Origin of the sequence: Chryseobacterium hagamense, assembly GCF_007991455.1 — a bacterium.
GTDB lineage: Bacteria > Bacteroidota > Bacteroidia > Flavobacteriales > Weeksellaceae > Chryseobacterium > Chryseobacterium hagamense.
This window is the reverse complement of the sequence record NZ_BJYJ01000001.1, coordinates 173,015-288,357: the sequence shown is the minus strand read 5'-3', so window position 1 is coordinate 288,357 and position 115,343 is coordinate 173,015. Positions and strand designations below refer to the sequence as shown.

At 42.2% G+C, this 115,343-nt stretch carries 96 protein-coding genes and 2 tRNA genes (2 of these 98 running past the window's edge); 38 read left to right on the top strand and 60 right to left on the bottom strand.

Translation table 11 applies throughout. The features are described 5' to 3' along the window. From hisH to amaB, 21 genes are all read right to left on the bottom strand, one after another. Positions 1–350, bottom strand: partial view of an imidazole glycerol phosphate synthase subunit HisH gene (hisH, locus tag CHA01nite_RS01185; RefSeq protein WP_146939392.1) — the 5' portion only. The gene continues 229 nt to the left of window position 1, outside the view; the window shows 350 of its 579 coding nt (coding positions 1–350); it begins with the start codon at positions 348–350; the stop codon falls past the left edge of the window. Next, a complete protein-coding gene (hisB, locus tag CHA01nite_RS01180) occupies positions 350–1,444 on the bottom strand; it encodes a bifunctional histidinol-phosphatase/imidazoleglycerol-phosphate dehydratase HisB (RefSeq protein ID WP_146939391.1) in 1,095 nt (364 codons plus the stop codon). Before hisB ends, hisH begins: the two co-directional genes overlap by 1 nt. Continuing rightward, positions 1,441–2,469, bottom strand: coding sequence for a histidinol-phosphate transaminase (hisC, locus tag CHA01nite_RS01175; protein WP_146939390.1), 1,029 nt, complete (start codon positions 2,467–2,469; stop codon positions 1,441–1,443). Before hisC ends, hisB begins: the two co-directional genes overlap by 4 nt. Beyond that, on the bottom strand, positions 2,456–3,748 hold the full coding sequence (hisD, locus tag CHA01nite_RS01170; protein WP_146939389.1) for a histidinol dehydrogenase: 1,293 nt from the start codon (positions 3,746–3,748) through the stop codon (positions 2,456–2,458). Before hisD ends, hisC begins: the two co-directional genes overlap by 14 nt. A gap of 1 nt (position 3,749) precedes the next feature. Next, positions 3,750–4,607 carry an ATP phosphoribosyltransferase gene (gene hisG, locus CHA01nite_RS01165; RefSeq protein ID WP_146939388.1) on the bottom strand — a complete coding sequence of 286 codons (858 nt, stop codon included), beginning with the start codon at positions 4,605–4,607 and terminating at the stop codon, positions 3,750–3,752. 254 nt (positions 4,608–4,861) lie between these two features. Next, the gene (locus CHA01nite_RS01160; protein WP_146939387.1) at positions 4,862–5,956 is read right to left on the bottom strand and encodes a glycosyltransferase family 4 protein; all 1,095 of its coding nucleotides are present in this window, start codon (positions 5,954–5,956) and stop codon (positions 4,862–4,864) included. Further along, positions 5,953–6,729 (bottom strand): polysaccharide deacetylase family protein, encoded by a 777-nt coding sequence (locus CHA01nite_RS01155; RefSeq protein ID WP_146939386.1) that lies wholly within the window; start codon positions 6,727–6,729, stop codon positions 5,953–5,955. Before CHA01nite_RS01155 ends, CHA01nite_RS01160 begins: the two co-directional genes overlap by 4 nt. After that, on the bottom strand, positions 6,730–7,659 hold the full coding sequence (locus CHA01nite_RS01150) for a glycosyltransferase family 2 protein (RefSeq protein WP_146939385.1): 930 nt from the start codon (positions 7,657–7,659) through the stop codon (positions 6,730–6,732). It abuts the gene before it with no gap. Positions 7,660–7,663: 4 nt separating this feature from the next. Continuing rightward, the gene (locus CHA01nite_RS01145) at positions 7,664–8,830 is read right to left on the bottom strand and encodes a glycosyltransferase family 87 protein (protein WP_228458308.1); all 1,167 of its coding nucleotides are present in this window, start codon (positions 8,828–8,830) and stop codon (positions 7,664–7,666) included. A 30-nt stretch (positions 8,831–8,860) separates the two neighbouring features. Then, positions 8,861–9,673, bottom strand: a complete 813-nt coding sequence (locus CHA01nite_RS01140) for a 2,3,4,5-tetrahydropyridine-2,6-dicarboxylate N-succinyltransferase (protein ID WP_146939384.1) — start codon at positions 9,671–9,673, stop codon at positions 8,861–8,863. A gap of 534 nt (positions 9,674–10,207) precedes the next feature. Continuing rightward, positions 10,208–10,780, bottom strand: a complete 573-nt coding sequence (locus tag CHA01nite_RS01135) for a C40 family peptidase (protein WP_146939383.1) — start codon at positions 10,778–10,780, stop codon at positions 10,208–10,210. Between the two features lie 139 nt (positions 10,781–10,919). Next, the gene (locus tag CHA01nite_RS01130; RefSeq protein WP_146939382.1) at positions 10,920–11,297 is read right to left on the bottom strand and encodes a hypothetical protein; all 378 of its coding nucleotides are present in this window, start codon (positions 11,295–11,297) and stop codon (positions 10,920–10,922) included. Between the two features lie 444 nt (positions 11,298–11,741). Then, a tRNA-Ala gene (locus CHA01nite_RS01125) sits at positions 11,742–11,815 on the bottom strand. A 371-nt stretch (positions 11,816–12,186) separates the two neighbouring features. Then, positions 12,187–13,602 carry an efflux transporter outer membrane subunit gene (locus tag CHA01nite_RS01120; protein ID WP_146939381.1) on the bottom strand — a complete coding sequence of 472 codons (1,416 nt, stop codon included), beginning with the start codon at positions 13,600–13,602 and terminating at the stop codon, positions 12,187–12,189. A gap of 74 nt (positions 13,603–13,676) precedes the next feature. Next, positions 13,677–16,820, bottom strand: a complete 3,144-nt coding sequence (locus tag CHA01nite_RS01115; protein WP_146939380.1) for an efflux RND transporter permease subunit — start codon at positions 16,818–16,820, stop codon at positions 13,677–13,679. Position 16,821: 1 nt separating this feature from the next. Beyond that, positions 16,822–18,009: an efflux RND transporter periplasmic adaptor subunit gene (locus tag CHA01nite_RS01110; RefSeq protein ID WP_146939379.1), complete on the bottom strand. Its 1,188-nt coding sequence runs from the start codon at positions 18,007–18,009 to the stop codon at positions 16,822–16,824. Between the two features lies 1 nt (position 18,010). Then, positions 18,011–18,463, bottom strand: a complete 453-nt coding sequence (locus CHA01nite_RS01105; RefSeq protein ID WP_146939378.1) for a transcriptional regulator — start codon at positions 18,461–18,463, stop codon at positions 18,011–18,013. Between the two features lie 117 nt (positions 18,464–18,580). Then, positions 18,581–19,093 carry a GNAT family N-acetyltransferase gene (locus CHA01nite_RS01100; protein ID WP_146939377.1) on the bottom strand — a complete coding sequence of 171 codons (513 nt, stop codon included), beginning with the start codon at positions 19,091–19,093 and terminating at the stop codon, positions 18,581–18,583. Between the two features lie 145 nt (positions 19,094–19,238). Beyond that, complete coding sequence (locus tag CHA01nite_RS01095; RefSeq protein ID WP_146939376.1) at positions 19,239–19,469, bottom strand: DUF2007 domain-containing protein; 231 nt, start codon at positions 19,467–19,469, stop codon at positions 19,239–19,241. Between the two features lie 64 nt (positions 19,470–19,533). Beyond that, positions 19,534–20,859 (bottom strand): L-lysine 6-transaminase, encoded by a 1,326-nt coding sequence (lat, locus tag CHA01nite_RS01090; RefSeq protein WP_146939375.1) that lies wholly within the window; start codon positions 20,857–20,859, stop codon positions 19,534–19,536. 107 nt (positions 20,860–20,966) lie between these two features. Beyond that, entirely contained in the window at positions 20,967–22,517 is a 1,551-nt protein-coding gene (amaB, locus tag CHA01nite_RS01085) for an L-piperidine-6-carboxylate dehydrogenase (protein WP_146939374.1), read from the bottom strand. A gap of 136 nt (positions 22,518–22,653) precedes the next feature. Between amaB and CHA01nite_RS01080 the strand changes: the two genes are divergently transcribed. After that, complete coding sequence (locus tag CHA01nite_RS01080; RefSeq protein WP_146939373.1) at positions 22,654–22,854, top strand: hypothetical protein; 201 nt, start codon at positions 22,654–22,656, stop codon at positions 22,852–22,854. A 228-nt stretch (positions 22,855–23,082) separates the two neighbouring features. Here the strand turns inward: CHA01nite_RS01080 and CHA01nite_RS01075 are convergent, their stop codons facing one another. From CHA01nite_RS01075 to CHA01nite_RS01065, 3 genes are all read right to left on the bottom strand, one after another. Next, a complete protein-coding gene (locus CHA01nite_RS01075) occupies positions 23,083–23,268 on the bottom strand; it encodes a type II toxin-antitoxin system antitoxin (RefSeq protein ID WP_146939372.1) in 186 nt (61 codons plus the stop codon). A gap of 63 nt (positions 23,269–23,331) precedes the next feature. After that, positions 23,332–24,198: an SPFH domain-containing protein gene (locus CHA01nite_RS01070; RefSeq protein ID WP_146939371.1), complete on the bottom strand. Its 867-nt coding sequence runs from the start codon at positions 24,196–24,198 to the stop codon at positions 23,332–23,334. A gap of 970 nt (positions 24,199–25,168) precedes the next feature. Next, the gene (locus tag CHA01nite_RS01065; RefSeq protein ID WP_146939370.1) at positions 25,169–28,414 is read right to left on the bottom strand and encodes a cytochrome c biogenesis protein CcsA; all 3,246 of its coding nucleotides are present in this window, start codon (positions 28,412–28,414) and stop codon (positions 25,169–25,171) included. A gap of 349 nt (positions 28,415–28,763) precedes the next feature. Here CHA01nite_RS01065 and CHA01nite_RS01060 point away from each other — a divergent pair, with 349 nt between their 5' ends. The 5 genes from CHA01nite_RS01060 (at position 28,764) to CHA01nite_RS01040 (ending at position 35,487) form a co-directional block, all read left to right on the top strand. Then, a complete protein-coding gene (locus tag CHA01nite_RS01060; protein ID WP_146939369.1) occupies positions 28,764–31,343 on the top strand; it encodes an FtsK/SpoIIIE family DNA translocase in 2,580 nt (859 codons plus the stop codon). Positions 31,344–31,407: 64 nt separating this feature from the next. After that, positions 31,408–32,055 carry an outer membrane lipoprotein periplasmic chaperone LolA1 gene (gene lolA1 / locus CHA01nite_RS01055; RefSeq protein WP_146939368.1) on the top strand — a complete coding sequence of 216 codons (648 nt, stop codon included), beginning with the start codon at positions 31,408–31,410 and terminating at the stop codon, positions 32,053–32,055. A 77-nt stretch (positions 32,056–32,132) separates the two neighbouring features. After that, entirely contained in the window at positions 32,133–33,593 is a 1,461-nt protein-coding gene (locus CHA01nite_RS01050) for an LptF/LptG family permease (protein ID WP_146939367.1), read from the top strand. A gap of 377 nt (positions 33,594–33,970) precedes the next feature. Then, a complete protein-coding gene (locus tag CHA01nite_RS01045) occupies positions 33,971–34,759 on the top strand; it encodes a hypothetical protein (RefSeq protein ID WP_146939366.1) in 789 nt (262 codons plus the stop codon). 98 nt (positions 34,760–34,857) lie between these two features. Next, complete coding sequence (locus tag CHA01nite_RS01040; RefSeq protein ID WP_146939365.1) at positions 34,858–35,487, top strand: hypothetical protein; 630 nt, start codon at positions 34,858–34,860, stop codon at positions 35,485–35,487. Between the two features lie 252 nt (positions 35,488–35,739). On the opposite strand, the gene frr is transcribed toward CHA01nite_RS01040, so the two are convergent. Continuing rightward, a complete protein-coding gene (gene frr, locus CHA01nite_RS01035; RefSeq protein ID WP_146939364.1) occupies positions 35,740–36,294 on the bottom strand; it encodes a ribosome recycling factor in 555 nt (184 codons plus the stop codon). A 132-nt stretch (positions 36,295–36,426) separates the two neighbouring features. Beyond that, positions 36,427–37,134, bottom strand: coding sequence for a UMP kinase (pyrH, locus tag CHA01nite_RS01030; protein WP_146939363.1), 708 nt, complete (start codon positions 37,132–37,134; stop codon positions 36,427–36,429). Between the two features lie 412 nt (positions 37,135–37,546). Here pyrH and porQ point away from each other — a divergent pair, with 412 nt between their 5' ends. From porQ to CHA01nite_RS01005, 5 genes are all read left to right on the top strand, one after another. Continuing rightward, the gene (gene porQ / locus CHA01nite_RS01025; protein ID WP_146939362.1) at positions 37,547–38,539 is read left to right on the top strand and encodes a type IX secretion system protein PorQ; all 993 of its coding nucleotides are present in this window, start codon (positions 37,547–37,549) and stop codon (positions 38,537–38,539) included. Positions 38,540–38,633: 94 nt separating this feature from the next. Beyond that, a complete protein-coding gene (cmk, locus tag CHA01nite_RS01020; protein ID WP_146939361.1) occupies positions 38,634–39,308 on the top strand; it encodes a (d)CMP kinase in 675 nt (224 codons plus the stop codon). A 95-nt stretch (positions 39,309–39,403) separates the two neighbouring features. Continuing rightward, the gene (locus tag CHA01nite_RS01015; protein WP_146939360.1) at positions 39,404–39,751 is read left to right on the top strand and encodes a YtxH domain-containing protein; all 348 of its coding nucleotides are present in this window, start codon (positions 39,404–39,406) and stop codon (positions 39,749–39,751) included. An 82-nt stretch (positions 39,752–39,833) separates the two neighbouring features. Further along, positions 39,834–40,142 (top strand): phage holin family protein, encoded by a 309-nt coding sequence (locus CHA01nite_RS01010; protein WP_146939359.1) that lies wholly within the window; start codon positions 39,834–39,836, stop codon positions 40,140–40,142. A gap of 3 nt (positions 40,143–40,145) precedes the next feature. Continuing rightward, positions 40,146–40,643: a phosphoribosyl-ATP pyrophosphatase gene (locus CHA01nite_RS01005; protein ID WP_146939358.1), complete on the top strand. Its 498-nt coding sequence runs from the start codon at positions 40,146–40,148 to the stop codon at positions 40,641–40,643. Between the two features lie 64 nt (positions 40,644–40,707). Here the strand turns inward: CHA01nite_RS01005 and CHA01nite_RS01000 are convergent, their stop codons facing one another. Further along, positions 40,708–41,439 carry a TrmH family RNA methyltransferase gene (locus tag CHA01nite_RS01000; protein WP_146939357.1) on the bottom strand — a complete coding sequence of 244 codons (732 nt, stop codon included), beginning with the start codon at positions 41,437–41,439 and terminating at the stop codon, positions 40,708–40,710. Here CHA01nite_RS01000 and tamL point away from each other — a divergent pair. After that, positions 41,425–44,016 carry a translocation and assembly module lipoprotein TamL gene (tamL, locus tag CHA01nite_RS00995; RefSeq protein ID WP_146939356.1) on the top strand — a complete coding sequence of 864 codons (2,592 nt, stop codon included), beginning with the start codon at positions 41,425–41,427 and terminating at the stop codon, positions 44,014–44,016. The two genes, CHA01nite_RS01000 and tamL, sit on opposite strands and share 15 nt — an antisense overlap. 227 nt (positions 44,017–44,243) lie before the next feature. On the opposite strand, the gene CHA01nite_RS00990 is transcribed toward tamL, so the two are convergent. Beyond that, complete coding sequence (locus CHA01nite_RS00990) at positions 44,244–44,861, bottom strand: SanA/YdcF family protein (RefSeq protein ID WP_146939355.1); 618 nt, start codon at positions 44,859–44,861, stop codon at positions 44,244–44,246. Then, entirely contained in the window at positions 44,858–45,982 is a 1,125-nt protein-coding gene (locus CHA01nite_RS00985) for a ferredoxin--NADP reductase (RefSeq protein WP_146939354.1), read from the bottom strand. The genes CHA01nite_RS00990 and CHA01nite_RS00985 overlap by 4 nt, the downstream gene beginning before the upstream one ends. Positions 45,983–46,015: 33 nt before the next feature. On the opposite strand from CHA01nite_RS00985, the gene CHA01nite_RS00980 reads away from it, so the two are divergent. From CHA01nite_RS00980 to CHA01nite_RS00935, 10 genes are all read left to right on the top strand, one after another. Next, the gene (locus tag CHA01nite_RS00980) at positions 46,016–46,570 is read left to right on the top strand and encodes a TlpA family protein disulfide reductase (protein WP_146939353.1); all 555 of its coding nucleotides are present in this window, start codon (positions 46,016–46,018) and stop codon (positions 46,568–46,570) included. Between the two features lie 20 nt (positions 46,571–46,590). After that, positions 46,591–47,562 carry an iron chelate uptake ABC transporter family permease subunit gene (locus CHA01nite_RS00975; protein WP_146939352.1) on the top strand — a complete coding sequence of 324 codons (972 nt, stop codon included), beginning with the start codon at positions 46,591–46,593 and terminating at the stop codon, positions 47,560–47,562. Between the two features lie 455 nt (positions 47,563–48,017). After that, complete coding sequence (locus CHA01nite_RS00970; RefSeq protein ID WP_146939351.1) at positions 48,018–48,941, top strand: ABC transporter ATP-binding protein; 924 nt, start codon at positions 48,018–48,020, stop codon at positions 48,939–48,941. Positions 48,942–49,107: 166 nt separating this feature from the next. Beyond that, entirely contained in the window at positions 49,108–49,557 is a 450-nt protein-coding gene (locus tag CHA01nite_RS00965; RefSeq protein WP_146939721.1) for a MarR family winged helix-turn-helix transcriptional regulator, read from the top strand. A gap of 80 nt (positions 49,558–49,637) precedes the next feature. Beyond that, positions 49,638–52,031: a 3-hydroxyacyl-CoA dehydrogenase/enoyl-CoA hydratase family protein gene (locus CHA01nite_RS00960; protein WP_146939350.1), complete on the top strand. Its 2,394-nt coding sequence runs from the start codon at positions 49,638–49,640 to the stop codon at positions 52,029–52,031. 46 nt (positions 52,032–52,077) lie between these two features. Further along, a complete protein-coding gene (locus CHA01nite_RS00955; protein WP_146939349.1) occupies positions 52,078–52,431 on the top strand; it encodes a four helix bundle protein in 354 nt (117 codons plus the stop codon). Between the two features lie 46 nt (positions 52,432–52,477). Then, on the top strand, positions 52,478–53,656 hold the full coding sequence (locus CHA01nite_RS00950) for a thiolase family protein (protein ID WP_146939348.1): 1,179 nt from the start codon (positions 52,478–52,480) through the stop codon (positions 53,654–53,656). A gap of 111 nt (positions 53,657–53,767) precedes the next feature. Next, positions 53,768–55,546, top strand: coding sequence for an acyl-CoA dehydrogenase FadE (locus CHA01nite_RS00945; RefSeq protein WP_146939347.1), 1,779 nt, complete (start codon positions 53,768–53,770; stop codon positions 55,544–55,546). A 257-nt stretch (positions 55,547–55,803) separates the two neighbouring features. Further along, entirely contained in the window at positions 55,804–56,121 is a 318-nt protein-coding gene (locus CHA01nite_RS00940) for a hypothetical protein (RefSeq protein WP_146939346.1), read from the top strand. A gap of 159 nt (positions 56,122–56,280) precedes the next feature. Continuing rightward, complete coding sequence (locus CHA01nite_RS00935; RefSeq protein WP_146939345.1) at positions 56,281–56,727, top strand: phosphohydrolase; 447 nt, start codon at positions 56,281–56,283, stop codon at positions 56,725–56,727. Positions 56,728–57,141: 414 nt separating this feature from the next. Here CHA01nite_RS00935 and CHA01nite_RS00930 read toward each other — a convergent pair whose 3' ends face one another. The 4 genes from CHA01nite_RS00930 to CHA01nite_RS00915 all read right to left on the bottom strand — a co-directional run bounded on the left by CHA01nite_RS00930 (position 57,142) and on the right by CHA01nite_RS00915 (position 61,555). Next, complete coding sequence (locus CHA01nite_RS00930) at positions 57,142–57,858, bottom strand: DUF2490 domain-containing protein (protein WP_146939344.1); 717 nt, start codon at positions 57,856–57,858, stop codon at positions 57,142–57,144. A 72-nt stretch (positions 57,859–57,930) separates the two neighbouring features. After that, complete coding sequence (locus CHA01nite_RS00925) at positions 57,931–59,742, bottom strand: TonB-dependent receptor plug domain-containing protein (RefSeq protein ID WP_146939343.1); 1,812 nt, start codon at positions 59,740–59,742, stop codon at positions 57,931–57,933. Positions 59,743–60,172: 430 nt separating this feature from the next. After that, complete coding sequence (locus CHA01nite_RS00920; RefSeq protein WP_146939342.1) at positions 60,173–60,394, bottom strand: hypothetical protein; 222 nt, start codon at positions 60,392–60,394, stop codon at positions 60,173–60,175. Between the two features lie 234 nt (positions 60,395–60,628). Beyond that, positions 60,629–61,555: an IS1595 family transposase gene (locus CHA01nite_RS00915; protein WP_146939341.1), complete on the bottom strand. Its 927-nt coding sequence runs from the start codon at positions 61,553–61,555 to the stop codon at positions 60,629–60,631. A 357-nt stretch (positions 61,556–61,912) separates the two neighbouring features. Here CHA01nite_RS00915 and uvrA point away from each other — a divergent pair, with 357 nt between their 5' ends. Then, positions 61,913–64,705 (top strand): excinuclease ABC subunit UvrA, encoded by a 2,793-nt coding sequence (uvrA, locus tag CHA01nite_RS00910; protein WP_146939340.1) that lies wholly within the window; start codon positions 61,913–61,915, stop codon positions 64,703–64,705. Between the two features lie 137 nt (positions 64,706–64,842). On the opposite strand, the gene CHA01nite_RS00905 is transcribed toward uvrA, so the two are convergent. The 3 genes from CHA01nite_RS00905 to CHA01nite_RS00895 all read right to left on the bottom strand — a co-directional run bounded on the left by CHA01nite_RS00905 (position 64,843) and on the right by CHA01nite_RS00895 (position 67,336). Continuing rightward, positions 64,843–64,914 (bottom strand) — tRNA-Arg (locus tag CHA01nite_RS00905). A 315-nt stretch (positions 64,915–65,229) separates the two neighbouring features. Next, positions 65,230–66,048, bottom strand: coding sequence for a GLPGLI family protein (locus tag CHA01nite_RS00900; protein ID WP_146939339.1), 819 nt, complete (start codon positions 66,046–66,048; stop codon positions 65,230–65,232). A gap of 367 nt (positions 66,049–66,415) precedes the next feature. Continuing rightward, the gene (locus tag CHA01nite_RS00895) at positions 66,416–67,336 is read right to left on the bottom strand and encodes a ClpXP adapter SpxH family protein (RefSeq protein WP_146939338.1); all 921 of its coding nucleotides are present in this window, start codon (positions 67,334–67,336) and stop codon (positions 66,416–66,418) included. A 236-nt stretch (positions 67,337–67,572) separates the two neighbouring features. Between CHA01nite_RS00895 and CHA01nite_RS00890 the strand changes: the two genes are divergently transcribed. Then, positions 67,573–67,932 carry a winged helix-turn-helix transcriptional regulator gene (locus CHA01nite_RS00890; protein WP_146939337.1) on the top strand — a complete coding sequence of 120 codons (360 nt, stop codon included), beginning with the start codon at positions 67,573–67,575 and terminating at the stop codon, positions 67,930–67,932. A gap of 360 nt (positions 67,933–68,292) precedes the next feature. On the opposite strand, the gene CHA01nite_RS00885 is transcribed toward CHA01nite_RS00890, so the two are convergent. From CHA01nite_RS00885 to CHA01nite_RS00875, 3 genes are all read right to left on the bottom strand, one after another. Next, positions 68,293–68,793, bottom strand: a complete 501-nt coding sequence (locus CHA01nite_RS00885) for an endonuclease V (RefSeq protein WP_146939336.1) — start codon at positions 68,791–68,793, stop codon at positions 68,293–68,295. A gap of 37 nt (positions 68,794–68,830) precedes the next feature. After that, on the bottom strand, positions 68,831–69,199 hold the full coding sequence (locus tag CHA01nite_RS00880; protein WP_146939335.1) for a VOC family protein: 369 nt from the start codon (positions 69,197–69,199) through the stop codon (positions 68,831–68,833). Positions 69,200–69,276: 77 nt separating this feature from the next. After that, the gene (locus CHA01nite_RS00875; protein WP_146939334.1) at positions 69,277–70,323 is read right to left on the bottom strand and encodes a M28 family metallopeptidase; all 1,047 of its coding nucleotides are present in this window, start codon (positions 70,321–70,323) and stop codon (positions 69,277–69,279) included. Between the two features lie 88 nt (positions 70,324–70,411). Between CHA01nite_RS00875 and CHA01nite_RS00870 the strand changes: the two genes are divergently transcribed. Beyond that, positions 70,412–71,551, top strand: a complete 1,140-nt coding sequence (locus CHA01nite_RS00870) for an aminotransferase class I/II-fold pyridoxal phosphate-dependent enzyme (RefSeq protein ID WP_146939333.1) — start codon at positions 70,412–70,414, stop codon at positions 71,549–71,551. A 217-nt stretch (positions 71,552–71,768) separates the two neighbouring features. Here the strand turns inward: CHA01nite_RS00870 and CHA01nite_RS00865 are convergent, their stop codons facing one another. Continuing rightward, entirely contained in the window at positions 71,769–74,504 is a 2,736-nt protein-coding gene (locus CHA01nite_RS00865; protein ID WP_146939332.1) for a sodium-translocating pyrophosphatase, read from the bottom strand. 143 nt (positions 74,505–74,647) lie between these two features. On the opposite strand from CHA01nite_RS00865, the gene CHA01nite_RS00860 reads away from it, so the two are divergent. Further along, positions 74,648–74,971 (top strand): translation initiation factor, encoded by a 324-nt coding sequence (locus tag CHA01nite_RS00860; RefSeq protein ID WP_146939331.1) that lies wholly within the window; start codon positions 74,648–74,650, stop codon positions 74,969–74,971. Positions 74,972–75,047: 76 nt separating this feature from the next. On the opposite strand, the gene CHA01nite_RS00855 is transcribed toward CHA01nite_RS00860, so the two are convergent. The 3 genes from CHA01nite_RS00855 to CHA01nite_RS00845 form a co-directional block, all read right to left on the bottom strand. Then, a complete protein-coding gene (locus CHA01nite_RS00855) occupies positions 75,048–75,947 on the bottom strand; it encodes a leucine-rich repeat domain-containing protein (RefSeq protein ID WP_146939330.1) in 900 nt (299 codons plus the stop codon). A 56-nt stretch (positions 75,948–76,003) separates the two neighbouring features. Beyond that, positions 76,004–78,148 (bottom strand): PhoX family protein, encoded by a 2,145-nt coding sequence (locus tag CHA01nite_RS00850; RefSeq protein ID WP_146939329.1) that lies wholly within the window; start codon positions 78,146–78,148, stop codon positions 76,004–76,006. A gap of 389 nt (positions 78,149–78,537) precedes the next feature. Then, positions 78,538–80,367, bottom strand: coding sequence for a cytochrome-c peroxidase (locus CHA01nite_RS00845; RefSeq protein WP_146939328.1), 1,830 nt, complete (start codon positions 80,365–80,367; stop codon positions 78,538–78,540). A gap of 296 nt (positions 80,368–80,663) precedes the next feature. Between CHA01nite_RS00845 and CHA01nite_RS00840 the strand changes: the two genes are divergently transcribed. Next, positions 80,664–81,518 (top strand): nucleoside phosphorylase, encoded by an 855-nt coding sequence (locus tag CHA01nite_RS00840; protein ID WP_146939327.1) that lies wholly within the window; start codon positions 80,664–80,666, stop codon positions 81,516–81,518. A 297-nt stretch (positions 81,519–81,815) separates the two neighbouring features. Here the strand turns inward: CHA01nite_RS00840 and CHA01nite_RS00835 are convergent, their stop codons facing one another. Continuing rightward, positions 81,816–83,189 (bottom strand): phage tail-like protein, encoded by a 1,374-nt coding sequence (locus CHA01nite_RS00835; protein ID WP_146939326.1) that lies wholly within the window; start codon positions 83,187–83,189, stop codon positions 81,816–81,818. Between the two features lie 552 nt (positions 83,190–83,741). Between CHA01nite_RS00835 and CHA01nite_RS00830 the strand changes: the two genes are divergently transcribed. The 3 genes from CHA01nite_RS00830 to CHA01nite_RS00820 all read left to right on the top strand — a co-directional run bounded on the left by CHA01nite_RS00830 (position 83,742) and on the right by CHA01nite_RS00820 (position 86,118). Next, the gene (locus tag CHA01nite_RS00830) at positions 83,742–84,041 is read left to right on the top strand and encodes a hypothetical protein (RefSeq protein ID WP_146939325.1); all 300 of its coding nucleotides are present in this window, start codon (positions 83,742–83,744) and stop codon (positions 84,039–84,041) included. 121 nt (positions 84,042–84,162) lie between these two features. Beyond that, a complete protein-coding gene (locus CHA01nite_RS00825) occupies positions 84,163–84,972 on the top strand; it encodes an enoyl-ACP reductase FabI (protein WP_146939324.1) in 810 nt (269 codons plus the stop codon). A 69-nt stretch (positions 84,973–85,041) separates the two neighbouring features. Beyond that, positions 85,042–86,118 (top strand): hypothetical protein, encoded by a 1,077-nt coding sequence (locus CHA01nite_RS00820; RefSeq protein ID WP_146939323.1) that lies wholly within the window; start codon positions 85,042–85,044, stop codon positions 86,116–86,118. Between the two features lie 71 nt (positions 86,119–86,189). Here the strand turns inward: CHA01nite_RS00820 and CHA01nite_RS00815 are convergent, their stop codons facing one another. The 7 genes from CHA01nite_RS00815 to CHA01nite_RS00785 all read right to left on the bottom strand — a co-directional run bounded on the left by CHA01nite_RS00815 (position 86,190) and on the right by CHA01nite_RS00785 (position 97,625). Further along, positions 86,190–87,629, bottom strand: a complete 1,440-nt coding sequence (locus tag CHA01nite_RS00815) for a glycoside hydrolase family 30 protein (protein WP_146939322.1) — start codon at positions 87,627–87,629, stop codon at positions 86,190–86,192. A gap of 65 nt (positions 87,630–87,694) precedes the next feature. Beyond that, positions 87,695–88,498, bottom strand: a complete 804-nt coding sequence (locus tag CHA01nite_RS00810) for a glycoside hydrolase family 16 protein (RefSeq protein WP_146939321.1) — start codon at positions 88,496–88,498, stop codon at positions 87,695–87,697. Positions 88,499–88,592: 94 nt separating this feature from the next. Beyond that, positions 88,593–90,815: a glycoside hydrolase family 3 N-terminal domain-containing protein gene (locus CHA01nite_RS00805; protein ID WP_146939320.1), complete on the bottom strand. Its 2,223-nt coding sequence runs from the start codon at positions 90,813–90,815 to the stop codon at positions 88,593–88,595. Between the two features lie 8 nt (positions 90,816–90,823). Continuing rightward, entirely contained in the window at positions 90,824–92,293 is a 1,470-nt protein-coding gene (locus tag CHA01nite_RS00800; RefSeq protein WP_146939319.1) for a glycoside hydrolase family 30 protein, read from the bottom strand. Positions 92,294–92,299: 6 nt separating this feature from the next. Next, on the bottom strand, positions 92,300–93,160 hold the full coding sequence (locus tag CHA01nite_RS00795; protein WP_146939318.1) for a hypothetical protein: 861 nt from the start codon (positions 93,158–93,160) through the stop codon (positions 92,300–92,302). Positions 93,161–93,178: 18 nt separating this feature from the next. Further along, positions 93,179–94,717, bottom strand: coding sequence for a RagB/SusD family nutrient uptake outer membrane protein (locus tag CHA01nite_RS00790; protein ID WP_146939317.1), 1,539 nt, complete (start codon positions 94,715–94,717; stop codon positions 93,179–93,181). A gap of 10 nt (positions 94,718–94,727) precedes the next feature. Beyond that, positions 94,728–97,625 carry a SusC/RagA family TonB-linked outer membrane protein gene (locus tag CHA01nite_RS00785; RefSeq protein WP_146939316.1) on the bottom strand — a complete coding sequence of 966 codons (2,898 nt, stop codon included), beginning with the start codon at positions 97,623–97,625 and terminating at the stop codon, positions 94,728–94,730. Between the two features lie 177 nt (positions 97,626–97,802). On the opposite strand from CHA01nite_RS00785, the gene CHA01nite_RS00780 reads away from it, so the two are divergent. The 3 genes from CHA01nite_RS00780 to CHA01nite_RS00770 all read left to right on the top strand — a co-directional run bounded on the left by CHA01nite_RS00780 (position 97,803) and on the right by CHA01nite_RS00770 (position 101,103). After that, complete coding sequence (locus CHA01nite_RS00780) at positions 97,803–98,990, top strand: MFS transporter (protein ID WP_228458307.1); 1,188 nt, start codon at positions 97,803–97,805, stop codon at positions 98,988–98,990. Positions 98,991–99,013: 23 nt separating this feature from the next. Further along, positions 99,014–99,802 carry an NUDIX hydrolase gene (locus tag CHA01nite_RS00775; RefSeq protein WP_146939315.1) on the top strand — a complete coding sequence of 263 codons (789 nt, stop codon included), beginning with the start codon at positions 99,014–99,016 and terminating at the stop codon, positions 99,800–99,802. Between the two features lie 122 nt (positions 99,803–99,924). Then, complete coding sequence (locus tag CHA01nite_RS00770; protein WP_146939314.1) at positions 99,925–101,103, top strand: acyl-CoA dehydrogenase family protein; 1,179 nt, start codon at positions 99,925–99,927, stop codon at positions 101,101–101,103. A gap of 90 nt (positions 101,104–101,193) precedes the next feature. Here the strand turns inward: CHA01nite_RS00770 and CHA01nite_RS00765 are convergent, their stop codons facing one another. The 5 genes from CHA01nite_RS00765 to CHA01nite_RS00745 all read right to left on the bottom strand — a co-directional run bounded on the left by CHA01nite_RS00765 (position 101,194) and on the right by CHA01nite_RS00745 (position 106,703). Then, on the bottom strand, positions 101,194–103,890 hold the full coding sequence (locus tag CHA01nite_RS00765) for a PD-(D/E)XK nuclease family protein (RefSeq protein ID WP_146939313.1): 2,697 nt from the start codon (positions 103,888–103,890) through the stop codon (positions 101,194–101,196). Further along, entirely contained in the window at positions 103,887–104,423 is a 537-nt protein-coding gene (locus CHA01nite_RS21105; protein WP_228458306.1) for a DUF922 domain-containing protein, read from the bottom strand. The genes CHA01nite_RS00765 and CHA01nite_RS21105 overlap by 4 nt, the downstream gene beginning before the upstream one ends. Before the next feature lie 4 nt (positions 104,424–104,427). Beyond that, positions 104,428–104,835, bottom strand: coding sequence for a hypothetical protein (locus CHA01nite_RS00755; protein WP_146939312.1), 408 nt, complete (start codon positions 104,833–104,835; stop codon positions 104,428–104,430). A 200-nt stretch (positions 104,836–105,035) separates the two neighbouring features. Continuing rightward, positions 105,036–105,671, bottom strand: coding sequence for a 16S rRNA (guanine(527)-N(7))-methyltransferase RsmG (gene rsmG, locus CHA01nite_RS00750; protein ID WP_146939311.1), 636 nt, complete (start codon positions 105,669–105,671; stop codon positions 105,036–105,038). 210 nt (positions 105,672–105,881) lie between these two features. Beyond that, the gene (locus CHA01nite_RS00745) at positions 105,882–106,703 is read right to left on the bottom strand and encodes a GLPGLI family protein (RefSeq protein WP_146939310.1); all 822 of its coding nucleotides are present in this window, start codon (positions 106,701–106,703) and stop codon (positions 105,882–105,884) included. Positions 106,704–106,846: 143 nt separating this feature from the next. On the opposite strand from CHA01nite_RS00745, the gene CHA01nite_RS00740 reads away from it, so the two are divergent. From CHA01nite_RS00740 to CHA01nite_RS00730, 3 genes are all read left to right on the top strand, one after another. Beyond that, positions 106,847–108,040, top strand: a complete 1,194-nt coding sequence (locus CHA01nite_RS00740; protein ID WP_146939309.1) for a pyridoxal phosphate-dependent aminotransferase — start codon at positions 106,847–106,849, stop codon at positions 108,038–108,040. Between the two features lie 66 nt (positions 108,041–108,106). Then, positions 108,107–111,046: a M16 family metallopeptidase gene (locus CHA01nite_RS00735; protein WP_146939308.1), complete on the top strand. Its 2,940-nt coding sequence runs from the start codon at positions 108,107–108,109 to the stop codon at positions 111,044–111,046. A 197-nt stretch (positions 111,047–111,243) separates the two neighbouring features. Next, the gene (locus CHA01nite_RS00730) at positions 111,244–111,672 is read left to right on the top strand and encodes a helix-turn-helix domain-containing protein (RefSeq protein ID WP_146939307.1); all 429 of its coding nucleotides are present in this window, start codon (positions 111,244–111,246) and stop codon (positions 111,670–111,672) included. Positions 111,673–111,700: 28 nt separating this feature from the next. On the opposite strand, the gene CHA01nite_RS00725 is transcribed toward CHA01nite_RS00730, so the two are convergent. From CHA01nite_RS00725 to CHA01nite_RS00715, 3 genes are all read right to left on the bottom strand, one after another. Continuing rightward, entirely contained in the window at positions 111,701–112,441 is a 741-nt protein-coding gene (locus tag CHA01nite_RS00725; RefSeq protein ID WP_170234661.1) for a GLPGLI family protein, read from the bottom strand. A 116-nt stretch (positions 112,442–112,557) separates the two neighbouring features. Continuing rightward, a complete protein-coding gene (locus CHA01nite_RS00720) occupies positions 112,558–113,385 on the bottom strand; it encodes a GLPGLI family protein (protein ID WP_170234660.1) in 828 nt (275 codons plus the stop codon). A gap of 51 nt (positions 113,386–113,436) precedes the next feature. Then, entirely contained in the window at positions 113,437–113,664 is a 228-nt protein-coding gene (locus CHA01nite_RS00715) for a bacteriocin-like protein (protein WP_146939304.1), read from the bottom strand. A gap of 142 nt (positions 113,665–113,806) precedes the next feature. Here CHA01nite_RS00715 and CHA01nite_RS00710 point away from each other — a divergent pair, with 142 nt between their 5' ends. Beyond that, the gene (locus CHA01nite_RS00710) at positions 113,807–114,163 is read left to right on the top strand and encodes a helix-turn-helix domain-containing protein (protein WP_146939303.1); all 357 of its coding nucleotides are present in this window, start codon (positions 113,807–113,809) and stop codon (positions 114,161–114,163) included. Between the two features lie 58 nt (positions 114,164–114,221). Here CHA01nite_RS00710 and CHA01nite_RS00705 read toward each other — a convergent pair whose 3' ends face one another. Beyond that, entirely contained in the window at positions 114,222–114,785 is a 564-nt protein-coding gene (locus CHA01nite_RS00705) for a GLPGLI family protein (RefSeq protein WP_228458305.1), read from the bottom strand. A 455-nt stretch (positions 114,786–115,240) separates the two neighbouring features. Here CHA01nite_RS00705 and CHA01nite_RS00700 point away from each other — a divergent pair, with 455 nt between their 5' ends. Next, a protein-coding gene (locus CHA01nite_RS00700) for a peroxiredoxin (protein ID WP_146939301.1) crosses the window boundary here: on the top strand, positions 115,241–115,343 show its beginning. 530 nt of this gene lie beyond the right edge of the window; only the first 103 of its 633 coding nucleotides appear in the window; the start codon lies at positions 115,241–115,243; its stop codon lies beyond the right edge, outside the window.

Genomic DNA, 115,343 nt, shown 5'->3' with positions numbered 1-115,343 from the left:
GTATTCCAGCCCATGTGGGGAACAATATCTTCTGCCGGGAATCTTTTTACGCTGATGTCGAAAATTCCCATGCCTCTGGTATTTCCTTCCTCATTGCCGCCGCACATCAGCTGCATCCCCAGGCAGATTCCCAGGACAGGCTGTGTCAATGAAGGAATCAGCAGGTCGAGGCCTTTTTCTTTCAGGTTTTCCATGGTGGATGATGCTTCTCCGACGCCGGGAAAAATTACTTTATTGGCATTCCGGATGATGTTGAAATCATCGGTGATGATGGAGTCGGCATTTAATCTGCGGACTGCGTTCTGTACGGAATTCACATTTCCGCCGTTGTATTTTATGATGGCAATCATTATAAGCTTCCTTTGGTTGAGGGCAGGTTGAAATTCAGGTCGGAGCGGTTGACCGCCATTTTAATAGCTTTGGCAAAGGCTTTGAAAACGGATTCGATCTTGTGGTGTTCGTTATCGCCTTCCGCTTTGATGTTGAGATTGCATTTGGCAGAATCGGTGAACGACTTGAAAAAATGGTAAAACATTTCCGTCGGGACATCACCGATCTTTTCCCTTCTGAAATCAGCTTCCCAGACCAGCCACGGACGTCCTCCGAAGTCAAGAGCCACCTGCGCCAGGCAGTCATCCATCGGAAGCAGAAATCCGTAACGTTCGATTCCTTTTTTCTTTCCCAGTGCTTTTAAAAAAGCTTCACCCAGTACAATTCCGGTGTCCTCTATCGTATGGTGCTCATCGACCTGCAAATCGCCATCCACTTTAATTTTAAGGTCGAGATTGCCGTGTCTTGAAATCTGTTCCAGCATGTGGTCGAAGAAATGAAGCCCGGTTGAAATCTCCGACTTTCCGCTGCCATCGAGGTTTACTTCCACTTTAATCGCGGTTTCATTGGTTTTTCGTGATACTTTTCCTTTCCGTGCAATCTGTTTCAGATACCGGTAGACATCCTGCCAGTTCACCGTTGTCAGAACTGCATCCTCATTCGCCGAATCACCGATCAGAATAGCCTGTGTACCCAGGTTTTTAGCCAGTTGGACATCCGTCAGACGGTCGCCGATTACGAATGAATTGCTAAGATCGTAATCTCCGTAGATGTATTTTGCCATCATTCCGGTTCCCGGCTTCCGGGTCGGCAGGTTTTCATGCTCAAAACTTTTATCGATCAAAATATCGCTGAAGACAATGCCCTCATTTTCGAAAGCCTTCAGCATTTTTTCCTGCGGCTTTACAAAGTCTTCAAAAGGAAAGCTGTCCGTTCCCAGTCCGTCCTGATTGGTCACCATCACCAGTTCGAAATCCAGTTCTTTGGCGATGGCGGAAAGATTACGGAAAACACCGGGATAAAACTCCAGCTTTTCCAGCGAATCTACCTGATAATCCATCGGCGGCTCTACAATTAATGTTCCGTCACGGTCGATAAACAATACTTTTTTCATATTATGGTTTTTAAGGTTTCAATTAAACGGATATTTTCTTCACGGCTTCCGGCATTGATCCTGATGCAGCCGGGAATTTTAGGGCTTCTTTTGCTGGTCAGGATTTCGTTTTCCAGTAGTTTCGCATATACTTTTTCTACCTCCTCAAATTCCGTCAGAAAGAAATTGGCGTCGCTCGGATATATTTTTTTTACCGCTTTCAGCTGTTGCAGCTCCTCATCCAGCCAGGACATTTCTGCTAAAGTGTTTTTTATATTCTGCTCTGCAAAATCCTTTTGATCAATGGCTTCCATGATCTTACTTAAACTTAAACAATTAACGTTGTACGGAGCCTTAACCGTGTTGATCAGGGCTATGATTTCTGCTGATGAATAAGCGGTCCCTACCCTTGCGCCGGCCATTCCCCAAGCCTTGGAAAACGTCTGAAGCACGATAAGGTTGGGATATTTGTCCAGCAGGCTGATACAGGACCTGTTATCCGAAAATTCGATATACGCTTCATCAACGACGACAATTCCGTTAAAATTCCGGATGTAGAATTCAATGTCTTCCACCGAATTTCCGGTCGGGTTGTTTGGTGAGCAGAGAAAGAAAACCTTGGATTGATTTTCATTTGCTGTTCTTAAAAATTCATCTTTATTGATCTTGAAATTTTCATCAAGGTCGAGCAGCAGGACCTTATTGCCGTTCACCGAAGCATAAAATCCGTACATCGCAAACGAAGGATTCATCATAAGAATGGCATCTTCTTTAGGTTCGCAGAATACTTTAATAATCAGATCAATTAATTCATCACTGCCGTTTCCGACGGCAATCTGATCTGCAGGAATTCCTTTTAACCCGGATAATTTCTGCTTTAGCTTTTTTTGAGTCGAATCCGGATAGCGGTTCAGTTCACCGGAAGCGCTTTCGTTTGCGTCCAGGAACACCGGGTTTTTAAATTCATTCAGGTCCCTGAAACTGAGGTAAGGCTGAAGATCCAGGATATTTTTACGTACGAAGCTGTTGATGTTAAAGTCTTTCATTTTGTTCTTTTAAGCGAATGCTCACGGCATTTTTGTGAGCGGATAAACCTTCCGCTTCTGCCATGATCTCTATTGTTTTACCTAAATTTCTTAATCCTTCTTCCGATAAATTCTGAAAGGTAATTTTCTTTACAAAGCTGTCCAGAGATACCCCGCTGTAATTCTTTGCAAAACCGTTGGTCGGAAGGGTATGGTTGGTTCCGCTGGCATAATCCCCGGCACTTTCGCAGGAATAATTGCCCAAGAAAACAGAACCTGCATTCTCTATTCGGGAAATGTACTGTTCTGCATTTTCCATGGCTAAAATCAGGTGTTCCGGAGCGTATTGGTTGCTGAATTCCAATGCTTCGTCCAGGGTTTCCATCAGGATGAAGTGGCTGTTTCTCAAAGCTTCCGCCGCCATTTCATTTCTGGGAAGAACGGCCAGTTGCTTTTCCGTCTCTCTCACCGTTTCTTCCAGGACCTTTTCATCGGTTGTCAGGAAAACCACCTGGCTGTCGCTGCCGTGTTCCGCCTGGGAAAGCAGATCGGCCGCACAGAATGCCGGAACAGCCTCTTCGTCGGCAATAATCAGCACTTCGCTGGGTCCGGCTGGCATATCGATGGCTACCTTATAATTCTGGGCAAATTCTTTTGCAGCAACCACGTACTGATTGCCGGGACCGAAAATTTTATACACCGCAGGAATACTTTCCGTTCCGAGGGTCATGGCTGCAATGGCCTGTGCACCGCCGGTCCTGAATATTTCAGTAACTCCGCAAAGCTTTGCCGCATATAAAATGGCAGGATTGATCTTTCCTTCTTTATCGGGAGGGGTACACAGGACAATTTCTGTACAACCCGCCAGCTGAGCCGGTATCGCCAGCATCAGAACCGTAGAAAACAGCGGTGCCGTCCCTCCCGGGATATAAATTCCCACTTTCCCGATCGCCCGGTTTTCACGCCAGCAAAGGACACCTTTCACCGTTTCAATCTTTTCCGTCTGCGGAACCTGCGAGGCATGGAATTTGGCAATATTCTCTTTTGCCTGCCGAATGGCTGATTTTAAAGCGTCTCCAACCAAACTTTCGGCTTCAATTACTTCTTTTTGGGAAACTTTGATGGTTTCAACTTCAGCATTATCGAATTTTCTGTTGAATTCAATCAAGGCATTGTCACCGTTCTTTGAGACTTCATCAAAAATTTCAGTAATGGTTTCCGTAAGTTTTTCTCTTTTCAAAACCGGTCGTTTTACCAGTTCGGACCAGCTTTTTTTTTGAGGATATGTATTGAGTCTCATACTAAATCACCATTTTATCAATTGGAATAATCAGGATGTCCTGGGCGCCTTTTTCCTTTAGCTCATCAATCACTTCCCAGAAGCGTTCTTCATCAATCACCGAGTGTATGCTGCTCCACCCTTCTTCGGCCAGCGGAATAACGGTCGGGCTCTTCAGCACCGGAAGCGTTTTGGAGATCAGTTCGATTTTATCGTTCGGAACGTTCATCAGAATATATTTTGAATTTTTTGCTTTTAAAACGGCTTTTATCCTAAACAGGAATTTTTCCAGAATCGCTGTTTTTTCCCCGTTTAATGAAGGGTTTTTAGCAAGAACGGCTTCCGACTTCATGAGCGTAACGGTTTCCCGCAACCCGTTTTTAAACAGGGTGCTACCGGAACTTACAATGTCGCAGATCCCGTCAGCCAACCCGATATTCGGGGCGATTTCCACCGAACCGGAAATGAAGTGGATTTCGGATGAAATGTTGTTTTCCTGCAGGAACCGGTTCAGGGTATTCGGATAGGAAGTAGCGATTTTTTTGCCCTGGAAATAGTTAATGTCGTCGGTTTCGATCTCTTTCGGAATGGCCAGAGACACCCTGCATTTTGAGAATCCCAAAGACTGTATGATCCCGATATTTTTCTGTTTTTCCACCAGAAGGTTTTCCCCGACGATGGCGATATCCACCACTCCGTCCTCAAGATACTGGGGAATATCGGAGTTGCGGAGGTACATGATTTCCATCGGGAAATTGTCTACGGAAACTTTCAGCTGGTCTTTGCCGTTGTTGATGAAGATGCCGCAGTCTTTAAGCAGCTGAAGCGATTCTTCGTAGAGCCTTCCGCTTTTCTGTATGGCAATTTTTAATTTACTCATTGTTTCACTTTTGCTGTGCCTGAGTAAAAAGAAATGGTTTATTGAAACAAATTGCCCGGGAAGAATTCAGAAACAAAAAACCGCCTGTTTACTCAGACGGTTTTTCTTATTTTGATTTTTAACTTCGTAACATATCAATCAGTTTCCGTCTTAGCAGAGATGATGATGATAATGATGTACGGTTAAAAAATTCGGTTTCATTGTTGATGAATTAGGGTACAAATGTAGGGCTTATTTTTAAACCTGCAAGAATTTTAAGAAATAATTTTTTCATAAAAGTCCATCAGCTGCCGGGCAATCGGTTCGTCGCTGAACTTCTGAACAAAGCTGAACCCCTTATCGGCACGGCGTTTCCGCTCGGCTTTATTCTCCCATAAAAATTTAATTTTTGCCGCGATATCAAGCGGATTTCCGGGATCGATGTACATTGAATCCGGGCCGCCGGCTTCGGGAAGACAGCTGGTATTGCTGGTAATGACCACCGTTCCGGAAAACAGGGCTTCAATCACCGGGATCCCGAATCCCTCGAAAAAGCTGGGATAAATGAAGATTTCCGCCAGTTTGTACAGCACGGCCAGCTCATCCATGGAAACGCCTTCGAGAAACTGCACTTCAATTTTGTTCTGCTGAATAAAACGTTCTACTTTTTTGAAGTATTTTGTCTTTTTACCGACCACCACAAGCGGGATTCCGGTATCTTTTAAAGCCCTGACCACATTCAACAGGTTTTTGCGTTCTTCAATGGTACCGACATTCAGAATAAACCTCTCCGGAAGCCTGAATTTTTCTTTTGTTTCAGCAATAAATCCGTCGGACTGCTGTTCTTTAAACGCCTGGTGGCAGCCCTGGTAAATCACTTCCACTCTGGATTCGGGCACTTTTAAAAACTGAACGATGTCGCGTTTGGTCTGTTCCGAAATGGCAATAATCCGGTCAGCTGATCCGGCTGCCTTCCTGAATTTCCAGAAGTGGATTTTCCGGTCGAAAAATGAATAATACTGCGGATACCGGACGAAGATCAGATCGTGGATGGTCAATGCCTTTTTGATTGGTTTTTGATCCCATCGCAGCGGAAGTTCGCCGGACAGTCCGTGAAAGATATCCGCTCCTGTCCTTTGGGCATCTTTTCCCATTTTAAACTGCCGTGACATCTGTCCTTTTGAGGTTTCCACAAACCGGACACCGGCACGCTCTAAAATGTCCGCACCCCGCTCCGACTTGTTTTTGTTCAGAAGAAGATATTCGTTCTCCGGAAAATACCGGGACAGTATTCTCACCAGGTCGCGGGAATAGTTGCCCAGTCCCGAGGTGTTGTGGAAAAATCTTTTGGCATCATAGGCTATCTTCATGATTCTATCTGTTTTTGAAATTCCTGGAAGGTGCCAAAGGTATGGTTTTTATTTTTTAGCCATGAAACGAAATCGCCAAACCTCCTGACCATGTCGTCTCCTGAATTTTTTACGGTGAAACCCGGTAATCTGAAGGCTTCTTCCTTAATCCCGGCAAATTCCCACGGATGGAAATAGATGTTGAGATAGCCGTCTTTCTTCAGGGTATCGGAAGCCAGCTTTTTGTAGAAGGCCAACGGGAAATTATGAAAGCTCAACCAGAATAAAGGAATCCTGAAATTGGGTGAAACCGAAGCCGGGATCTGGGTCACTTTCCCTTCTTTGAAATAGGTCCTCGACACTTTGAGGTTGTTGTATCTTCCCGGCAGGAAGGTAGGATTAACCGACGAATTGTAAGCGTATCCCGCATCTTCGACAGCATTCTTGCTCACGGGCATCATTCTTGGCATCCGCAATCCGGTTACTTTTGCAGAGAACAGTTCTTCCAGACGGTCTTTTGATTCCTTTAAATGCTTTTCCTCAAATTCAGAGTGAAACCAGGTATGGGAGGCCAGTTCGTGGCCTTCGCTCAGTAATCTTTCAATTAGGGCCCTGCTGTTTTCCGCAAAGACCACGGTTGAGAAGAAGGTGGCTTTTACCTGATGTTTTTTAAGCAGATTCAAAGTCCGCTCAAGGCCGGTCTGTGAAATTGAAATCTGTCTTTCGAAAGGAATCTGCCCTTTGTATTCCAACGGCATATCGAATTCCTCGATGTCAAAACTTAATAAAACCATTTAAAAGTTTTTGTTTTTGATGATGTAGTTCGGTCGTTCTTTAACCTGCTTGAATATTTTACCTAAATAAATTCCGATAATCCCCAAAATGATCAGCTGTAACCCTCCGAAGAAAACAATCGTCATGATCAGCGAGGCCCAGCCGGAAATTTCCGTTTTGGCAATAAATGAGTAAAGCACGTAAATTCCGTAACCCAGCACGGAGAATCCTGAAAAAAGAAAGCCGAGATAAGCTGCAATATACAATGGTTTTACACTGAAAGCGGTAATCCCCGTAAAAGCGAAAGTAATCATTTTTTTTAGGTTGTAGCTGCTTTCCCCGGACAGTCTTTCATGAGCCGTAAACTCGATTCCCGTCTGCTTAAAGCCCATCCAGCTGGTCAATCCGCGCAGGAAGAGATCGTCTTCATTCAGGTTTCGCATCACCTCGACGGCATTGGCATCCATCAGCCTGAAATCCGAACCGCCGCCTTTGGTTAAATTAACGTCGGAAAGACCGGATAGGATTTTGTAGAAAAAGTCGGAGGTTTTTCTTTTAAAATAAGAAATCTGCTTCGGGTATTTCCGGATGGTAAAAACGATGTCGTAGCCCTCTTCCCATTTCCTGATCATCTCCGGAATCATTTCGGGAGGATGCTGGAGATCGCCGTCCATGGAGATCACTGCATTTCCATAGGCGAGATCGATCCCTGCTTTTACGGCCGGCTGATGACCGAAGTTCCTTGAGAACTCGATGAATTTTACCTGCGGGTATTTAGCGGACAGCGCCTCCAGTTTTTCCTGGGTATTATCCCTGCTGCCGTCGTTTACAAAAATAATTTCGAAGTCATAATGGGGCAGTCCGTCAAAAACCTCTTTAATTTTCTGATGGACCAGCGCTACATTTCCTTCTTCGTTATGGGCAGGGATTACAATTGAAATTTTCTTCATAGGCTCAGTTCAGGCTATAATCTTTATCGAAATCTTTTGTCAGCAGCTCATAAATCACCCTGAACCAGACAACAATACAAGGTACGGCTTTCAGAGAGTATTTGATGATATAATTTTCCCTTACAAATTTCGGGAAGAGATCCGAAGTGGAAAAACACGTTAAAACAATAACGAAAACCAGGAAGCCAATGATTAAAGGTGTCCTTTTTTTCTGGAGGAAAAACCAAACCATCACGCCGACTACGGCAATGATGTACGTCGGAGATTCCGAGCTTGAACTGAACAGCACCAGGAACAGCAGTGAGGAAGCCAGGATCATCAGCTGGAATGCATAGTTTTTATACTGTTTGATCCGGATATACGGTACGGCAAAAAGCGGTAATCCGAAGGCCAGGAAAGTAAGGTTGGAAATCGACGCATCACCTACGATTCTTCTTACAAAGCCCATTAAAGATATATCCTGATAGGAAGTCAATCCCTGATTCTGTCCGTTCTTTTCAGCCAGGGACTGGAACCAGTCTGCATAGCTTTGTACAACAAATCCGGGACTTGAATACAGCATCGGAATCGCAAAAAACAATATACCGATAACTGCGGCCGACAAAACGTATTTAAATTTATTTTTAATGAAGAAAAACTGCGTCAATCCGACGATCCCGTAAATTTTCACGAAAAAGCCGACCATCATGGCCGCCGCAGCATTCTTTTCCTTGTTCTCGTAAATATAAATGGCACCTAAGATCAGAAGAGCAACCAACGCGATATTAAACTGAAAATACAGGGACGAGGTAATGTACTCCTGCAGACAGAATAGTGCAAACAGTGCTTTTTTGGGATCTGAAAAAGGCAGCTTATAGATGGCGTAGAGAAAAATTGAAGTATTAGCCACATTCCAGAGGCAGATCCCGAGCCAGTCCGGCATCAATGCAAAAGGAGCAATCAGCAGGCTGAAAAAGATCCCGTAATGATTTGAATCCTGATATAGATCCGGATACTGCAGATAGAGATTTCTTTCGTGAAGGGTATTAAAAAATACATTCTTAAAGATGAGATAATTGTTGATGGAATTCCCTCTCAGATATTTGGAAACGGCTGTTATCACAGCGATCATCAAATAAACCCCAAAAACAGATTTGGGGTTTAAAAGTATTTTAAGAAATTTTTCTTTCAAGACAAGTGGTTTTAGTTTAAAACGGTGATCTTAAACAGCAACATTATTCTCTCTCAGCGCATCATTCAAAGACGTTTTCTTGTCGGTGGATTCCTTTCTTTTACCGATAATCAACGCACATGGAACCTGATATTCACCAGCGGGGAATGTTTTGGTGTAGCTTCCCGGGATTACTACCGATCTTGCCGGTACCCTTCCTTTGATTTCTACCGGAGTATCACCGGTTACGTCGATGATTTTTGTTGAGGCCGTCAACACCACGTTGGCGCCTAAAACCGCTTCTCTTTCAACATGCACGCCTTCAACAACGATACATCTGGAACCTACGAAACAATCGTCCTCGATAATGACCGGAGCAGCCTGAAGGGGTTCCAGCACCCCACCGATTCCCACGCCACCGCTCAGGTGAACGTTTTTACCGATCTGTGCGCAGCTTCCTACCGTTGCCCAGGTATCCACCATCGTTCCGGAATCCACATAAGCCCCGATATTTACATAAGACGGCATGAGGATAACTCCCGGCGCGATATAAGCACCTTCTCTGGCGATAGCATGCGGTACAACCCTTACTCCTTTTTCAGCGTAGTTTCTCTTCAAAGGCATTTTATCATGAAATTCAAAAGGACCCACTTCAATGGTCTCCATTTTCTGGATCGGGAAATACATTACGACCGCTTTCTTCACCCATTCGTTGACCTGCCACCCGTTTTCGGTAGGTTCAGCCGTACGGAGTTCTCCCTTATCGACCAGAGCAATAACTTCTCTTATGGCTTTCTGGCTGTCTTCATTCTGCAATAGTTCTCTGTTGTCCCAGATATTTTCAATAGTTTGTTGTAAAGACATGTTTCTCTTTTAAAATTATTCGCGCCAAAGATACAAAAGTTTGGGCGAAGATAAAGGCTCAGCTTAAGATTAAGAACGATGGAGTGTTGACGGGCTGGAAGATGGAAGATGAATACCGGAAGTTTTCCTTTGCTCATTAAATGTAATCAAAGATTAGATGATCAAAAAAGATTCTTTATTGTATTGTAAATTAAAACCATTAAGATCTGATAAGATATTTAGAAAAATGGTGTCGGGGTTCGCTTTAAGAAAACCGCTGAATAAAATCTTGATTTTACTTAATAGAATCTGTAGCCTTCATCTCTCTTAATGGTTCAAACGGTATTTTCATCAGGTTTGCCATTTTGCTCTTATTACTTTTTAACTGGCTATTCAAGGGCATAAACCATCAAGATTTATTAAGGTGTTTAGAAAAATAAATTCGGGCTTCGCTCAAGCAAAAAGCTGAATAAAATCTTGATTTTACCTTAATCCAACTTAAAACCTTCATCCTTTTTAATGGTTCAGAAAAGTATTCATACCTGGCTCTTTTGCTTACAACACCCTCTTGGCATGCAGATAGGCTTTATTCCAATAAGTTTCGTTCAGTGATGAGATGATGACGCCTTTTGTGGTAGAAGCATGGATGAAACGTACTTCCCCGTCGTTTCCGATATCATGGACGATTCCGACATGGGAAACTTTGGTCCCTCCGGCGGTGGCAAAGAACAGGAGGTCTCCCGGCTTTGCTTCTTTGATATCAATTTCGCTGCCCGTTTCAGCCTGGTCTGCGGATCGTCTGGGAAGTTTATAGTCGTTTTCTTCAAAAACCTTTAAGGCAAAACCGGAACAGTCGAATCCGGAAGAGGTGCTTCCCCCAAATTTATAGGGTGCGCCAAGATATTTCTCAGCATCTTTCAGAAGCTCACTGATGGATTTTGAAACTTTACCGTCGAAACGGGAATCCAGCTTGCGGAGGTTTTCCGCTTTAGCTACATTTTTATACGGGGTGTTTTTTTTAGCGGATATGTTTTTGGAACTTCCACATGATACTGCGAATAAAGAAACTGTGGTGAAAAGCCATAAATTCCTGATGGATGGTTTTCTGCAAAAGATTCGGTCATTCATACTTTCCTTTAATTTTACGCTGTATACAAATATAAGCAAATTATGTTTTTGTGGGATCGGAGAAAAAAGGTTTTAAAAAAGATCATAAAAAAAGCTGCCCGGAACCGGACAGCCTGTATGTTTTAAGCACGAATGTCTTTTACTTCGAAGTTTTAGCCCCTTTCCATGTGCCGGATCTTACCGTTGCAGGAACAGCATTGGTCCATGTTCCGCTGGCTTTTTTATCTTCTCTGGTCAGCGTCCCTCTGAACTCTCCGTCTTCAGGAGATCCGATGGTTGCATTTAAATCACCTGACTCACTCAGATATCCTGAAATATAGTAATTTTCGGTAGTCTGATCGGAATGCATGGTTCCTGTTACTTTTCCGTCGGTTGCCACAACGATGTTCCAGTCTCCTTTTTCGGTTCCTTCATAAGTTCCGGCCCAGGTTCCGATGAAATCGTAGATCGTATCGTCATCTTTGCTGCAGCCTACAAATAAAAAAGCAGTAAACAAAAGTAAAAATAGTTTCTTCATAATGTATAGGTCGATTATTTTTTCAATAATTATCAAGGGATCCCTCCCTGCCGTATCCGAAAGTCTCAAAAATCAGACCTTGAACGGTGACAAATATAGAATTTATATTTGATTTATTTGCCTTTTCGTCAGCTTAAATATCATTTTTATGATCAATGATTAAAAATAAACTGTATACGGCTAGCTTTTTTGTTTTATATTACCATTATTGATCGTTCATGCTTCTTTGACAGCCGATCAGGATAGTTATGGCCGAATCTGACGGCTGATAAATCCCCGGAGGTTTCTGAAAGCCTATAGAGTTTGTTATTCATTCGGTTCCGGGATTTTGAATTGTTGAAGACATTCAATTCAATTTGTATAATCATAAAAAAAAGCCGTTTCAGAGTGTTGAAACGGCTTTTAATTTTGTTGATCAAAAATATTATGTAAAAATTGACCCTGTGGAGAATACGGGATTCGAACCCGTGACCTTTTGACTGCCAGTCAAACGCGCTAGCCAACTGCGCCAATCCCCCTTCTGATTTTAAAGTGGTACAAAAGTAAGCATTAAAAGTATATCCCGCAATAGCTTCGTGAATTTTATTTCATTTTTTTTTAAAATTAAAAATTATCTGAGCCTGATATATTCTGGCACAAAAGTTGAAAATTAAAAATCAACTGTTAAAAAATAAACAATAAAAGAACTTTAAATATTCCTGTCTGGATGGCGGGAATATTTTTTTGTTTAAACTCTTGGAATCATAAATGACTGTCGCTTAATTTCTTGTCAAATTAAAAATATTTTAAACTTCAAAAATTAAGAACTAAGGAAAAAATAAACCTGACAGGTTTCAGAATCCTGTCAGGTTGTATATAAGGTAATAATTAAAAACGGTTTACCGGAACTTTATTTCCAGCCTCCTCCGAGGGCCTGGTACAGTTCGACGCCGGCTCTCATTTTATTGTATTGTGCATTGGCGATGTTTAACTCTGCGTTTAAGGAATTAACGCTGGCATTCAGGACTTCCAGATAATTGGCCATTCCGTAGTTTACCAGTTCCTGCGAATAGTTCACGGACTTTTTATAAGAATCAAGCTCCTTCTGCTTAAGTTCGATATAAGAATCCTGCACCGAATACACCCGGATTGCATCAGATACTTCTTTTCCTGCATTAAGGATGGCTTTTCTGAAATTCAGATAAGCCGTTTCCTGATTGGCAAGGCTGACTTCATAATTGGTCCGGATCGTTCTTCTGTTCAGAATTGGCTGGGCAAGACCGGTAACCACATTCGCGAATAAGGAATTTACGCTGAAAAGATGATCGATGTCTACTGACTGTATCCCGCCGCTTCCGGTAAGACGCAACGTCGGATAAAATTGGGCTTTAGCTGAATTTGTCAGTTCAAAGGTGTTGATGAGATTGTATTCTGCTCTTCTCACATCAGGTCTGTTGGCCAATAATTGCGCCGGGTAACCTAATTTAAGGTCAATAGGAAGATTCTGACCCTCGAGTGTGGAACGTTCAATCGCATGGGAAGGCTCTCCCATCAACAGGCTCAGGGTATTTTCAAGCATTTGAATCTGGGTTTCAACATCAATCAGTAAAGACTGTGCGTTATAAACCAAGGCTTCGCTCTGCTGCACCGCCACTTCAGTTAGAGTTCCAGCCGTTTTCAAGGCCCTTGTGGTTTCCAGATTCTTTTCCCTCAGCTGAATGGTTTCAGTGATAATTCTTTTCTGGGCATCATACGTCAGCAACTGATAATAAGAAGATGCTACAGAGGCTACCAGATCGCTTTTTACGGCTTTATGCGCTTCTACCGTTCCCAGATAGGTGGCCAGCTGCGCTTTTTCCTGCGATTTTAATTTGCCCCAGAGATCCACTTCCCATCCGATATTGGCTGTGATGTCAAACTGGTTCACATACCGTCTCTCCCCGATAATCTGCCCAAACTGGGTGTTGATCGACTGGGTCTGGAATGTATAATTCGGACCTACGGCTAAGGTAGGCTGATAGGCTGCTTTCGTTTGTTTTAAATAGGCTTCCGCCGAATAAATGTTCTGCAGTGCAATCCTGATGTCAAGGTTGTTTTCCAAGGCTTTATTAATGTGGCCCTGGAGAACCGGATCCGTGAAGATCTCCTTCCACGAAACATTTGCCAGGTTGGTACTGTCTGAAGGAAGCATATCGGTACGATAAAGCTTTTCATCCACCACGCGGTCCGGCCTCTGGTATTCTTTTCTGGCCATACAGGAAGACACAGCCACAAGAATGGTCACAGAAAATGTTATGCCTTTTATAATGTTTAAAATACTTTTCATTATTTGAATGTAAGGTTTAAAGTTCAGGATGACCATTGCTGGTATGCATTTTTATCATCCTGAACAGACTTAATTTATTCTGCTAAATTGATCTCTTTTTCTTTGATCGGCTTCACTTTTTCCTGCAGGTATTCAAAGATAACATACAGTACCGGAATCACGAAAAGTCCGAGAATGGTACCGATCAGCAATCCGATGGCTGCTCCGGTCGCAATGGAACGGTTACCCACCGCCCCGATTCCGCTTGCCAGAACCAAAGGTAATAAACCGAAGATAAAGGCAAATGAAGTCATCAGGATCGGTCTCAACCTTGCTTTAGCGGCATTGATGGCGGACATTACGATGGTTTCGCCGTGGTGTCTTCTCTGAACCGCAAATTCAACAATCAGAATCGCATTCTTTGCCAATAATCCGACCAGCATGATCAGGGCAATCTGGAAATAAATGTTGTTTTCCAGCCCCATAATCTTCTGTCCGAAATAAGCTCCCATCACCCCAAGAGGAAGTGAGATCACCACGGTCAGTGGCAGAATGTAACTTTCGTATTGTGCTGCCAGAATGAAATACACGAAAATCAAACTTAAAGCAAAGATCAGGACCGTTTGCGAACCGGAAGACAATTCTTCTCTGGAAAGCCCGGTAAATTCTACACTGTAATTCTGGTCAAGCGTCTGGCTGGCTACCTGCTGAACCGCTCCGATGGCATCCCCGGTACTGTATCCGGCCGAGTTTGCCCCTGTAATTTTTACGGAGCTGAACAGGTTATAACGCCCTACCGACTGAGGTCCGTACGTTTTCGTTAAAGTAACGAACTGGGAAATCGGTGACATGGTTCCGGAACTTGTCCTTACATACAACTCGTTCAGGTTACTGGCATCCTTACGGTTTTCAGGCAGTGCCTGGATCATCACCCGGAACTGTTTACCATATTTCGTAAAGTCGGCCCCATAAATCCCTCCAATATACCCCTGCATCGTTTCCAGGATACTGTTTACCGAGACCCCAAGCTGTTTGGCCAGAGGAACGTTGATATCCATCTGGTACTGCGGATATTTGGTATTGAATGAGGTCTGCGCAAATTCAATCTCGGGTCTCTTCATAAGGTTTCCGATCAGTTCATTGGTTTTGGCATCCAGCTGGGAAAAATCACCCCCGGATTTATCAAGAAGCACCATTTCAAAACCGGCACTGTTCCCGAATCCCGGTACACTCGGCGGCTGGAAGAATACCACTTTGGCATCCGGAGCCTTCGCCGAAAGTCCGAACAGCTGCTTGGTAATGTTATCGGAACTGAGGTCTCCTTTTCTTTCGTCAAAAGGTTTAAGCTTGATAAAAGCAAGACCATTGTTGCTTCCGTTCCCGGAGAGCAAACCACGACCGGTGGAAATCGTCACGTTCTGGATTCCCGGAATTTTCATCGCTTCTTTCTGCAGGGTTTTAAGAACATTATAGGTTCTTTCCATGGAGGCTCCCGGAGGAAGCTGGACATCGGTAAAGATAATTCCACGGTCTTCCGTCGGTACAAAACCTTTCTTCATCGTTGTACTGGCCCAGTATAAAATACCGCCCGTCACTGCAAAAATAATCAGGGTTACCCATTTATGTCTTAACAGAAATATGAATCCCCTTCCATATCTTTCGGTCGTTGTTCTGAAAGCGATGTTAAATTTATAGAAGAACTTCTGAATGAAATTCAGCTGCTTGTATTCTTTGTGATGCGCATCATGAGGCTTTAAGAACAATGAACATAAAACAGGACTCAACGTCAGGGCGTTTACCGCAGAAATTACAATGGCGATAATAAGCGTTACCCCGAACTGCTGGTAGAAAACCCCTGTAGGACCGGTAATGAAGGTTACCGGAATAAATACCGAAGCCATTACAAGGGTAATGGATATAATTGCTCCCGTAATCTCGTCCATTGCTTCGATGGTGGCCTTCTTGGCATCGGAAATCCCGTTTTCCATCTTGGCATGAACGGCCTCGACGACGACAATCGCATCATCCACCACAATACCGATGGCCAGTACCAGAGCAAATAACGTTAAAAGGTTTAATGAATAGCCGAATAAATTCAGGAAGAAAAAAGCTCCTACAATAGAAACAGGAACCGCAATGGCCGGAATCAGGGTAGACCTGAAATCCTGTAAGAAAATATAAACAACGATGAAAACTAGGATAAATGCTTCAATTAAAGTATGGATCACTTTTTCAATCGACGCATCAAGGAATTCATTGGTATCGAAGTTGAAGGTATATTTTATTCCCTCAGGATAAGTGCTTTCCTTTTCTTTCAGCTGAGCTTTGATGTTTTCAATGATCTCCTGGGCATTGGAACCCGGGGTCTGAAAAATCCCCATACTGATGGAAGGACTGTTTCCGTTCTCACCGACTCCGCTGTAGGAAAGTCCCCCCAATTCAACTTTTGCGACATCTTTCAGCATCAGGTTCTGCCCGTCCGGCATGGCTTTGATGATGATGTTGTCGTACTGTTCTTTTTCGTTGAATTTACCGACGTATTTAATGATATATTCGAATGAGCTTCCGCTGTTCTGTCCCAGAGAACCCGCAGCCGCCTCTCTACTTTGCTCGTTGATGGCCGTGGTAACGTCCGTAGGGGTAATGCCGTAAGCCGCCAGTTTTGCCGGATCCAGCCATACCCTCATGGAGTAGTTCTTACCTCCGAAAACGTTGGCTTCCCCAACTCCGTTGATCCTTTGGAGATCCGGAATTACGTTGATATTCAAAAAGTTCTGAAGATAAACATCATCAATATTCTTATTTTCCGAGTAGAAAGAAAGATACATCAGGGCACTGGTCTGCTGTTTCTGCGTCACCACCCCGGAACGGGTAACTTCACTTGGCAACAACGGGCTGGCTCTGGATACACGGTTCTGAACGTTTACGGCAGCAATATCCGGATTGATTCCCTGTTTGAAAAACACCTGGATCTGTGCCGAACCGTCGTTCCCGGCTGAAGAGGTAATATAGTCCATCCCTTCTACCCCATTAATCTGCTCTTCAAGAGGTACCACGACACTTTTCATCACCGTCTCCGCATTGGCACCTGTATAATTTGCTCTTACACTTACCGTCGGCGGGGCAATATCCGGATACTGGGTAACCGGAAGCGCCAAAAGTCCCAGCACCCCGAGAATAACGATCAGGATCGAAATTACAGTGGATAAAACCGGTCTGTTTATAAAATTTTTAATCATATTAGAATTTCGGTTTTACGGATTGTACAAGACTGTCCATTTTTACTTTTTTAGGCTTAATGGCAGTTCCGGATTTCAGGGTTCCCGTTCCGGCAGCGACTACCAGATCACCTTTACTGACACCCGATTTGATCAGTGCCATATTGTCGATCCTGTCGATAACGTCAATGACTGCATTTCTTGCCGTATCGCCTTTCTCTACCTTATAAACATAAACGATCCCCTGTTGCTCGTAAGTCGCGCTCTCAGGCACCACCAGAACATTGTTGTAAGGTTGCGGGAAACGGATGGTCCCGCTGTTTCCGTTGCTTAATAATTTCTGGGCGTTGGTAAATTGGACTCTGAATTGAATGGTTCCCGTAGTCGGGTCAATCTGTCCGGTAATGGCTTCGATCCTTCCTTTTTCAGGGTACAGGCTGCCGTTGGCCAGCTGCAGTTCGACCATCGGAAGGTTTTTGATTTTTTCAGGCATCGATGCTCCCGGAGATTTTTCAAGGAAGTTGAAATATTCCTTTTCGTTCATTGAGAAATAAGCATATATTTCGGAAGTATCGGAGATGGTCGTCAGCGGTGTCTGATCACTCGGTCCCACCAGGCTCCCTGCTTTCAGAGGAAGCTTTCCTATAACTCCGGAAATCGGCGCACGGATCACGGAATATTCGATATTCGCTTCCACGCCTTTATAATTGGCTACCGCCTGGCTTTTTGCTGCCTGAGCCTGTTTCAGCTGAGCCTGAGCCTGAGCTAAGTTGGCCTGGGCCGTCTGAAGCTGCACGTTGCTGATGATGTTTTTCTGAACCAGCGGCTTCAGTTTATTCACTTCAACGTTAGCCGCCGCTACCGATGCCTGAGCGGCTGCAATGTTGGATTCCGCAGCACTGATTCCGGCTTTGGACGCAGCTGCCGTTTCGTTAAGGATATTCGTTTCCAACCGGAAGAGAGGCTGTCCTTTCGTTACATACTGTCCTTCATCTACAAGAACCTGGGTAATGTATCCCTGGATCTTGGCCCGCACATCATTGTTTACCCTCCCCTGAATGGTAGCCGGAAACGTCTGGTAACCGGTTACATTTTTTGTCTCCACATTCACTACAGGATACGGCTTCGGGCCGTCCTGTTTCGGAGCTTCTTTCTTGCAGGAAACCAGAGACAGGGCCGCAACAGAAAGTATAAGTAGTTTATTATTCATTTTATAGTTTATTAAGAGATTCCTGAATATGTATGATATTTTTATTTAACAGTGCTTTATAGGCTTCCATCTTCTCATCGTGCCCGTCATGGTTTTTCTTAAAATGCTCCAGGTCATCAAGTAGCTTTAATTCGTCTTTCATTTTCTGAACTATTTTTTCAAATCTTATCTTTTTATAGCCGTCATTGATAAAAAAATACCGCTTCCGTTCATCCATCTTATTATGATCGATAATCAATTCGGAATTCAGCAATAAAGAAATACTGGTGGAAACCGAGCTTTTGCTTGCCGAAAATACCTCCACGAATTCATCAAAAGTAATGCCCACTTTATCATAATCGAAAAGAAGGTAGGCGTAAACCTTTGAAGCTAATGGAGGAAGGCTGAAAAGAGAGCCGTAAAATTTTACGGCATCCTGGAAAATTCTTTCATCAATTTCTATACTCTTATGCATGGTATATAAATTTGAAGCAAAAATATAAATTAGTTCAGAACTAAACGAACAAACTTAATAGAGTTTATAAATGTATGGTATTTTAAAAATTCAATGATGCCGGATTTAATTTTCTGATCAGATAATAATCTTTTCAAAAGCTTTCCTCATTCCTCCCGCCAGAAAAACTTCCCCGCAGTAGCTGTACCCTTTTGCTTTCAGAATTTTTAGCATCGCCATATTATCAAAATTGGTATCCACCTTAATACTTTGGATCCCATGCGATCTTGTAAAATCTTCGATATGGTCGAAAAGGATTTTTACCATTCCTTTACCGGCAAATTTTTCGTCGATGGCAATGCGGTGCACCACGACAAATTCCCCGTTGCTGAGCCAGGCCCCTTCGATGGTACTGTATGCAGGCTCATCATTTAAAATCAAGGCAACATATACAGCAATTTCATCATCTACCGTCATCACGTATCCGAAGCCTTTCGAAATATCGCTTTCTACGGTCCCGAGGTTCGGATATCCCTGCTGCCATTGGGTACTGCCATCCAGCCTCCGCCGTTCGATAGCCTGCTGCAGGATATTCCAGATCAGTTCTTTTTCATTCATTTGTGCTTTTCTCAGTCTGATTTCCGAATCCATTGTTGTGAGTTTTAATTAATTTGAATATAGGACTGATGCAGATCCGGTTGCTGAACCGGCAGATCGTTCAAAAGTAAAAAACCGAAAACTAATTAAAATTAATTTTCGGTTCGAAGTAGTAAAATTTAAAATTATGAAATTGTTTTTATTGATTTTCATTTTGCTGAAGATAAGCATCGATCACCTCAAAGGCTTTCTTCTCGTCTTCCAGTTTCACCATTACTTTCAGGGATGTAGCCGTAGGCGTGGTCGTGAAAGTAAGGTAATTGTTTTCTACTGAATTTTTAATTTGGGCATCATCCAACTTGGACTTGATCAACTGGATTTCTGCGGGTTTGTCACTTTCAAAAACTGATACTCTTGTACTTCTTTCCATAGTTCTGTCTCGTTTGAGTATCTAAATATATAACGTTTTTTTGAAAATTACAAATTTTCAGCTTTTAAATTTTATTAATATTGTTTTCTATTTTATCCAGCGCCAGCTGAATTTCTTCTCTGGTAACGTTCAGATGCGGCCTGAAGCGCAGGGTCTGATCGCCGCAAGCCAGAATGATCATTCCGTCTTTCCAGAGTTCATCCCGAAGGTGGTTTCTCTGCTCATGGGTCGGAAGATCGATGGCACACATCAGGCCTCTTCCTCTGGCATTCGAAAGTTTTTCAGGATATTTCTGCTGCAGGTTCTGAAGGCCTTCTAAAAGATATTCACCCACTACCCTAGCATTTTCCACCAGGTTTTCTTTTTCAATGACTTCCATCACCAGCTGAAAACGGAGCATATCGATAAAATTCCCTCCGAAGGTAGAATTGATCCTGGAACTTTCCCTGAAAACATTGTCCGGAACCTGATCGAACTTTTCCTTATTGGCCAGAATTCCGCACACCTGTGTTTTCTTACCGAAGGAAATGATATCCGGCTTTGCCGTAAAGTGTTCGAATCCCCACATTTTTCCTGTGATCCCGATTCCGGTCTGTACCTCATCGAAGATCAGAAGGATTTCGTGCTGATCGCAGATTTTTCTCAGTCCTGTAAAAAATTCATCCCGGAAATGGTTGTCGCCGCCTTCCGCCTGAATCGGCTCGATGATGATGCATGCTACTTTATCGGGATTCATCAGAATCGCTTCTTCGATGTTTAGCAAAGCCAGTCTCTCATTCTTAATCGTTTCTTCCAGATTTTCTTCCGTGACCGGGAAAGTGAGTTTCGGATTCAGGATCCTCGGCCAGCTGAACATCGGGAAATACTGGTACTTTCTGGGATCAGACGTATTGGTCAGGCTCAGTGTATAGCCGCTTCTCCCATGGAATGCCTGTCTGAAATGGATGCAGATCCCGGCTTCAAAATCAAGACCTTTTTCGAAATTCTTTCTCGTTTTCCAGTCGAAACAGGCCTTCATTGCATTCTCAACAGCCATTGCACCTCCTTCGATAAAGAAGGCATACTGCAGTTCCTGAGGAATGGCAACCCGTTCAAAAACTTCCAGGAAATGCGCATATTCTTCGGAATACACATCCGCCAAGGTCGGCTTATTGACCGCCATTTTCCCAAGCCATTCCGATTTTTCCATCAGGTAAGGATGGTTGTACCCGATGGATGCCGAAGCGAACATGGAAAACATATCCAGATATTCGCGGTTGGTGAGTTTATCGTAAAGCCATGAGCCATGGGATTTTTCGATGTCCATCACGAAATCGAAACCGTCAGCCAGTACGTGCCGGCCTACGGTTTCCTTTACTTTCTTTGTCTGTATATCAATAGTTGTTTGCATATTAAATAAAATCTTAGGGTTGATTGGAATTTAATAATCAGAAACCGGGATTTAAATGATAACGCAGACGATACCACTTTTTGCATCCCGTTTTCAATATTAGTTTGTTAAAGATCGAACTTGATGCCTTGTGCCAATGGCAGGCTGGCGGTATAGTTGATGGTATTGGTCTGTCTTCTCATATAATATTTCCAGACATCGGATCCCGATTCCCTGCCGCCGCCGGTTTCCTTTTCACCACCGAAGGCACCGCCGATTTCCGCACCGGAAGTTCCGATGTTCACATTGGCAATTCCACAGTCTGAGCCTGCATGGGAAAGGAATAATTCAGCTTCTCTTAGGTTCTGCGTCATGATGGCAGAAGACAATCCCTGGGGAACATCGTTCTGAATGGCAACGGCTTCTTCCAACGTGCTGTATTTAATTAAATATAAAATCGGCGCAAAAGTTTCGTGCTGAACGATTTCATACGAGTTCTGTACTTCGGCGATACACGGTTTTACGTAGCAGCCGGATTCATACCCTTTTCCTTTGAGCACCTCGCCTTCCACGACAAATTTCGCCCCTTCTTTCTTCCCTTTTTTGATGGCTTCCTGGTACATGTTTACCGCATCGGTATCGATCAGCGGTCCTACATGGTTGCTTTCATCCAGAGGATTTCCGATTTTTAACTGACCATAGGCTTTGGCCAGTCTGTTTTTCACTTCGTCATACACGCTTTCGTGGATAATCAGTCTCCTCGTTGAAGTACACCTTTGTCCGGCCGTTCCTACGGCTCCGAAAACCGCTCCGATGATCGACATATCAATATCGGCATCCTTGGAAATGATGATGGCATTATTTCCACCCAGTTCAAGGATCGATTTTCCGAATCGCTGCGCCACACTGGTGGAAACCATTCTTCCCACTCTGGTAGATCCTGTAAAAGATACCAGTGCGATTCTCTTATCGTCTACCAATCGCTGTCCGATCTCATGATCCGCGACCATTACACTTGAGATTCCTTCGGGAAGGTTGTTTTCCTTTAAAACTTCATTCATGATGTTCTGACAGGCAACGGCACAAAGCGGTGTTTTTTCAGACGGCTTCCAGATCGTTACGTTTCCGCAGATCCAGGCCAGTGCCGTATTCCACGACCATACGGCTACCGGGAAGTTGAATGCGGTGATAATGCCCACGATCCCCAGCGGATGATATTGCTCGTACATCCGGTGCCCGGGTCTTTCCGAGTGCATGGTGTACCCGTGAAGCTGCCTTGAAACCCCTACGGCAAAGTCGCAGATATCGATCATTTCCTGAACTTCACCCAGACCTTCCTGCAGGGATTTGCCCATTTCATAGGAAACGAGTTTACCCAGATCATCTTTGTACTGTCTTAATTTCTGGCCGAGCTGCCTGACGATTTCCCCTCTTTTGGGGGCCGGAATAAGCCTGAATTCCTTAAAAGCCTTTTCCGCTGTTTCGATGACCTTGTCGTAATCGGAAATACCGGACGTTTTTACTTTGGCAATCAGATTTCCGTCTACCGGGGAATAACTTTCGAGAATTTTCCCTGATGCAAAGTATTTTCCGCCTGTTGAAGTCCCCTTATTCTCATCTTTAATTCCAAGATTTTTGAGTGTTTTTTCAATCCCAAAATCCTTTACTTTTTTAGACATAAAAATTTTACTTTTCGTTTCCTCTAAAGATAAAAATATTATGCGAACCGCAAAATTTTAATTTTTTAACGTGTTTTTTATTTGGACTAATTATAAACATGCTTATCTTTGTAAGGCAATCATTTGAATTTCAGAAATGGAAAATAACAGGATTAAAAACGAATCTGATGCCGGAGAGCAGAAAACTTCCCGGTGGAAAAGCCTGCTGAAAAAATTCGGGATCGGCGGAATTATCTTTTTTACCGTGAAAGGCATCATCACTTCCACGCTGATCTATTTCTTAGGAAAAAATGCGTGGAGCATTATTGCAGGTTACTTTACAGGCATCTTTGATTAATGATTAAATAAATAAGCAACAAAAAAAGCTGAGAAAAATTCTCAGCTTTTTTTGTTAAATACCAACATATATCCGACTTTAAAAAGCATATATCCAGTTTTTTAACAACGAAGATTTAGTTCAATCATCAAGACTTTTTGACAAGTGAAACTTCCAGTATCCCACTTCCCGCTTCCAACCTGTCAATCAAAGTTCTTCTTTGGATTCACATTATAGCATTGTAAACTATTATTTCTTCTTTCTTCCCGATTCCGTCAGGCTCTGATGCAGCAGATACTCGATCTGTCCGTTCACGCTCCGGAATTCATCATTGGCCCATTTCTCCAGAAGTTTGTACGTGGACTCGTCGATCCTCAGGACGAAGGATTTTTTACCTCTGCTTCCGGTCGGATTCTCTGCTTTATCTGATTTCATTTTTCTTGATTTTTATATCCTGCATTTTACAGACCGGGATTCCGCCGATCGATTCTTATGGTGTTAATTGTAGAGGGTTCCGGCGTTCAGGATCGGAGTCGCTGCCTTTTCCCCGCATAACACCACCATCAGGTTGCTTACCATGGCTGCTTTTCTTTCGTCATCCAGCTCAACAATATTTTCTTCCGACAATTTTCTCAAGGCCAGATCAACCATGCCTACCGCACCTTCCACAATTTTGGTTCTCGCCGCCACAATAGCGGTGGCCTGCTGCCTCTGAAGCATAGCGCCTGCAATTTCCGAAGCATAAGCCAGATGGGAAATTCTCGCTTCCTGAATGATGATCCCAGCCTTGGAAAGCCTTTCCGTAAGCTCTTCTTCTAATATGGCATTAATCTTATCACCGCCTTCCCTTAACGTAATCGGGGCATGGTCATCCTCAAGATTGTCGTACGGAAAGCTCATGGCCAGATGCCGCACCGCCGCTTCACTCTGCATTTTAACAAAATCCGAATACCGCTCCACATCGAAAGCCGCTTTATAGGTATCGCCCACTTTCCAGACCATCACTACGGCAATCTCAATCGGGTTTCCCATTTTGTCATTTACTTTCAGCGTCTGCCCCTGCAGGTTTTCTGAACGGAGGCTGATCCTCTGGGAAGAATACAGCGGATTAATAAAAAACAACCCGTTGTCCTTAACCGTCCCTACGTATTTCCCGAAGAAGTTCAGCACCCTCGAATGGTTCGGCTGGATGATCATCAATCCTTTCAGAAAAAAGCAGAACAGGATAAACATTAAAAAGCCAAGAACAACAAAGGTGATGCTGCTGTCGACGCCTGATGCAAAAAAATAAATTGAAGCAACAAACAATCCGAGACAGATTACTAAAGTAAGGTATCCGGACATCGGTTTTAAGATTTTTTCCATGATATTGAATTTTAATTTGATATTATTTTGATATCATAAAGGTATAATTAATTTTTAATCTGAACAATGGAATTTTATATTTTATAAATAAAGGCCGGAAGCAGGATGATGGATGCCGGAAGTTCTAAAACCACAGGCATTTCTCAGCTTCAGGAAACCATAAAGATTTAATAAGGTATTTAGAAATATTATGATAAGCTTTGCTTTAAGTTTACTACTAAACAATATGAAATCGACCTTATTTAGCTCATACTCAAAATTTTCAATCAATTCAAGAACCAAACTAAGGCTCCTTCAGTCAGGATTTTAAATAGAAATCCTCCTGGCAGAATGAATAAATGAATCATGTTTTTGACAGGATTTTATCCTATCCTGTAGTAAACCGTCCCTCCGGGACTTTAAAACAATGTAGATCAGACCTTGGTTTAAGGCTGTTTATTCAGGATTAAACAAGAATTCCCCCTGATTGAATTACAAATGTTTAATTTGATTATCCAGATCTCCGAATCTATTCTGACAGGAGAGACTTCCTGCATCCGGCATTTCTCTTCCAGCCTGTTAACTCCGTTTCTTCTTCGAGTTTACGTTAAATAAAGGAAGAACTTTCTCTGATAGAATGACAAGATGTTAGTTTGATTATCAGGACTACCGATCCTATCTTGATCAAAAAACTTCCGGCATCATGCTTCCCGCTTCCCGCCTTTTCATCCGAATTCTACTTCGGGCTCACGTTAAATAAAAATCTTTGATTTTACCTTAATCAAATCTTAAAACCTTCATCTCTTTTAATAGCTCAAACTGCATTTCCGTCAGTTTTCCCACTTCGCTCTTTTTACTTTTACCTGGTTCTTTCAGACCCGTTAAGGCCAAATCGTGTTTAGAAAAATTTAGATGAACTTTGTTTTCAGTGTGATGCGTAAACGAAAAATCCCGGAAGTTGCTTCCGGGATTTGTTTATTGGGATGAAATCTTATTTTTTCGTCAGGACCCTGAACTTTAAGTAAGAGGCAATCGCTAAAGCCAGCATACTTCCAAGTCCGATGTACACCCACGCCGGAACCGGAACCGGGTCTCCTGCTGCGTATGAGTGAAGTCCGCTGAGGTAATAATTTACCCCTAAATACGTCATTACCATCGAGCAGAAAGCAAACATCGTAGCCACGTGGAAGGCCCATCTGCTTCGTAATCCGGGAACCAGTCTCATGTGAAGTACGAATGCATAGACCATAATGGAAATGAAAGCCCAGGTTTCCTTAGGGTCCCAGCTCCAGTACCTTCCCCACGATTCATTGGCCCAGATCCCGCCCAGGAAGTTCCCTACCGTCAGGGCAAATAATCCGATGGTCAGGGACATCTCTGATACGATAGCCAACTCCTTCAAAGTAGTATCATGATGTATTCTGTAGGTTTCTTTCTGTGAAATAATATAAAAGATCAAACTGATGACCGCAATAATCATCGATAAGGCAAAGAATCCGTAGCTCGATGTAATGATCGCTACGTGTACGATCAGCCAGTAGGATTTCAGTACCGGAACCAGCGGTGTAATCTGCGGATCAAGGGCCGAACCCCCGTGGGCAAATCCCATCATAATAACTGCCACCATAAATCCGGCTGCGGGAATCAATGCATTGGAATTTCTGTAGAGTAAAAGCCCGGCTGTGATTCCGACCCATGAGATGAAGATAATGGCTTCGTAACCGTTACTCCAGGGTGCGTGTCCGGAAATATACCATCTGGCAACCAATCCGAGGAAATGGAAAGCATATCCTACAATTCCGATAACAATAATAGCCTTGATACTTTTGTTTAAAACTTTATTCGGCTTGAATAATTCTACAAAACCTAAGATCAGCAACAAGCCTCCGATCAGGGTGTAGAAAATCAACAGTTTGAAATTGATGTTCAGTTTATTCATGAACACTTCCAGATCTACTTTCGATTTGGCTGGCACTACGGCTTTCCCCCATTTCTGCTGGTATTCCGAAAGCTTTGCCAATTCTGCATCGGCTTTGCTCCAGCTGCCGGTCTGCTGGGCCTTTAAAACTTCTGCGAAATAAGGTCCCATTACAGTCTGGGATTCCATATCCGGTTCCATTTTCTGGTCCAGCCAGGAATGCCAGGTGTGGTTGGCATCGTTCTTTACCGGAACAATCCTCATAAACTGGCCGCTGAAAAATTCATTGAAGATCTGTACCCTTTCGTTTACGGCAATGACTTCTTTATCATAGTTGGTCTGCTCTGCCGGTTTCTTACGGAATGCCGTGTTATAGTCGTTTTCCAGGATATATTTTAAATTCCCGTTGGCATCCGCCGGAAAAAGGTTCATCAGAGAAGTATAGCCTTCTTCGTCTGCCTTGGTTTTGTTTTTCAGCTCATCGCCTCCCTTTGTCCCTACTTTGATCATCGGAACCATCGTCCAGCTCGGCGTATCGATATTGACAGATAAAAACCACTGATTCGCAGTAAGCGATTTTCCATCCGTTCCTTTGAACTCGTCTTTTTTATACAGTTTTCTTAAAACATCCAGTGCTTCGGTATTGATCGGAACAATTCGTCCCTCAAAGTTCTGTACCAGCAGATACCCGAATTTATCGGCATGTTCTGCACTTACTTTGTTTCTTGCAATAATTTCGTCTGCCGTTACCACCTTCATTTTGGTAAACGGTTTCGGCCCTTGGGGCTGAGCGGTTTCAGGAGCCGGAGCATGGTTATGGCTTTCACCTTCTGCATGCATATGTTCCCTGCTTCCGTCGGTAGTCCCGTGCGTTTCAATTTTCTGGGCATTAAGTCCGAAGCTTAACAGCAACAGAAGAACGGTTACCGCTTTCTTTTTATTGACGTCTTTCAGGATTTTATTTAATTTCCAGAAGTGGGTCCCTTTCCAGAAGAACATAAAGAACATGCCTCCGAATAAGAAGGTGTACCCGATATAGGAAATCAGGGTTCCCCAGAAATCGTGGTTTACGGAAAGGACGGTTCCCATCCGGTCCGGATCGAAACTCGACTGGAAGAAACGGTATCCTTTATGGTTCAATACGTGGTTCATATAAATTTTAAAAGGCGTCTGTTTTCCTTCATCAATAATTTTAATGTGGCTTTCGTAAGCACTTGGGGAAGAACTTCCCGGATAGGTTTCCATCACGAAGTCATCCAGCTTTAAGGAAAACGGCGTATTGTAAACCTTAGGCCCGAAACCGACCATAATATTCAGCCCGTCCATCGTAACCTGCTTGTAGGCATTAGGATTTCCTTTTTCTACGGAAAGGTCTACCAGCTGTCTGGTTTTCGGTCCCTGAAGTTCTACCGTCAGCATATCGGGAACATTCTGATCCTTTTTCCGGTCGCCTTCAATGGATATTAATTTTCCTTTTCTCAAACCTTCAGGAACTACCAGTTTTAATTCGTTGATAGAATATAAACTTCTCAGGGCCAACGGCTGGAATTCATCTTTCCTTGTGGTTCCGGTTGCCTGAGTGGCCATGGTCATGTAATTGGCATCCACCGGCGTCTTGATAAACAGTTGTCCGCCTTCATTTTTAAATTCCACCGCACCGTCGATCGCCCTGTTGAAGGTAACAAGCGTTCCGTTGACGGATTTGGTTTCTCCCGGTTTGATAAAGATATTCTGTCTTCCGGTCTGGCCGGTAGATACCAGATGCAGGTATTCCGCACCGTTCGCATCTGCTACCAGGCTGTCTTTTTTTCGCTGGACATATTCCTTCGCGACCACTTTTACCTGTTTCCCGCGGAAATCATAAGTTGCCTCCAGATCTTTGTGCAGCGGAGACATCAGGTAAGGAATATCCTGGTAGTTAAGAACGTCTCCTTTCTCTTCGATCTGGATCTTAAGGAAGTTTTTATCGGTAACGATTTCGTTGGTCGTCTCACCTTCCCTGATGTGCATCATTCCTTCAAAACTGATGTACCGGGTGATGGCACCGCCGATAAAGATCAGCACGAATGCCAGGTGAAAGACCAGCACCGGCCATTTCTCCCGCTTCCAGAGCCTGTATCTTCCGATATTGCCGATAAAATTGAGGATTAAAAGGAGCATGATTAATTCAAACCACCATGCTTCGTAGATTAATGCTTTTGCTGTGGGGGTTCCGTAATCGTTTTCTAAAAACGTTGCATAAGCCATTGCGAATGCATACCCCAGTAATAACACAGCCATTGTTCTGGTTGAGATCAAAATATCCTGGATCTTCTTCATATGTATATACTTGACATGCAAAAATAAGCATGATAAACCATAAAGCCGTTAAAAAAAGCTGTTTTTTATCACTTTGAACCTGCGAACCGCTATTTTTAATCATTCTTAATAATTTAAATTTCATTGAATAAAACGGAAAGATTCAGAAATAGAAATATTACCCTGTTTTGCATAAAGAAAAATTTATGCGGTAATTTTTTTTTAATTCATTTTATTTTAAATATTTTTAATGATTATAAAATAAAACCGGGCCGAAAAAACCTTTTTAAGACCGGGAAAAATTAAATTTCTTTTCGTAAAAAAGCATCTTGATTAATGTTGAAAAATGTTAAATTTGCCAATTGACATTATGAATAAAAACACGCAGAACAAACCGACAGAATCGCCTGACAAGGGCAAATTTTTATCGAAGCCCCGGGTATTTTTCGGGCTCATGTTTATCCTTCTTTCCGTTGTGCTTACCTTTTCATTCGTTTCATACCTGATGAACTGGAAGGCAGACCAAAGCCAGGCAGGAACCATGCTGGACAAAAGTATAAAATCATCCAATCTCTTCGGAAAGCTGGGCGACTGGCTGGGAAATATATTTATTTTCGAAAGCATCGGGGTAGCTTCCTTCATTATTGCTTTTTTATTTCTTGTTTTCGGGACGGTGATCCTGAAAAAGAGAATGTTCAAGCCATGGAAGACCGTAGGGCATTCATTGTTCTTTATCTGCTGGCTGCCGATTCTTTTCGGGGCGCTGACCAAAGGGCAAGGCGTGATGAGCGGCGTCTACGGATATCAGATCATGGATTCACTGAATGCGATTATCGGAAGTGTCGGCCTCTGGCTGGTGCTGGTATCAAGCATTGCCCTGTATTTTATTTTAGAATTCAACCTGCGCCCGAGCTCAATCAGATCGAAGCTGAACGACATTAATGAAAACACCATCGGAAAAGTAAAATCGATGATGCCGAGCTCCGATGAAAATTTCGATGCGGACGAAGAACTGATCGAAGAACTGGAACAGCATAAGGAAGAAGAAGCTCCTGTTAAGGTTAAAGTAACCGAAACCGTCCAAAAACCTGCGGCAAAAACAAAAGCACCTGAACCGGTAAGCATTCCGAAAGGATTTCCTGAAGTTCCGGTTTCTGCCGGCCTGGATCCGATCATCACTCCGAACAAGACTTCTTTCGAAGAAGAAAACACAATGGATTTTTCATCATCCGTCAGCCTGCCTCTTGACACGAAGCCGAAGATGCCGACCGCAACTCCCGAACAGGCGTTTGATTTCAAGCCTTCCGTTCCGGCTGCCCAAACCGTGACGGCCACTGCTGCTGCTGTGGAAGATATCAAGTTTAATGTGGAAGTAGCTCCGGTGATCGATATCCTGGATGATGCCGATATAAAGTCCCAGGAACTGATCAGCAAGCACGGGTTATATGACCATAAGCTGGATCTCGCCAAATTCCAGATGCCGCCGGTTGATCTTTTGAAAGACTATGGCAATGAAGAAATTTCCATCAATAAAGAAGAATTAGAGGAAAACAAAAATAAGATCGTAGGGCTGCTGAAAAACTTCAATGTCGGTATCGCCGAAATCAAAGCCACCATCGGGCCTACCGTAACTTTATACGAGATTGTTCCGGAAGCCGGGATCCGTGTTGCCGCGATTAAGAAACTGCAGGATGATATCGCGCTTAATCTTTCCGCTTTAGGAATCCGGATCATTGCACCCATGCCGGGGAAAGGGACTATCGGGATTGAAGTTCCGAGAAAAAATCCGACCATGGTATCCATGCGGTCGGTGATCGCTTCACAGAAATTCCAGAATACGGATATGGATCTTCCTGTGGTATTCGGGAAAACGATTTCCAATGAAATCTTTATGGCAGACTTATCCAAAATGCCCCACCTGCTGATGGCCGGTGCTACGGGACAGGGTAAATCGGTCGGGATCAACGCCATCCTTACTTCCCTGCTCTACAAGAAGCACCCGAGCGAACTGAAATTCGTAATGGTGGATCCTAAAAAAGTGGAACTTTCCTTATATTCAAAAATCGAAAGACATTATCTGGCCAAACTGCCTGATGCGGAAGAAGCGATCATCACCGACACCAATAAGGTAATCAACACGCTGAACTCCCTGTGTATTGAAATGGATACAAGGTACGACCTGCTTAAAAACGCGTTTTGTAAAAATTTAAAGGAATATAATAAAAAATTCACGGAAAGGAAACTGAATCCTGAAAACGGACACCGCTACCTCCCTTATATCGTTCTGGTCGTAGATGAATTTGCGGATCTGATCATGACGGCCGGTAAAGAAGTGGAATTGCCGATTGCCCGTCTGGCCCAGCTTGCCCGTGCGGTAGGAATCCACTTAATTGTCGCTACCCAGAGACCTTCGGTAAACGTAATTACCGGGATGATCAAAGCCAACTTCCCGGCAAGGGCGGCCTTCAGGGTAATTTCCAGTGTGGATTCGAGAACCATCCTGGATTCTCCGGGTGCCGACCAGCTGATCGGTAAAGGAGATATGCTTTACTTCAACGGAAATGAAATCCTGAGGCTGCAGTGTGCTTTCGTTGATACCCCGGAAGTGGAAAGACTGGCGGAATTCATCGGCGAGCAAAAAGGCTACGCTTCGGCATTTATCCTTCCCGAATATGTTTCCGAAGATTCCACAAGCACCGTCGGTGCATTTGATCCGAATGAAAAAGATGCTTTGTTTGAAGAGGCAGCAAGGATTATCGTTTCCACTCAGCAGGGTTCCACTTCCATGCTTCAGAGACAGCTGAAGCTGGGCTACAACAGGGCCGGAAGAATCATGGACCAGCTGGAAGCCAGCGGTATCGTCGGCGGTTTCAACGGGGCAAAAGCGAGGGAAGTTCTCATCAGCGATCAGCATTCTTTGGAACAGTTTTTGGAAGACCTGCGCAGTTAAAAGTAAAAACCGGAGGTTTAACTTTTCGTTTGAAACAGAGTCTAAAATTAAGTAAGATTAAAAAATGAAACATATTATTTCAAAAATTGTAGTCGGCAGTATGGTTGTAGGCGCCGTAGGATTTACAAACGCCCAGAAAATCGATGCCAAGGCAAAAAAAATCCTGGACGATATTACGGCAAACTATAAATCGAAAAAAAATACCTACTTTAAATTCTCGTTCGGCAGCGGTACCAATGGAAAAGTGGATAAAAGTGAACCGGGAATCTATTATGCTGCAGGCGACAAATATAAGCTGAAGATCATGGAAACGGAACAGATCTTCGACGGGAGCAAAATTTACAACATCAATACGGAAGATAAGGAAGTTACAGTAGCCAAGCCTAACGGCAGCAGTTCGATGTTCTCCCCTATCAATTATCTTTCGAGCTACAGAAATGATTATAATGTAACTTATGAAGGAAAGAAAAATGTAAACGGTGTGAATGCAGACTTCATTAAACTGACGCCCGTAAAATCCAACGGCATTCAGGCGGTCTATCTTTTTGTAAATGCTGCCAAAAAACAGATGATCAAGCTGGAGCAACACGGAAACAACAACGATCTTGCGGTAATCGCTATTACCCAGTACAAAGAGAACCAGACCCTGGACCCTGGAATGTTCGTCTTCGACAAAAACAAATACAAAAATTATCTGGTTACCGAACTTTAACCGCATTTATTATAAAAATTTCATAAAATATAAGAGCTGCAAAGGAAACTTTGTGGCTTTTTGTTTAATTTTGGCGCATGTTAAAAATACTAGACCGATATATCATAAAAACCTTCTTCGGACCGTTTTTCTTTATATTCAGCGTATTGTTTTTTATCTTCATTGTAAACATTATCTGGATCCAGCTGGGACAGTTTATGGGGAAAGGATTAAGCTACTGGCAGATCATGAAACTCCTGTTCTATCTCGGGGTAAGCGTTATCAGTATGGTATTGCCGCTAACGATCCTGCTGGCCAGCATTATGTCTTTCGGTGAGTTTGGAGAACGGTATGAGCTTGCCGCCATGAAAGCGGCTGGAATTTCCCTGACCCGGGTGATGATGCCTTTGCTGGGAGTAACAATAATCATGTCGATTATTCTTTACTTTTTCTCAAACAACATCATTCCCGATTTCCAGAGAAAAGCCAAGAACATGCTTTTTAATATTGCCCAAACGAAGCCGGCCCTGAATTTCACACCCGGCCAGTTCATCGACCAGATCCCGGGAAATATGGTAAAGTTCGATAAGATTACCGGTGAAAACGATGAAAATATCGAAGGGGTCTTCGTCCATAAAAAAGCAAGCTCCTACGACAATCAGCAGACTATTGTTGCTAAAAGAGGAAAGTTTGTACCGGCTGCCAATAAAAATTACCTGAAACTGGTATTGTATGATGGTTATGTCTATGATGATAATTTTGCCGGAAAAGGTGAAAACGTGAGGCTGAAACAGCCGGATCAGGCCATTAAATTCGATTCCCTCACTTCCCATTTCGATGTCAGTGAAATCATCAATAAAGCGATTGAGGAGGAAAAGATTACAGACGATTACCGTTTCCAGACCTTTAATGAACTTAATAAAACGATTGAAAAAGCGAAAACCGACAACGACCGTTTTTTCACCAACGTTAATAATGATGTGCTGAATCAGACCAATTCGGTTATCAGCTACATGGATTCCAAACAGAACCGTGCGAAGGCAAAAGCGAAGCCGATCATCAAACTGGATACGGTGAAAAAAGAGAAGAAGCTGGAAATCATCAAGAATGCCTACGACCGGCTGGAAAGTCTGAAAAGCACCCTTGAAGGGAAAAACAATGAACTGGACCCCGGCATCAAGTATTACAACAAAGTGGTTATTTACCAGCAGAGAATTGTTACCTATTCCTTCACCTGTATTATCTTCTTCCTGATCGGAGCCAGCCTCGGTTCCATTATCAGAAAAGGGGGCATGGGGCTCCCGGTAATTATTGCCATTGTGATCTTTATTATATTTTACGTAATCAACGTAGGTTTCGAGAACATGGCCTGGTCCGGAAAAATCAATCCGTACCTCGCCGCATGGATCCCGAATATTGTCCTTTTCCCTTTCGGAGTCTGGATGACGTATAAAGCCTTAACGGATTCCCAGCTGTTTGACGCTGAAAAATATAAAGCAGCCTTAAAACCGGTTACAAAACTGTTTGTAAAAAATAAGGAGCACCAGCGTTACCAGTAATTGAACCATTATGAAATACATGAGATCCGGAGATTTGCCGGATCTTTTTGTTTGGTAATCAGCTTAAAAGAGTCAGGGGAAAAAGTCAGGGGAAACATACAAAATATGATGGTAGAGAAAATTAACGATTAAGAGATAGTAAGATTTTTAGTTTTGATTAAGATGAAATCAAGATTTCATCTTGCGGTTTGCTTATAGCGAAGCTCAACTTAATTTCCTGAATTCCTTATTAAATCTTAATGGTTTGGGAATCTTAAAATGCCATCGGTTGTAAAAATTTCCGGCACCTGCTTCCATCATATAAACTAAATTCTGCTTCAGCTTTACATTATTAACAATAAAAAAATTATCTTTACCGAAATTGAAAATTTAGTACTATGAAAAAAATATTACTCTTTGGTTTGTTGAGCCTGGCTTCTTTCCATGCCTATGCACAGGACGACATTACCGAATATGAAATGAGAACCGGAGAAAAACCCGGCTATATCATTGATAAAAGCGGCAGGAAGGTCGAAGGCATTGTAAGGCTGGCCGGAAACGATATGAGCCCGTGGACAAACCAGAAAAAGGTAAAATTTATTGCCTCTACCGATATTGACGCTTCCAAGAAAAAGCAGAAATTCAAAACCTATGATGTGGATGACCTCAAAGGCTATATGGCTATTGATAACGATGCGGAAAGGGTTTTTGAAAACATCAGATACACCAATGTAAAAGAAGCCTACAATACCCAGAACGGTGGATTGAGCGGCAACATGAAAGCCTTCAATAACCTGACGAAAAGCAACCAGTTTGCAGAACTTGTAGCCGACGGGAAAATCAAAGTCTATAAAGTATACGGTTTCCCGACTACTTTCTCAGCCGGAAGCCAGATTGCCGTTGCTGATGCGGAAAACAGAAGAATGCGGGAAAATCCGTCTTATGTCTATTCCAAGAAAGGCGGAAAACCGGAAGAGCTTACTGCCGTAAAGGCGAAAATGATCATTGCCGATTGTCCTGTCGTAAGAACAAAAGCTTCCAAAGGGGAATATGCCTCTTTAAAAAATGATACGAAACAGCGTTCCGGTTTGGGAAAATTCATCAGAAATGAAGTCGGAAATGCCATGGCAGACAATAAGGCCATCGTCGATGAGGTGATCGTTGATTACAATGAAAACTGTAAATAGCCGGTTTTTAAAATAAAAGAAAAGCAGTTTCAGATTGGAGACTGCTTTTTTGTTTGGTACGGAATTTTTTGTATTATTGGATCAGCCAAATTTATATTATGAAAATTATTATAACTGCCATGATCCTGATGCTGTTTGTTTCATGCAATCAACAGAAAGAAACTTCGGGAAAAAGCCTTTCAAAGAACAGTTCTAAAACTGAAAAAGACACACTTTCGCCGGACAAAATTCTGCAGACCCCTGATGAAATCAAAAAAGAATTTACCATAATCAACGAAAAGCTGTTATCAAAACAATTAGATTCTGCCAGCTTTACGTATACCTGTGAAGAAACCGAAGGAAAAGCAGACTTTTACAATGAAAAGCAAAGACTGAGAATGGTTAAGCATTTTTACGCAGACAGCCACTTTTCCTCAGTGACAAATTATTACGTAAAAAACAACAGCGTATTTTTCATTTTCAAAGAAGAAACAGTATGGCAGTTTGACGGCGGTACTGCTGAAAAACCTATTACCAAAGACAGCATCAGCCAGCAGAGGATTTATTTAAGAAACGGAAGCCCCATCCAATGCCTGGAGAAAAACTTTACCCTAAGATCTGCCGGTAAAAATGTAGATCCTGAGACGGTTCCCAACAGGAAAGGAAATTGTGATGTTAAAGAACTGATGGATATTTATCAGAAAATTCTGAAGAATAAAGACAGGAAAAACAAGACCTTATGCCTGTAAATTTTTTAATCCACTAATAAATGATGAATGGGTTCAGAAAAGTTAAGGTGAGCTGTGCTTCAGGCATCCGGCAAAATAATCTTTGTTATCCCAACTGAACCTTACACCTTCCTGTCTCTTGGTGGTTCAGACTGCATTTTCACTGAGTCTCGTCCGGTTCTTTTCACTTTGTACCCGGCTCTTCAGGAATGAATCATCAAAAAAAACGGCTTCACCGAAATGAAACCGCTTTATATATGGGTCGACTGAAAATTATATTTTCATAATTTCAGCTTCTTTCGCCTTAAGATGATCGTCGCAGGCCTTAACGTGCTTATCGGTAAGTTCCTGGATATCCGCTTCGATCCCCTTGATCACATCTTCAGATACCCCCTCCAGTTTTTTAAGTTCTTTCAGTCCGTTCTGTCTTGCATTCCTTACGACGATTTTCGTATCTTCCGTTTCGCTCTTCGCCTGTTTGGCAAGATCCCTTCTTCTTTCCTCAGTTAAAGGCGGTACGTTCAGAATGATATTCTCCCCGTTATTAGAAGGTGCAAAACCCAGATTGGAATTGATAATCGCTTTTTCGATCGCATTGATTGACGTCCTGTCCCAAGGTTGAATAGAGATTGTCATCGCATCCGGTACAGACACATTCGCTACCTGATTAAGCGGAGTCGGAGCCCCGTAATACTCTACCATCACATCCTGAACCATATTGGTAGACGCACGTCCGGCCCTGATTCTTTGAAATGCATGATCCAAGTGCTTAATAGCCGCTTCCATGTCGTGCTTTACAGATTCTACTATAAGATCTAATTCTTCCATTATATAATAAAAATTTGATAAGTTACACATTGAGTAAAGTTTCAGGTTAAAAGTATATGACCGTACAAATTTTATACCTTTGGTTCCTGCCTGCCCATTACTTTTACTAGGTTCTTTTTACCTGGCTTATACTTACAGGTCTACTAAAGTACCAACATTTTCACCGTCCACGATTTTTTCCAGGTTGCCGTCTTTGTTCATATCAAAAACAATAATCGGCAGTTTGTTTTCATGGCTTAAGGTAAATGCCGTCATATCCATTACTTTCAGGTTCTTGGCATAAACTTCGTCGAAAGATAATGAATTATATTTTACCGCATCTGCATTTTTTTCAGGATCGCTGTCGTAGATTCCGTCTACCCGTGTTCCTTTTAAGATCACATCCGCATCAATTTCAATGGCCCTCAGTGTGGCTGCCGTATCCGTTGTAAAGTACGGGTTTCCGGTTCCGGCTCCGAAAATCACTACTCTTCCCTTCTCAAGATGCCTTACGGCTCTTCTTTTAATGAATGGCTCAGCCACTTTATCCATTTCGATAGCCGACTGAAGCCTGGTTTTAATACCTACATCTTCGAGGGCACCCTGAAGAGCCATCCCGTTGATTACGGTTGCCAGCATTCCCATATAATCACCCTGTACACGGTCCATTCCTTTAGCGGCACCGGCTACCCCACGGAAAATATTTCCTCCTCCGATGACAATGGCCACTTCACAGCCTTTGTTTACTACTGTTTTGATCTCTGCTGCGTATTCCTGTAGCCTTTCGTTGTCGATACCATACTGTCTGTTCCCCATTAAGGCTTCACCACTCAGTTTCAGAAGGATTCTTTTATATTTCATTTTTTGTATAAATAACTTTTTTCCGTTAGGTTGATTGTCTTAAAAAATTGACTCTGCAAATATAATCATTAATAAGGTTGGTTTTTAATTCTGGATCAAATTTTTAAATCTTCCGCCCCCACCTGTTTCATGAGGCTTTCCCGAGAAAGAGCCGGCGTCTGATCAGGAGCTTTTTCCCGCTTTCCGCTATATCTTTTTTGCCTGAGCCTGATCCCGTACAAAAAAGGATGCCGCTGCAATCGGGGCTATGACAACGCGAATCCGATAAGATCAGACTTCCGGCATCCGGCAAAATTATCCCGTTTGAAATATGCCCCTGTTTTGCAAAAAATACATATTTGCCTGTAAATAATGTGAGAAATATTTTGACAAGTACGAAAAAGGATTATTTTTGCATTACTAATAAACTGAGTTGAAGAAAATTGTCATTTTTTCATTATTTCTGTCAGGAATTGTTTCTAATGCACAAACGGGGACGAATGTTTTTCCGTTCCTGAACCTACCGGTTTCTGCCAGGCAGGCAGCCCTGGGCGGTGATGCGATTTCCGTCAGAGATCATGATGTTTCCTTTGCTATTGCAAACCCTTCTTTGCTGAATAAAGATTCGGATAACCAGCTTTCCGTAAATGCTACCGCCTACCTTGCCGATTCCAAATACGGAACCATCGCTTATGCCAGAGATTTTGATAACGGCCATATGGCTACCATCAACGCACGGTATATGAGCTACGGAAGTATCCCGAGGACGGATGACAGCGGTTTTGAAAACGGTACCTTCACGGCTTCCGATGTCTCCGTCGGGGCGGGCTACGCTTACCAGTTCGAAGAAGACTGGACGATCGGCGGCGGACTGAACTTCATCACTTCGAAAATCGACAGCTATTCGGCTTCTGCGATTTCAGGAAATGCAGGCGTTACCTATCATAATAAAAAGAACAAAGAGACGGCATCGGTGGTATTCAGGAATTTCGGGTATCAGTTCAAGTCATTCAACGGAACCAGGGAAAACCTCCCTTTCCGCGTCGATATTGGATATACGCGGACTCTAAAGGTGATTCCCCTGGCCATTACCGTTACTGCCCATGATATCCAGCAGTTTGATATTTCCTCACCTTACAATGTGAACGGCCAGGAAGTAAATGCAGGAAGAAAAATAGCAGACCATTTTTCTTTGGGTGCCGAGCTGTTTCCGGAAAAAAGCTTCAACATCAGGTTAGGATACAATGTGAAGCGCGGAAGCGAGCTGGCTGTTGTAGACCAGAGAAACTTCTCAGGATTATCGGCAGGTTTCGGCGTCAGGCTTTCCAGGTTCAGGATCGATTATGCCCATGTAAGATACCATAACGCTTCGAATGTCAACCAGATAGGTATCTCTGTAGATCTTACCAGCCATGCAGGATATTAATTAAGATAAAAAGCGAAGCAATAAAATAAAAGGAACCTTAAGAAAATCTCTTAAGGTTCCTTGATTTTTAAGAAAAAATCTGGAAATTTGCAGAATGAAAAAACCTGTAATCGCGATCGACGGGTACTCGTCTACCGGAAAAAGTTCAATCTCTAAAATTATTGCCGAAAAACTGGGGATCATCCATCTCGATACCGGAGCCCTGTACCGGGGGGTTACCTGGTTTGCCCTCCAGAACTGTACCGGCGGGAACGGCTCCATTGATCCGGACAGGCTGTTCTCGTCCTTTCCCGAGATTGAGCTTGAATTCAGGAACTTTGGTGGCGAGCTGATACTTTTTCTCAACCATATCGATATTTCAAAAGCCATCCGCACCAATGAAGTTTCGGATAATGTAAGCTTTGTGGCCAAACAGAAGCCGGTAAGGGATTTTCTACTGCAAGCCCAGAGGTCCCAGGCTGAAAAAGGCGGCATTATTATGGATGGACGCGACATCGGGACCGTTGTCCTGCCTGATGCAGACTATAAATTCTTTCTCACTGCCAGTATTGATGAAAGAACCCGCAGGAGATACCAGGAACTCCTGAGCCTCGGAATCACCGCTGATGAACAGCAGGTCAAGAAAAACCTGATTGAACGGGACCGGATCGACAGCGAACGGGAAATAGCCCCACTGAAGCAGGCTGAAGACGCCATCGTTATTGATAATACCAATCTCAACAAGCAGGAAACGATTGATGCGATTCTTTCATACATTGACTCATTTTAACAATTTTAATACCCTTTTACTTCTTTTGGTATATAAATTGTACACTTTACAGGAAGAAAAAAGCTAGTATTTATTAACTATTAAAAAAAACGAAAATGTCTAAAAAAAACAATACAGCAGGTGTTTTAGCAGGACTTCTTGCAGGTGCTGCAGCAGGTGTAATTCTAGGAATGCTTTACGCTCCTGAAGAAGGAAAGGAAACCAGAAAAAAGATTAAAACAAAAGCTAACGATATCAAGGATCAGGCTGTAAATAAATATGATGAAGTTTCTGAAAAAGTTAAAGATCAGTACAGCAATATTTCATCTACTTTTAAAGAAACGGCAAATACTGTAGCCCATACCGTAAAAGACGGATATGATAAATACAAAGATCAGATTGTTTCCAAAACGGCAGATGTTGTAAAAAACGTGGAATCGGAACTTAACGATCTAAAACAATAAATGATTTATTCTTTTAGGTAAATTATGGAAAGGAACTTTATAAATGAAAGTTCCTTTTTTTATAACTTCAAATAAAAAAACAATGATAGAAACTATTAAAGAATATGTGTCAAAAAGAATTGACTTGCTGAAGATAGAAGCTACTGAAAAGTCTTCCCTTTCTGCAGGAGCCATCACTTATTTTGTGGCCATGCTTGTTGCTTTTGGTTTTTTCATCATCCTGTTTAATTTCGGAATTGCCTTTCTCATTGGGGAAGCACTGGGCAATCAGTCTTACGGATTTCTGATCGTGGCAGGATTTTACCTACTGATTATGATTTTAGTAATGGTATTTAAAAAGAAAATCGTAAATTCTGTGGCAGATCAGGTCATTAAATTCTTAAATCATTAAATTATGGGCAGAAAGTATGAAAACCTCGAAGAACTGAGAAGAAAGAAAAATCTGCTGAAGCAGGAACTTGAAGGGATGGAAGATCTCCTGACCTTCAAAAATACAAAAGAAACCCTTAGTGCATTTACCAACGGCTTAACCGACCAGTATCTTCAGGAAAAGGTAGATGCGGATGGTGATGAAAAAGTAGTCCTCCGGAAGGATGTAATCGCCAAACAGATTACCAGCGAAATAAAAGAAGCTTTTACCGGCAAAAACTCGGCGGCGGCCATCGCAGGTTCGGCCTTTAAAGGGGAAGCGATGGATATCATGATTAATCTTGCCGTAACCACCCTTGTCGGAAATTATGCCCGGAAGAACTTCAAAAGCTCCAACTGGAAGAAAAAACTTATCGGTGCTGCCATGATTTATTTAGCACCCATGGCATTGCGCTTTATCAGAAAAAAACTTGAAACCTACCAGAAAAACAAAAGCGTATCCAGTATGGAACAGCTTATCTAATTTTCAGGGTTTTAAAGTCGCGGTTAAATTACATTTTGTCCTACTTTAAAGCCCTGAAATTGTATTATTCCGCTTCTTTGAAAAGCTGTCCCAGAATAATTCCTGCAGCCATGGAAACATTCAGGCTTTCTGTAGATCTGGATTTTCCGAACCTCGGAATCATCACGCTTTTTTCGACCAGCCGTTCGGTTTCCGGACGCATCCCGTTTCCTTCGTTCCCCAGAATTAAATTCAGCTTCTGAGGCTTTTCAAAACGGTAAATATTCTCTCCTTCCATATCGGTTCCGATATTCACATTTTCCGTATCCGCTAAATATTCTGTCAGATTTGTATAAACAACGTTTACCCTGGCGAAAGAACCCATGGTGGCCATAATGACTTTCGGGTTATAAACGTCTGCCGTATCGTCACTGCAGATGATCTGCTCGATTCCAAACCAGTCGGCCAGCCGGATGATTGTCCCCAGATTTCCCGGATCCTGAATCCCGTCCAGCACCAGCTGAATAGCCTTATCTTCCGACTTTTCCTGAGGTTCAAGATGGCAGACCGCTACAGAATCTTTGGGATGCTGCAGCATGCTTATTTTTTTGAGCTCATTTTCAGAGATATGGGTGACGGGTACATCCGTACGGTCCAGTTTTTGAGGATCGATAGAAAATATTTCTTTAATTTTAACCTTAGAATTGAAAAGTTCACAAATGATTTTATTACCTTCAACCAAAAACAAATTGTATTTTTGCCTGAACTTCTTTTTATCCAAAGACTGTAAAACTTTTATTGTATGAGCTGTAAGCATTATAAGAATTCTCCTCAAAAGTATTATAAAATTATCTCATTTGCAACATTTGTTGGTCTCTTGTATGCGTGCAGTACGACGAAAAAAGTTCCGGACGGCGATTATCTGCTGGTCAGGAACAATTTTGAGTTTGAAGATAAGAAGGAACCTTTCGACGGGGAACTGAAAGGCTATGTTCAGCAGAAGCCCAATAAAAGGCAGTTTCTTTTCATGCCGCTGAGCCTTTGGCTGTACAACGCCGCCAACCCGAAATACGATACCCTCCTCAATGAATACATGACTTATCCTAATGAGATGAGAAACCAGAAACTCCGGGATTCTCTTTTCATCAAGTATAATATGAACAATGATATCGGGAAAAGTCTCTTTATGGACAGGCTGTACCATAACTGGGGCTCCGCTCCGGTCATCCTGGATCAGGCCCGGACGGAGAAAAGTGCTGTTTCTATTGAGAAAAGGCTTACGTACAGAGGATATTGGGATGCCGAGGTAAAGTTTAAGCATGATCTGGATTCTGCGGCCAAAAAAGCGTCCGTTACGTATCTTATTACCCATAAGGATCCTACTTACATTAAAGACTATTATTACAATATTACCGATAAAGAGGTAAAAAGCATCTATCAGCAGCATTTAAGGGAAAGCCTTATAAGGAGCGGGCAGATTTTGGATCAGACGGTCCTTGAAAAGGAGGTAAACCGGGTTAATGACCTTATGAGGGAATATGGCTACTACCGCTTCAATGCTTTGGGGGATGAAGTGGGATTCGTGGCAGATTCACTGAAAAGTACCAAGCAGGTCCCTCTTGTTATGGAAGTTCATAAAGATTCTCTGGACAGTCCGTATAAAAAATCCACCATCGGAAATATTGATGTAGCGATTGTGGATGATATCAAGGATTTTCCCGGAAGAACCAGAAAAGACAGTTTAAGAGGAATCCGCTTTCACAAAACAAATAACAATTATGATTCCCGGGCAATATGGAGAGCTATTATCGTAGGAAATAAGCAGGTGTATGACCAGAACAAGCTGGATCTTACCAAAAGGAATATTCTGTCGATGAATAATTTCAGCATCCTGAAGGCGAGAGATTCATTAAGACGGGGCGGCGGTACCAGCCCCAATGACAGTATTGTGGATGTTACTTATATCTTAAAGCCCCTGCCGAAATATGACCTGAAAGTCGGATTGGATTTAAATTATTCCGAGGTACTGAACTTCGGAGTTTCTCCTTCTGTAGATCTTATTACAAGAAACGTATTCGGTGGCGCTGAAAACCTATCCACAAGCGTATCCGGAACGTTCGGACGTATTGTTGATCCTAAAGATATCGACAGAAGAATCCTGGCCTACGAAATCTCAGCCCAGGCTTCTCTGAGCTTCCCAAGGTTGCTGCTGCCATTCAACTATTACAAGCTGATCCCCAAACGGTACAGCCCGACTTCCTCTATTGTTTTAGGAGTCTCCGACCAGAACAATATCGGTCTTGGAAGACTGAATTTCAATACCGGACTGAATTATCTTGCAACGGTAAATGAAAAGGTAACCCACAGGCTGACGCTTTTCAATACGCAGCTCAGTTTAACAAAGAATAAAGACGCCTATTACAGCTACTTTACCAGCGATAATGCCATCCGTGAAGAATTTTTCAATGATTATTTTGCCACCAATTCCGAGATTGCCCAAAAGTTCTATGCAGGCCAATTGACGATTGATCAGGTTTCCCAGCAGATTATTAATGATACCGATTATATTCAGGGGCTTAATCAGCAGGGTCTGGACCGGTATACGGCATTTGTAGGAACGCTGGTCAACAAAGACCGGCAGACACAGGACGTCCTGATTTCCTCCATGATCTACAATTTTATCTATAATGAAATCGGAAAGAATGATTATCCCAATGCTTTCTATTTTAGCGGTAAGGTAGAGCTGGCCGGAAATATCTTCAGTATTTTCAACCAGAAAAGAAATGAAGGGGGGATTACCACGAGCCCGGAGAGGACTATTTTCAATATTCCTTATGCCCAGTTTGTGAAGTTTGATTTTGATATCAGGAAATATTTTAAATTCGGGGATAATACCCTGGCCCTGCGCCAGTTTGTCGGTATCGGGATTCCGTACGGAAATTCTTCCAATATGCCGGTAATCCGTTCTTATTTCAATGGTGGGCCCAACGACATCAGGGCCTGGGTGCCTTTCGGCGGACTGGGACCTGCCGATTCCCAGGTTGACGAAAGAGTCCGTACCTATATGACGGATAATATGAAACTGACCACCAACATCGAATTCAGGGTTCCTTTTAACGATACGTATGAAGGGGCTGTCTTTACGGACATCGGGAACATCTGGAGTCTTAAAAATAACAATTACGGAGACGAATTTAAATTCAATAAATTCTTGAAGCAGGTTGGTGTCGGAAGCGGTGTCGGATTGAGGCTAAACATTGCGTACATCAAAGTGAGACTGGATTTAGCCTATAAAATGTATGAACCGAACCGTCCTGACGGCGAAAAATGGAGATTAAAATATTTCCAGCCGTTTAAGCCGACGCTTAATATCGCTTTCGGATATCCTTTCTAACAATATTTGATACGATGAACCGATTTTGTACTTGATTCTAAGGCTATTGAAAAACTTTGTCAAAGTTCAGAACTTTCACAAGTTGAAATGATTCGTTTGATCATCAAGACCTTTGATCATATTTCTGACAAAAGAATTTCCGGCATCCGGCTGCCCTCTTCCAGCCTTTAAACCCCAAGTTCTTCTTCGGGTTCACATGAATCTAAAACGATCAGGGAGTAACCCTGTTAATCCGGCGAAATTCCCAAAGCAAAGTATACAACCGCCACTGTCCTGGCAAGGATCTCCCGGAACTGGTTCCTGTAATAACTTTCAGGTTTCATTACATCCTGTGCATCAAAACCCAGGGCATTCATGTTGTTGTTTCTGGCAAAAAGAAGAGCCCGAAGATTATGAAAGCCCTGAGAGACAATAATGACATTGTCCTTATGGTAAACATCCTTACAGCGGAGAATGCTCTGATAGGTATTGAAGCCTCTCGGATCCTCCATGATAATTTCTTCCGGAACCCCTTCCTGATAGACCAGATACGTCTTCATGGCGGCAGGTTCGTCATACCCTTTGCTCTTTTCACCGCTTACCAGGATCTTCCGGATTTTACCGTGGTGATACAGGAGCGCGGCGGCGTCCATTCTCTTTGTAAAATAAGGATTGGATATTCCCGATCTCATTCTGGGGGATGTTCCGAGGACAAGGGCCACTTCCCGGGGCGGAATTTTGGAGATTTTTGTATAGGTCCGGCCGTCTGTCAGGGCAAAAACCCAGGCATTGGCCAGGCATATCAACAGAATACCTATTTCTATCGATACGAATACAAGATTAAATATGTTCTTTATTATTCTCAACTAAGATCAAAGTTAAGCTTTATTTTCCTGCTTTTGGCAATCGACATACAAGCTAAAATATGTCCGTTTATTTCTTCTTTTTCCGTTAGATATTCATTTTCAAGCAATTCTACTTCTCCTTCTTCCAGAATACATTCGCAGCTTCCGCAGATCCCGGATTTGCATGAATAAGGTACAGGAAATTTCTGAATTAACAATTGCTGCAGAATTTTTTCTTTATTGTCCGGTAATAGGGTGTCATAGGCCGTACCCAGCAAATTGAATTCCACTTTTACGTTTTCGATCAGCGGGAATTCTTTTTCTACAGGATAAATATCATCATTAAAGGCTTCAAACAGTTCAAAGTGAATGTTTTTCTTAGGAATTCCATGATGGTAGCAGGCATTTGCCAGGGTCCTGATCATCTCCCCTTTTCCGCAGATCAGCACTTCGTCTACGGCATCCCAGATCGTCGATTCCTCGTCAGTATCATCCAGGTGGAGAATCTGGTTGATGATCAGGCTTAATTTTTTATCGTCCAGCCTTCCATGGAAGAAACTATTGGCTGCTTTTTCCCTGGAGTAGAAATAAAAAATCTGCAGCCGGTTGTTGTATTCTTCAGCAAGACGATCCAGCTCATCCCTGAAGATCAGCCCTTCCGAACTTTTATTTCCGAAAAACAGGTATAGCCGCGTCCTCGGTTCGTTGTGAAGGATATTTTTAAAATGGCTTAAGACCGGGGTAATCCCGATTCCTGCAGCAAAGCCTACAATCGTCCTGAATTCGCTGGGCTTGGAAATCAAAGTAAATCTTCCTGCCGGCTCACTCACCCACAGCAAATCGCCTTCCCGATAATTTTCAGACAGCTGTGCAGCAACGGCCTGTGGAGAATTGATTTTGATGGCAAGGGTTATCTTATGTTCATAAGGGGCTGAAGTCATCGAGTAATCCCGGATCACGTATTCACCCTCTGCCTTAAATCTTACGCTGACAAACTGTCCCGCTTCAAACTTAAAATTTTCCTTCAGATGCTCCGGAATTTCAAATTCCAGGGAAAAAGTATTTTTGGTAAGTTCTTTCTTTTTCGCTATTTTTAACCGATGAAACTGCGTCTGTTTCCCTTTATAGATGTATTCTTCCATAACTTTAACTCAAAAATAGATAAAAAAATAATTATGAAGAAGATAATTTTGTCTGCGCTGGTGCTTTTTGCCCTGGCAGGCTGCAAAAAAGAAAGTACAAGAACGGAAGATACTACGGGATCTGCAGATTCTACCGCAGTTTCCCAAAGAGCTGCGACATCCTCTGTTGACCTGAAAGAAATTTCACAGCAGGAATTGGTCAGTCATTTATCCAAGAAAAATGATACTTTATATGTTACCAATTTCTTTGCAACCTGGTGCGGCCCCTGTATGATGGAAATTCCGCATTTCAAGAAAAAGATCAGTGAGCTGAATGGCAAGCCGGTAAAATTTACCTTTGTTGATATTATGGATAAGCCTGCCTGGAAAGATAAAGTTCCGGCATTTGCAAAGGAAAACGGACTGGAAAACCATATCGTTCTGGTAGACGAATCTAAGTTCGACAATACCTTCTTTTCCAATTTCGAAACCTGGACAGGCAACGGAATCCCTTTTACCTACTTCAGAAAAGGCGATAAAACCGGCGAAATTGAAGGCTCGATGTCTGAAGAAATGCTGAATGAAAAAATAAATTCATTCTTAAAATAATCTGCGCATCCTTTTCATAAATGTCCGATAAATTTAAAATCCTGTGTTTATTTTTGCTGATTGCAATCCTGGCTATGGCCGTCATTAATCTGAACACCGGATTTTTAAGCCTAAACTTTCATGACTTTTGGGGAAATGCGTCGAACAGCCAGATTGCCGAGATCCGTGTCAACCGGGTACTGGTGATGCTGCTCGCCGGAATTTCCATTCCGACTTCCGGTTTCCTGATGCAGGAATATTTTCAGAACCCATTGGCAGGGCCGGATATTCTCGGGATTACCTCCGTGGCCAGTCTCTCAGTTGCTTTTTACATTTTTTTTTCCCATGATATCTTCCTTCCGGAATTCCTTCAGAACAGCTTCCTCAGTTTGTCGGCCATTGCCGGAAGCTTATTGCTGATGCTGGTGCTGCTTTCGATCTCGAAGCGGTTTCAGGATAAATCTTATCTCGTTATTTTCGGATTTCTGGTTTCGGCGTTTGCCGGAGCCATTGTTTCGCTGCTTCAGTTCTATGCGGAAAATCAAAGCCTTAAAAACTATATTCTCTGGTCTTTCGGAGCAAACAATATGGTTTCCCGGAACCAGATTTACGTGTTATCCGCTCTGATTGCAGCAGGATTATGGGTCTGCTTTAACATGATCAAACCGTTGATCGGTAATTCCTTAGGTACTTCTTACGCTCAGAGCCTCGGCGTCAACCTGAACCGTCTGAAGATCGGGATCATCGCTGCCTCTTCCCTGCTGTCGGCTTCCGTGACTGCTTTTTTAGGACCGATTCTATTCATCGGCATTATCGTACCGCATTTCTGCCGGCTGATTTATAATCCTTCCAGGCTGTGGCAGCAATGGATTCTGAATATGTTCCTGGGAATGCTGATGATGCTCCTGTTTTCTGTAATTGCCGAAAAGACGCAGATTCCTCTGAATGTAATCAGTTCGGTTTTCGGAATCCCGGTGATTCTGGGAATGCTTTTGAAACAGAACAAGGCTTAATTATCTCTCGCAGATTTTGCAGATTGCACAGATGTTTGAGAATATGTAATTTAAATAATAAAATATATACCTTAGTTTGTCATTCCGCAGGAATCCAGACTAATTTTGTAGAGATGCTTTGGATATAACCATTTAATACAAAATCATATTTTTAAAAGTGATTATGAATATAGAGATAAAGCAGAAACAACTGATTGCAGCAAACATTATTTTGTTTGTAGTAAGCTTTTGGCTCTTAGAATATTCAAAAATGTTCAGAATAGATCAGGAAAAACATTGGATATATTCATTCAGTTGTAATTGGTGGTTTATGATAGCAATATCTTCAGCATTTTGGGGATCCTTAATCTTAGGAGTATATAGCTTATGGAAAGTCAGGAAGCATAAATTTCTATATTTTATTTTTAGTATGGTTCCTACTATAATTTTTTTTCCTAATCGTTTCTATTTAAGTAATGCATTTAATAATTAAACAGGCAGACATTGGCTATAATAAAAACTTAATTTCAAAAGCAGATGCCCATCTGCATCTGGGAGAAGTATGCCTGCTGATCGGAGACAACGGTGTGGGGAAAACCACTTTAATCAAATCGATCCTAAATCAGACTGATTTGCTTGATGGAGACATTTTTATTGAGGATAAAAACATCAGGCACTTTTCCGTAAAGGAAATTGCAGAACAGATTGCCGTGGTTTTTTCAACTGCTCCGGTTCCGCAGAATTACACGGTGGAAGACCTGATTTCGCTGGGGAAATATATTTATTATCCTTTTTATTTTGAACTGAAAAAAGAAGACCGTGAGGAGGTTTCCCGGATCATCCGGGAACTGGATCTTTTACAGTATAAAGATACGCTGCTGAAAAACCTTTCGGACGGTAACCTTCAGAAAGCATTTATCGGAAGGGCCATAACCCAAAACTCCCCGATCATTATCCTGGATGAGCCGACGACCCATCTGGATGAAAAAAATAAGATCATCATTCTCAAAACCCTCAGAAAACTGGCGAAAGAGCAAAACAAGCTCATCCTTTTCTCTTCCCACGACTGGCGCCTCGCTAAAGAGTTTGCCGATAAGATCTGGTATGTGAAAGAAGGACAATTATACTCGGGGATTGTGGAAGATGTTCTGCTAAGGCATGATGAATTGCTTAATCCCACTCTTTTTGAGATCAACGAGAATTTTGTCCCTCCCTTGATCAAAGCGCCGGATACTTATAAAGAAATGCTGTATTCCCTGCTTCAGAAAAACTTTCGAAAAGACCTTTCTTCACTACAATTTGAATTCCGGAATGATATTTGGCTGGTTACCTCCGGTCACCTGTTGCAGCAATGCGAATCTTTTGAAGAAATCGTTAAATTCGTGAAAACCATTCATTAATCAGGGCTTTAGTTTAAATAACTCATATATTATGCATGCATAATATTATGCTTCTCATATTAATTAACATCCTCATTTTCATTTTATTAACAAATTTTAACGCAAATAAATACTATGCATGCATAATATTTACTAAATTTGGTTTAGAACCATTCAGTAAAAAATGATGGATAATAATAAAGAAAAAATAGAGAACGTAGATTTAATCTTAAAGCAGACCTGGCTGGCTGTTTCCAAAATGTATACCGAACTGGCCCAGGAACATGATTCTACGGCGGTCCAGGCCCTTACTCTTTTAAAAATTGATCCTAAAGAAGGAACAAGAAGTACCAATCTCGGCCCGAAAATGGCAATTGAGCCTACTTCCCTCACCAGAATTATCAAACTCCTCGAAGATAACGGCTATATCTATAAAGAAAAGACCACCACCGATAAGCGGGAAGTCATTATCAAACTTACGGATAAAGGCCTCAACTCCAGAAACATGTCTAAAGAGGTAGTTGTCAACTTCAATAAGAAGGTCATGGAGAAGATATCACCGGATAAACTCGAAACCTTCAAGGAAGTTATGAGTGAGATAATGAAAATCGCATCGGATATCAACAACAAAAAATAAGCTTGTCATTCCTCATCAGATTAGAGAGGAACTGGACAGGCGAACTTTATTATACAGATAATAACTAAAAATAAATATTAATGAAAAGAAGAATCAAACACGTGACCGTTCTTGGTTCAGGAATTATGGGAAGCGGTATTGCGGCGCATTTTGCCAATATCGGCGTCCAGGTATCGCTGCTCGATATTGTTCCTTTTGAGCTGAACGAAGCAGAACAGAAAAAAGGTTTAACCAGAGACGACAAAACGGTAAGAAACAGGATTGCTTCAGAAAATTTTGAAAAACTGAAGAAAGCAAGTCCGGCACTGCTCTATTCGCCGAAATTCGCAGATAGAATTACCGTCGGAAACTTTAATGATGATTTGCCTAAAATAAAAAATACGGACTGGATTATCGAGGTCGTCGTAGAAAAACTGGACATCAAAAAATCCGTTTACGAAAAAATAGAACAGTTCAGAAAACCGGGAACTTTAATTTCTTCCAATACCTCCGGAATTCCGATTCACTTCTTAACGGAAGGAAGAAGCGAGGACTTCAAACAGTATTTTGCAGGAACCCATTTCTTTAATCCGGTGCGTTACCTTCCCTTACTGGAGGTGATCCCAACCCACGATACCCTTCCCGAAGTAATCGAGTTTTACATGAACTACGGTGCAAAATTCCTTGGAAAAACAACGGTTCTGGCGAAAGATACCCCTGCGTTCATTGCCAACAGAATCGGAGTGTTTTCTATGATGGATCTGCTTCATAATGTACAGAAGTTAGGATTGACGGTTTCCGAAGTTGATAAACTGACAGGACCGGTTATCGGGCGTCCGAAATCAGCAACATTCAGGACAGCGGACGTGGTTGGTCTGGATACTTTGGTTATGGTAGCCAACGGCGTACGCCAGAGCGGTGCGGAAGCTAATAATTTTAATGATGTATTCGCTCTTCCGGGGTATATCCAGAAGATGGTGGATAACAAATGGCTGGGTTCCAAAACCCAGCAGGGTTTTTATAAGAAAGTGAAAAATGCAGACGGCAAGTCCGAAATCCATGGGTTGAACCTGGATACCATGGATTATGAGCTGCAGGGAAAATCTTCCTTCCCGACCCTGGAACTGACTAAAAACATAGACAAACCGATCGACCGTTTTAAAGTGTTGATCGGCGGTAAAGATAAGGCCGGAGAACTTTACCGGAAATCACTGGGTGCCCTGTTCGCTTACGTTTCACATAAAGTCCCTGAAATCTCCGATGAGGTATACAAGATCGATGATGCCATGAAAGCAGGTTTCGGATGGGAAAACGGACCGTTTGAAATCTGGGATGCCGTTGGTGTTCAAAAAGGTATTGAGCTTGCTGAGGATGCCGGCTACGACGTATCGGACTGGGTGAAGAATGTGGAAACCTTTTATAAGGTAAATGAAGACGGACAAAGTATTTATGTTGATAAAAACTCAGGTGAATACGGCAAAATCCCGGGGCAGGATTCACTGATCATTTTAGACAATATCCGGAAAAACAAAACCCTTTGGAGCAATTCCGGAGTGGCAATTGAAGATCTGGGCGACGGCATCATCAACTTTGAAATCCGTTCAAAGATGAATTCTTTAGGGGGTGAAGTCCTGGATGGATTAAACCGGGCCATCGATCTCGCCGAAAAAGAATACGACGGTCTTGTTATCGGTAACCAGGGAACCAATTTCTCCGTGGGAGCCAACCTGGCCATGATTCTGATGATGGCCATCGAACAGGACTGGGACGATCTGAATATGGCGATCGCTTATTTCCAGAAATCCATGATGCGGGTACGCTACTCCTCTGTTCCGGTTGTGGTTGCTCCTCACGGTATGACTTTAGGCGGCGGATGTGAAATGACAATGCATGCCGACCGTGTGGTTGCCGCAGCAGAAACCTATATCGGACTGGTAGAAACAGGAGTCGGAGTAATTCCGGGTGGTGGCGGTACCAAAGAGCTTACCCTGAGAACATCGAGGGAATTCCATAAAGATGATGTTAAGAACAACCGTCTACGGGAAGCCTTTATGAATATTGCGATGGGTAAAGTGGCCACGTCTGCCTACGAAGCCTACGACATGGGAATTCTCGAGCATGGAAAGGACATCGTTTCCGTAGATAAGAGGAACCAGATCATGACCGCAAAAATGCTGGCAAAAAGCTTAGCCGAACACGGCTATACCCAGCCTATCGAGCAAAAGGTAAAAGTTTTAGGGAAAGATGCCCTCGGAATGTTCTACGTCGGAACCGACCAGATGCTTACCGGAAACTATATTTCCGAGCATGACAAAAAGATTGCCGATAAACTGGCCAATGTTATGGTCGGAGGAAATCTTTCCGAAGAAACCGTGGTTACCGAGCAGTATCTGCTTAATCTCGAAAGAGAGACTTTCCTGCAGCTTTGCGGGGAAAGAAAAACATTGGAAAGAATCCAGTACATGTTACAGAATGGAAAACCATTGAGAAACTAGATTATTTGTAAAATGTAAAAAGTATTAACGTAAAGAGTATTTTAATATGCATGATTTTAGGCAATTAGAAGTTTGGAAAAAATCTATTCAGCTTTGTAAAATCTATTATTTCTTTTCGAAAGAATTTCCTAAAGATAAGCTATTTGGTTTAATTGCTCAATCAAGAAGATGTTTATATTCAATTCCATCCAATATAGCGGAAGGAGCAGGCAGAGATACCAATGCTCAGTTCTCACATTTTTTAAATATTGCTTTAGGTTCTTCTTTTGAATTTGAAACCCAGATTATCATCGCAAAGGAATGTGAATTTTTTGCGGAAGGTAAATTCCAGAAAACGTTAATTGAAATACAGCATATACAAAATATGATTATAAAACTGAAAAAAGTTTACTCAAGTTAAGACTAGAAATACATTGTACATCATACATTAATACATTATACAATTTATGAAAACAGCATATATAGTAAAAGGGTTCAGAACCGCCGTTGGAAAAGCACCAAAAGGAAGTTTACGGTTTACAAGACCCGACATAATGGCCGCTACCGTAATTGAAAAATTAATGGCCGAGCTTCCGCAACTGGATAAAAACAAAGTGGATGACCTGATCGTAGGAAATGCCATGCCGGAAGCAGAACAGGGACTGAATGTAGCGCGTCTGATTTCGCTGATGGGATTGAATACCGACAAAGTTCCGGGCGTTACCGTCAACAGGTATTGTGCATCAGGAAGTGAAGCGATTGCCATTGCTTCCGCAAAAATCCAGGCCGGTATGGCCGACTGTATCATTGCAGGCGGTACGGAATCCATGTCCTATATTCCGATGGGCGGTTACAAGCCGGTACCGGAAACGGATATTGCCAAAACAAACCCCGATTATTACTGGGGCATGGGCTACACTGCAGAAGAAGTGGCCAAACAGTATAACATTACCAGAGAAGAACAGGACGCATTTGCCTTTGAATCTCACAGAAAGGCATTAAAAGCTAATCAGGAAGGCAGATTTGCAAGTCAGATCGTTCCGGTTCCCGTAGAATATAATTTTCTGGATGAAAACCAAAAAATACAGACCAAGAAGTTTGACTTCGCCGTGGATGAAGGCCCGAGAGCAGATACATCCCTGGAAGGCCTTGCCAAACTGAAGCCCGTTTTTGCGAACGGCGGAAGCGTAACGGCAGGAAACTCGTCTCAGATGAGTGACGGAGCGGCTTTTGTAGTCGTAATGAGTGAAGAAATGGTAAAAGAACTCGGATTACAGCCGGAAGCCAGACTGGTTTCCTACGCTGCTGCCGGTCTCGAGCCGAGAATTATGGGAATGGGTCCGCTTTACGCGATTCCGAAAGCATTAAAACAGGCGGGACTGAAACTGAAGGATATTGAGCTGATCGAAATGAATGAGGCTTTTGCGTCCCAATCCGTAGCTATAAAAAAAGAGTTGGATTTAAATCCTGATATTCTAAACGTTAACGGAGGCGCCATCGCTTTAGGTCACCCGCTGGGATGTACCGGAACCAAACTGACGGTTCAGCTGCTTGATGAGATGAGAAAACGCGGAAACAAATATGGTCTGGTGACCATGTGCGTAGGAACCGGTCAGGGAGCAGCCAGTATTTTTGAATTACTTTAATTAAAAAAAACAAAGAGATCATGCAGAGTTAAAATCATTTAGCTTTTATTGTGGATGAAAAGCGGTTGTTTCTGCATTGACAATTTAAAATTAAAATAAAAACAGTATTAAATGGGAAATATAGTAAAAGGTGGTGAATTCCTGATCAGGGAAATTCCTGCAAACGAAATCTTCAGTCTTGAAGAGCTGAATGAAGAACAGAAAATGCTTCGCGATTCTGCGAAGGAATTTATTGACCGTGAAGTGGTTCCTCAAAAGGAGCGCTTCGAGAAAAAAGATTATGCGCTAACGGAGGAAGTAATGCGTAAGCTCGGCGGAATGGGAATGCTGGGAATTGCTGTTCCCGAAGAATACGGCGGCCTGGGAATGGGATTCGTAACGACCATGCTGGCCTGCGATTATATTTCCGGAGCTACAGGGTCTCTGGCAACAGCCTATGGAGCACATACGGGAATCGGAACCCTACCGATCGTATTGTACGGAACCGAAGCGCAGAAGCAGAAGTATCTTCCTGACCTGGCAGCCGGTACAAAATTCGGCGCTTACTGCTTAACGGAGCCGGATGCAGGTTCTGATGCCAATTCAGGTAAAACGAGAGCCAGATTATCTGAAGACGGAAAACATTACCTCATCAACGGACAGAAGATGTGGATTTCCAATGCAGGGTTCGCCGATACTTTTACTTTATTCGCTAAAATAGACGACGATAAAAACATTACCGGCTTTGTAATCAACCGTTCCGAACTGGAAAATCCTGAAAGCCTGACTTTCGGTGAAGAAGAGCACAAACTGGGAATCCGGGCCTCCTCTACCCGACAGGTTTTCTTCAACGACATGAAGGTTCCGGTAGAGAACCTTCTGGGCGAAAGAAACAACGGTTTCAAAATCGCACTGAATGCCCTGAACGTAGGCCGTATCAAGCTGGCGGCAGCGTGTCTGGATGCACAGAGAAGAATCCTGAACCATTCCATTCAGTATTCAAACGAGAGAAAACAGTTCGGCGTTTCCATTTCCACTTTTGGAGCGATCAGAAAGAAAATTGCCGAAATGGCAACCGGGGTTTACGTAAGTGAAGCCGGATCTTACAGAGCCGCAAAAGACATCCAGGATAAAATTGATGAACTGGTAGCCGGCGGAATGGATCACCAGGCGGCAGAGCTGAAAGGCGTGGAAGAATTTGCAGTGGAATGTTCTATCCTGAAAGTTTTTGTTTCAGATTTAGCCCAGCATACAGCGGACGAAGGAATCCAGGTGTACGGTGGAATGGGATTCTCTGAAGATACCCCGATGGAATCGGCATGGAGAGATTCACGGATTTCCAGGATTTACGAAGGAACCAATGAAATCAACAGGCTGCTTGCCGTAGGAATGCTGATCAAGAGAGCCATGAAAGGAGAACTGGATCTCTTGTCTCCGGCAATGGCCATTGGTAAAGAGCTGATGGGAATTCCTTCCTTTGACGTCCCGGATTATTCTGCTTTCATGAGTGAGGAAAAGGCAATTATCGCCAACCTGAAGAAAGTTTTCCTGATGGTTTCCGGAGCGGCCCTTCAGAAATACATGATGGATATTGAAAAGCAGCAGCACCTTTTGCTAAATGCTTCCGAAATCCTGAACCAGATCTACATGGCGGAATCTTCAGTTCTCAGGGCTGAAAAGCATTCGGCTCCGGAATCTGTAGAGGCCGCAATGGCCCAGCTGAATCTTTATAAAGCGGTAGAAAAAATCACCGTTGCAGCTAAAGAAGGAATTATTTCATTCGCAGAAGGCGATGAACAACGAATGATGCTTTCCGGACTGAGAAGGTTTACCAAATATACCAACCACCCGAACGTAGTGGCATTAACGGAAAAAATTGCCGCCCACTACATTAATAAAGGAACTTATTAGTCTTTTATATATAAATTTGATTTCAAAGCGCCTCAGTGATCTGAGGCGTTTTTGTTTTTAAAAAAGACTTTTGATTAGTTTGCTTTAACCCCCTTACAGCAATAGTGGCTTAAATTATATTTCTCCCTAATCTGACCGGCAGGAACGAGGTTAAATATTTTTTTATTTGTTTTACTTTAGCCGATCAAATATTTTTCCGTGTAATAAAAACCAGCATTGAACGGTCTTTAATCATAGCTCAATTTAAAAAATATATAATGAAAAAGTTGTTGTTTCCTATTTTACTGTCTGTTTCGGTTTCCTGTTTTGCCCAGAGAAAAGAATTGAAGCCATTTATTGTACCAAATGATACGCTTAATAAAAAGAATAAGTGCATCGGAGATACGATAGGACCGACAGATCAGGAGAAAAATTTTTACAATATGCCCACTGCAAAACCTTCTGAAGGGGCTGAATATTCCAGCTTAAAGGATACCGGAACCGACCGAACGGATTACAGGATGCTTAATGCCATGAAGCCGGAAGAACTTCAGACGCGAAAAGCGGATAATTTTCCCAAGTCCAGGGGCAAATAACGCGGTATCTCTTTTCACTAATCAAAAGAGGAATTTTATCGCTAAAAGATAACCCGGAATAAATGAGCTGATGCAAAGATTAAGGCCGACTAAAATAATAGATAAAAATGCCCTGTAATTTTGGAGCATTTTTTATTTTTGCAGTCTACTGTAAAGATCATGACAAAAGAAGAACTGCTCAACAGAGCCATAAAAATTGCCGACAAAGCACATAAAGGGCAGACCGATAAATACCATGCTCCCTACATTGCCCATGTAATGCGTGTCATGGAATACGGAAAGACCATGGATGAAAAAATTGTAGGCGTACTGCACGACGTCGTAGAAGACCATCCCCAGGAATTCAGCCTGGATTACCTGCGCGACGAAGGCTTCCCCGAATATATCATTTTTGCCATCAGCTGCCTGACCAAATTCGATCCTGAAGAGGAATATGATGATTTTGTGAAAAGAACCGAAAGATCGCCCCTGGCCGTTGCCGTAAAGCTGAATGACCTGCGCGATAATATGGATTTGCGAAGGGTAACCCGGGAACTGACGCCGAAAGATATCAAGAGGTTCAACAAATACCTGAAGGCCTACCATTACCTGATTGAAAAATACTAAAATAATGTGAACTCGGCCATATCAATTCACGTAATTACTTAATTCAAAATAAAATTAAGGATGATTTAATCAGGATTATGATTAGAATTTCTCTGGTTAAGATAAGTAAACGTTACGCTTCTGATAGGATTTTATCCTATCCTTTAGTAAGCCGTTCCTTCGGGACTTTAAAACAATATAAATCAGATCTTGGTTTGAGGCTGTTTATTCAGGATTAAACAGGGATTTCCTTCGATAGAATGACAAAATGTTTTGTCTTATTATCAAAACCATCATGATATTTTGACGGGAAAGACTTCCTGCATCCGGCTTCCCTCTTCCAGCCTGCTAACTCCGGTCCGCCTTTCAGTTCACGTAAAATATAATCCTCCACAGATCTGCTGTGGAGAATTTATTTAAACCTGAATTGTCCTGTTAATCCGCACCCGGGAAATGATAGGTTCTGGCCGGCGGATTGGTATCGTCTATATTGATGTTTAAGGCGAGGTAGACAAAATGGAAATTCCTGTTTCCTTTGGCTTCAAATTCCCTTTGAAGAAGATATCCGCCAAGTACCCCGAAATGTTCGTCGATCTGATATCCAAGACCGCCGTAAATCCTGTTCCTGGCAAATGATGGTTTGTTAGGGGAAACAATAAATATTTCATCATAAACATTGGCAAAAAGTGTTTTCGGACCGATTTTCTTGGCATTCAGCGGTACTGAAACATTCAGACGGTACCGGTACCGCATTCTTTCCGAGTTTTTATCCGTCTGCGGTTCATAAAACCAGGATTTTTCAACACGTATGCGGTTTTCGAACTTAACGATTCCTTTTTTAAAATCGATCACATCCTGCAGCCAGACCCGGAATTCCTCCTTGTTGATGGCATGCTCTTTATAGGTCGCATATCTTCCCAAACCTACAAAGGGCTTATGATTCTTCGTCAGATTATATCCCAGACCTCCTTTTATTTCATAATAATCGGGATAGCTGTATTCTTCGATCCCTCTGGACTGGCCTTCAAGATACAGGAAGAATTTAGGATGAAATTTATAAGTTATGGTGAGTGCATTGAAGCTGGAAATATGTTCCTGGGCTTTAAAAAAAGTAACGCTTAGCAGTAAGCTCAAACTTATAAATAATTTCATGTAAAAATTTTTGCAAATGTAGATGAATTAACAATTTCGTAATATTAACTTTAATTCATTATTAATTAACATTTACTTAATATTGATATTATAGGAAAACCCCAAATGAAACCACCTTTGTGGCATCTGTACGCCAAAAGTCTCTGTATAATAAGTGTTTGTTATATTATTAACCAGAACATATACGGAGAAGTCTTTTTTAACGAAACTTAATTTTTCATCGACCAGATGATAGCTTCCGTTATTCAGCCGTTCATTATAACGATATGCAATTTCGTTGGTGAAATTTTTAAGAAACCGGGTTTCTAATTTCGCGATAAACTGGTGCCTTAAATTATCCAAGGCATACCGTGCCAAAAAATTTCCCGGCTGGTTGATTTTATTATCCAGATAGGTATAGCCGACCGTGTATTTCAGCCAGTCGTTCAACCGGTGATTCAATTCGGCTTCAATGCCTTTGATGGTGGTATTCCCGATATTCTGGGCAGACCAGAAAGTATCGCTTTCATTGATTTTGGTCCAGTCGATTGCATCATGCGTATCCCTCAGGAATCCGCTTACTTTCACGAGGATATTTTTAGTCTGATACTGGTAACCGATTTCGGAATATACCGCATTTTCAGGTCTTAGATCAGGATTCCCGTGTTCCGTTTTGCTGGTATAGTAAAGATCGGTAAACGTCGGCACCCGGTGTACCCGGGCAATATTTCCGTAGACCTTATTGTTTTCATTAAAGGTAAAGCCGGCATCCAGTCCCGGATAGAAAAAGTTTCCTTCCTTCGAGTAATTAGCCCAGGAAATGCCGGGGCTTATGGACAGCCTGTTGTCAAGTAAAGAAAAATGATGTTCGAAAAATACCTGCGAAACAAAGCGGTTTCTGTTGCCCAGGTTGTTGCTTACCAGCAGTTCCTTTCTCAGTTCAACACCTAATCCCGTGGTTCCCAATCCCCAGTCGTAAGCGGAGTTCACTTCACCGCCTACATTATTTCCAATGTGCATATTGCGGTATATTTCCGGCTTTTCCCTGTTGAAGAGGTACATATCCTGCCCTCTCCTCCAGTACAGATTTGAATTCAGTTTCAATTTCCCGAATTTTTGCCGGTGTGCAAGACTCACCACAGAAGCCTGCGTTTCTTCATACTGATCGGTAGCAGCTTTGGACGAATAGAATCCGTTGGCTCCGAATTTTTTCTCTGAAAAGCCGGCCTGTAATCTGATATCGCCTTCTTTAATATTCAGCTTGCTCTGGTAAAAAACATTCCGGATTTCATAGTCTGTATTGTAGATGTATCCCTGGGAGCTCGCGGAGTTGGCCTGCAGGGAATTTGAAAATTTTTCATTTCCCAGCCGGGCATTCAGGCCGAAGCCATAGGTTTCAAAATCTCCGCCTTCAGCACTTACTTTCACCCTTTTCCCGGGGTCTGTCTTTGTAATCACGTTGATGACGCCTGCATACGCATTCTGTCCGAACCTTCTGGCCGCAGGACCTTTGATAACCTCGATCCTTTCCACTTCATCCAGATCTACCGGAAGATTCATGGAATTGTGCCCGGTCTGGGAATCATTCATCCTGATTCCGTTCAAAAGCAGCAGAACCTGCTCAAAAGAGCTCCCCCGGAACCCGATGTCACTCTGTACCCCGTTGGCTCCCCTCCTGCGGATGTCCATTCCCGGAACCAGCTGAAGGATTTCATCAATGCTTTTCGCCGGGGAATTGATAATGTCTTCTTTTGTAATGACCGTAATGTTTTGGTTGGCCGCTTTGTAAGGGGTGGAAAAAAGCTTTCCCTGGACTTCAATGGTTTCAATATCCGTTGACTTTTCCTGTGCCTGAACGAAAAACAGAGCACCAAGGAAAAAAATACTCCCAGCTTTTTTAATCATAATTTCGGGTTTATTCTCAGTTAGTTTATGGTCTCAAAAATAGTGGAGTTCGCCAACACAGGCAAATGATAGTTGTCATAAAAAAAAGGATGCGAAAAAATCGCATCCCGGGAATTATCGTGTTTATCTTTTTCTCATTAAATGTGTAACCAGATCTCTGAATAGTTTTCTCATATTTAATTACCAATTAATAAGTACAATTTTAATGTATTTTCTACTAAAAAACAATACCTTGTTAATAATATTCACATAAATTTTCATTAAACACCATTTTTTCGATTACGATAATGAAAATATGTTCTTTTTTTAATATTCAAAATTTAAATGGTATAAAATATGCGGACGCCATAAAATTCGTCAAGATCCTTAATCCCGGATCATTCAGAGTCAATTTAGAAAAGATCAATTGTAATTCTGTTTTTAAACAAACCTATTTTTTCGGTTTAAAAACATGTTTAATCATATGATCGAAACCGGTTAAAGGTGCTACATGCTCTGCCTTTATAAACTCCGCTTTTTTAAAAACAATGACCTGGCTGACATCAATTTTCAAATCAGGATGATTGTTTTTGATATCAGTTGCATCAAAATATTCTTCTTGTTCTATAAGAATACTTTTTATTTTTTTTTCTTTTAATATATCAGGTAACATTTTCAACGGTTAAAGTAGTCATATTTAGGCTAATCTGAAAGGAATAATTATTTCTTTTTCAGATTTTCAGTCTCCATAAAAACAACCGGTCATCAAATAATATAATCTCCGGTAACAAATTTATGAATATCTAACCGTATTCGTATCTTATCCCTATTTTCTTACCTACTGTAAAAACGGATAACATCTACTGATCTGTTCTGTTACTCTTGAAATTTCCGGTTATACAGAAGGTTATAAGATGAGACTTTTGTATTTGGTCCTGACTTTACTTTTCCTCAGAAGATAAACAAATTTGGTGTGATCCGGAGCGTTTCTCAGATTGAACCGGTAGAGAAACTCGTTGACATACCGTTGAAGATGTTTTCTTGAAACGGAATTGTATATGCCGTAAAGTGAGTTTTTAAGGATTTTCCAGCAGCCTTCAATGCTGTTGGTGTGTATTGTTTTATCCTGCCTGCTTACATATTCTTTTTTAGAATGATCAATGACCAGATGGTGATAAGATTTTTGCAGTCCGTTATACCCGGACCATTCATCACTGATCAGCCTTGTATTCTTCAGGCTTATGTACCGGTAGATCAACGGCTGGATATTGTCTTTACCGGTATTTTCTATCACGAAGGCATTCATCTTACCGCCCCGCTGCAGCATGCCCATGACCGGAACCTTATCCGGAAAATTACGTCCTCCGGTATATTTTGCTTTTTTCCGGGAGTGCCGGTTTTTGTTTTTGCCGCCGACAAAGGTTTCGTCACATTCGATGTCCCCTTCCAGCGCATGGCTATTTTCAATGCCGAAACATTCACGGATACGGTGGGACAAAAACCATGCGGTCTTCTGGGTAACACCGATGTCTTTTGCGAGTTGGACCGAACTGATGCCTTTTTTGCCGCAGGTTAGCAGCCAGATGGCCAGAAACCATTTCTGAAGGCTGATCTTGGTATTCTCGAACATCGTGCCGGTTTTTACATTGAAGTACTTGCCGGTATTCTTGCAGCGGTAACGGTTGTTACTGCATTTATAGATCTTTGATTCTTGATCGAACGGACTTTCAACGGATCCGCCCCATCTCATTTGCTCTAAGTAGTCTATACATACCTGCTCTGAAGAGAAAGTGTGAACTAATTCCAGTACAGACTTGAAATTTGTGTTAATCATGGTATTGCAATATTAGCAATTATCTGAACGCATAGTTTGACTTCATATTATTAAATTTTAGTTAAAGTTTCATATTTTTCAAAAAATCGTGATTTAGAAAAACCAGGGGCAATTTATTTCAACAGGATTTGATAAAACGTATCATTTTGAATAGTGTAGACAGGTAAGTAATTACCATACAGCCCGGCTTTGACCCACTTTTAAAATTTTACCGGCACAAGAAAATGCCTCAGAAGAATCAGAAGGCGGATATTGTATAAATTTAATTTTCAGATGGTGTAGATAGGTAAATAGTTACCTAAACATATACCTGAACTTCCGTCAAAATTTCGTAATTTTGTTAGTCTTAATTTTACTATGGCTACTAAAACAGATATAGATATTAAAAAACAGATTTTCGTCAAGAATGCACATCTTAACAATCTGAAACACATTGATGTTCTCATCCCCAAAAATAAGCTGATCGTCATCACGGGTGTTTCCGGAAGCGGAAAATCCTCATTGGCGTTTGATACGATTTATGCGGAAGGACAAAGACGGTATGTAGAGAGCTTAAGCTCTTATGCAAGGCAATTTTTGGGAAAACTTGAAAAACCGAAAGTGGACGATATCAAAGGACTGGCACCTTCCATCGCCATTCAGCAGAAAGTGATTTCCTCCAACCCGCGATCGACGGTAGGGACTTCCACGGAAATTTACGACTATATGAAACTCCTTTTCGCAAGGGTCGGGAAAACCTATTCCCCGGTTTCCGGTGAGGAAGTGAAAAAAGATTCCGTTTCCGATGTGGTGGATTTTATCAGGGCTTCAAAAAAAGAAGCTTCGTTTCTACTGACGGCTCCGTATGACTATGATGCGGAAAATTTCGGTGAGAATCTGAATGTTCTTAAACTGGCCGGTTTTACCCGGCTTGAAGTGAACGGCAATGTAGCGGGAATTGAAGACCTCGAAAGTTTTGGCTTCACTCCGGAAAAAGGAATGGAAATCAATCTGGTGATCGACCGTTTTGCCTATGAAGAAGACGAAAGTTTCCTTCAGCGTCTGGCGGATTCCATCCAGATGGCTTTTTATGAAGGCCGGGGTTACTGTTCACTGAAGAATATGGATACCGGAAAAGTAAAGGAATTCTCCAACAAGTTTGAGCTGGACGGCATTGAATTCCTGGAACCGAACGTCCATTTTTTCAGCTTTAATAATCCTTACGGAGCCTGCCCGACCTGCGAAGGCTACGGAAAAGTGATCGGCATCGATGAAGACCTCGTAGTCCCGAACAAAGCCTTATCGGTTTTTGAGGATGCCGTCGCTTCATGGAGAGGCGAAAGCATGAGCGAATGGAAAAAGGATTTCATTAAAAAAGCAAAAGATTTCCCGATTCACAAACCTTACCATCAATTAACGAAAGAGCAGAGAAAATACCTTTGGAAAGGCGACGGAAAAAGTACTTTCCCTTCCATCGACAATTTCTTTAAGATGCTGGAGGAAAATTTATATAAGATCCAGTACCGCGTCATGCTCTCCCGGTACCGCGGAAAAACACTGTGCCCGACCTGCGAAGGCCTGAGGCTGCGTGAAGAAACCGGCTGGGTGAAAATCGACGGTCACAACATCCAGTCGATGATCGAACTGCCTCTGGACGAACTTTTTCCTTTGATTAAAGGATTGAAGTTATCTGAACACGATCAGGAAATCGCAAAAAGACTCCTGTACGAAATAACGACCCGTATCGAATTTTTACTGAAGGTAGGGCTGGGCTACTTAACCCTGAACAGAACCTCCAATACGCTTTCCGGCGGGGAAAGCCAGCGGATCAACCTGGCGACAAGCTTGGGAAGCTCCCTGGTAGGTTCCATCTATATTCTTGACGAGCCTTCCATCGGGCTCCACTCCAGGGACACTGAAAATTTAATCGAGGTACTGCACAACCTGCGTGATCTTGGAAATACCGTTATCGTGGTAGAGCACGACGAAGATGTAATGAAGGCCGCAGATTATATCATAGATATCGGACCGGAAGCCGGCTACTTAGGGGGTGAGCTCGTATTTGCAGGCGATTACAAGGAACTGAAAAAGGCAGATACCCTGACTTCAAAATATCTTACCGGAAGGCTGGAAATCGAAGTCCCGAAAAAGCGCAGAAAACCGAAAGAATGGATCAAAATAAAGGGGGCGCGTCAGAACAACCTGAAAAATGTTGATGTGGATATTCCTCTCGAAAGCCTTGCGGTGATCTCCGGAATTTCAGGAAGCGGAAAGTCCACCTTAATGAAGGAAATCCTGACCAACGACATCCAGATCCAATTGGGTATGGGCGGAAAAAAAGGAGACTATGATTCCGTGGAATTTCCGGCCAAACTGATTAAAAACATCGAACTGATCGACCAGAATCCGATCGGAAAATCATCACGGTCAAATCCGGTAACGTATCTTAAAGCATACGATGACATCCGGGACCTTTTTGCCAGGCAGAAAATGGCGAAAATGATGGGTTACAAGCCGAAGCATTTTTCATTTAATGTAGACGGCGGACGATGCGACGAATGTAAAGGAGAAGGCGTCATCAATGTGTCTATGCAGTTTATGGCAGACATCGAGCTGGAATGTGAAACCTGTAAAGGAACCCGCTTTAAAAACGAGATCCTGGAAGTAAGATATGACGAGAAAAACATTTCGGATATCCTCCACATGACCGTTGACGAAGCACTGGAGTTCTTCAGTGATAATAAAGAAGAGAAAATCGTTACCAAATTAAGACCTCTGCAGGATGTCGGTTTGGGCTATCTGCAGCTTGGGCAGAGTTCCTCTACCCTTTCCGGCGGCGAAGCACAGCGGGTAAAGCTGGCTTCCTTCCTGGTAAAAGGCGTTACGACAGACAAAACCCTGTTTATTTTTGACGAGCCGTCTACCGGCCTGCATTTCCACGATATCCAAAAATTGCTGAAGTCTTTACAGGCCCTGATCGATCTCGGACATTCCGTGATTGTGATCGAACATCAGCCGGATATTATCAAATCGGCAGATTACATCATCGATATCGGGCCGGAAGCCGGAAAACACGGCGGCGAAGTGGTTTTCACCGGAACACCGGAACAGCTTGCCAAAGACAAAAAATCCCATACCGCAAAATACATCAAAGAAAAGCTGGAAAATTAATAATAAAGGCTGTCCGGAGGGGCAGCTTTTTTTAATGGATACCATTTCCCGGTTTGGTAACCTGACTAAGGTTGATAATAAAAAACACCACAGGTTTCAGGCCTGTGATGTTTTTATATAATGACATTTCTGTCCGGTAGTCCCACCAAGAATCGAACTTGGATCTAAAGTTTAGGAAACTTCTATTCTATCCGTTGAACTATGGGACCGTTTTAGGTTGGCAAATATAGTAATTTTTTATGATTTAAAATAAAAGAATCCGCTCTTTAGGAGCGAATTCAGTAGATAAATACATCTCATTTTTTTAATTAGACAACAATAAAAAAGCACAGCCGACGATGCTGTGCTTAAATTTTTATAAATTTAATTGCGATTTCAAAGCTGAAAAAAGCAAAATTAAGTTCCACTTCAGTTGTATTTCTTAGTAAATGTAAGAATAAATTCTATGCCAAACCATGAACGGAATGTTAAATTCACCAATTATCCGGAAGAAGTTTCAAAGCATACTTTAGCCGGAAAAAGTATTAAGGATAAACTACAGCTTTTTCAAGATCGATAGGATTGTTATACTTCTTAATATTCGCCTTCAGGCGGTCGTTGATTTCCCTGGAATTTGAAGCATTCACTGCCGTTCCGTCGTTCAGATAAAACTGGTCCCGGTTCGAAGCATTTTTAAGGTAATTTATCGGGGATTCATAAAAAGTAAGCTTGGTTTTATTGTATTTTTCCCAATCTACCGGAACGCTCATCTGTCTTGACATTTCAATAAACTGGTTTTTCGGAATATCTGACCTCTTCACGGACTTCACGAGTTCGAACCGGTAATTGTCCTTATCATCGTATAACTCAACGATCAGTCCCGGCAGGCCGTGAAACTTATACGGCCCTTCCTGGAAGGGGATTTCTCGCGTAAACCATGCAGTCCAGTTTCTTCCGCCATAGGTGGTGGTTGCCTTCTGAAGTGTCAGATCTTTCACTTTCCTACTTTCCTTCGTCAGTTTCCAGTTCTGCAATTCCGCAGACTGAAGCTTCAGGACCGTACTGCCTTCCAGGATATCGAACTCCTCATACTGATCATCACCTTTTTTGTGATAGATGATTGAAGACGTATTCAATTTGGTATCAACCGGAAATTTCAGGTTATTGCTCATGAGAGAATCTGCAATAAAAAAATCCCTGGTGTAGTAAGTGACATGATCATTTTCGATGTCCAAATGGTAATTCTCTCTGGTCCGGACGGTTGATGCGGAATCTTTTTTATACACGACGTCATAGATGAAACGGTGGGTCTGGGATCTCATCAGTGATCCCGCAAGCAAAAAGGTAAAAATCAGTTTGTTCATATTATTCTCATTTAAAGGTTTTAGCGGACTCTATCAAATAAAAGGTCAGGGGTAAAATTTAAAATTTATTTCTGCCGGAAGATTTCTTAATCTTAATCAATCTTACTCCCTTTATTTCAGGCAAAATAAGGATAATAAATCCTCCTGGAAAGAATTAAAAATGATAAAAATTTATTAATTTATGAAGCCTGTAAGTTAAAGCCTGAATTTATTTTTTAACATTTAAGACAGGAAAGGTATGTTTTGTTAAATCTATCTTAAGTTTCGGAATTTTGCTTTCTATTTCACAGGTTCCGTTAGGCTTAAAAACAAAAACCGGAAACTCGTAAAAGCTTCCGGAAAAAAATTTGCTAAATATTAATGAAAATTAATTCTGTTTAAAGGTCCAGATCGAACCGTTTTTTGTGGTAAGCTTTTCAAGGCTTCCTTTAGCTGAAAGATCATTGAGCAATTGCTCGCTTTCCCTTCTCGGTGTTCCCGATAATTCGGAATATTCTTTGGCCGTGAGTGAGCTGTATCTGGAAAAAAGGCTTTCCCAGTTTTTAGAATACTCGGATTTTCTGGTATCCGAATTTACTTTTAAAATAGCGGTTTCGTAAAAGGCATAAGGCTTTGATCCGTATACGATTTCTTTATTTCCCGCATCGTTCGTAAAGAACATGGTAGGAAAACCTCTTACGCCCATTTCCCTGGCCATCTTCAGATCTTCCTGGAAAAGTTCTTTTGCTCTTCCGTCGAAGTCTTTTTTCAGCTGGTCGGTATCCAGGCCTGTTTTTTTGGCTGCAGCGGCAATATGCTCCCATCTGGCAATATTCTTTTTCTTCAGGAATACCATTTCGCGGAGTTCCCTCATGAATTCAACAGCCTTGGTTTTATCCTGAAGCTGTGCTGCTTTAAAAGCGATGGAAGGCGGATAGGAAGAATCCAGCGGATCCTGAAGCCATACATCCCCGTCAATCGGCATATCATAATACAGGCTTACTTCGTCCCAGTGGTGGGCCACGTCAGAAGGCTTGCTGATGCCGCCGCTGTTGTAGCTCCAGTCCGGAAGAAGGCCGCCCATTCTGTATTCGATATCGACATTGTTTCCGTATTCCAGTTTGAGCTTTCTCAGCTGCGGTTCGATTCCCCAGCATGAAGAACAGATCGGATCCGTGAAATAAATAACCTTCACCGGCTTCTCGTTGGCCTTTACATCGATGTTCCCGATTTCGGTTCGTTCTCCGGGAACCTCACAAATTCCTGTGGCAGGATCGCATAACAGCGGATTTGTTGATTTATTTTCCATTTTCTTACGTTTGTCACTCTGTCCGTTGCAGCTGCTCATCACGGCCGTCAGGAACAGAAATGTTAATATTTTGCAATTCAGCATGTATGATGTTGAGATTTGATATCCTTATTACTCTATTACAAAGCTAATCTTTAATGACAATAAAAGGATAATGGATTTCCTTTTGGAAACCGGTTTCCTCTATGAAACCAACTAACCGGAATTTCCTATCTTTGCTGTTTAAACGAATCAAAATGAGAAAGGAAGCCAGCTTCAACACCTCTTTGGTATGCAAGAACAGAATGAACGCCATCAAGGACTCGATGGAAATCCTGTCCGGCAAGTGGAAGTTCCATATTCTGGGAACTCTGATGCAGGGCGGTAAAATGCGGTTTATGGACCTGCTGCGGGAAATCGACGGTATTGCAGCAAAAATGCTTTCCAAGGAACTTCAGGATATGGAAATCAACCACCTCATCAAACGGACCGTCCTGGATACAAAACCTGTAACCGTTGAGTATGAAGTAACGGAATACGGCAAAACCATTGAACCCATTATCGATGAAATCGCAAAATGGGGTATCGAATACAGAAAATCCCTCTATCAAAAATAAAACCGGCCCTAAATGGCCGGTCAGAAAAAACAAAAATTGATATGGATATAATTGTTTGTGTTTTTTGTTGATACAAATTTATATTTATTTAGAATTAATAAAAAATAATTAAACAATGATATTTGTCACTTCTTAAAGATTTCCGGACCTTTTCTTTATAGAGATGAAGGAATGAGAAGCCATGAATGTAGACCTGAGGACGGATGCCGGATGCCCGGAGTTGCTTTGTTAATAATTGATCGGAGTTATTTATTAGTTATTTAATTAAATCCCTGTACCCGATCTGGCTTTATTTTCCTTTAACAAACTGAAGATTAACTTGCCCGTGTTGATTATATTTCAGATATTTTTTTTTAAAATTCAGCTCCGGGTCAGCTGATCAAGTTTTTTAAGCAGCGCAGGGATTCTGAAATTGCCGTGCATCCGCTCAATTTCGGGCTGTATTGCATCCACATCGATTCCTTTTGCCGTGAGAAAAAGCGGTGTTTTGCTTTCGCCACGGTAAACCGTTCTTCTTGCAGGGTCGTCGCTGTTAAAGCCGTTTTTAGCGATTCCGATAACGGGAAATTTCCGATCCAAGGCTTCGTAAAGGTAACCGCCAAGACCGTTTTTTCCGCTTTCATCCAGAGTAACATAGCCGTCAACAATAATCAGATCACCCGGCTGCAGGCTGATTTGGTTTAAAAGGCTCAGGATACAGGGCAGTTCCCTTTTGTAAAAGGCCCCGCTTTCATAGTCTGAAGTAACGATTGTCCTTTCGCTTAAAATTTCCGATTCCTGGTCAGAGTTCCAGTCTTCAAAGGCGAGACAGATGGTGTTGGCGTAATCGTGGTAATAATACGTATCAAAAGCGTAGATCATGCAAAAAGAAAAAAGTTAATGGTTTAGAGTTAAAAATTTATTCTTGGAAAAATTCACCGAAATGCCACAGCACGCCGCTGGGATCGTGCACGAAACATTCTTTTCCCCAAGGCAGCGTTTGTACGGGACTTACTTTTGCCGATTTGTATTTTTCCCTAAGGTTCAATGCTGAAATTTCTGCATAGAATGTATCGGTATCCTCTACTTCCATAAAAACCATGGTGTTGTCGATCCAGTCTTTCACATATCCGTCCTGAAGATAAAATCCGGTATCATTCCACCTGAACAATGACATTTTCGGATCGATTATTATCTCTTCAAAACCAAGGTCACGATAAAAGCTTCTGCTGACTTCAAAATTTTCCGAACCGATAAACGGCCGGATGGATTTTACATTTTGTTTCATAATTTATTTTTGTTCATTTAAAGTAAAAAGGCAAACGGCTGACCAGCACATTTGCCTTTTATTTTATCAGGGAGGTATTATTTTTTATCAACCACGATTCTCTGCGGCCGGTTGGCCAGTTCCCACGCCGTAGCAAAAACCAGCTGTGCTCTTTTAGCCAACAGGTTATAATCGATTTTTTCTACATCATCGGTCGGTTTATGGTAATCTTCATGGATCCCGTCAAAGAAAAAGGCTACCGGAACATTGTTCTTGGCAAAATTGTAATGGTCCGAACGATAATATAATCTTTCCGTATCATTCGGGTCGTCATATTTGTAATTAAGCTCCAGGTTATTCGTCATTTTATTTGCGGCTTCATTGATGACTTTCAGCTGCGAGCTCAGCATTTCCGAACCGATCACGTAAACATACTGTTTCCCTCTGTTTTCCGGATCATCACGCCCGATCATATCAATGTTTAAATCAACCACGGTACTGGCCAGCGGAAATACCGGATTATCAGTATAATATTCAGAGCCGAAGAGCCCGTGTTCCTCTCCCGTGACATGAAGGAAAAGAATGGAACGCTTAGGGCCGTTTCCCGCTTTTTTGGCCGCCTGGAAAGCCTTTGCAATTTCCATTACGGCAACAGTTCCGCTTCCGTCGTCATCCGCACCGTTGTAAACTATCCCGTTGCGCGTTCCCACATGGTCGTAATGTCCGGAAATCACCACAATTTCCTGCGGCTTTTCAGAACCTTCGATGAAGGCTAAAATGTTTTCAGAATCGGGTAGGTTTCCGCCGCCCCTTTTTTTCATAAAATCTGCCGGAACCTTCTGGTAATAGGAACCCAATGCCTTCGGATAAGGGATACCCAGGTTTTTATAATAGTTAACCATGTATTCTCCGGCCCTCTTCTGCCCCGGGCTTCCCGTATCCCTTCCTTCCATCTCATCGGAAGCAATGACATACAGGTTTTTCTTTAAATCTTCGGCTTTAATTTCTTTATAGGCAGAAAGAAACGCCTTACTGCCCTGTACGGCAGGCGAAGATTTTGAAATCCCTGCAACGGAAGTATTTTTCGCAGTGCCGCAGCTTACCATTACAGCTACTGAAAATAATGGAATGAACAATTTTTTCATTGATGAATAATTTGCCTAAAAATAGCAAAATTTATTTAATCTCCGGTGGAATGGTATTTTTCATATATTTGGAATAAATGCAAAAAGTATGGGGAACATCTACGGATTCAATCATTACTCTTTTTTCACGGAAATGTCTGAACTGGCGGTTAGAAACAACAGCTTCGATCTTTCCCTGGGTTTACCTGATTTTGACATCGACCATCGCCTGCGGGAATACCTGAAGGAAGCGGCTGACCTTAACCAGCATAATTACGAACCGCTGGCCGGAAATCCGCTGTTGGTAAAAAAGGTCATGACGTTTAACATCACCAGAAAACACAGCGTCAGCGTGCATGAACATGAAGTAACGATTGTGCCCTGTGCTACTTTTGCCTTATACACTTCACTTCGCTCTATCCTGCATCAGGGTGATGAAGTCATCGTTATCCAGCCGTCTTATTATACCTACGGTCCTTCGGTTTTCCTGAACGGCGGTATTCCCGTATATTATGATCTTGAACATGATTTCTCGATCAACTGGGAAAAGCTGCACAACTGCATTTCTGAAAAAACGAAAGCTGTCATCGTCAATTCCCCTCAGAATCCCACCGGGAAAATCTGGTCGCAGGAAGATTGGAATCAATTGTATACTTTGATCAAGGATCAGGAAATTTACCTTATTTCTGAAGAAATCTATGATACGTACTGTTTCGACGGTAAAGAACATTACAGCTCCTTTCTCCATCCGGAATTGCGGAAAAGGACATTCGGTATTTTTTCTTTCGGGAAGATGTTCCATACTACCGGTTGGAAAGTAGGTTATCTTCTGGCCCCGGAAGATCTGACAGCCAAATTCCGGTGCCATCAGCAATATATTTCCTATGGTGCCAGTGCACCCTGCCAATACGCCATTGCAAAGTACCTTGACGTTTTTGATCCTTCCGCCAACCAGATCCTGATGCAGGGAAAACGCGACCTTTTTTATGAATTAATCGGCCAGACACCATTGAGGGTTGAGCAAAAAGCCGAAGGGGCAGTTTTCCAGATAGCCAATTTCAGAGCAGTTTCCAAAACCATGACCGACGTGGAATTTTCCAAGTGGCTGACGGTGGAGAAAAAAGTTTCCTGCCTGCCGCTGTCTGCGTTTTACAATTCAAGACAGGATTCCGATTACATCCGGTTCAGTTTTGCGAAAAATGATGATCTGATTGTTGATGCGCTGGAGCATTTGAGAAAAATGCTTTGATTTGTTTAAACCTCAAAGCTTTTAAAACACATGAGTCACATAAGATTTTAGGTTAAAGGATTGCGGATATGTAAGAACACCTAAGATTAAAAATCAAAGATTTTTTATTTTGAGAACTTAACTGTCTACGTAAATTAAAAAAATGCTTTTGTGACTTTTGCGGTAAAATTAAAAGCACTGCTTTTTGGCAGTGCTTTCAGTAGATATATTATCAGGATTACAGAGACAGAACCCTTATGTCAATCCTTCTGTTTTTCGCCATACATTCGTCGGTATCGTTGGCTGCACAAATCGGGTGCTGGGAGCCGTAGCCTTCCGCCTCTACCCTGTCGCCGCCTATACCGAGTTCCAGTAATTTAAGCTTTGCCGTCTGTGCTCTCAGGTTGGAAAGTTTCTGGTTGCTTTCCTCGTTGCCGCTGTCATCCGTGTAACCTCCCAACTTAATCTTCATGGTCGGATAAGCATTTAAAAGCTCTACCAGATTCAGCAGCTGGGTCTCGGAACCCGGCCTCAGGTCAGCCGATCCGGTTTCAAAATACAGGTTTTCGATGGTGTACCATTTATTCGGATCCAGTACTGCCTGATCTTTAGTGTTAACTGCATTGTACAGTTGATACAGCTGGCTGCCTTCACCGATTTTTATTCTTTTCCCATCCTTGAGTTCCACTTCTGTCACCGCTCCGGTATCATAAACAAAATCCCCGTTTTCATTCAGGTACCCTTTTACTTCCGGTAGTGCAGCAACTCCAGGTGCGGTTGCTGTAACAGGGTTAACGGTTGCTGTACCGGAAGTTCCCGTTAAGGCTTCCAGCTTCGCCTTGCGGTTGGCTTCAATTTTATCTTTGTGCATGACCGCTAAAGTCGGCGCAATTACCAGCGATACGATCGACATCAGTTTAATCAGGATATTCATCGAAGGCCCGGAAGTATCCTTAAACGGATCACCTACCGTGTCACCGGTTACGGAAGCTTTATGAGGCTCGGAACCTTTGTAATAGGTCTGCCCGTTGATGTTCGCTCCTTTTTCAAAAGATTTCTTTGCATTATCCCAGGCACCTCCGGCGTTATTCTGGAACATACCCATCAGCACCCCGCATACCGTGGCACCTGCCAAAAATCCGCCCAATACTTCGGGCCCGAAAATAAATCCGATCAGCAGCGGGGAAATTATTGCAATGGCTCCCGGCATCATCATTTTCCTGATGGAAGCATCTGTGGAAATCGCAACACATTTTTCATACTCCGGCTGGGCTTTACCTTCCAGGATTCCCGGAATTTCGCGGAACTGCCTTCTCACCTCTTCCACCATGGCCATGGCCGCCTGTCCTACTGCAGTAATCGCAAGTGATGAAAATATAAAAGGGATCATTCCGCCGATAAACAATCCGGCAAGAACATCAGCCCGGTAGATATCGATCCCGTCGATTCCTGCAATACCCACGAATGCGGCAAACAAAGCAAGAGCCGTTAATGCCGCAGAAGCGATTGCAAATCCCTTTCCTGTAGCTGCGGTCGTATTTCCTACCGCATCCAGGATATCGGTTTTTTCACGGACTTCTTTCGGCAGTTCACTCATCTCTGCAATACCACCCGCATTGTCGGCAATAGGCCCGAAGGCATCGATAGCAAGCTGCATGGCGGTTGTTGCCATCATACCAGCTGCGGCAATCGCAACTCCGTATAATCCGGCGCAAAGATAAGATCCGTAAATTCCGCCTGCCAGTACGATAACCGGCAGTAAAGTAGATTCCATCCCAACCGAAAGCCCGCCGATGATGTTGGTCGCGTGCCCGGTAGAAGACTGTCTGACAATGCTTGAAACCGGTCTTTTCCCAATAGCCGTATAATATTCGGTGATGATACTCATTAAAGTTCCGACAACAAGTCCGACCATAATGGCCCCAAAGACACCCATTTTGGTAAATTCATGACCTCTCAGCACCATCTTATCCGGCAGGATATAGGTCACCAGAAAATAAGAAGCAATCGCTGTGATGACAATGCTTCCCCAGTTCCCGAGATTCAGTGCATTCTGCACGCTGGAGGTGGAGGCCTCTTCATTATCGTTAATTCTTACAAACAAAGTACCTACCATCGAGAAAACAATTCCTGTTCCGGCAATCAGCATCGGCAGCAGGATCGGTGCAAACCCATCAAAGGCGTCTACTGAAACCGTTTCCCTGCCTAGAACCATGGTAGCCAGTACCGTGGCAACATACGAACCGAACAGATCGGCTCCCATCCCGGCCACATCGCCTACATTATCGCCTACATTATCTGCAATGGTTGCGGGATTCCTCGGATCATCTTCCGGAATCCCCGCTTCTACTTTTCCTACCAAATCCGCTCCGACATCGGCAGCCTTCGTGTAGATCCCGCCACCTACTCTTGCAAAAAGCGCAATGGATTCTGCTCCCAGAGAAAATCCGGTAAGGATCTCAATGGTTCTTTCCATTTCGTGGGAATCAACAGGAGCGCCCGCGGCAAAAATCTGACGGATAATCAGGAACAGGGACCCCAATCCAAGAACGGCTAATCCAGCGACGCCCATACCCATCACAGAGCCGCCGGTGAAAGAAACTTTCAGTGCGCTGGAAAGTGATGTTTTTGCAGCCTGGGCTGTCCGAACATTGGCTGTGGTGGCGATCTTCATTCCGATAAAACCGGCTGCCGCAGAGAACACAGCTCCGAAGACGAAGGCGATCCCGATGGTCCAATGTGAATTGGCATTGCTCATGCCCATGATGGCGAGAAGAACGGCAACAATCGCAACGAAATATGCCAATACCTTGTACTCGGCTTTCAGAAAAGCCATGGCTCCGTCAGCAATATGTCCGCTGATCAGTTTCATTTTTTCATCTCCGGCATCCTGCTTATTCACCCAATTGCTCTGGAGAAAGGTATACACCAGCGCAGCAATCCCGAAAATGGGGATTAATACAAATAGATCCATAGTTTAATATTTTTTTGGTAAAAGATTACTAAATATACTCATTTTATGATTATCATCCATTAAAATATCATACCGGTTTGCAGGGACCGTTTTAATTCGGGTTTATTATTTTCTTTAATGCAAATAATTATTAATTTTGATGCATGGATTTAAGAGACCAACTGAAAAACCTTTTTCCTGAGCATGAAGAGCAGGATTTCGAGATGCCCGAAGAACAGTTTAAACAAAAAGAACCGCTGGTATGCAAATTTGAAAAGAAAGGCAGGAACGGGAAACCGGTGACGGTTGTCGAAGGCTGGGAAGGCAGCGAAGAGGAGCTTAAAAAGATCTCAAAGAAGATCAAGACGACCTTGGGAATCGGCGGGTCTGAAAAAGACGGTACGATTATCATCCAGGGAGACAACCGCGATAGGATCATGGAGATCCTGAAAGATATGGGCTATAGGACCAAGAGAGTCGGCGGATAAGGTGCATGGCGAATTCTGCTTTGCAGGGCAATTAACCTTGAAAAACTCCCGGTATCCAGCACCCCTCTTCCTGACTTTAAAAATAAATCTGCGTTCCCGGCAGAAGCGCTTTCAGCTTTTCAAGGGTGGATTTTCCGATCGGATTCCCGGTTAGGATGAGGGTTTTGAGATTTTTCAGCTTCGAGAATTCCCCTGGAAGATCCTTCAATCGATTGTTGGCCAGGTTGATGCTGACCACATTTTTCAATCCTTTTACCTCCGGTGAAATTTCCCGGATGTTATTCTGACCGACATTTAAAAATTCAAGGTTTTTCAGACGGTATATTCTTTCAGGAAGTACCGCTATTGAATTCTGCTGCAGTTCCAGATACTTCAGGGATTCAGGAAAGCGGAGACCATCCATATCGTTGATCTGATTGGAAGCCAGGTTTAATGATTTCAGGCTTTTTATTTTATCCAAATCCTTTGTAACAAAGCTGATCTGGTTTCCCTGCAGGTTAATCTCTTCTAAACCGGAAATTTCAAGCAACGCTTCCGGGAATACATTCAGGTTATTGGCATCCAGATGAATAACTTTCAGCAGGTGAAGTCCTGCAAGCTTCGGATTGATGCCGGTCAAGCTGTTCAGGCTGAAAGAAAGGCTTTCCAGTTTCTGAAGGGATGCGATTTCATCCGGAATATATTTGATGCTGTTTTCGCTGAGGTTCAAGATCGTCAGTTCCTTTAAACTGAAGATCGATTCATCCATCTTCTCAAAATTATTTTCCATCAGGTTCAGGAAAAAGACAGACGGCAATTTCTGAATTTCTGCCGGCAGATTAAACATCTTTTTTCCTCTGAGGCTTATGCTGTAGACGGGCTGTCCGCTTTTCAGCGCATCATCGATATTCGTGTAGGTCGGGTACTTTACTGGATCGATCTGCGCTTTTGCCTGTGAAAGAACGACCAGAGCAAGGATAATAACAATCTTTTTCATATATAAAAAAACTACCGGCAAAAACTATTGCCGGCAGCAGTGTAAATATTAATAAGTTATTTTTTAAGCAATTTTACGGTCTGCTGGAATCCTCCTTCCGCTTCTATATTCAGTATCAGAACTCTGGAGGCCTCAAGCTGTTGGGTAAAATCCAGGTCCAGCATTTTCTGGGTTCCCGAATATTTCTGGGTAAACACGATTTTTCCGTCGATGCTGTAAGCTGTCACCAGGATGTTTTTCAGGCCTTTCGGAGAATTGATCTTTACCATTCCTGAAGTCGGGTTCGGCGCTACCGTTACCGTATTTTCCGATTGGGCATCGATGGTTCCCAGGGTACCGGCTGTTCCCAGGTTGTTTTTCAGCGCAACCACAACGGTAGCCGATTTACCTTTGTAATCGATGGTATTCCCTGTAGCATCCACATCGGTAGAGATCGTGGAATCCGGATGCTGCACGGAGAAGAATCCGAATTTATAATCCGGTGTAAAGGTAAGCCCCGTAGGTTCCGAACCTGCCGGCATGGAAGCAAAAAGTTTTACTTTCGGATTGGCCTGTGTGTGATCCGGAGCTACAACCCAGATGTAATTTTTACCGCCGTCCTGAAGTACCCAGAGGTTTCCTAGCTCGTCAAAGGTCAGGTTATCGTTTCCGTCACCCCATGCTTCCGTTTTTGTTCCCTGAGCGGTATTGAAAGAATAGTTGGTGGTAAGTCCTCCTACAAAAGTCTCAACCTGTGAAGCCGTGCTTCCGTTGTCCTGAAGCCTGTAGACTTTATTGAGTCCTTTAGCGGTAAAGTAAACTTTCCCGTCGATCGGGCTGATGTCCACATCCTCAATCCCGTTGAAGGAAGTTCCGCCTAGAGACTGGGCCAGAGTCTGTGTATTGTTCTGGTCGGCTTTCGTTTTATTCGGCACCTGGATCCATGTGGCTGTAGTGGCTACCGGATCGCCGTTGCTTAATCCCTGATCCAGCTTCAAAACGTAAAGATTCCCTGAAGAAAGATTATTCGGGGTATCCATAACGTATTTGTAAACCATGTGGGTTCCTCCGTCTTCCCCGTAATAAGCGATGGTTCCGGCACTGTTGACCACGACGTTTTCATGGTTCATGATTCCCATTTGCCAGAGCTTGCCCTTCGATCCGTCAGCGTTCTGGGAAATCACCTGAGCGGTTGCCGGATCGATCTCTACCAGCCAGCCATAGTCTTTCATTCCGTCTGCGTTTACATCGCTGGAAGTCGTCTGCTCTTCTGCAGTAACCACCGTTCCCCAAGGCGTTACGCCTCCCGAACAGTTCCTGATGGTCTGCACCAGGCTGGGTGATGAAAAGCTTACGGCTCTTGATCTCGTCAGCTGCCAAAGTTTGGTTGAAGCATTGTAATTGATCTCCGCCATCGTGACCCCTCCCGGATTCGTTTCGTGATTTACGGAGAGGTATCCGTTTGTACTGCTGGCATTTTTAGGAACGTAAGCGGTAAAATCATTCTGTCCCCCTACCAGGCCGCCGCCTTCGGTGTAATTGTCGCCTTCTTTCAGGATCAGCTGGTATTTATGTTCGGCAGGAATAATCAGCTTACCGGTCTGGGCCGTGGGAACGATGGAAGTAAAGCAGCTGATGTGAAGGGCATTACACGCTACCGGCGTCACGGCAGCCGTTGTTTTAAGATAAGCATCTACCCTTAAATCTGAACTGGAAGCATCCCGGTTGTGAAGTTCGATGGAAATCCTGTTGGTTCCGTTGACAAATTTGGATTTCGGGATCGAAAAGACATTATACACCTCTTCTGCAGAGCCGCCGATGGTGGTGCTGGCCCAGGTATTGAAGGTAATGGTTCCCGAAGGCATATTGTCCCTTACCACTTCTTCCCCGTTAAGATAAACGACGATTCCGTCATCTCTCATTACGCCGAGTTCCATCGTTGTCGAAAGGTCATTGAGATTGACGGTGAAATCTTTGGCAAAATAAGCGGTAACCAGGTTATTAGCGGTCGTAGTGGTTACCGGATCACCGTATCCCAGCGGGCCGTTCCCCTGCGCCCATCCTGAAACATCATAATTGGCATCTTTCCATTGGGCTACCAATGCGGTATTCCCATCATTGTATTTCCAGGAAGCGTTTTTGTTGAAGACATAGGTCTGGGCATTCATCAGAGAGCCTGTAATCATTGCAAGAGCTGCAACGGTAAGTAGTTTTCTTTTCATTTTCAAATTTCGATTGAATTAGACTCTGCAAAGCTATCCGATTGTCCCGAAGCCTCTGTGAATAGGAGTTTAAATAAATTCCGGGAAATATTAATTAATGGAAAACCTAATGTTACTTAAATGAATTTTATGTTAAATTAAAAAAAGATTAAAATTTTAACTTCAGGATTTACATTCTACCGATTACCTGCCTTTTTAACCGGTGTTTTACCATGGACTATAATCATGAAAGCCCCTCCGAGGCAATCACTGATTTTTTTTGCTATGTCCCATATAAATAATCTAATAGAAGTTTGGAGTGGCAAATGAAAAACATTGCGGAAAAATATCGCAAAATGATTTTAAAATTCACCAGCCAAGTGAGGCTCACTATTCAATATCCTCCTTTCCTATTTCGCTTGGCTGATGTCCGTCAGGGAATTTAAGAAAGCTATGATCTGCCTGATTTCCGTTTTGGTAAGATTCAATTTGTCAGGAGCCAGGGTTTGGTTTTTCACATTCATCCCGAGACCTTCACCACCTCCGTCATTATAAAAATCCAATACTTCCTCCAAAGAATTGAAGGCGCCATTATGAAAATACGGTTTTGTAAGGGCAATGTTACGTACCGTTACGGTTTTGAAGGAGTTTTCATAAATCCAGGAATTTTCTTTTTTCACGGGGCTGTTGATTCTTCCCTTGTCCGAATCAAGCTCAAACGGCTTTCGGCTGAGCGGCTTTGCGGTGATCCCGAGCACTTCCGATTCATTTTCGTTAAATAATGGCGGAACCAATCCGGAGAACGTCGGTACAAAATGACAGGTGGCGCAATTCGCCTTCCCCATAAACAGATTGAATCCTTTTGCGGCATCAGGAGAAATTTCTTTTTCATTCCGCATAAACCGGTCGAAATCGCTGTCGTATGAATACAGGGAAGCCACATAGGAACTCAATGCTTTTGAGAAATTTTCTTTGTTGATATCGCCGTTTTTATAAGCTGCCTTAAAAGCTTTCCGGTATTCCGGTCTGGCCTTCAGTTTTCTGATGATGCTTTCATAGCTGGTATTGAATTCATCTTTGTTGTAAATAACGTGCTCGGCCTGCTGTTCCAGGTAGAAAGCCCTCAGGTCATAAAAGAATCTTTTGGCAAAAACGGCATTATATAGCGTCGGGGAATTTCTCAGGACGGTTTTACCTTCCACATTACCGGGGGATTTTACCTGCAGGTCGGTAAATGCATTTTCCGGCAGGTGGCAGGTGGCACAGCTCATTTTTCCGTTTTCGCTGATATTCCGGTCATAAAAAATTTCTTTTCCCAGCTTCCTCAGTTCCGGGCTGTCATCTTCCTTTTTCAGCAAAGTATAAAAATACGGATCCAGAAAATCACTGCTGAACAGGTTCTTGTTATTCACATTCCAGCCGGAGAATTCTTTCAGGTCATCGCTTCGTCCGTCCCAGCTGCCCAGTTCCTCATACAGGGGATGAATATATTTTTTATAAAACTCAATCCTGTCAAAGGTCTCGAAATCCGTATTCTTTGACAGATAATCCATCCCTTCCGTCAGGAGGGCATCGGCTTTCCGGGTATTGTAGTTTCTGAAATAAGGTTCATCATTAAGGTATTTTCTCATTCCTGAAAAAGCATGGGCCGCCTCTTCGGAAACATTCAGTGACCCGGGGGTATCGAATCCTGTAATTCCAAGACTGTAGATCCTGACGAGTTCGATTCTGAGCGGCAGCGTCTTGTTGCTTCCCAGGCTCAGGCCGTTCTTAAGGGCACTCTGGTAGAAAGCGGCGTAGGAGTTGTATAAAAAATCGCTAATGGTTTTGATTTCTTCTTTCTTATCTTCCGCTTCATCGGAAAAAACCAGCTCATCCAGAACCTGCAGGCCTTCCGGCGGCAAAGTATATGCTTTTGTACCGGCTGCTTCGATATGAAACAATGGTGCTGCATTCAGCCTGGTTTTGGTAAATTCAGGATAATGATACGCTATATAAAACTCGGTTTCCTTGAAGGAATTTCTTGTGTTGCGCAGGGATTCGCGAAGTTTTTCAAGAGATATATTGCCGTCGGCAAAATCGTGAGCGTCAGATTTTAAAGTCTCTATTTTTGTTCTGAAATCAGTCAGTCCCCGGATGACCGCTGTATTTTCATTTTTAAATCCCTTATCCACCGGGTTAAAAGACATGACCGCAAAACCGGTCAGTACAGCAGCAAGTGCCAAAGGATAAAACCTCATGATCATTTTTGCGCAAAACTATGAATCGCCCGCCGCTAAAGTATTACCTCAGTTTTAAATTTGGATTAAATAATGTTTACAGGCCTGTCTGAATTTCTTGCTAATTCAACAGGACGTGCAAAATATGCTTAAACACGCCTGCCATATAATTTTTTTTATTAATTTTAAACCCCGAAATCACATTCATTACTGAAACAGCCTATTCTGTACAGGCTCTCTCTGAACAATGATGAAGTATATGGCGGGAGGATTTTAGTGAACAACAATTTTCATTTTAAACGATAAAAAAAACAATTATGCTCAATAAACTTGCAGCTTCAGAACTGGTGCTGAACGAAGACGGAAGTGTTTATCATCTGAACCTATTACCGGAAGATATTGCCGGAAAAGTAATCCTGGTCGGTGATCCGGACCGGGTGGCCAAAGTCTCCAAATATTTTGACACGGTGGAAATCCGGAAGAACAAAAGGGAATTTTATACGCATACGGGAACGTTGCGCGGGGAAAGAATTACCGTAATGTCCACGGGAATCGGTACGGAAAATATCGACATCGTGATGAATGAGCTGGATGCACTGGTAAATATCGATCTTCAGAACAAAGAATTCAAAACGGAGCATACGGCGTTGCAGCTTTTCCGGATGGGAACCTGCGGAAGCGTAAACCCTGAAGTACAGGTGGATAATATGCTGGTTACCCAAAACGTCGTAGGACTGGATGGCCTGATGCATTTTTATCAGGATTATGCGTTTGAAAACGAATTCTCTAAAAACTTTTCAGACCGCTTTCCTTATGAAAAAATTAAACCGATGCTGTATTTTTCGGAATGGGCGGAAGAGCTGGGCGAACTGTATAAAGATGCCAGATACCATGGGAATACCGCTACTTTCCCGGGGTTTTATGCGCCACAGGGCAGACAGCTGCGTTTAAAAGCGGTTGATGACCAGTTCCTGGAAACCCTGAACGATCTAGGGGTTACCAATTTCGAAATGGAAACCTCGGCCATCTATGCCTTATCCAAGATGTTGGGCCATAAAGCCATTACGGTAAACAATGTTATTGCCAACAGGAGACGCGGCGAATTCTCCGCCGATCATCACGCTTCCGAAAAGAACCTGATCGAATGGGTATTGGACAGGATTATTAAATAAGACGAGTTATTATATGACTTGTCTGGTCACAAAGTATTCTTGAATATTAGAAATTACCGGTTTTTCGAAAAAGATGGATTTTGATGACGACCGACAGGATGATAAAATTATATTTAACCTGACAAGAAAGTTTATCCGTATAGCCATTCCATAAATAGATTGAATGCAAAACGTATAAATCGAACCTGATTAAATTGATAATAAAAAAGGATTTCAAATTGTTGAAATCCTTTTTTATTATGTACCGTTACAGTATATCTTACCGGTCTCCGGGCCAGAAATGCAATATCTGAATTTCTAGAATTCATTAATCATAATGTAGAAGTGGGAAGAATATAAGCTTTCCGCATTAGCAGAGATATTGGTTAGATTAACCGTGATATTGGAAGTTGACGTCATCCTGGGATTTGAAATCGAGAAGGTGGAATTTCCTGCAAAATCTCCTGCCGGCGTTACGGTAAGGGTTGCTTTAGTGGATCCCGGAAGCATCGTTGGGGGAATAGCAATATTCATCGTTACGGATTTACCGCTCGGAAGATTGTGTATGGAAACTCCGGGCCATGCCTCGAAGCTGATCTGGTTTTTCTGGATGGTTCCCTGATTTCCCAATTTATACTGCCCGCTTACATCCAGCCTGGCGGTTGTATTTGGGGTGGAGGTTCCGATCCCGATATTGGCATTGCTGTCCCCTAAAACAATGGCATTGTATTGTGAGGTAGCTGCATTGTATCCGATCGCTGTGGATTGCTGTCCTGTGGCTGAAGCTCCTGAACCCACAGCGGTAGAATTCTGGCCGTTTGTTAAAGCATAATACCCGACTGCCGTTTCACTGTTGGAATTTGTTTTGGCGCCGTAACCCGCAGCGACCGACTGAAATCCTGCCGCCTGTGCATTATTTCCCAATGCAGCAGACTCGTTAGCGGTGGTTTTGGCGTTATATCCGATGGCAGTAGACTGGAATCCGTCGGCAAAAGAATTATTTCCCACCGCGGTCGATTCATTCTTATTGGTTTTGGCATTATATCCGATGGCATTCGACTTATAGGCGGCTGCAAAGGCCTTATTTCCTATCGCAAGCCCGTCATTGGCTGTTACCGATGCTTCATTTCCGACTGATACCCCCTGATAAGCAGAACCGGACATTCCGATGGCAATACCGTTTTGTCCCGCATTGGCACCTAGGCCGAGGCTTATAGAATTGTCGGTTCCCAATCTTCCGGATTTTACAGAATTCACCTTAAAAATAAGGTCGTCATAGGTATTGGTTCCGAGGGAAAGATTTGTTCCGGATCCTGTATTGTTCCCGCTATTGGTAGCAGAATTGTTCCATGCATTTCCTGAACTGCCGGAAGCAACCGCACCTTGGCTAGCTGCACTGGAAATTTTGTTCCATTTCTGGTTGTTCCAGTAATACAATCCGGTATCTGCAATCCCTCCCAACCCATTATTCCAGATAATCAATCCGTTTGCCGGGGAGGCTATGGTTAAATGATCGGTGAGCGAAGTTATGGCGATACCAGGGAGAAGAACCCCTTTGTTTGTGGATTTAATATCCAGGATCGAAGAAGGATCCGGGGTGGTGGTTCCTATTCCCACCTGACAAAGCAAAAAATTAAAATTTAAAAGTAAAGAGGCCGTTAATGCGATCTGAAATTTGGAGTTTGTATACATGTGTATATTTTAGGTTATAGTTTCCGGCTGCAAATATATAAAATATTTAATAAAAACCTAATATTTTTAAAATATCATCATTTCATATTTTTTACTTAATCTCATTCCATTTAATACTCGCATAAACAGTGATTTAAATTGTTTTTTATAGAATTAATTCTATAATAAACCCTCATAATAAGACATTAAAAGGCGATTTTTATTTATTTATATATTTTATTTTTAATAATAAATAAACAATTTAATTGAATATAATTAAATTTACATATCGTGTAATATGGCTCATAAAATTGCAATAAATAAGCATTCAAATACCAGAGCATAGATTTTATTCATTCATAATAATTTATATACATGGAATTTACATTCATAAATGATTATACCATCAGGTTTTGTCATTTCGATATATCTTATGATTAGGGAATGTTTTGAGAATACCCCATATCAGACCATTCAGCACAAATCTGAACTTTATGAAAATTTTAACAGTACCACGAAATTTTAGGAATAGTTATTGTTTGATGTACAGCAACACAACAAAATATCAACATTATGAACAATTCAGAATACAACAAAGCAGAAAATGCAGTAGACAACACTGAAAATTCTTTGAAAAATGCGGCAGATAATGCGAAATGGAAAGTTGAGGAACTTTCTGATAAAGCAAAGGATTATATCAATGAAAAAAGATCCAATGACGAGGAAGCTACCCATGAAGACTGGCTGGACAGAGTAAAGAACAACGCCTCTGATGCATGGGATGATATCAAGGACAAAGCAAACGATGCATGGGAAAAAACCAAAGACGCTGCAGAAGATGCAAAAGCAGAATGGAACAAAAAAACCAACTAAAATTTCAGTCATATAAATATTTTCAAGAAAAACGGAGCCTTTTTAGCGAAGGCTCCGTTTTTTATTATGCTCTAAACACAAATTATTGCTACATTTGTATCAAAATAAACATTAAAAAATTATGTCATACGGTTTACTTAAAGGCAAAAAGGGAATTATTTTTGGAGCCCTTAATGAACAATCGATCGCATGGAAAGTTGCAGAAAGATGTCATGAAGAAGGTGCTGAATTTATCTTATCCAACGCTCCTATCGCTTTGAGAATGGGGGAACTTAACGGTTTAGCAGAAAAAACGGGTTCTGAAGTAATCGGGGCTGATGCCACTTCTCTTGAAGATCTTGAAAAGCTTTTTGATGCCGCTATAGCCAAATTTGGAAAAATTGATTTTATCCTGCACTCCATCGGGATGTCCGTGAATGTGAGAAAGGGAAAACACTATACTGAAATGAACTATGACTGGTTGGAAAAAGGCTGGGATATCTCCGCGGTTTCCTTCCATAAAGTAATGAGGGTAGCTTATGAGAAAAACTGTATGAACGAATGGGGAAGCATCCTGGCACTGACCTATATTGCTGCGCAGAGAACCTTCCCTGATTACAACGATATGTCCGACAATAAAGCATACCTGGAAAGTATTGCAAGGACTTTCGGGAACTATTGGGGTGAAAGAAAAGTGCGTGTCAACACGGTTTCGCAGTCTCCTACGCCTACGACGGCAGGAAGCGGCGTAAAAGGCTTCGGAAATTTCCTGGGTTATGCAGAAGATATGTCTCCGCTTGGGAATGCAACGGCGCTTGAATGTGCGGACTACTGTGTGTCTCTCTTCTCCGATCTTACCAGGAAGGTAACCATGCAGAACCTTTTCCATGACGGAGGTTTCAGTAGCTCAGGCGTTACCCAGAAAGTGATCCGCAAATATGATGCTGAGTAATTCATTAATCATTAGTTTCCCATATAAACCAAAGTATAACTGCTTTGGTTTTTTTTATTGTCAAATAAAATGAAAAATATTGCACAGATTATTTTATTAACGGCTGTTTTGATTAACTGTAATAAAAAAGAAACAAAATCTGAATTTTCGGTTCAGAAAGCATTTATTGATATTAATGATTTAAAACATCTCGAAGTTGGATCATCCGAAAACTTTGAATCGGTTCCCGTATTGAATTTTGTAGAAATTACTGAGAATGAATACAACAATTTGAAAATTGAAGCTAATTTTATTACAGATTTTCCCGTAAAAAAAAGAAATCATAATTATTTATTGAATGTTAAAAATAAAACCCTTCAATTAAAAGAAATGACACCCACCGTAAAAGAAGGGGAAAAGCAATATCATTATTTGGGATTTTATCCTACCTTAAACATGTACGCCTTTTCCGAAAATAGTTTAAGTGATAATTTGGGATTTAGTGAACTCAACTTGATTAATACATCCAATTCTTTTTTTTACAGCATCATATCACCTGGAGATGATAAGGTAGAAAATCCGGTGGTTTCTCCTATGACAAAATATCTGGTATATCACTACAATTATATCTATGATCAAAATAAAAGTTTCATCGGTATATTAAAAATCGGATCTGATAAAAAAACATTAACGGAATACAGAAGCTATTCGTCAAGTAATTTCAAGGTTATAGATACAGCCTGGTTCGGTGATGATCATATCGGAATAAAAGTAACCAATGATGATTTAGAAACTTTCAGATATTATAAAGCAAGTTTACAGGTTAGCGGCCATAAACATTTTTCAAGTATCGACGGTAATTATTCTATCAGTGTTGAAACGGAACCTACAACTACAGGAATGGCCTCAATCAGTTATTCATTCAAAATAAGCGGGAATGAAGTCATACTAGAGACCAGTACCTATCATGAACCCATAACCTGTAATGGGAAATACGTTCTAAAAGAACACAATAAAATTTTTCAGATCTATTATAATGATGCAGAAGAACATTGTAAATCTGATTCCGCTAAATTTAGTATAAAAAAAGAAAAGGAAAAATATTATATAAAAGGAGTTGGCGGTGAAGGCACTATAAAAGAATGGATGGAATTACATAGAGAATAATTAAAAATGAAATCTGCGACATTATCGGTGCCGCAGATTCCTAAAAAATAAATGTTAACATGAAGTGCTCTTTATAAAATCACCGTCTGTATCGAGTGGGCCGGTGCGTTTAATTTTGCTGCCATCCCTTCGATCCACAGGTTGGTATCGATATCGTTATCCGAATCATTCATGATGACGGTAACCAACTGTCCGTTCTGGTTCATGAAAGTAGAGGAAGTCAACGCTATTCTGTTTGATGAGCTTCCTATTCTTACAGCATTGGGCCGGATGAATTTCGAAACATGGCCGACATAATAATATTCGTAGGTATAATGAACTTCGCCGGTTTTCGTATCGGCAATAATCGGGGCAAAACAGAAATTCCCCACATGGTTCGGTCCGCCGGTTTCGTCAAGAAGAACGTTCCAATCCGTCCATAAAGCCGTTCCTTTATTGAAATCGTTCAGCATATTCCTTCCGTACAGCTCACCCAGTTTAACGTCGTAAATTTTAGACAGGTCGAACTGCTCCTTACAGCCTTCGGTAAAGGCCAGGAATTTATCCGGGAAAGCCCTTTGGGTTTCCGTAAGGTTATCGAAAAGCTGGGTTTTGTTGTTCCAGGTTTCATACCAGTGATAGCCGATTCCTGCTGCATACTTTGAAGTTTCGGGGTCGCCTAGGGTGGTCGTGGCTCTCTGGTAGATCAGGTCACGGTTATGGTCCCAGATCATCACTTTTTTATCTCTGAAGCCGTTTTTCCAAAGGGTAGGTCCCAGATTGTTTTTCAGGAACTCCCCCTCTTCCTGTGCGGTGTAGATACAGGATTCCCACGTCTGTGTGGCCATGGGCTCATTCTGTACCGTCAGTCCCCATACATTGATGCCTCTTTTTTCATATTCTTTAATGAACCGGATGTAATAATCGGCCCAGGTCTGGTAAAACGTATTCTCCAGCCTTCCGCCTTTCAGCATGCTTTTGTTGGATTTCATCCAGGCCGGCGGGCTCCACGGTGAAAAATAAAAGGTAAAATCCTTTCCGATCAGCTTCTGTGCTTCTTTAACCATCGGGATCTTATATTTTTCGTCATGCGCCACATTAAAGGATTTCAATGCTTTGTCATTTTCGTCGACATAGGTATAGGAATCGCTGGAAAAGTCACAGGAATTCATATTGGTACGGACGACGGTATATCCCAGACCATTTTTCCCGTAATAAGCTTCAAGAATTTCTTTCTGTTTTGCTTTAGGCAACTTGTAAAACGTTTCTGCGGAAGCGTCGGTAATGGCCCCGCCGATGCCTATCAGTTTCTGGTATTTAAAATCCGGGTCCACAAATATACAGGCATCCGTTTCTTTCGGCTGATCCATCTTTTCAAATTTCACCATGCCTTTATCTGCCATTTTCTCTTTTGTTCCGGAATTGGTAAGAATTACTTTTGCGGTCTTACCGGCATTTTTTTTCCAGTAATCCTGTGCCTGGACGTTGAATGCTGTTCCAATCATCAGGCAGCTCACGACTAATCTCTTCATTATATCATTTCTTATTTTTATCATTCATCTTTCTTATTTCAGAAAGACTTCTCTGTACTATTTAATTATTTATGCTGATAGACCCTTACATAATCGATTTCAAATTTTTGCGGAAAAATGGTGTCATCGATTCCTTCTTTGCCACCCCAGAATCCACCGATGGCCAGATTTAAGATCAGAAAATACGGTTTATCGAAGGGCCAGGCATCATAGGACTTTTCCTTGTTTGCGTAGGTAAAAAATTTCTTATCATCCACATAAACGTCAATTTTCTCCGGTGACCATTCTGCTTTGTAGACATGGAATTCTTCGCTTGCGTCTTTTACAAACAGGGTATCGGTTTTTTGGGTCTGCATGATGTGGTTGTACTTTTTCGTATGAACCGAAGCGTGAATGTAGCCCTGATGATAGCCGACATGCTCCATTATATCGAGTTCACCGTCATCCGGCCATTTTTTCATACCCTCGCTCATCATCCAAACCGCAGGCCAGGTTCCGCGTCCTTCAGGCAATTTGGCCCTTACTTCAACGGTTCCGTACCGGAAAGAAAACTTGCCTTTTGTCAACAGTCTTGCCGAAGTATATTTTTTATTTTCACGGTTTTCTCTCCGTGCTTCGATAATCAGCTTTCCGTTTTCAACCCGTGCATTTTCCGGACGTTCCCGGGTATAAAACTGGGCTTCCTCATTTCCGAATCCGCTGCCGCCGGTATCATAGTTCCATTTTGTTGCATCGGGCAATCCTTGAATATTGAACTCATCGCTCCAGATCAGTTTTCTGCTTCGGTCCGGTCTGTTTGAAGCACAGCCTGTCACGGACAGCAGGAGCGTTCCGCCGATTACCAGATGAATAAAGGGTTGGAGTTTCATGAATCGATTTCGGATTTAAAATTCAAAATTTAAGCTTAAGTCTTTTGCCGCCAAAAGCGGGTTTCATCCCGCTTTCAGTAAATAAAATCTGTATTTATTTTAACCAGTTGATTCTTTTTGTCTGAACGTTCCGAGAATCGGTTCCGACCATGATGTCGAATTCGCCTGCTTCCCAATCGTAATTCAGCTGATCATCATAGAATTTCAGGTTTTCCGGGGTTAAAGTAAAAGTAACGGTTTTGGTTTCCCCTTTTTTAATAAACACCTTTTCAAAACCTTTCAGTTCCTTTACCGGCCTTACCACTTTTCCGAAAATATCCCGGATATAAAGCTGTACGACCTCTTCCCCATCGTAATTTCCAGTATTGGAAACACTGACGCTGATTTTTAGGGTCTGACTTCCTTTAAGGTTCGCTGAACTGAGATTCATATCGGCATATTTAAACTGAGTATAGCTTAAACCATACCCAAACGGGAATTTAGGATCGTTATCAAGATCGATGTAGGCTGACACATAATTCCTGTCGGTATTGTTTTTCGCCGGCCTTCCCGTATTGTAATGGTTGTAGTATACCGGGATCTGTCCTTCTGTTCTCGGAAAAGTCATCGGCAGTTTTCCACCCGGATTTACCGTTCCGAAAAGCACATCGGCAATGGAATTTCCTGCTTCCGTTCCCAGCCACCAGGTGTAGAGGATAGCCGGGACATGATCTGCTGCCCAGTCAAAAACCAATGGCCTTCCGGCATTGATCATCAGAATCACCGGTTTCCCGGTTTTTTCAATTTCTTTCAACAGTTCTTCCTGAACCCCTGAAAAATGGATATTGCTCCGGCTTTTGGCTTCACCGCTCATGGCATGGCCTTCTCCCAGGGTCATGATCACCACATCCGCTTTCCTGGCCGTTTCTACGGCTTCGGCGAACATGGAGCGATCCTGATCGTCTGCATTGCAGCCTTTTGCATACAATAAGGTAGAATTTTTATCCAGCTGATTTTTAATCCCGTCAAACTGTGTTACGATTCTCTGATGGTCATCTTTAAAGGCAACCGACCAGAAACCATGATTGGCAGACGTTTCTTTTCCGAAGGGCCCGATCAAAGCAACCGTCTTCGTCGATTTTGAAAGAGGTAGGATATTTTTTTCATTTTTAAGAAGAACGATACTTTTAGATCCGAACACTCTTCCGAATTTCCGGTTCTCCTGATTATCGGTCTGTTCCTGCTGTCTTTTTTCATTGCTGAACCGGTAAGGGTCATCAAACAGGCCCATTTCGAATTTTTTAATTAAAATCCGTCTGGCGGCCTCATCAATCAGCTTCGGATCTACTTTTCCTTCCTGAACGAGTTTGGGAAGCTCTGCCATATAAGCCCGGCTTTCCATATCCATATCGCTTCCTGCAAGAAGGGCTTTTTCGGCAGCTTCCTTATTGTCTTTTGCATAGCCGTGCGGAACCATTTCACCGATGCTTCCCCAGTCCGAAACTACAAAACCCTGATAATTCCATTTTCCTTTTAATAAATCCCTCAGGATATAACGGTTGGCTGTTGCCGGAATCCCGTTGATATCGTTAAAGGAATTCATAAAAGTAGCTACTCCGGCTTCTGCAGCGGCTTTAAAAGGAGGCAGATACGTTTCATTCAGTTGTCTCAGGCTCATGTCTACGGAATTATAATCTCTGCCGCCGACTGCTGCTCCGTATGCTGCAAAATGTTTGGCGCAGGCCATTATAGCATCAAGGGCACCCAGGCCCTTTCCCTGAAATCCTCTGATCCTTGCCAGACCGATCTGCATACCCAGATAGGTATCTTCGCCGGAGCCTTCCATCACCCTTCCCCATCTCGGATCACGGGCGATATCGACCATCGGTGCAAAGGTCCAGTGGATGCCGTAAGCCGAAGCTTCGGTAGCAGCTATCCGTTCCGACTTTTCTATTAATTTCAGGTCCCAGCTTGCCGCCTGTCCCAGATTTACCGGAAAAGTTGTCCGGTAGCCATGGATCACGTCCTGGCCGAACAGCAAAGGGATTTTCAGCCTTGATCTTAAGGCGAGCTCCTGGAATTTCCGGGTTTCTACAGCTCCGGCTACGTTGAGCATGGAACCTACTTTGCCCTGCTTTATTTCATTTAAGACGTTTGCAGAACTGGAATTCTGAGGGCCGGTTGCATATTCAAAACCACTGTACTGAACAAGCTGCCCGACTTTTTCCTCCAACGTCATTTTCGACAATAGAGCAGATACTTTCTGATCAATGGTCTTCTGTCCGAATGCATTGAACCCGAATGCTGTAAATGCCAAAACGAAATAAATTCTCTTCATAGGATCTGTTAAAAGATATAGGTTGCCGTTGAAATTCCAGGAATGTTTACGGACGCTGTTTTCTGGTTATATTTAATATTAAATGCTTTCTCTACGGAATTGCTGTTCTGGACAATCAATACCGTTTTTCCTGCCGGTGTTTTAAAAGCAACCGTCGAAAGGTTATCGCCTTGCGTGGAAGCAATCCTCTGTGAGTTTACCGGAACAAATTTTGACGCATGGGCAATGATGTAGTAGGCTACATTTTTATCGTAGCTGCTGCCTCCGGTAATGGTAATGGCTCCTTTACACTGTGTACAGCCGCCCGGTGTGTGAGGGCCGAAAGACGCATCGTTAGCAACATTCCATTCCAAAGCTGTTCTACTCCAGTTTCTCATGGACCCAATAATAATGTTTTTTACGTGCCAATCCAAATCTCCCGAGAAACTTCCGGTGGAACTGGTCCATTGTTCTGTAAAATAAACATTCTTATTCGGGAACAGGTCATGGACCGTTCCCAAGGCCGAAATATTTCCTGCATAGAGGTGGAAAGCCGATCCGTCCACATAAGGATTGGCGGCCGGATCATTCAGAACGGCCAGCGGATAAGCCGGGTCGTCGCAGTTGTGATCGTAAGCAATAATTTTGGTGGTAAGGTTGGCTGCCTGGAATGCAGGGCCTAAATTCGCTTTAATAAACGTGGTCTGATTGCCTGACGTCATGTACATGCTCGGGTTGTTGCCCGGGTGCAGAGGTTCGTTCTGAGGGGTAACGGCATCGATTTTAATCCCCTGGGCCTGCATGGCCTGGATGTATTTTACAAAATACTGTGCATAAGTCCCATAATATTCGGGCTTTAAGCTTCCGCCCATTGTATTGCCGTTGTCTTTCATCCAGACTGGCGGCGACCATGGAGTCGCCAGGATTTTAATGTTCGGATTGATCATCAGGATATCTTTCAGCATCTGAATGACCGCCTGATCTTTGGTAAGGCTGAACTGAGCAAGCGTCGGATCGGTCTGTCCTGCCGGCATATCGTCATACGAAAAGACTTCGCTGTTCAGATCCGAAGCTCCGATACTGATCCTCAGGTAACTGATGCCGATTCCCGAGCTGCTGAACAGGTCATTCAGCAATTCCTGCTTCTTGGCTGCACTCAGCTGGTTGATTACCTGTACACTTCCTCCGGTAAGGGTATATCCGAAACCGTCGACGGTCTGGAAAACCTGTGCCGGATCGATCTCTATGGTTGTTCCTGAGCTTACAGCTCCTGAAAAGTAAGCGGTGCCCTGTTGTTGTAGTTTCACCGACTGGTCCCCTTTTGTGAGCCACATCTGTACGGGATCCCCGGTGGTATTTCCACCGTTGCCGTTGCCGGAATTATCTCCATTACTGGCCAGATCCGAAGACGTACTGCTGCAGCTTAAAAAAGAAAGAAGCGCTACACCGCAGAGTGCAGCACTTCTAAGTACGAAACTATATGAATGTTGTGATTTCATATCAAATTATTGCATTCTACGGAATTCAACTTTGTCAACTTTTAAGCTGTTAACAGTTCCTCCCCCGCATTTAATTTCCAAATAAACTGTTCCAGTAGTCGTTGCCGTATAGACTCCGCCATTTTTAGAGCCATTACATCCTATAGAGGAAACTCTTCCTTTAAACTTACTTGTTCCGCAACCATCCCAGGTATTGATGTTTCTGTAAACCGTACCGTTGATATCCTGTCCATCTACCGGAACTGAGTTTAGTACATATACTTCAAACCAGGTATTTATCAATGGAGTTTGTGATTCTGCTACCAGGTCAATGGAATATTTCTGTCCTGCCACTACATTTACAGCCTGATAAATTCCCTGCTGATTGCTTCCGTTTGCTACAATTGTTGCTACGCCTGTACCATTTCCTATGACCCACTGCGCTCCTGAAGCACTAATTTTATGGATCGACCATTTTGCGGCTTCATCCGGCGTATCAAATCTTCCTCCCTGGATCATATTACCGGCAATCGGATCTGAAGTCGGAACAACCACTGTTTCGCTAGCCGTTCCTCCCAAAGCTCCTCCGACGCCTATAGCCTGATGTTGGATCACATACGTGCCTGCATCTGGCAAGAATATTTTTTCCTCTTCTTTGCCAGTATTAAAACCATCATCATCAATATTCCATTTTGACATCAGATAGTTATTGAAATTTCTTTTTATTGAATAATGGTTTTCTGAGGTTTTGGTAATCTTGAAAGATGCATCCAAAGGTCCCTGCACAATACCGTTTCCGTCACCATCGACGGTATCCGGGGTACAGCTTGCAAAGAAAAGCATTGCAGGAGCTAATAGTAAACTTTTGCTGATATATTTCGTAATCATTTCTTAATGTTTATTGAGTTAGTAGCCAGGGTTTTGTTTCAAGGCAGTATTGATTAATTCATTAAAAGGTATCGGAAGAATTTCATTTTTACCCGCAGTAAAGCCTCTCGCTCCTAATTTTGCCGGTGCATCTCCCCATCTTACCAGATCAAACCATCGATGTCCTTCTCCTGCCAATTCTCTTCTCCTTTCATCTTTGATCGCCTGCATTGAAACCGGAACTGATGCCAAACCAACTCTTGCTCTAACAGCATCAAGCAATGCCTGCGCTCTCGATCCTGAACCATTTAAAGCTTCTGCTTCCATCAGATAAGTATCCGCAAGTCTGATAACCATATAGTTCTGACGGAAATTCAGGTCTACATTGCCTGCTCCCGGAGTTATATCAGAAGTTCTCGGTAAGAATTTATTTAAGAAATATCCGGTATCTCTGAATCCTGGTGAGTAAGTAATTTTATCCTGTTCTTTCAGTATTTTCCCATTGAAAATAGTTGCATTTAAACGTGGGTCACCCTGCATGAAATTAAAAAGATCTTCTGTTACAGGATTGAAACCCCAACCGGAATAAATGCTGGGAGCATCATTATTAGGTGTTGTCGTTTTACGTCCATAGGAAATAATTCCCAACATTACATTAATAGAGTTCCCTTCATCTTTTCCATTTCCCCAATTTGCCCAGGTTCCATTTCCTTTGGTTGTATGATTGACTTCAAGAATAGATTCAGTTGTAAATTTATTATCAACCACCCAAAGACTTGCAAAGTTCGGAACCAGTGCATATCCGTATTGGCTTGTTCCTCCAGGAGTTCCATTGACCTGTTGCAGTTCGGCTGCAGCCAGGTTATACTTCTTATCATACAGATAAATTTTTCCTAATATAGCGCGTGCTGCTCCTTGGGTAATTCTCCCTTTCTCACTATCTGAAGCAATATTTAAAGGCAGGTCACTGATTGCCGATACAATATCGGCCTCTATCTGGTTATATACTTTTGCCGGATCTTCCTGTGGAATATTGTAATAATCGTCCGTTGCCAGAATAGGCTTGGTTATAAGAGGAATATTTTTAAATATCCTTACCAGCTCAAAATAATATAATGATCTTAGAACTTTTGCTTCAGCAATGAATCTCTTTTTTTTCTGATCATCCATTTTAGCATTCGGAACCCTGTCTATTAAGATATTAGCTTTAGCAATACCCTGGTAATAATCTTTCCAATAGCTTGCCGGCATGATAACGGGATTCAGGGAATAGTTTGAAAAGCCCTGTATTCCTGCTCCGTCAGATGAATTTCCTCCACCGGAATAAAAGTCATCTGATGCTGCATTGAAAAAAGTCACCATATTTTCAAAACCTCCGGAATATTTTCTCAGCATATCATAAGTAGACACCAACGCTGAAAAAGACTGTTCTTCATTTTGGTAATAATTATCCGTATCGAATGTTCCTGTATTCTTTACGTCCTCTAAATTGCTGTTATTACAAGATACTGCGCCAAGACCAATACCTGCCAGCATCAGAACAGAAATACTTTTATATATAAATTTTTTATTTTTCATTTTTCTTTAATTAAAATTGAACATTAGCACCGAAAAGGAAGGTTCTGGCCTGTGGATAATAAGCTCTGTCTATCCCGAAAGTATCTCCTCCTGCAATTTCAGGATCATATCCCGTATATTTTGTAAAAGTTACCAGATTCTCTCCCGTAACATAAAATCTTATTTTAGAAGCACCTATGGTTTTTGCAGCATCTTGAGAAAGCGTATACCCTATCTGAATTAATTTCAGGCGGAGATAATCTCCTTTCTGAAGGTAATAATCCGACATCTTGGTATAATTCTGATTCGGATCATCTTTGGTTATCCTCGCAATGGTATTGGATGTTCCTTCACCTGTCCAACGGTTCAGAATGGCGGTCTGGTAATTAGCCTCCTGAATATCAAGCCTTCTCAGTCCCTGGAAAATTTTATTACCGGCTTGTCCCTGGGCAAAAACCATTAAATCAAAGTTTTTATAATTCATATTGACCGTAAAACCAAATGTATATTTCGGTACAGAATTTCCGAGATTCACAAAATCATTGTCATCAATCTTACCATCTCCGTTTGCATCCAGTCTTTTATAATCTCCTGGTTTCGCATTAGCCTGAATCAGTCCTCCGGAAGCGTTCCTATAAGCATCTATTTCAGCTTGATTCTGGAAAACCCCCAGATTCTGGTAACCATAGAAAGAACCATAGGATTGGCCTACCTGTAATCTTGAAACCTGCCCTAGGGTCTGATATGACGCAAAATTTACAAATTCTTTATCGCCTTCAAGTCTTAAGATTTCATTTTTCAGATAAGCAAAATTTCCATTGGCAGAGATACCGAAATCTCCCCAGCTTTTTTTGTATCCCAAACTTACTTCAATTCCATCATTATTCATATCGCCGATATTTCTAAAAGGATTTTGGCTTAATCCTAAATATCCCGGAAGTTCAACTCTTCTCAGAATATCCGTACTCTTTTTTCGATAGAGGTCGACACTCAGATCAAAATTTCTGAAAAGTTTAAGGTCGGCAGCAATATTGATCTGCGATGTCCTTTCCCATTTTAAATCGGGATTTTCCAATGTACTTGGTGCATATCCTACCCTGATGATATTATCTCCTGAAGTGTAGTTGCTGCCTGGAACAAGAAAACTTGCGTAGGCAAAATCATCAATTGCATCATTACCAAGTACTCCGTACCCACCTCTCAGTTTGAAGCTATTGACAACATTGTTTTCGGGCCAGAAGTTTTCATTGGAAATATTCCATCCCAATGACATTGCCGGGAAATTACCCCAATGATTGTTTCTTCCAAATTTTGATGAACCATCTCTTCGCAGGGTCCCTGTAAAGAGGTATCGATTATTATAATCATAGACTACTCTGGCGAAATAAGATGCTTTATGAGTCTGTTTCCCGTCCCATGCGTTCGAAGTTTTATCTGATTCAGCGACATCAAAGTTAAAAGATGCATCCTCCCAATTATTTACCGGAAGATTTTTATAAGTGGCTCCCTGCCCATAAGAAATATTATACTCGTAATACCCCTGACCTAATAAAATGCTTAAATTGTGCGCTCCGAATTTATTCTGGTAAGTAATCGTATTTTCAGTGTTCCATTCAAATTTTTTCTGCATCTCACGGTAAAGACTGTTGGTGAGATTATTATTTGCAGTACTTAGATAAGCTATGGGAGTAAAAGCCTGATTGCCCCAATAGGCAAGTTTTCCATTAACACTTGACTTAAAGTTGATATGCTTATTGATTTTTACATCGGCGAAAACATTGGCTACAATATCATCTGACCATCTGTATCTCCCACGCTGTGTTTCCTGGAATGCTAGAGGGTTAGTCATCTCTTTACTCACATAACTGGAAATTCCATAAGGATTTCCGTATTGATCCCTTACAATATTAGCATTATTCGTGTAGACAGGTAAACTGAGGTCCGTAGCAAGTACAGAGGTGATGGGATCAAGATTAATGGCTGAACTCAGCGGTCCTCCGAATTCATTGTTATCATCAATTCCCTGTGCCTTAACGTGCGTATAGGCAAATGTTTGACCCACTGTCAGGAAATCAAAAACTTTATGGGTGGAATTGAATCTTCCGTTGATTCTCTTATAATTAGAAATATCTCTTAAAACAATTCCTTGCTGATCGTAGTATCCAAATGATGTATAAAATGTGGATTTATCGCTTCCCCCACTGATGCTAATCTCATGAGACTGCCGCTGTGCGCTGTTGAAAATCTGTTTCTGCCAGTCCGTTCCTGTTCCCAGTGAAGCAGGGTTAGAAAATACAGGAGCTTTTCCATCATTTATATTAGCTTCGTTCATGATGGTGGCATATTGAGTAGCATTCAGAAGATCAAGCTTTCTGGCGGCACTTCCAACTCCGAAAAAGCCATTGTAAGAAAGATTCATTCTTCCTCTTGCTCCCTTTTTCGTTGTGATAAGAACGACACCTTTTGCTGCGGAAACTCCATAGATTGCGGCTGACGCACCGTCTTTTAAGATTTCCATCCCTTCAATATCAGACTGGTTCAGCCATCCGATATTATCTACGACAATACCGTCTACAACCCAAAGCGGATCATTGCTTCCCGCTCCGAAACTGGTAATACCTCTTACCCGTACAGTGGGTGCTGAGCCCGGTTGTCCGGAATTCGAGATCACACTTACACCGGCTGCCCTTCCCTGCAATACCTGTTCCGGTCTGCCCGCTACCGGAGCATTTTCAATGTCGCTTGCCTTGATGCTGGAGATGGCTCCCGTGACGTTACTCTTCTTCTGGGTACCGTAACCGATCATCACCACTTCCTCAATTTTCTGCTCTTTCGGAAGGGTGTCGTTCTTTGTGTTCTGGGCATTGAAACTGGCCGTAAAATACAGCACTGCCACCATCCCCAAACTCCTAGATATTCTTACATTCATATACAGTTAGTTTTTTAATTCTCAAATTGAGACAATAAAAATATATTTTTTTTTAAATAATTAACATTTTATTAATAACTATTTTAATATTTCCAGTATTTTTGGGGGTTTCAGGGCCTAAATTTTATCCTCCAAACCCTGGATATTTAAAAAAAACCGATAAAAAGTTTCCCCAAAATGACGACCAAGCTCTCCGAATTTTCCCTTCCGCTTAAACTTACCTTCCTTATTTTCTCCATGGTGCTAAACTGCATGGGCATTGTAATCCTTCAGCTTTCGGAAGCAAAAATCACCTATGATAAACTGGGTTTTTTAGAGTCTTTCAAAGATCTTCCCGTTGCTTTTATTTCACTTTTTGCGGTGAACTTTATCAGCAGAACCGGAACAAAAAATTCATTGATTCTGGCATTAACAATTGTTGGGATCTGTTCACTTATCTTACCGTTTGTGGAAGTTTTCTGGTTTTATAAGTTATGGTTTGCCGTTATCGGGGCCTGTTTTGCAGTCGGGAAAATCTGTGTCTTCGGAATCATCAGAAATAATATTCCGGATGAAAAGTCGCTGGCGAAAACCATGAACAGTGTGGAAGCTTCTTTCATGATCGGTATTTTTGTAGTCAATACCGGTTTCGGCTGGCTCATTTCCAGCCGGTTTTCGGAATTCTGGAAATTCGGGTTTTTATCGATCTCGGTCCTGTCGGGAATTGCGATATTCTTATTTTCCAGACTGAAGATTTCAGAACCTGAGAAATCGGACCAGAACAATGTTTTTAAAGAAGTCTCCAATTTAATCAACCCGATGCTGATTATCTTCTTAGCCGTTATTTTTTCTATTCTATTTGTCGAACAGAGCTTCAATTCCTGGCTGCCGTCGTTTTATAAAAACCACCTGAAAGTCAACTCTTTCTTTGCCCTTCAGGCTTCCTCCTTCATGGCTTTGTTTTCCTATGTCGGAAGAATAATTACGGCCAATATCATTCAGAGGTTTTCCCTATCGAAATATTATATCCTGTGTATTTCATTAATTCTGCTGGTGCTGGCGATCATCATCGGAATCCAGTTTGCCGATGCGGAAGACTCCCGGATTCTGCTTTTTTTATTTCCTGTGATCGGGCTTTTCCTTTCACCGCTTTATCCGGTAATCAATTCAAAAATGATTGTCCGCATCGATAAATTAAAAGCCAATCTTCTTACTTCGCTGATCGTTATTTTCTCCTCTCTGGGAAGTTCGGTAAGTTCGATGACGATGGCGGTACTGTTTGAAAACCGGATGCTTAATTTTTATCCGTTCTATATTTTGTGTGCTGTGTCCGTACTCTTTATTATTAGCTTAATTTATTTTAGATTTGCAGATCAGAAAAATTAGAAAAAAATTTTATTTTTACTTCCATGAAAATCAATAACGAAAAAAACAAGGAAACCCTTCAGGAACTCATTGATACAAAAGATTTTGTAGCACACGTATCTGTAGACTGCACCATATTTGGTTTTCATAACAACATCCTGAAAGTCCTGCTGCTGAAATACCACGACCTCGACCTTTGGTCGCTGCCCGGCGGTTTTGTCTTCAACGATGAAGACCTCCGCGAAGCGGCTGCCCGCGTTTTATACGAACGGACCCACCTGAAAGACATCTTCCTGAAACAGTTCCACACTTTCGGAAGAATCGACCGTACGGAAAACAACGTGCACCAGATCCTTCTTAAAAACAAGGGCGTTGAAGTACCGAAGGACCACTGGATCTTCCAACGGTTCATTACGGTGGGCTACTGCAGCCTGATCGATTTTTCGATGGCCAACACATTCCCGGATGCTTTTAACGAAAGCTGCGAGTGGTTTGAGGTAGACAAGCTTCCCAAAATGGCTTTCGATCATGACCGGATTATCGAAACGGGTCTGGAATACCTGAGGATGAACATCAATACCGAAGTAGCCGCCAGCAATCTGCTTCCTGAGAAGTTTACTATGAAAGACCTTCAGCTGCTGTATGAAACCATCCTGAATGAACAGTTCCGGAGAAACAATTTCCAACGCAAGATCTTAAGCCTGAATATTCTGGAACGGCTGGAAAAGCTGTACGACGGTTCTGCCAATAAAGCACCGTATCTGTATAAGTTTAAAAACAGAATCTACAATCCTGCCAACCATTACCCGATTTCCAACGAAGAGGAAGACTGATTTTTAGGGGCTTCCGTTTCAACATCCGGCGTAAGTTTTTAATAATCAGCCGGTAAAAGACATTTGAAAATAAATTTCCCTGTAATAATGAAAAGTCTTATTTTTAGGAAAATTAAAATAGAATGTCATATTATTCCCTTACCAGCATCCCCGATTATTATGGGATCGATGCTTTACTTACCGAAGAACATAAGCTCATCCGGCAGTCCGTAAGAGACTGGGTGGAGGGTTTCGTGATGCCGCAGATCGACCAGGCTGCCCAAAACCATACCGACATTCCCAATCTGATGAAGGAGTTAGGTCAGATCGGCGCACTGGGACCTTATATTCCTGAAGAATACGGAGGTTCCGGGCTGGACCAGATTTCCTACGGACTGATCATGCAGGAGCTCGAAAGAGGTGACTCTGCCGTCCGCTCTGCTGCTTCCGTACAGAGTTCCCTTGTGATGTTCCCGATCAATGAATTCGGTTCCGAAGAACAGAAGAAAAAATACCTGCCTCAGCTGGCATCCGGAGACATGATCGGTTCTTTCGGGCTGACCGAGCCCAATCACGGTTCTGATCCGAGCTCAATGGAAACCAGTTTCAAAGATATGGGCGACCATTACCTGCTGAACGGCGCCAAAATGTGGATCACCAACTCCCCGCTCTGTCACATTGCCGTAGTCTGGGCTAAAAATGAGGAAGGGAAAGTTCAGGGACTGATCGTGGAAAGAGGAATGGAAGGTTTCACTACGCCGGAGACCCACAATAAATGGAGCTTACGGGCTTCCAAAACGGGAGAACTGGTTTTTAATAACGTAAAAGTTCCCAAAGAGAATCTGCTTCCCGGCGTCACCGGCCTGAAGGGACCGCTGTCCTGCTTAAATTCTGCCCGTTACGGAATTTCATGGGGTGTCATCGGTGCAGCCATCGATTGTTATTGCACTGCAGTTCAATATTCCAAGGAAAGAAACCAGTTTGGGAAGCCCATTGGTTCTTACCAGCTTCAACAGAAAAAGCTGGCCGAATTTTTAACGGAAATCACAAAGGCACAATTGCTCTGCCTACAGTTGGGAAACCTTAAAAATGAACATAAGGCAACACCCGCACAGATCTCCATGGCCAAAAGGAACAATGTAAAAATGGCGATCGATATCGCGCGCGAGTCGCGCCAGATCCTGGGCGGAATGGGCATTATGGGTGAATTCCCGATGATGAGACACGCTGCCAACCTGGAATCCGTGATTACTTATGAAGGAACGCATGACGTCCATTTGCTGATCACCGGCCTGGATATCACGGGAATCAATGCCTTTTAAACAATAGATTTTAAAACATAAGAAAAGAGCTTGAAATCAAGCTCTTTTCTTATGTTTATTCTATGGAAAACCTATGAGGTTTGATAGGATTTAATTATTGCTGTAAGCTTTGATTTCCTCCACAAAATTAATATCCGGATTCAGGATTTCTTCGATCAGGCTTTTCACCGATTTCATGGCATCATCGATATCCCCTTTTTCAAACTGCAGGGAGACCACCCCTTTTTTGGCTTCGGCAAAACTCCAGATTCCCGTCTCAACCGGCATTCCCCAGAATTCGGGAAGGTTCTGGACCACATACTGGTAAATGCAAAGCTGAAGGGCCTGCTTCCGGTCACTGTTGTGGAAGTATTCTTCAACATTGGATTCGTCAATTTTCACCGTCAGGTTCTTGATTTTTGCCGTTTTATAATCGATAATCCTAAGGGTACCATTCAGGCGGTCAATCCGGTCGATAAATCCGAAAAAGGAAATTTTATTATGGTCTTCCAGGTAAAAATCGACTCCTTCGAAGCGTTTTTCAATATCTAGAATTTCTAAGGTATTGCCGTCTTTTATCAGCTCAAGGTCATAGGTCAGGATATTTTCGATTACCTTTTTAGCAATGGCTTTGTGGATGAAATTCATTCCCTTCTCATAAAATTCCGGCTGGTGCTTAAGCTTTTCGATGGCAGTTTCAATATACTGATCAATAGCTTTAACTGAATCTTTTAAATCGCTTTCTTTTAAAACTTTACCCTTCAACACTTCATACACCTCTTGAAGCGTATAATGGACCAGGTTTCCATAATTTTTCACGGAGAGTTCTTCTTCGATCTCATCGCTTTCTGAAGTATTCAGAATCTTGGAAAGGTAAAAATCAATAGGGTTATACAGGTAACTGGTCAGGTGTGAAGCGGAAACTTTCTCTTTCCATTTCTCAAGCCTTTGCATCACGACATCCGTCTTGGAAATTTCAATTGGCTGGGTTACGATCGGCTCTGAAGAATTTTCAATAATAACATGCTCGATCGGATGGGAACTTTCCATTTCGATCTGGGTAATGAAGCGGCTTTTCTCTCCGGTATTCACGCCTGAGCTTAATGCATTAAACAACAGATGGACATTTTTTGCATCCTGGATCAAGCGGTAAAAATGATAGGCATAAATGCTGTCGTTTTCCAGAAAAGTATGAAGATCGAAAACCCTCCGGATGTCAAATGGAATATAAGTATTCTGCGAATTTCCAAGCGGAAGCTTCCCTTCGTTCACGGAAAGCAGGATCACATTTTCAAAATTCAGCAGACGGGTTTCCAGCAGTCCCATAATCTGCAGCCCGCGCAGCGGCTCCCCCTGAAAGTCGATGCTTTCGGAATTGATATGCTGATTGATCAGGATTTCCAGCGTTTCCATCCTGATTTCAAATTGGTACGGGGCCAGCTGGTTCTTGATAATCCTGAAAGCGTTTTCAAAATGCGAAACGTTTTCGTACTGGATATCATCAATTTCCAGCCATTTGATCTTGCGGCAAAATTCAATAAGGACATCCAGATACCGATTGGCAGATTCTGCCCTGATCAGTAAATTGTAATACGAAAGGTCTCCCAAAAGCTCCTGGAGCAATTTTTTTGAGATGTATACAATATTCCGTTCTTCTATCTTGGCTTTAAAATTATTGATCACCAATTCATCTTCAGCAGATTTCGGCAGTTCCTCCAGGATCGGGAAAATATCACGGTAATAATAGGATGACCTGTTTTTCTCCAATTGCTTCTGGAGATAAAAAAGCTGCTTGACGGCATTGGAGAACGAGAGGTTTTTCAAGGGAAAACCCATAGTAATATTCAGGTTCCGGACGCCATGCATGACATCCAGGCTTGCGGGAAGAAGATTTTCATCCAGCAGCACGACAGCGGTATTCGAATAGGTTTTATCTTCAATCGCTTCAAAGATTTCCGGAAGAATTTTGGTCTGGGTAATATTTCCTGAAACTTCGTAAACTTTTATATTTTTAGGCTGGCTGAAATCATCTTCAATCCACCGGAAAGCCCGGTTGTCGTCAAATTCTTTCCAGGTCTTATGATTCCGTAAAAACTTTCCGGCCTCCTGCCTTTCATCGTCGAAATAATAGCGGTCTGCCTGAAAGAAGCATTGGGCTTTGTTCCACTGCAACATGCTCCTGACCAGTTTTTCCTCAGCGGGAGTAAAGGCATTGAAGCCGCAGAACACATATTGCTGCTTTGTATTTTTAGCGAAATCACTGATGTTTGCTTTTGCCGCTTCGTTAATCATCCCGGAAGTCGCCCACTCTTTTTCCTGCAGCTTTTTCTTTAAAACCGGAAGGAAGACATTCATATTCTTCCAGAAATTCAGGAATTTCTTTCTGGGAGTATCGTCATCTTCCCCTAAGTCCTGTGCCCATTCCTTGATCCGTTCTTCATCGAACATATATTGCAGGACCGCCGTATCGCTGTCGGAAAACTTCAGCATGTCGTCCCAATCTTTCTGCAGAGTCGGAAACCACTTCAGGAATTCGGCAAAATCGTCATTCGGGATCAGATTCAGGCCTTTGTAGACATCAAAAGCAAAAAGCCAGAGTGCAATCCCCTGGATTTCCTGCTGGCCGGCAATCCTGTCAATCAGTTCCTCAATGGTAAAAAAGGTCGGGAGAAAACCCGAATAGTTGCGGTCTTCCAGGATCCGCCTGATGAAGACAACCGGACGTTTCCCGGGAAGCACGATATTAAACTCAGATAAATCTGCGTTCTGTTGCAGGAGTTCATCAATAACTTTGTTCAGGAATTTCAAGACGTTCTAAAGCTTTTATAATTTTCCAATTCTTCAGCAATTACACGGTTATATTCCGACTGTTTATCTTCCACCATTCCGTTTTTTGTTTCACCGTCATAGGCACGCTGGAAATCCTGGTATTCTTTCAGGATCCTGCTGTAAACAGATTTAAAGTATTTATCGAAATCCGCTCCTGTTTTTATTTTTTCCGAAACTTCTTTTCGCAGCTTGCGGGCAAAAACTTCGGCAACATCAAAATGCTTCTGCTCATGAAGCAGTACATAATCGTTGATCCGCTTATCGTCTTTCCAGGATTTGTCTTCGTTAAAGATGGTTTCGATTTTTATTTTTACCGGTGCCTTCGGATTGGAAGATTTTACGTACGAATATGACCAGCCGCAGTTCGTATAAGCGACGACATTGGCTCCTCTCTGGTTGTTGACCCGGCTTTTAAAATTGCTCCAGTTCAGTTTTCTTCCTTCTTCCCAATAAATTTTCTGGGCAGATACCACATGGGAAATCAGAAAACAAGCTACAAAAATTCCTTTCATTTATTTATTCAACTACTATGGTTTTAGTGATCCAGCTGTTGCCTCCGTTCCAGAATTTAAAAGTATAGGTACCTTTCTGCTGCGGACTGAAATTGATCTGGTTGGCCGAGGTATAGGCACTCTGGGTACACGGTCCATCCGTTACGTATTTATAAGCGGTTACCGTTCTTGTTAAATTATCACTCTGAACATAATCATACCCGTAAAATCCTTCACAGTGAGATGCATAAGTAGAATAGGTCTTAATACTCTGCACCGAAAAGACATCCATCGTATCATTAACTATTCTTACGCTGTCAATTTTTATCCGGTCCGTGGATTCAATGGTATTATAATCGTCGTTATTATTGCAGGAAGTCAGAAGTAATCCTAAAACCAATGCCGGAAAACCAATAGGAAAATACTTTTTCATCGCTAAAAATTTTGATTAATATTAAAAATTTAACAAAAATTATTCCTCAGTAATATAAAAGAGAACCTTGCTTAAAGGTATGACTTTAAATGATTAAGAGCCCAAAAATTTTCAGATAGCTGCGATCCTGGCTTTTTTTAATCTTAAATCATGGTCTGATAATTTTTTTGCTTTACGATCAGTCCGTCAGCCAATGTTCTTTAAGAATTAAAATTTCCTTTAGACAGATATACTACTTTTTTAGTATCATAAAATTCTTCGTCAAAATAATTCTTAAGGCTGAAAATTTCGCATTTCAGTCCGGCCAGCTCTTCCGCCAGGTCCCCGCCTTTCAGATACAGGATACCATTGTGCTTCGGGTTGAACTGTTCCTTTTCAAATTTACCTTTCAGCCATCTGAGGAACTCCGGCATCTGGGTAACGGCACGGCTCACTACGAAATGGAATTTCTCCTTCAATTTCTCCGCTCTTCCGTGGATAGCTTTTACATTTTTTAACCCTACCCCTTCGGCTACGGCATTTACCACCGTAATCTTCTTCCCGATGGAATCGATCAGCGTAAATTCAGCTTCAGGAAACAGGATGGCCAGGGGAATGCCCGGAAATCCGCCGCCAGTACCGATATCCAGTACTTTTGTTTCTGGAGCAAAAGCCATTACTTTCGCAACCCCTAAAGAGTGCAGAATATGCTTTTCATAAAGCGATTCCATATCCTTCCTGGAAATCACGTTGATTTTCTCGTTCCATTCCTGGTACAGGTTTTCCAGTTTGCTGAACTGGTCGATCTGTGTTTCTGTAAGATCCGGAAAGTATTTTAATAGTAACGTTGTAGACATCTGAAATATTATAAAACGCAAAAATAAGTTTTTTTACCCGCTTTATTCAAAAAATAAAAGATGGCCCGGAGACAATCTTCAAAATTATTAAAGTATTGATGATGTTTACCTATATCAAAAACACTTCATTGAATTGATAAACCGGAAGAGCTGATTTTGTTTACCAGAAAAACTTCAGGCATCCATCTTCCATCTTCCAGCCCATCCAAATCACTTTCTCTCAATGAAATTGTCGGTTCGTTTCAACCGCCTGGTAATTTCTTCGTCGAGCTTCTGCACTTTTTTCATTTCATCGGCTCCGAATCGGGCCACATATCCGTCTTTCAGGCGGATGGAAACCCGGCTGTCCTGCTTGCTGACATCCATTCCTTCGATATCTTCATTGGTAAAAGAATAATTGGCCATAGCTTTTTTATATTCGGCAAAGGTAATCTGCTTCGGGGATTTCGGTAAAATAACCGGTAAGGCGTTGATTTTTTTAATCTGAATTAAATTAAAAACATGGTCAGTTCCAGTGTCTTTAAGCGTGATAATCAATCCCGGAAGTCCACTGAATTTATAAGGGCCGTCGTTCAACGGATACTCTTTGCTGAACCAGGCTTCCCAGGTCCGCCCCTTATAATCTGCCGTTGCTTTCTGGCAGTTCATGTCATTGATCTTCGCAAATTCTTTTTCGATTTTCCATTGCGGGCTTTCGGTTTCAGGAATCAGGATATTGACGGTCTTGAAGTTATCGTAAAAACTGATTTTCTTTTTCGCGTAATCCTTTTCGATGATGTAGCTTAAATTCTGGTCATAGGATTTAGCCTGAAAAAGATCTTTGAAATCCCCCGTTACCGCATAGGTGGAATCCCGCTGATACTTCACCGAATTATAAAAATAGGATTTTTTACCGTCGGTATCCAGATTCATATAATCGGTAATTACAGAATCTTTTTTAGCAGCATCCGGCTTCATTTTATATTCATAAACGAATCGGTAGCTTTGGGCGGATGCCATCGACATCATAAACAGCAACAGGAGTTTGTACATTTTATTTATTTTTTATTGATCATCCGATTGAATAACTACAAATATAGTGATAAACTTTATCAAAGGCTTATCATCAAAGTCGTTTTATTTTATTTTTCGAGAAATACTTTTTATTATATATTTGTTACCCTAGAAACAAGTACATGGAGAAACTTTCAGAAAGAGTAAACAGACTCGGTTACTCACAGACTTTCGTGATGTCCAATAAGGCAAGAGAAATGAAAGCCAGCGGAATAGATGTCATCAGCCTGACCCTGGGCGAACCCGACTTTGATGTCCCGGACAATATTAAACAGGCCGCTTTCGATGCCATTAACGAGAACTACAGCCATTATTCTCCTGTTCCGGGGTTCCTGGAACTCCGTCAGGCCATTGCGCACAAACTAAAAAGAGATAATTATTTAGAATATACGCCGGCACAAATCTGTGTTTCCAACGGCGCCAAGCAGGCGATCATCAATGTCCTGGCTGCCCTGCTGAACGACGGTGATGAAGTCATCCTGCCGAATCCGTACTGGGTAAGCTATGACGAAATGGTAAAGATGATGGGCGGTGTATCCGTTATGCTGCCGACTTCCTATGTCACGGATTTTAAAATTACGGCCGAACAGCTGGAAGAAGCCATTACCGATAAGACCAAAGCGGTCCTCTTCAGTTCACCATGTAATCCGTCCGGCGGATATTACACCTACGATGAACTGAAATCTTTAGCGGGAGTTATTGCCAAATATCCTCATGTGACCGTTATTTCCGATGAAATTTACGAGTTCATCAATTATGAAACGAAAACTACTTCCATTGCCCGGTTTCCTGAAGTCTACGAACAGACTGCGGTGATCAACGGGATGTCCAAGGCTTTTGCCATGACCGGCTGGAGGATCGGTTATTCCGCATGCCCGGAATGGCTGGCCAAAGCCTGCGAAAAAATCCAGGGCCAGATGACCAGCGGTGCCAATACCGTGGCGCAGCGGGCTTCCATCACGGCTTTACAGGCCGATCCTTCGGAATATAAATACATGATCGATGCTTTTAAGAAAAGACGGGATCTTGTGTATGACCTGATGACAGAAATTCCCGGTTTCAAGGTGGTCCTGCCCAAAGCAGCCTTTTACTTCTTCCCTGATATTTCCCACTATATCGGCAAAACACTTAATGGTACGGAAATAAAAAATTCCGACGATTTTGCGATGTTCATTCTGGAACATGCGCATGTAGGGTGTGTAGGCGGTGTCTCGTTCGGTAGCCCGGAATGTATCCGGTTTTCGTATGCCGCTTCGGAAGAGGATTTAAAAGAAGCGATGAGAAGAATTAAAAATCTTCTGGATCCTTTTAATTAAATTGAACAAGTAAAAATACCGTAATACGGTAAACCTTGAATTTTAAATTTTAATTTCCTATTTAAAATGAACATCTTAAAAAAAATAACCCTTGTTACCAGTATTGCAGCTGCCAGCTTCTGCGGATATGCTTACGGACAGGATTTCCAGTGGAAAGAAGCACAGTCAAACGGCTATACGTATAAATATGTAACAAATGACCCGACGGCAGCGAGATATTACACTTTAAAAAACGGACTGACCGTTATTTTAAGCCCGACTAAGAAAGATCCGCGAATCCAGACCTATATTGCGACCAAAGCGGGAAGCAAGACGGATCCTTCAGACCACACCGGCCTGGCCCACTACCTGGAGCACATGCTCTTCAAAGGCACCGACGCTTTCGGTTCCAAAGACTGGGCGAAGGAGAAGCCGCTGCTGGATCAGATCGATGCCCTTTACGAAAAATACAATACAACAAAGGACGAAGCCAAAAGAAAAGAAATTTATAAAGAAATTGATAAAGTTTCCGGCGAAGCCGCCAAGTATGCCATTGCCAACGAATACGACAAAATGATGGCGGGCATGGGCGCCGACGGGACCAATGCTTTTACCTCATACGAACAGACCGTCTACACGGAAGACATCCCGGCCAATGTGACGGATAAATTTCTGGCACTTCAGGCCGAACGTTTCAGACAACCGGTCTTAAGGCTTTTCCACACGGAACTCGAAGCAGTGTATGAAGAAAAGAACAGAGGCCTGGACAGTGACGGAAGAAAAGTCAATGAAGCCATGTTTGCCGCCATGTTCCCGAACAACAATTACGGAAAACAGACGACCATCGGAACGATTGAGCATCTTAAAAATCCTTCTTTAAAGGCGATCCGTGATTATTACAACAGCTATTATGTTCCCAACAATATGGGGATCATTATGTCGGGGGATTTTAATCCGGATGAAATGATTGCCAAGATCGACCGTGCTTTTTCCTATATGAAAAACAAGCCGGTTCCGGTTTACAATCCGGGGCAGGAAAGTGCGATTGCGGCACCCATCACCAGAGAAGTCTGGGGCCCGAATCCGGAAAACATCATGATCGGATTCCGTTTTCCGGGAGCGACCACCAAAGATGCCCGGATGCTGAATTTCATCGGCAGTATGCTGACCAACGGACAGGCCGGTCTCATTGATCTGGATCTCGTGAAAAAGCAGAAGCTGTTAAGTGCCTATGCCTATCCTTATGTCCTGAAAGATTATTCAGCCCTTTTAGTGCAGGGTAATCCTACGGAAGGACAGTCGCTGGATGAAGTGAAAAACCTCCTGCTTCAGGAAATCGATAAACTCAGAAAGGGCGAATTTTCCCAGGACCTGATGCAGTCGATCGTGAACAACGAGAAGAAAAACATGATCCAGAAATACGAAAAATATACGTCGAGGGCGGAATCGCTGATGGATGAGTTTACTTCGGAAGTGGATCACAGGACCCAGCTGGAATACATCGGAGAGATTTCCAAGCTGACGAAAAAAGACATCATGGATTTCGCATCCCGGTATCTTAAAGACAACAATTACATAGCCGTTTACAAAAGAAAAGGGGAAGATAAAAACATCGTTAAAGTAGATAAACCGACGATCACACCGGTTTCCGTAAACCGGGAAGACCAGTCCCCGTTCCTGAAGAAGATCGATGAGATGCCGGAATCCCCGATCGCGCCGGTATGGCTGAATTTCGATAAGGACATTGCAAAGAGCAATGTGAAATCCGTAGAAGTACTTTCGGTGAAAAATACCGATAACGACCTGTTCAGGCTGTACTATTATTTTGATGCCGGAAAATGGAACAACAAAATCCTTCCGATCGCTGCAGAATACCTGCAATACCTGGGCACGAAAAACAAATCTTCGGAAGACATCAGCAAAGAATTCTATAAACTGGCCTCAAGCTTTAATGTAAGTGCCGGAAACGAAGAAACCTACGTAACGGTGGAAGGACTGAATGAAAATTTCAATAAAACCACCGCCTTGTTTGAAGAACTCATCAAAAACTGTGTGGCCGATCAGAAAGCATTGGATGCTTACAAAATAAGACTGAAAAAATCCAGGGCCAATGCCAAGCAGAATAAAAGTGCCATCATGAGCGGGTTGAGAAGCTATGCCCAATACGGTTCCCAGAATCCTTTCAACAATACCCTGAGCGACGCGGAACTGGATGCTTTAAAAGCCGAAGACCTGGTGAATATGCTGCATGATCTGTTTAATTTTAAACATAAGATCCTTCACTACGGGCCGAAATCGGCTGAAGAGGTCGCTTCTTCCCTTACGAAGATCCATCAGGTTCCGAATACCCTGAAGGAAATGCCGAAATCCAAAACGTTCACGCAGGTGGCTACCGATAAAAACAAAGTGCTGTTTGCGCATTACGATATGGTGCAGGCAGAAATTTTCTGGGTACGCAACAGCGATCCTTACAATGTGAGCATTACCCCGACTGTTAACCTGTTCAACAATTATTTCGGCGGCGGAATGGGCTCCGTGGTTTTCCAGACCATCAGGGAATCCAAAGCGCTGGCTTACTCCACTTATTCCTATTTCTCGCTTCCTGGCAAGAAAGAAGACAAAGACATGATCATGGCGTATGTCGGAACACAGGCCGATAAGTTCAATGAATCGACTACGGCGATGAACGAACTCTTAACGACCCTTCCAAAGTCCGACCAGCTGTTTGAAACGGCGAAAAGCGGTCTCAGAAAGACCATTGCGGCGGAAAGGATTACTCAGGACGGCATCATCTTTACCTACCTGAAAGCACAGAAGCTCGGAAACAATTCAGACATCCGTAAAAATGTCTATGAACAGGCTCCGGAGCTGACCTTTGCCGATATCAACAGCTTCCACGATAAGGAAATGAAAGGCAAAAGCTACACCTACTGCCTCGTGGCATCGCAGGACAAAGTAAGCGAAGCCGATATGCAGAAACTTGGTGAAATGAAAAAACTGAACCTCACTGAGATATTCGGTTATTAAATACAAGAGACTGTCCTGAAGGCAGTCTCTTCTTAATTTTGGAATTGACCTGCCCTACAGCAGGTTTTCTATTTTAAAAACTTTGGCAAAGATTCTGACTTTGGCAAATGCTAAATTGCACAGCAAACTTCTCCCTTGCCCAATCCCCTAATATTTTCTAAATTTACCCTTTACTAACTAATAAAAAAACACCGGTCATGGAACAAAAAGTACATCAGGGGCGCAACGTAAAAAGATTCAGGGAGATGCTGGGCATCAAGCAGGAAGCTTTGGCTTTCGACCTGGGTGAAGACTGGAACCAGAAAAAAGTATCGCTGCTGGAACAGAAGGATGTCATTGAAGACTCTCTGTTGCAACAAATTTCAGAAGCGTTAAAGATTCCTACAGAGGCTTTTCGCAATTTCGATGAGGAGCAGGCGGTTCAGATTATTTCGAATACTTTTAATGATCAATCCAATGGATATAACTATTACCCGACGATTCATATCAATCCTTTTGAAAAATGGCTGGAAACTTTAGAGGAAATCAAAAGGCTTAATGAAGAGAAAGCGGCTTTATACGAGCGCATCCTCAAAGAGAAGAATGGAACGATTGAAATGCTGGAGAAGCTTATACAGAATAAATAATACACAGACCTGCCGCACAGCAGGTTTTTTATTTGTACTCGACTCTGTGATTAAGTTCTATCGGATTGTTATTGTCTCTGATTACTTTTTTTAATCTATCAGTTTCTTGTTTCATAGGTACAGAAGCTGCATTGCCTGCTCCGTCATCTTTTTTTACGGGAACTCCCATGGATTTCATACGTGCGAAAGGATCTGAATAATAATTGATTGCTAATTTCTGAAATTGTTCCCAGGTTAATTCAGAACCCTTATTTCTATAATATATCTTTTCACCTCCGTTTTTTATTTCAGTTAAACTAAAACTATAATCATTCTTATCGTCTGAGATTTTAACGATCAAACCAGGTAGTCCCATGAAGATATAAGGTCCATCCTGAATGGGAATTTCATTAGTGAACCAGGCTATCCAATTTCTACCTCCATAATTAACCTCTGCTTTTTGAACATTGAAATTCGCCATTTTACTTTTATCAGGCAAAATTTCCCAGTCAAGTTTTTCTGTAATTTTTACTGAATAGATATCTCGATAAACACTTTGAATACTCTTATAAGTAATATTTTCAATTAAGTTCTTGGTAACATAAAATTGATCGTCTAATCTCATTTTCCTACCTAACCCCAAGCCCGTGAGCGCGATAAGTGAATCCGATTGTTTTTCTTCTTCAGTTCTGAAAATTGATACCTGATCTTTAACATCCAAAACGGTTTTTTCTGAAACAATATTGTCCTTTAAAGGATTGGGTTTGTAATACAAATCATACGTAAACACTTTATTTTGAGCATCGATGTTCCGAAAAATAACTTAAAACAATAAAGCACATATTTTGTCATAAATTTTCCATGCGTTAAATAATACTGATTAAATATTGCAACTGCAACTTCAATTTAAGGATATTTTACCGCTTCTGAAAGTTCTATCGGATTGTTATGACTTTTTATAAATTTTTGCTTTGTCCGTGTCATTTCATTGATATTCGGCTTCTTCAACTCACCGGAAGAGCTCTCTATAAAGGCTCCGTCATTACGCATTTCTTTATAAGGATCATGGTAACGGTCTAGACAAATCTTCTGGTATTCTTTTCCGGAAATGGGAATTGCATTCAGATTATTAAATAAACTATGATCTGCCGGATCTGTATTTTTTAAAGACAGCAATTCAAATGTATAATTTTTTCTGGAATCTTCCATATACAGGATGGGGCCCGGTAACCCTTCAAAAATATACGGACCGAAATTTAAAGGTATTTCTTTGGTAAACCAGGCAGTCCATTTTCTTCCTTTGTACTTTAGCTGAGCTTTCTGACATATATAATGATTAATTTTTTTCGTTTCTTTCAATATTTCCCAACTGAATTTCTTTTCATTTTCATCCAGCCTGTAAATTGTACTATTTGGTGGAAAATTAAAAAATTTACTAACCGTTAATTTATCATGATTGCTGACAATGGAAAAATCAGAATCAAACATGGGCTGATAGACTTCCTTCCCTAATTTCATTTTTTCCTGATAAATAGAATCTTCCTTGTAAAAATCATATGAACAAAAACTCGTCTGCTCCTGACGGATCTCTAAAACCATATTTTTTGTTAAAGTTCTGTTATCCAGAGAATCCGCTTTATAGATCATCTTATAGATCGCTTTGTAATGCTGAGCATAATTCCGGGCGCCAATCAGTAAAAACACCAACAGAAAAAGTTTGAATAAATTTTTCATTTTAGATAATTTAATAAGAATGGTATGAGGCCTCATACCATTCTAAGATAATTAGTAACAATTTCCGTCGGTTCCTGAAGAAAAAGTCCTGCAGATGGTACCAGACACCGGATGACAGGGTCCGGATCCGGAACTTACGATAGCCCCCAAACTGCCATCGGGATTTCTTTTATAATGGACATGGCAATCATTAGCAGCAGACAGGTCACTGCCTGGTGCAACAAAACTTCCTGTAATATTTAATAATTCTCTTCTCGAAAGTTTTTTAAAATTTTTCATAATTTAATGGTTTAAAAATTAATTTTTCTTATACTACCATTTTTCCGGATCAATTGGTAGTGACAAAATTGAAAATTGTTTTCATATTTGTCAACTAGGGAATTAATTATTTTGATCAGAAAACTCATTAAATCTAAAAAACATGAATATTGGAATTAAAATTAAAACCTTAAGGGAAAAACGGCCCATTTCCCAGGCCGAGCTTGCTTTTGAATTAGGAATCTCTCAAGGGACCTTACATAATATAGAAAGCGGAACTTCGAAAAAAATCGATTTCCTGCTGATGAGTAAAATATGCCGGTTCTTTAATAAGGATTTTGAATATTTTCTGGAGGGAAATTATACAAATAGCGCTAACGGGCAGGCCGGTCATCACCCGGACTCCATTATCACCCATCTTCCTGAAAATTTTCTTGAGGAATTCAAAAAATTAGTACAGCAGAATCAGGCTCATGAAAAATTTATTGAAGAATTAAAGAATCAGATCAATAGCCAATAGCCAATAGCCAATAGCCAATAGCCAATAGCCAATAGCAAAATTATAAAATTCCGGAATTTCATTCATAATTTACTTTATGGTTCAGTTCAATTGGGTTATTATTTTCTCTGATCTGTTTTTTCAGTTGTTTTGTTAATTTATTAAGATCCTTAGGAACCGGATTCCCTTTTTCGTCTCCGGACTGTACTTTCATATTCCTTGCTTTAATTTCTGCAAAAGGATCAGAATAATAATCCGTTTTAATTTTCTGAAAGTCTTTCCAACTGATAACCTGTACCTTTCTGACAGCAAATAAATTGTCTTTTTTAAATTCTTTTGTTTTAATCAGACTGAAGCTGTAATCCGACTGGCTATCCGAAATATTTACGATAAGTCCCGGCAGCCCGTTAAAAACATAAGGGCTTTCAGGTACCGGAAGACTTTGGGTAAACCATGCCGTCCAGTTTTGGCCTCCATAATTTACCGTTGCCATCTGACAGTCCAGATCCGCAATTTTCTTTTTGTCCGGAAGAATTTTCCAATCTAATTTTTCATCAATTAAAATGGAATATTTGTCGTTAAAAAAGTTGGTAAAAATGATTTTCTGAATCTCCCTGGTTTCCAGATTTTTCAGAATATACACTTGAGGAATTAAAGACCGGTGACCTCCCCAGTCCTAAACCCGTTCTATAAATCAGAGAATCGGAAGCACGCTCACGCTCCGAACGAAAAGACGATTCCGCTCCTAAAATATCCAAATAATAATTTTCTGTAACCAGCTCCGGCTTATCCGGATTGGCTTTATGCTTAAGCTGATAAATGCAGGTGATATACTATGCAAGACAAAAAGCCGGCAGGAAATTCAACAACAAAAATATTTTTTTCATGGGTTTTATTGATTTTTATCAAATTTAATAAATTCACACCTTATCGGATTCCAATTAAAATAATACTTAAAAATCATTGATGTCAGGACTTTTTTCCTTCTCATGCTATCAAAATTAATTATAGATTATATTAATCAGAGTGCTTTTGTACGATAGATGCAGTATGTTTATCTTTGCATCAGAAAATTTAAATATAAAAAACCAAGAAATTATGTCTCTAGTAGGAAAAAAATTCCCAAATGTAACCGTAGACGCCATGTCTGAAATGGGGGATGATCTTAGAATCAACATCTTAGAAGAAGCTACTGCCAACC

What these genes read in the sequence shown, in the direction of transcription:
- hisB (WP_146939391.1), bottom strand. Translation starts at nt 1,444, where the DNA reads ATGAAAAAAGTATTGTTTATCGACCGTGACGGAACATTAATTGTAGAG.
- hisC (WP_146939390.1), bottom strand. Translation starts at nt 2,469, where the DNA reads ATGAAAGACTTTAACATCAACAGCTTCGTACGTAAAAATATCCTGGAT.
- hisD (WP_146939389.1), bottom strand. Translation starts at nt 3,748, where the DNA reads ATGAGACTCAATACATATCCTCAAAAAAAAAGCTGGTCCGAACTGGTA.
- hisG (WP_146939388.1), bottom strand. Translation starts at nt 4,607, where the DNA reads ATGAGTAAATTAAAAATTGCCATACAGAAAAGCGGAAGGCTCTACGAA.
- CHA01nite_RS01160 (WP_146939387.1), bottom strand. Translation starts at nt 5,956, where the DNA reads ATGAAGATAGCCTATGATGCCAAAAGATTTTTCCACAACACCTCGGGA.
- CHA01nite_RS01155 (WP_146939386.1), bottom strand. Translation starts at nt 6,729, where the DNA reads ATGGTTTTATTAAGTTTTGACATCGAGGAATTCGATATGCCGTTGGAA.
- CHA01nite_RS01150 (WP_146939385.1), bottom strand. Translation starts at nt 7,659, where the DNA reads ATGAAGAAAATTTCAATTGTAATCCCTGCCCATAACGAAGAAGGAAAT.
- CHA01nite_RS01140 (WP_146939384.1), bottom strand. Translation starts at nt 9,673, where the DNA reads ATGTCTTTACAACAAACTATTGAAAATATCTGGGACAACAGAGAACTA.
- CHA01nite_RS01135 (WP_146939383.1), bottom strand. Translation starts at nt 10,780, where the DNA reads ATGAATGACCGAATCTTTTGCAGAAAACCATCCATCAGGAATTTATGG.
- CHA01nite_RS01130 (WP_146939382.1), bottom strand. Translation starts at nt 11,297, where the DNA reads ATGAAGAAACTATTTTTACTTTTGTTTACTGCTTTTTTATTTGTAGGC.
- CHA01nite_RS01120 (WP_146939381.1), bottom strand. Translation starts at nt 13,602, where the DNA reads ATGAAAAGTATTTTAAACATTATAAAAGGCATAACATTTTCTGTGACC.
- CHA01nite_RS01115 (WP_146939380.1), bottom strand. Translation starts at nt 16,820, where the DNA reads ATGATTAAAAATTTTATAAACAGACCGGTTTTATCCACTGTAATTTCG.
- CHA01nite_RS01110 (WP_146939379.1), bottom strand. Translation starts at nt 18,009, where the DNA reads ATGAATAATAAACTACTTATACTTTCTGTTGCGGCCCTGTCTCTGGTT.
- CHA01nite_RS01105 (WP_146939378.1), bottom strand. Translation starts at nt 18,463, where the DNA reads ATGCATAAGAGTATAGAAATTGATGAAAGAATTTTCCAGGATGCCGTA.
- CHA01nite_RS01100 (WP_146939377.1), bottom strand. Translation starts at nt 19,093, where the DNA reads ATGGATTCGGAAATCAGACTGAGAAAAGCACAAATGAATGAAAAAGAA.
- CHA01nite_RS01095 (WP_146939376.1), bottom strand. Translation starts at nt 19,469, where the DNA reads ATGGAAAGAAGTACAAGAGTATCAGTTTTTGAAAGTGACAAACCCGCA.
- lat (WP_146939375.1), bottom strand. Translation starts at nt 20,859, where the DNA reads ATGCAAACAACTATTGATATACAGACAAAGAAAGTAAAGGAAACCGTA.
- amaB (WP_146939374.1), bottom strand. Translation starts at nt 22,517, where the DNA reads ATGTCTAAAAAAGTAAAGGATTTTGGGATTGAAAAAACACTCAAAAAT.
- CHA01nite_RS01080 (WP_146939373.1), top strand. Translation starts at nt 22,654, where the DNA reads ATGGAAAATAACAGGATTAAAAACGAATCTGATGCCGGAGAGCAGAAA.
- CHA01nite_RS01075 (WP_146939372.1), bottom strand. Translation starts at nt 23,268, where the DNA reads ATGAAATCAGATAAAGCAGAGAATCCGACCGGAAGCAGAGGTAAAAAA.
- CHA01nite_RS01070 (WP_146939371.1), bottom strand. Translation starts at nt 24,198, where the DNA reads ATGGAAAAAATCTTAAAACCGATGTCCGGATACCTTACTTTAGTAATC.
- CHA01nite_RS01065 (WP_146939370.1), bottom strand. Translation starts at nt 28,414, where the DNA reads ATGAAGAAGATCCAGGATATTTTGATCTCAACCAGAACAATGGCTGTG.
- CHA01nite_RS01060 (WP_146939369.1), top strand. Translation starts at nt 28,764, where the DNA reads ATGAATAAAAACACGCAGAACAAACCGACAGAATCGCCTGACAAGGGC.
- lolA1 (WP_146939368.1), top strand. Translation starts at nt 31,408, where the DNA reads ATGAAACATATTATTTCAAAAATTGTAGTCGGCAGTATGGTTGTAGGC.
- CHA01nite_RS01050 (WP_146939367.1), top strand. Translation starts at nt 32,133, where the DNA reads ATGTTAAAAATACTAGACCGATATATCATAAAAACCTTCTTCGGACCG.
- CHA01nite_RS01045 (WP_146939366.1), top strand. Translation starts at nt 33,971, where the DNA reads ATGAAAAAAATATTACTCTTTGGTTTGTTGAGCCTGGCTTCTTTCCAT.
- CHA01nite_RS01040 (WP_146939365.1), top strand. Translation starts at nt 34,858, where the DNA reads ATGAAAATTATTATAACTGCCATGATCCTGATGCTGTTTGTTTCATGC.
- frr (WP_146939364.1), bottom strand. Translation starts at nt 36,294, where the DNA reads ATGGAAGAATTAGATCTTATAGTAGAATCTGTAAAGCACGACATGGAA.
- pyrH (WP_146939363.1), bottom strand. Translation starts at nt 37,134, where the DNA reads ATGAAATATAAAAGAATCCTTCTGAAACTGAGTGGTGAAGCCTTAATG.
- cmk (WP_146939361.1), top strand. Translation starts at nt 38,634, where the DNA reads ATGAAAAAACCTGTAATCGCGATCGACGGGTACTCGTCTACCGGAAAA.
- CHA01nite_RS01015 (WP_146939360.1), top strand. Translation starts at nt 39,404, where the DNA reads ATGTCTAAAAAAAACAATACAGCAGGTGTTTTAGCAGGACTTCTTGCA.
- CHA01nite_RS01010 (WP_146939359.1), top strand. Translation starts at nt 39,834, where the DNA reads ATGATAGAAACTATTAAAGAATATGTGTCAAAAAGAATTGACTTGCTG.
- CHA01nite_RS01005 (WP_146939358.1), top strand. Translation starts at nt 40,146, where the DNA reads ATGGGCAGAAAGTATGAAAACCTCGAAGAACTGAGAAGAAAGAAAAAT.
- tamL (WP_146939356.1), top strand. Translation starts at nt 41,425, where the DNA reads ATGAGCTGTAAGCATTATAAGAATTCTCCTCAAAAGTATTATAAAATT.
- CHA01nite_RS01000 (WP_146939357.1), bottom strand. Translation starts at nt 41,439, where the DNA reads ATGCTTACAGCTCATACAATAAAAGTTTTACAGTCTTTGGATAAAAAG.
- CHA01nite_RS00985 (WP_146939354.1), bottom strand. Translation starts at nt 45,982, where the DNA reads ATGGAAGAATACATCTATAAAGGGAAACAGACGCAGTTTCATCGGTTA.
- CHA01nite_RS00980 (WP_146939353.1), top strand. Translation starts at nt 46,016, where the DNA reads ATGAAGAAGATAATTTTGTCTGCGCTGGTGCTTTTTGCCCTGGCAGGC.
- CHA01nite_RS00975 (WP_146939352.1), top strand. Translation starts at nt 46,591, where the DNA reads ATGTCCGATAAATTTAAAATCCTGTGTTTATTTTTGCTGATTGCAATC.
- CHA01nite_RS00970 (WP_146939351.1), top strand. Translation starts at nt 48,018, where the DNA reads ATGCATTTAATAATTAAACAGGCAGACATTGGCTATAATAAAAACTTA.
- CHA01nite_RS00965 (WP_146939721.1), top strand. Translation starts at nt 49,108, where the DNA reads ATGGATAATAATAAAGAAAAAATAGAGAACGTAGATTTAATCTTAAAG.
- CHA01nite_RS00960 (WP_146939350.1), top strand. Translation starts at nt 49,638, where the DNA reads ATGAAAAGAAGAATCAAACACGTGACCGTTCTTGGTTCAGGAATTATG.
- CHA01nite_RS00955 (WP_146939349.1), top strand. Translation starts at nt 52,078, where the DNA reads ATGCATGATTTTAGGCAATTAGAAGTTTGGAAAAAATCTATTCAGCTT.
- CHA01nite_RS00950 (WP_146939348.1), top strand. Translation starts at nt 52,478, where the DNA reads ATGAAAACAGCATATATAGTAAAAGGGTTCAGAACCGCCGTTGGAAAA.
- CHA01nite_RS00945 (WP_146939347.1), top strand. Translation starts at nt 53,768, where the DNA reads ATGGGAAATATAGTAAAAGGTGGTGAATTCCTGATCAGGGAAATTCCT.
- CHA01nite_RS00940 (WP_146939346.1), top strand. Translation starts at nt 55,804, where the DNA reads ATGAAAAAGTTGTTGTTTCCTATTTTACTGTCTGTTTCGGTTTCCTGT.
- CHA01nite_RS00935 (WP_146939345.1), top strand. Translation starts at nt 56,281, where the DNA reads ATGACAAAAGAAGAACTGCTCAACAGAGCCATAAAAATTGCCGACAAA.
- CHA01nite_RS00930 (WP_146939344.1), bottom strand. Translation starts at nt 57,858, where the DNA reads ATGAAATTATTTATAAGTTTGAGCTTACTGCTAAGCGTTACTTTTTTT.
- CHA01nite_RS00925 (WP_146939343.1), bottom strand. Translation starts at nt 59,742, where the DNA reads ATGATTAAAAAAGCTGGGAGTATTTTTTTCCTTGGTGCTCTGTTTTTC.
- CHA01nite_RS00920 (WP_146939342.1), bottom strand. Translation starts at nt 60,394, where the DNA reads ATGTTACCTGATATATTAAAAGAAAAAAAAATAAAAAGTATTCTTATA.
- CHA01nite_RS00915 (WP_146939341.1), bottom strand. Translation starts at nt 61,555, where the DNA reads ATGATTAACACAAATTTCAAGTCTGTACTGGAATTAGTTCACACTTTC.
- uvrA (WP_146939340.1), top strand. Translation starts at nt 61,913, where the DNA reads ATGGCTACTAAAACAGATATAGATATTAAAAAACAGATTTTCGTCAAG.
- CHA01nite_RS00900 (WP_146939339.1), bottom strand. Translation starts at nt 66,048, where the DNA reads ATGAACAAACTGATTTTTACCTTTTTGCTTGCGGGATCACTGATGAGA.
- CHA01nite_RS00895 (WP_146939338.1), bottom strand. Translation starts at nt 67,336, where the DNA reads ATGGAAAATAAATCAACAAATCCGCTGTTATGCGATCCTGCCACAGGA.
- CHA01nite_RS00890 (WP_146939337.1), top strand. Translation starts at nt 67,573, where the DNA reads ATGAGAAAGGAAGCCAGCTTCAACACCTCTTTGGTATGCAAGAACAGA.
- CHA01nite_RS00885 (WP_146939336.1), bottom strand. Translation starts at nt 68,793, where the DNA reads ATGATCTACGCTTTTGATACGTATTATTACCACGATTACGCCAACACC.
- CHA01nite_RS00880 (WP_146939335.1), bottom strand. Translation starts at nt 69,199, where the DNA reads ATGAAACAAAATGTAAAATCCATCCGGCCGTTTATCGGTTCGGAAAAT.
- CHA01nite_RS00875 (WP_146939334.1), bottom strand. Translation starts at nt 70,323, where the DNA reads ATGAAAAAATTGTTCATTCCATTATTTTCAGTAGCTGTAATGGTAAGC.
- CHA01nite_RS00870 (WP_146939333.1), top strand. Translation starts at nt 70,412, where the DNA reads ATGGGGAACATCTACGGATTCAATCATTACTCTTTTTTCACGGAAATG.
- CHA01nite_RS00865 (WP_146939332.1), bottom strand. Translation starts at nt 74,504, where the DNA reads ATGGATCTATTTGTATTAATCCCCATTTTCGGGATTGCTGCGCTGGTG.
- CHA01nite_RS00860 (WP_146939331.1), top strand. Translation starts at nt 74,648, where the DNA reads ATGGATTTAAGAGACCAACTGAAAAACCTTTTTCCTGAGCATGAAGAG.
- CHA01nite_RS00855 (WP_146939330.1), bottom strand. Translation starts at nt 75,947, where the DNA reads ATGAAAAAGATTGTTATTATCCTTGCTCTGGTCGTTCTTTCACAGGCA.
- CHA01nite_RS00850 (WP_146939329.1), bottom strand. Translation starts at nt 78,148, where the DNA reads ATGAAAAGAAAACTACTTACCGTTGCAGCTCTTGCAATGATTACAGGC.
- CHA01nite_RS00845 (WP_146939328.1), bottom strand. Translation starts at nt 80,367, where the DNA reads ATGAGGTTTTATCCTTTGGCACTTGCTGCTGTACTGACCGGTTTTGCG.
- CHA01nite_RS00840 (WP_146939327.1), top strand. Translation starts at nt 80,664, where the DNA reads ATGCTCAATAAACTTGCAGCTTCAGAACTGGTGCTGAACGAAGACGGA.
- CHA01nite_RS00835 (WP_146939326.1), bottom strand. Translation starts at nt 83,189, where the DNA reads ATGTATACAAACTCCAAATTTCAGATCGCATTAACGGCCTCTTTACTT.
- CHA01nite_RS00830 (WP_146939325.1), top strand. Translation starts at nt 83,742, where the DNA reads ATGAACAATTCAGAATACAACAAAGCAGAAAATGCAGTAGACAACACT.
- CHA01nite_RS00825 (WP_146939324.1), top strand. Translation starts at nt 84,163, where the DNA reads ATGTCATACGGTTTACTTAAAGGCAAAAAGGGAATTATTTTTGGAGCC.
- CHA01nite_RS00820 (WP_146939323.1), top strand. Translation starts at nt 85,042, where the DNA reads ATGAAAAATATTGCACAGATTATTTTATTAACGGCTGTTTTGATTAAC.
- CHA01nite_RS00815 (WP_146939322.1), bottom strand. Translation starts at nt 87,629, where the DNA reads ATGAAGAGATTAGTCGTGAGCTGCCTGATGATTGGAACAGCATTCAAC.
- CHA01nite_RS00810 (WP_146939321.1), bottom strand. Translation starts at nt 88,498, where the DNA reads ATGAAACTCCAACCCTTTATTCATCTGGTAATCGGCGGAACGCTCCTG.
- CHA01nite_RS00805 (WP_146939320.1), bottom strand. Translation starts at nt 90,815, where the DNA reads ATGAAGAGAATTTATTTCGTTTTGGCATTTACAGCATTCGGGTTCAAT.
- CHA01nite_RS00800 (WP_146939319.1), bottom strand. Translation starts at nt 92,293, where the DNA reads ATGAAATCACAACATTCATATAGTTTCGTACTTAGAAGTGCTGCACTC.
- CHA01nite_RS00795 (WP_146939318.1), bottom strand. Translation starts at nt 93,160, where the DNA reads ATGATTACGAAATATATCAGCAAAAGTTTACTATTAGCTCCTGCAATG.
- CHA01nite_RS00790 (WP_146939317.1), bottom strand. Translation starts at nt 94,717, where the DNA reads ATGAAAAATAAAAAATTTATATATAAAAGTATTTCTGTTCTGATGCTG.
- CHA01nite_RS00785 (WP_146939316.1), bottom strand. Translation starts at nt 97,625, where the DNA reads ATGAATGTAAGAATATCTAGGAGTTTGGGGATGGTGGCAGTGCTGTAT.
- CHA01nite_RS00780 (WP_228458307.1), top strand. Translation starts at nt 97,803, where the DNA reads ATGACGACCAAGCTCTCCGAATTTTCCCTTCCGCTTAAACTTACCTTC.
- CHA01nite_RS00775 (WP_146939315.1), top strand. Translation starts at nt 99,014, where the DNA reads ATGAAAATCAATAACGAAAAAAACAAGGAAACCCTTCAGGAACTCATT.
- CHA01nite_RS00770 (WP_146939314.1), top strand. Translation starts at nt 99,925, where the DNA reads ATGTCATATTATTCCCTTACCAGCATCCCCGATTATTATGGGATCGAT.
- CHA01nite_RS21105 (WP_228458306.1), bottom strand. Translation starts at nt 104,423, where the DNA reads ATGAAAGGAATTTTTGTAGCTTGTTTTCTGATTTCCCATGTGGTATCT.
- CHA01nite_RS00755 (WP_146939312.1), bottom strand. Translation starts at nt 104,835, where the DNA reads ATGAAAAAGTATTTTCCTATTGGTTTTCCGGCATTGGTTTTAGGATTA.
- rsmG (WP_146939311.1), bottom strand. Translation starts at nt 105,671, where the DNA reads ATGTCTACAACGTTACTATTAAAATACTTTCCGGATCTTACAGAAACA.
- CHA01nite_RS00745 (WP_146939310.1), bottom strand. Translation starts at nt 106,703, where the DNA reads ATGTACAAACTCCTGTTGCTGTTTATGATGTCGATGGCATCCGCCCAA.
- CHA01nite_RS00740 (WP_146939309.1), top strand. Translation starts at nt 106,847, where the DNA reads ATGGAGAAACTTTCAGAAAGAGTAAACAGACTCGGTTACTCACAGACT.
- CHA01nite_RS00735 (WP_146939308.1), top strand. Translation starts at nt 108,107, where the DNA reads ATGAACATCTTAAAAAAAATAACCCTTGTTACCAGTATTGCAGCTGCC.
- CHA01nite_RS00730 (WP_146939307.1), top strand. Translation starts at nt 111,244, where the DNA reads ATGGAACAAAAAGTACATCAGGGGCGCAACGTAAAAAGATTCAGGGAG.
- CHA01nite_RS00720 (WP_170234660.1), bottom strand. Translation starts at nt 113,385, where the DNA reads ATGAAAAATTTATTCAAACTTTTTCTGTTGGTGTTTTTACTGATTGGC.
- CHA01nite_RS00715 (WP_146939304.1), bottom strand. Translation starts at nt 113,664, where the DNA reads ATGAAAAATTTTAAAAAACTTTCGAGAAGAGAATTATTAAATATTACA.
- CHA01nite_RS00710 (WP_146939303.1), top strand. Translation starts at nt 113,807, where the DNA reads ATGAATATTGGAATTAAAATTAAAACCTTAAGGGAAAAACGGCCCATT.